Raw genomic sequence first — 114,420 nt, forward strand, 5'->3', positions numbered from 1 at the left:
CCGGCGAGCAGGCCGGCCGCATCGGTGGCGGCGGCGACGAGCTCGGGCCGCTCGAACACCAGGCCGGTCTCCGCCAGCGCGGCGATGGCCAGGCCGTTCCAGGAGGCCACGACCTTGTCGTCGCGCCCCGGGCGCACGCGCCGCTCCCTGGCGGCCAGCAGCCGCTCGCGGACGCCGGCGTAGCGGGCGGGGTCGCCGGGGTCGTCCGGCAGCTGCAGCACGGACGTGCCGTGCTCGAACGTGCCGGTCACGTCGAACAGCCCGGCGGCCCACCGGCCGTCGTCGTCGCCGAGCACGGCGCGCAGCTCCTCGGGCGTCCAGACGTAGAACTTGCCCTCCACGCCCTCGCTGTCGGCGTCGAGCGCCGAGGCGAAACCGCCCTCGGGCGTGCGCATCTCGCGCAGCAGCCAGCCGGCCGTCTCCAGCGCGACCCGCCTGGCCAGCTCGCCGCCGCCCGCCTTCCACCAGTGGGTGTAGACGCGCAGCAGCAGGGCGTTGTCGTAGAGCATCTTCTCGAAGTGCGGCACGACCCACTCCGCGTCCACGCTGTAGCGGGCGAACCCGCCGCCGAGCTGGTCGTACATGCCGCCGCGGGCCATGGCCTCCAGGGTCTGCCCGCTCATCTCGCGCTCCCCCGAGCGCAGCAGGAACTCCAGCACCATGGACGGTGGGAACTTGGGCGCCCCGCCGAACCCGCCGCGCGCGGCGTCGAAGGTCTCGCGCAGGTTGGCGATCGCGCGGTCGAGCGTGTCGGCGTCCGGCAGCGGGCCGCTGGGCAGCGTGGTGTGCGTGTTGAGCGCCTCCACCACCTTCGCGCCCTGCCGCAGCAGGCTCTCCTTGTCGCCCGTCCACACGCGGTGCACCTCGGTGAGCAGGCGCTGGAAGTGCGGGCGCGGGAAATAGGTGCCGCAGTAGAACGGGTGCCCGTCCGGTGTCGCGAACACCGTCATCGGCCAGCCGCCCTGGTGCGTCATGGCCTGCGTGGCGCCCATGTAGACGGCGTCGACGTCGGGCCGCTCCTCGCGGTCGACCTTGATGTTGACGAAGTGCTCGTTCATGAGCCGTGCGGTCTCGGCGTCCTCGAAGCTCTCGTGGGCCATGACGTGACACCAGTGGCACGCCGAATAGCCCACGCTGATGAGCAGCGGCACGTCGCGGCGCCTGGCCTGCGCGAACGCCTCCTCGCCCCACGGGTGCCAGTCGACGGGGTTGTCCGCGTGCTGGAGCAGGTAGGGGCTCGTCGCGTCTTTCAAGCGGTTCATCACGACCTCCAGCTCCCCACCCTAGACGCCGCCATGAACGAAGATCGTGACCAGGCCCCTCGGCCGCCCGGGCTGACTGGTGCGGTGATGACGGCGTAGGTTACGGATGGTGGACATGGACGTGGACATGGATTTCGTCTGCCGGCAGGCGGGCCGCCCGGTGACCGCGCTCACGCGCAGGGACGTGGCACGGGCGCTGCTCGCCGTGCCCTCGGGGGTGGCGCTGGTGGCGCTGCCCGATCTGCGGCGCGCGATGATGTCGGCGGGCAACCCGCTCTCCCGCCCGTTCTGGGAGTCCGCCAAGGCCACGCTCCGGTCGATCGAGTCAGGCGTGGCCACCGTGGGCGACGTCCAGCGCTGGATCGAGTCCACCGGCACCGAGCCGATCCTCATGACGCCCAGCTACTTCGTCTGGCCCGAGGAGAACGAACGCGGGCCCGTCGCGGCCGAGATGTTCGCCCGCCTGGTGGCCTTCCTGGAGGAGCGGGTCGTGTCGGGGGAGATCGATCCCGACGCGCTGGCGGAGGGCGTCCCCGAGGCCCGCAGGGCCTATGAGGAGTTGCAGGAACACTGGCTGAGCACGCCGCTGCCCGACGGCCGGGTGCCCGGCTTCGCGGTCAGCGACGAGCAGGACGAGGAGGTGTTCTCCGCCTGGGACGAGGAGGAGGCCTTCGCGCTGTCCGAGCTGCGGCGCATCATCGCGGGCCTGCCCAGGCAGCCCGACCTGCCCGCCGACGAGCTGGAGCAGGCCGCCGTACGCCTGCGCGCGCTGCTCGCCCTGCCCGGCTACCCCGCCAACGTGTTGCGGGCCTGCGCCGGCTTCGAGGAGCAGCCGATGCCCGACGACGACCAGGACCTGTGGCTGACCGTGGCGGCGGGCGTCGTGGGCCCCGTCTCCGACCTGCTGGAGAACGGCGACCTGCTGGAGGAGTTCGTCGACCTCGACGGGGAGATCGGCATGGAGGACGCGACGCTGGCCCATCTCCACGCCATCCAGTGCGCCGACTGGCTGGCCGGGGTGGCGGCGCTGGCCAGGCTCGGGCCGGGGGTGCTGGCCTCGCCCGAGCGGATCGCCCGGCTCATCGCGGAGTCGGAGGACATCGACGTCGACGAGCAGGACGGCGACGACCTCGGCGCCACCGAGGGGTTGTTCGCGCCGGTGGTGAGCCTGTGGGGCTATCTCGGCATCGTCGACGAGGACGACGTGCTCACCCCGCTGGGCTGGTGGGGGTTGCCCAAGGCGCTCGAACGGGCCTGGTCGCCCGCCGAGTGAGGCTCAGCGGGCGTCGGTGATGTCCTGGAACTCGGGGTGGCGCTCGATGTATTGGGCGACGTAGGGGCAGAGCGGCACGATGCGAAGGCCGGTGTCGGCGCTCATCCGCAGCGCGTGGCCGGTCAGCTTGCCCGCCAGCCCCTGCCCCTGGAACTCCGGCAGCACCTCGGTGTGCGTGAAAACGATCTTTGTGGGCAGCAGGCGGTAGTCGGCGAACCCGGCGACCTTGCCGTCCACGTGGATCTCGAAGCGGCTCTCCGTCGGGTTGTCGACCACGTCCACCGGCATCTACTCGGCCTTCTTCTCGGTCGTGTCGCCTTCGTGCGGCACCTGGATCTTCGTCATCTGCTTGTTCATCGACTTGATCAGAAGATAGAGCGCCAGCCCGATGAGGGCCACCACGGCGAAGCCGAGCACACCCGGACTCACATCACCAGCTGCTAGTAGGGTCACACCTCCAGTCTGCCACCGGCACCCCATGCTCCGGTCAGTGGCAGGCAGGCGAGACGTCGTCGGCGTGGATGCCGGCGAACAGGTCGTCCTCGGGCAGCCCGGTGTCGACCAGCGAGCGCGCCAGGTGGTAGTCCTCGGTCGGCCAGATCTCCTGCTGAAGCTCGCGCGGGCAGACGAACCAGAAGCCGTCGGGGTCGACCTGGGTGGCGTGCGCCAGCAGGGCCTCGTCGCGGATCTGGAAGTAGTCGCCGCACGGCACCCGCGTGGTGACCGGCCACTTGGCGGGGCGGTCCTCCCAGCGGGAGATCCAGTCGGCGTAGGGGGAGCCGAGGCCGCGCTCGGTCATCGCCTCGTGCAGCGCCTCGAAGCGCTCCTTGGTGAACCCCATGTGGTAGTAGAGCTTCAGCGGCTGCCACGGGTCGCCGGCGCCGGGATAGCGGTCGGGATCCCCGGCCGCCTCGAACGCCTCGACGGAGACCTTGTTGGTCATGATGTGGTCGGGGTGGGGGTAGCCGCCGTCGTCGTCGTACGTGATGATCACGTGCGGCCTGAAGTCGCGTACGGCCGCCACCAGGGGGGCGGCGGCGTCCTCCAGCTTCTGCACGCCGAAGCAGCCCTCGGGCAGCTCCTCCTCCTCGTTCTCGGGCAGGCCGGAGTCGACGAAGCCCATGAAACGCTGCTCGACGCCGAGGATCTCGCGCGCCCGCTCCATCTCGGCCCTGCGGACCTCCCCGATGTTGGCAACGATCTCAGGGCGGTCCATCTTGGGGTTGAGCACTGATCCGCGTTCGCCTCCGGTGAGCGTGCACACCAGCACGTCGACACCTTCACGCACATAGCGCGCCATCGTGGCGGCGCCCTTGCTCGACTCGTCGTCAGGGTGGGCGTGGACGGCCATCAACCTCAACGGTGCACTCACGGGCGGGCTCTCCTCAACGGACCGGTCAGTCACCCAGAGACGTTAGTTTCTGCTGGGCGGTCGCGAGGGCACTCCCCCCGCGGGCGACAATTGTCTCGGATAACGCTGAGGGAGTGCAGGGAGATTCCGCCATGGCCACCAGAGATGTCGAGAACGGGCCCGTTCTCGGCACACCCGACGACTTCCCCGATCGTCCGCGGCGAAGGGGGCGGCTCGTCGTGCACCTCGTGATCGGCGTGCTGGTGGCCATCATCGCTGGTGGATGGGGCTACGTGATGTGGTCGATGACGGCGGGCGGCTCGGGCGCGCCGTCGCAGGTCGTGACGTTCAACGTGGACGGCCCGACCCGCGCGGAGATCACCTTTGAGGTGTACAAGCCAGACGATAGAGTGGCTGTCTGCCGCCTACGGGCGCTGGATGTCAATCATGGGGAAGTCGGCAGCAAGGAAGTAAGAATCCCGGCTGGTGAGGGTAGTAAGCAGCTCAAGGAGAGCCTCGACACCAGCGGTCAGGCCACTTCCGTCCACATCCAGTACTGCAATCTCGTATAGTGAGACATTTGGGGAAGCGTTGGAGCGACTGACTTGTTAGCCTTTCGCAATTCAACCGTACGTAACCTCAAGTGACCTCAGGGCCCCCTAGGCAAGCAAGGAGAACCCGTGGCCGACTCTCGCGATGAGAACGTCACATGGCTGACGCAGGAGGCGTACGACCGCCTGAAGGCGGAGTACGAGTATCTCTCGGGCCCCGGGCGCGTCGACATCGCCAAGAAGATCGAGGCCGCCCGGGAAGAGGGTGACCTGCGCGAGAACGGCGGCTACCACGCCGCCAAGGACGAGCAGGGCAAGATGGAGGCCCGCATCTTCCATCTCCGTCAGATCCTCGACAACGCCCAGGTCGGAGAGGCTCCCAAGGCCGAGGGTGTGGTGGGCCCCGGCATGACCGTCACCATCAGGTTCGTCGGTGACGACGACGAGGTGACCTTCCTGCTCGCCTCCCGCGAGGAGAGCGGGGCGCCGATCGACGTCTACTCGCCCAAGTCCCCGCTCGGGGCGGCGATCAACGGCAAGAAGATCGGTGAGAAGGCGACCTACGCCCTGCCCAACGGGCGCCAGAACACCGTCGAGATCCTCGAGGCTGTGCCGTACATCGGCAACTGAATCCCATGGACAACGACCGCCGGGCCCACGTTGGCCCGGCGGACTTTTCGCATTCATCCGGGATTCGGCAGGACCTTAGCTTTCTGGTCAAGTCGCGTAAGCGGCGTGACACGTACAAACTGGTGCCGTTCATCGTGGTGGCGCTGGTCGCGGTGCTGACCGCTGACGTGCTGCTGCTCGCCCAGTTCCAGGAAAGTCCCGCCGTCGTGCGGGCCGAGCCCGAGAAGACGCTCATGGCCCAGCAGCGGCCCCAGCAGCAACCGCAGCAACAACCCCAGCAGCAACCCCAGCAGCAACCACCGTCGGCGAGGACCGTCCAGCCGGTGGCGCCGCTGGACAAGCTGCACAAGCCCAACCTGTTCGTGCTGTCCCGAAAGCCGTTCACGCGGCAGCAGTTAGAGAAGGTGGCGAAGGTGCGCGGCGTGCGGGCGCTCGAGCTGGCCGACGCGGCGTCCGTCACGCTCGACGGCAAGCGGGTGCAGACGCTCGCGGTCGACCCGTCCACGTTCCGGGCCTTCACTCCCAAGGTGACCGCCGCCTCCGACGCGCTGTGGCAGAACGTCGCGGCCGGAGACGTGGCGGTGTCGTTCGTGCTGGGCAACGACGGCGGGCTCTCGCTGCACCGCCAGGTGGCGGGCCCGGCGGGGCCGCTGCGCATCGGCGCCTACGCCACCACCGGTTTCGGCGCGGTCGACGCGGTCGTGTCCAAGGACGTCGGCCGTACGCTGGGGCTGCCGCACGACAACGCGCTCATCGTCAGCGCGCCCAAGACCAACTCCGCCAAGCTGCGTGACCGGATCCTCGCCAAGCTGCCCAAGGGCACGCAGGCGGTCATGGTCAACCCGGTCCTGCCGCCGCCGCAGAAGGTCAAGCAGAACTGGCCGGCCGGCTCGTTCATGACGGGTGAGCAGCTCACGGCGGCGCTGAAGGCGGCCGTGTCCAAGCTCGGCAGGCCCTACGTGTGGGGCGCCGAGGGTCCCGACACCTTCGACTGCTCCGGCCTGGTCCAGTGGGCCTTCGCCCAGGCGGGGGTGCGGATGCCGCGGGTGACCCACCAGCAGTGGGTGACGGGACCGCAGGTGTCGCTGTCGCAGGCGCAGCCCGGTGACCTGCTCTTCTGGCGCAACGACCCGACCAACCCCGCCTACATCTCGCACGTGGCGATCTACTGGGGCGACGGGAAGATGTTGCACGCGCCCCGCACGGGCGACGTGGTCAAGATCGTCCCTGTGAGCCGGCGCAACCTCGCCGGAGTCGTCAGGGTCAGCCCCGCCGCCGCCTCCAGGGTTCGCTAGACCTTCCCCGCGCGCGCACACCTTCGTATCCCCGGATGCGATCTACCGAGCAGCGGTGTAATGATGATTACATGGCTACAGATGACGTGACGGCAGAGATTCACGGCTGGTTCGCCGGGAGGCTCCCCGGCGAGTGGTTCACCGGCGCGCCCGAGATCGTCAGGGACCGCGAGGAGATCGCGGTGCTCGGCCGGCTGCCCGACCCGCCGGGCGACGTTCCCGAGGCCGAGCGGTCCGCCCTGATCGACGGGCTGGCCAGACGCTTCAGGGAGGAGACGCGCGAGCGGCGCATCGAGATCGCCAGGGAGGCCGAGCACAAGTTCCGCCAGAAGGTCTCCTGGGGTGTCGTCTGCGGTGGTCAGACTGTGATGTTCACCACACTCTCCGTGCCCGTGATGACCCGCCTGCGCCAGTCGGAGCGCCGCGTGCTCGACACGCTGGTGGCCGCCGGCGTGGCCAGGAGTCGCAGCGACGCGCTCGCCTGGTGCGTACGCCTGGTCGGCAAGAACGCCGACACGTGGCTGAGCGATCTGCGCGACGCGCTCCAGCACGTCGACCGGGTTCGCTCCGAGGGGCCCGACGTCAATTCCTAGAGCACCCAGCGGAAACGGCCGGCGGAATGGACTAAACCACTTCGAAAATTGGTTTAGACCAGCTGAATTGGACTGGACCACTGCCGGAAATCGCTTCTTTTAAATCCGTTCCCGTTGGGTAGGCTCCCCCAATCGTCAGGGTCGCTGCCTGCGACGACGGCGGTGCCGACAGGTCTATGCCAATTGGCTTTCCGACCGTCTCGTCGTTAATGATGACTGGGCCCTGAGAGAGTGGAGGAGTCACCGCCGTGTCCGTTTCCGTGGAAGCGCCCGCACCGACCAGCAATAGAGAATTGGCCGCGTGGGTAAAGGAGATCGCTGCCCTGACCCAGCCCGACCGCATCGAGTGGTGCGACGGGTCAGAGGAGGAGTGGACGCGTCTCACCAACCTCCTCGTCGAGCAGGGGACGTTCACGCGCCTGGCCGCCAGGCCCAACAGTTTCTACGCCAAGTCCGATCCGAGCGACGTGGCCAGGGTCGAGGACCGCACGTACATCTGCTCGGAGCGCGAGGAGGACGCCGGGCCCACGAACAACTGGATCGCGCCCGGCGAGATGCGCGAGACGTTCGGCGAGCTGTTCAAGGGCTGCATGCGCGGCCGCACGATGTACGTCGTGCCCTTCTGCATGGGCCCGCTGGGCGGGGAGATCTCCCAGCTCGGCGTCGAGATCACCGACTCCCCGTACGTCGCCGTGTCCATGCGCGTCATGACCCGCATGGGCGACAGGTCGCTGCGGCTCATCGAGGAGCGCGGGCAGGGCTCGTTCGTCAAGGCCGTGCACTCCGTGGGCGCGCCGCTGGAGCCCGGCCAGCAGGACGTGCCGTGGCCGTGCAGCTCCACCAAGTACATCAGCCACTTCCCCGAGACCCGCGAGATCTGGTCCTACGGCTCCGGCTACGGTGGCAACGCCCTGCTCGGCAAGAAGTGCTACGCGCTGCGCATCGCCAGCGCCATGGCCCGCGACGAGGGCTGGCTGGCCGAGCACATGCTCATTCTCAAGCTGACGCCGCCGTCGGGCGAGGTCCGCTACATCGCCGCCGCCTTCCCGAGCGCCTGCGGCAAGACCAACCTCGCCATGCTCCAGCCCACGATCCCCGGTTGGAAGGTCGAGACGATCGGCGACGACATCGCCTGGATGCGCTTCGGCGAGGACGGCCGCCTCCACGCGATCAACCCCGAGGCGGGCTTCTTCGGCGTCGCGCCCGGCACCGGTGAGGTGACCAACGCCAACGCGGTCAGGACGCTCTGGGGCAACAGCATCTTCACCAACGTCGCCCTCACCGACGACGGCGACGTGTGGTGGGAGGGCCTGACCGAGGAGCCGCCCGCCCACCTGACCGACTGGAAGGGCCGCTCGTGGACGCCTGACAGCGACGAGCCGGCCGCCCACCCGAACGCCCGCTTCACCACCCCCGCCTCCCAGTGCCCGATCATCGCACCCGAGTGGCAGGACCCCAAGGGCGTGCCCATCTCGGCGATCCTGTTCGGCGGCCGCCGCGCCACCGCCGTTCCTCTGGTGACAGAGTCGCTGAGCTGGGAGCACGGCGTCTTTCTCGGAGCCAACGTCGCCTCCGAGAAGACCGCCGCCGCCGAGGGCAAGGTCGGCGAGCTGCGTCACGACCCGTTCGCGATGTTGCCGTTCTGCGGCTACAACATGGGCGACTACTTCGGCCACTGGCTGGACGTCGGCCGGCGCAAGGGTGCCGTGCTGCCCCGGATCTACTACGTCAACTGGTTCCGCAAGAACGCCGACGGGACGTTCATCTGGCCCGGCTTCGGCGAGAACAGCCGCGTGCTCAAGTGGATCGTCGACCGGCTCAACGGCGAGGCCAAGGCGGTGCCCACCCCCATCGGCCTGCTGCCCGCCGACCTCGACACCGAGGGCCTCGACCTGTCCGAGGAGGACCTCGAGGCGCTGCTGACGGTCGACCGCGAGGTGTGGCGCGAGGAGGCCGCGCTGATCCCGGCCCACTTCGAGAAGTTCGGCGCGCACCTGCCGAAGGAGCTGTGGGAGGAGTACAACGCGCTGCTCGACCGCCTCGGCTGAGCGCTGTCCCCTTGTGCGGTACGGCCGCGCCGTCTACCTTGGCGGCTTGCCGTACCGCACAGGAGGGCCGCAGTGGACTACGCCCTGATCGTCGCCGCGCTCGTCGTGATGGTCCTGGTCACCGCGGCCGAGAATCGTGTCGAACGCGAGCGGAGACGTGTCCAGGGGACGGCGTCCGCCGGGGCGGGCCACCGGCTGGACCCGTACGAGCTGGCCTATCTGTCCGGCGGGCCGCGCCGGACGCTCAACACGGCGCTGGCCGTGCTCGCGTCGGGCGGCGCCGTCCGGGTCTCGCGTGGCTCGCGGGTCACCGCCGTGTACGGCGCGCAGCCCTCGCCGGTGCCGCTTGAGCAGGCGGTGCTCGACGCGCTGGCGGCGCGGCCTGGCGGCTACCAGGCGAGCGAGCTGCGCCGCGAGCTGGAGTCGCATCCCGCGCTCACCGAGCTCGCCGCCGGGCTGGAGCGCCGAGGGCTGATCGTGCGGCAGTCGGCGTTCGACACGGCGCGGCGGCACTGTGGCCTGCTGCGGTTCGCGGTGGGCGGGGCCGCGGGCTACCTGGTGCTGGTGATCGTGCTGGCGGTCGCCGGCGTGGCGGGCAAGGAGACGGTGTACATCGGGGCGGTGTTCTTCAGCCTGTTCGCCGTCGCCTCCGGTCTCATCGGGCTCTACCGGCAGAAGCGCAGGCTGCGCAACGTCGTCACCGGCCAGGGACGCGAGGTGCTGAGGTCGGCCCACGCCCACCATCCGAGGGGCGTACGCGATCCGCGCTCGCTCTCCCTGGCCGTGGGGATCCCGGTCGCGCTGTACGGGCTGAGCGAGTCGGGCGACCAGCTGCTCTGCGACGAGCTGTCCGTCGGAGCACCCGGGGCCGACTGCGCCGGCGCCTGCGGCAGCTTCAGCGGCTCCGACGGCACCACCTTCGGCGGCACGGACTTCGGCGGCGGGTCGTCGGGCTGCGGCGGTGGGTCGTCGAGCTGCGGCGGAGGAGGATCGGGCTGCGGTGGCGGTGGCGGCTCGTGATCGCCGTGACTTAAATGAGCAGAACGAAACCTTGACCTTCGCCCTGGCGTCCTTCTGGTAACAGCCTGTTCCGGCTGTCTGGAGGGAGGCGTCATGGACCTGTTCCTGCTGATCCTCTCGGTGGCTCTGCCCGCCGTCGTCGGTGCCACCGTCTTCTCGATGAAACGCGAGCGTGCCGCCGGCCAGGAGGCCCTGGTGGCCCGTGGTGCTCCCGACCTGGACCACTACGATCTCGCCTATCTGGCGGGCGGGCCCGGCCAGGTGGCAGGCACGGCCATCGCGCTGCTGGCCGGCTCGGGGGACGTGCGCGTGTCACGCGGGGGCCACGTGCACAGCGTGCACGCGCCGTCCGTGTCGCGCGACCCCATCGAGCGGGAGACGCTCGCCCAGGTCGCGACGGTGTCCGGGCTCCAGTCGTCCGCGCTGAAGCGCAGGGTGGGCGGGAGCCTGGCCATGGACGCGCGCCGGCGGAACCTCACAGAGCTGGGGTTGGTCCTGCCCGCCCGCCGGGTCAAGCGGCTGGGCCGGCTGGCGATCCGGCTGCGCGCGGTCTCGGGGCTGGCGTTGACGGCGGCGGTGGCATGCTTCGTATCCACCCCGGCGCTGTTCCCCCTGCTCCTCCTGACGGGCACGGGCATCGGCGCGGCGGTGATGGCCGGTGATCACCGCAGGTCCTGGCGGAGCACGCTCACCGCCGAGGGAGCCGAGCGGCTCGACCAGGCAAGAGCGGGCCACCCCAGGGGCACGGGCGACGGTCCCGTGCACATCGCCCTGTACGGCCCGGCCGAGTCGCCCGACCCGCGCCTGCGGACCGAGCTGGGCGTCATGAGGTCGCCGCGCCGGAACTCGCGGCGGGCGACGTACCGTGGCACGGGAGGCGTCGGCTCCTGCGCCGGCGGCGGTTGCGGCGGAGCCTCGCACGGCGGCTCGAGCTGCGGCGGCAGCGCCGGTTGCGGCAGCGGTTGCGGAGGAGGAAGTTGACATGGCCGAGCTTGGAGTGGGCATCGGCTGGCGGAGCGAGCTCGACCTGACGATCGAGCGGATGGACGGCGTCGACTTCCTCGAAGTGGTCGCCGAGAACGTCAGGCCGGATCGACTGCCCGAGTCGTTACGCGTGCTGCGTGAGCGGGGCCTGCCGGTGATCCCGCACGGGGTGTCGCTCGGGGTCGGTGACGCGGAGCCGCCCTCGCCCGCCAGGCTCGCTCATCTGGCCGCCTGCGCGCAGGCTCTCGGCGCGCCGCTGGTCAGCGAGCACCTGGCATTCGTACGCGGGGGCGGCGTCGAGGCCGGGCACCTGCTGCCCGTGCCGCGCACCCGCGAGTCGCTGCGGGTGGTCACCGAGAACGTGCGGCGGGCCCAGGACGCCCTGCCCGTGCCGCTGGCCCTGGAGAACGTCGCCGCCATCTTCGGCTGGCCCGAGGACGAGCTGACCGAGGCCGAGTTCCTCGCGGAGCTGGTCGCGGCCACCGGCGTCGGGCTGCTGATCGACGTGGCCAACCTCTACACCAACCAGGTCAACCTGGGTCTTCCTGCCGTGGCCGCGCTCGACACGCTCCCGCTGGAGCACCTCGCCTACGTCCACGTGGCCGGCGGGTACGAGCACGGCGGCATCTGGCACGACACCCACACCAAGGTCGCCCCGCAGCCGGTGCTCGACCTGCTGACCGAGCTGTGCGCCCGCGCCACGCCGCCCGGCGTGCTGCTGGAATGGGACGACGACTACCCGAGCGACGCCGTCCTGGCGGCCGAGCTGTCCCGGATCAGGGCGGCCATGTCCCTGGCGGGGGAGCCGCGGTGACCGACGTGCAGGTCCCCGGCGGCGGAGCCGCGGCGACGGACGAGGCGCGGCGGCGGCTGGCGGAGGCGCAGGGGCGGGTGGTGGCGGCCCTGGTCACGGGGGCGGAGCCGCCTGAGGGCTTCGACCGGGAACGGATGCGGGTGCAGGCGGCGAGCCTGCTGGCCAAGCGGCGCGGCATCGTGGCCAGGCTCCGCCCCGACGCGGCCGCCGCCGCGGGCCCCGACCTGGCCGCCGAGTACGCCGCCTACGCGCGTTCCCGCAGCACGCCGCCGCCCGGCTACCGTGCGGACGCCGACGACTTCGCCGCCTGGTTGCGAGCCCGTGGCCGCATGCCCGCGCCGCCCGGGAAGGCCCGCTGGTGGTCTCGTCTCCTGCCCGGGCACGTGGGCCGGTCCCGGCCGGACGGCTGGCCCGGGTAACCGGCGACGTCGCCCGCGTTCATCCGGCTGCTTGAGCGGAAACCGTGGACCAGCAGGCGGGCCGGCGTGGAGCGCCGGCCGTACGGCACCATGCGAGGTGTCCGGAACTCCGTGTTTCACTCCAGAACGAAACACGGTGACACGCCGGACCATTCGTTTGTACGTTCTCCCTCGTCACACCGCTCGAATCCGCATGCCCTCGAGCCTTCCGTTCCGGACGCGGCTCGCCGGGCCCGCTCGCGATGACCCTCGACCGGGCCGGGCGCCCCACCGTGGCCTGGGAGGAACACCTCGATGGCAACGAATGGCGGCCGCGCATCACCACGGTGCGGTGAGCCGGCCGGATGGCGTGCGTCACGGGGGAGCCGAACCACATGATCGAGGACGGGCTGCTGTCACTGGGAGCGCAGCTACGGCGGCCATGGAGGGCTGCGCGGGCGGCGTCGCGGCTCGTGGCTCCGGCGGCGGCGGGATGCGCCCTGTGGTGGGTCCTGGCTCTGGGCACGCTCCCGCTCCTGCGGGACCCCGGCGGCGTGGCGCTCGTCAACGGCGTGCCCGCCGTGGTGGGGCCGCTCCCGGCAACGGTGCTGGCCTGGGCCGCGATGGTGGCCACTGCGGCGACGGCCGGGCTCGGGCTCCTGCTGCCCACCCTGGTGACCATGGCGGCGGGATCGCTCCTGGGGCGCCCCGTACCGTCCCCTGTCGCGTTGCGGGTCGCGCTTCGGCACCGGAGGGCGCTGCTGGTGCTCGCCGCCGGCGGCGCGGCGGTTGTGGCCGGGGTGACGGTCGCCATGACGTTCATGGTGTCCTTCTGGGCGAAGGCGGCGCTGGCGGGGGTGGCGGCGGTCGTGCTGCTGCCGCTGTTGCCCGCCGTACCGGCTGTGGTTCTGGAGGGCCGGACGGCGCGGCAGGCACTGAGCCGCGCGTTCGCCCTGGCGGGCGGGCGCACGGTGGTGATCACGTGCGTGCTGGCGGTTTGCCCGGCGGTGGCGGTGCTCGACTGGTGGCCGCCGGGACGGCTGGCGATGCTGCCCGTGCTCATGGCCTTGATGGCCACGGCGGTGACGCTGGTGTTCCTGCTCGCCCTGACGAACGGCTGGCGCGGTGACGCCCCGATGGCGTTCCGCGCCGTGGTGGACGGGTTGCCGGCCGAGCCGCCTGCCCCGGCCGGGAAGCGTGCCGCGCCGGTGATCGCGCTGGCAGGGCTGGCGCTGCCGGGCCTGCTGCTGATCGGCGTGACCGCGGCCAACCCGATGGACTGGCCCGCCTACCAGCGGGGGGAACGGTCCGGCAGCGGCGAGCTCACGTCCTTCTCTCACTTCTCGGTGTCGGCGGACGGCCGGGCCGTACTGGTCCGCGACGACGCGTTGCTGCTGGAGTGCGCCGACGCTCTGTGCACGGGGCCCGGCAGCTCCGACGTACACGCAGCGGCCCGGCGGGCGACGGCGGTGGCCGGGCGTGCGCTGAAGCTGTGCTGGTATCGCGACAGGGGCTGCGGACCCGGTGACGGGCTGCCCCTTCCGGAGTTCCCGAGCGCGGTCGCGGCGGCGTCCCTGCCGGGGGGGCCTGGCCCGGTGGTCGCCGTCCTCGCAGCCGAGCCTCGGTCCCGCTCGTCCCTGTGGCTGCTGTACTGCGGAGACCCTGACTGCGGCTCCGCCACGCGCAGGCAGATCGCCGAGGTGGAGGAGCCGTTCCGCCCTGCGGACGACCAGCAGCTCGCGGTGGCGGTGACGCGAGATGGACGGCCCGTGGTGGTCCGGCACAACTGGGGCATCGGCGAGGTCGCCGTGTTCAGCTGTGACAGTCCGGAGTGCGGCAGCGTTCGCCGTACGGTGCCGGCCACGTCCGCCCGGCCCGACGATGCGGAGGCGGCCGGCTGGGGGACATCGCGACCGGCCGTCGCGATCGGCCAGGACGGGTATCCGCGGGTGCTCTACCACGACGTGAGCAGCGCCACCCCGGTGTTGCTGGAGTGCGCAGATGCAGCCTGCGCCGCCGCGCGCAGGGTGCCGGTCCCCGCCGCGGCTTCGCGCGGTGTGCGCGGCACACTCGCCGTGGACGGAGCGGGCCGCACCCTCGTGGCAGCCTTCGCCCCCGGCGGCGTGGTGCACCTGGCGACGTGCGCCACCGGCACCTGCGCGGCACGTCCGGTCGGCACGGTGGACGGCACCGCACGTGCCGTCCACCTGGCGATCGACGGTGCGGGCCGCCCTCTGCTGGCCTGGATGTCCGAGCCGGAGGGCGGCGGCTGGCACCAGACGATCATCCGGCCGGTCACCGGCTGAGGCCCCAGCTTCCTCGGCGTGGGCGTGCCCTGGCAGGAGCCGTCCCGCGCGTCCTCTCCGCACGACGATCTCCGCGGGGCCCTGGGCGGCGCCAGCGATCTTCGGCCGGGAAGAAAGCCGAGATCAACTGATCTACAAGCTCTCGCGGGCAGGATCGGCGGCGGAGGAAATCATGTTCTTCAAGATTCTCGGACCGCTGAGTGTCGAACGCGACGGGGACGAAGTGCCGCTCGGGGGCAGCTTCCAACGCGTCGTCATGGCGATGCTGCTGCTCGATGCCAACCGGGTCGTTCCCGTCGACAGATTGATCAACGCTGTCTGGGGCGAGGCCCCGCCGACGACCGCGCGTAACCAGATCCAGATCAAGATCTCCCAGCTGCGTCGTACGCTCGGCGACGTCGCGCAGCCGTACGAGTTCCTCATCACCACACCCCCCGGATACCTGATCAGGGCGGGGCAGGGCCGGCTCGATCTCGCCGACTTCGACGAGCTGACCGGCCGGGCGCAACGAGAGGAGCCCGACCGCGCTGCCAGGAGCCTGCGCGAGGCGCTGGCACTCTGGCGCGGCCCCGCCCTGTCCGACATCAGCAGTGACCTCGTTCAGACGATCGCGCACAGCCTGCAGGAACGCCGGTTGCTCGCCCACGAGCAGTGCATCGAGTTGGAACTGGCGGCGGGCCACCACCAGCGGCTGGTCACCGAACTGCGCGCCCTCGTCCAGGACAATCCCGTGCGGGAGCGGCTGCGCGGCCTTCTCATGCTCGCTCTCTACCGCTCGGGGCGGCAGGCCGAGGCGCTCGACGCCTTTCGCGCCTACCGGGAGATGTTGCTCGACACGCTGGGCCTGGAGCCCGGTGACGAGCTCCGGCGGCTCGAGGTGGCCATTCTCAACCAGGAAGCCGAGCTCGAGAACGCTCCAATGGTGCCGCGGCGGACGCCGATCCCCAGGCAGCTCCCTGCGGTGATCTCCCGCCTGGCGGGGCGCGACCCGGAACTGCGCCGCATCGGCTCGCTCCTGGGCGAGAGAAGCGCGGGCGCCGAGTTGCCCGTCGCCGCCATCGTCGGCCGAGCCGGCGTGGGCAAGACCGAGCTGGCTCTCCAGGCAGCCCATCGGCTGGCGCCGGCATACCCGGACGGTCAGCTCTACGTCGACCTGCAAGGCGGCGAGGTGCAGCCCACCGACGTGCTGAGCCGGTTCCTGCGCGCCTTGGGCGTTTCGGCGGTGCCGCGTCTGGAGGACGAAAGAGCCGCCCTGTTCCGCTCCATCGTCGCCGGCGGCCGGATGCTCCTCCTCGTCGACAATGCGGGCACGTTCGAGCAGATCCGGCCGCTGCTGCCGGGCGGCGCGCCCTGTGCCGTCCTGATCACCAGCCGCCACCGGCCCATCGGACTACCGGAGGATCAGATCATCCGCCTTGACGTCCTGGACCAGGACAGCGCGGTCGAGCTGCTCACCTACGACATCGGCGCACAGCGCGCCGCACTGGAGCCCTCACCGGTTCGGACGCTCGCCGAGCAGTGCGGCGGGTTGCCCCTGGCGCTGCGCATCGCCGGGGCGCGCCTGGCCGTGCGGCCGCTGTGGTCCGTTCAGACACTGGTCGACCTGCTCGGCGACACCCGTAACATGCTCGACGTACTCAGCCATGGCGACCTGGAAGTGCGGGCCGGCCTCGACGTCAGCTACCGCGGGCTGTCACTCCGGGCCCGCTCGCTGTTCCGGCGGCTCGGCCTGCTGGACAGCCCGCAGAGCGCCCCCTGGCTCGGCGCCGCGCTGCTCGGCGACGACGCCGACGGTGCGTTCGACGAGTTGGTCGAGGCGTCGCTGCTGACGCGCAGGGGCCATCGGTATGTCATGCATGACCTGGTACGCGTCTACGCCTGCGAGCAGGCCACAATCGACGAGAGCCCGGAGCAGCGCCAGGCCGCGGTCGATCGCGCCTGCACGGCCTTCCTGTCTCTGGCCGACCTGGCGCACCAGCGCTACTACGGCGGCCATTTCACCCTGCTCAGAGGCAAGGCCGTCGGCGACCACCAGGCCACGGCCCGGGCCGACGAGCTCTTCGGCGATGACCCGCTCAGGTGGCTGGACGACGAGCGGCTGACGCTCCTGGCGACCGTACGGCAGGCCTCCGGACACGGCCTCGACGAGCTCTGCTGGAACATCGCGATGACCGCGATCACTCTCTTCGAGACCCACGGCTACTACGATGAGTGGCGCAGCCTGACCGAGATCGCGCTCAAGGCCTGTCGCCACGCGCACAACAGACGCGGCGAGGCGGCGATGATGTACTCACTGAGCACGCTCGCCAACTTCCAGCAGCGCTACAGCGAGGCGCAGCCCCTGCTGCTGCAGGCCATCGACATCTTCGAGCAGATCGGCGAACCGCACGGCACGGCTCTCGCGCTGCGCAACCTGGCGCTCTCGCAGCGAGTCCGGGGCGATCTCGACGCCGCGCTCGAAAGATACCGTCAGGCACTTCGCCTGCTCGAAGAGGTGGGAGATCGGGCAGCGGAAGGTCATGTCCTGGTGAGCATCGCGGTCATACACCTTGAGGAGGGCCGGCTGGGGGAGGCCGAACCCCTGCTCGACCAGGCGTTGGAGATCTTCAGGGGGGAGGGCGTGCAGCGGGGCGAGGCTCAGGCGCTCAACCGTCACGCTGAGCTCTCCTTGCGGCGCGGCGAGCCGGGAAGGGCGCTGGAGTCGTTCGAAAGGGCTCTCAGCATGGTGCGCGGCATGCGTGACCGGATCGGCGAGGCATACGTCCTGCACGGAATCGGCGCGGCGCAGGCGGCCCTGGGCCGGGCGGCACCCGCCCGGCGGGCCCTGTCACAAGCCCTGGCGCTCGCCCAGGACCTGCGCGAGCGCCATATCGAGGGACGGTCCAGGCTTTCGCTCGGCCTGCTGCTCGAACAGCAGGAGGATCCGGAAGCTGTGACGCATCTGAAGGAGGCACACGCGTTGTTCGCCGCCATGGAGGCGGAACGGTGGCGGGCGAAGGCCGCCACCGCCCTGTCCCGCCATGGGTGAGTCGCTCACCGCCGCGGATCGTCCGTCCAGCTCATGTCACATGTCCAGGGGAAGTTGGGATCGCATGTGCCCGGGGTGTGATGCACGGCGAAGGCCGGCGTACCGGATGCCACCGCGAAGGCGGCGACGAGCCCGAAGGTGACCAGAAGTTTTCGCATGTCTCCCCGTATCTTGATCTCCCGGCTGTCGCGGCCGGACGCGGGACAAACCGTAGACACGGCCGCTTTAGATCGGCTTTCGCGCAGGCACTCACGTCTTGTGCGTTGCCGCCCGGCCCGGCCAGTCCTGAGCCGGTCGCCCGCGTTTAGCCGACTTTCGAGCGGAAACTGTCAGGGGATGGGGGGACTGCGCTGTGTCGATGGTTCTTATCTGAGCGTCACGCCCATCGCGTGCAGGGACAGCGTCGGCAGGCCGTACGAGATCACTCTGGAGTTGCACCGGGACGGCACGCCTTACGGCAGCGTGGGGGAGCGGTGCGGCTGGCTGCTCGCGCGCCTCGCGCGCGGTGTGGACGAGGCCCGCAGGGACGGCGGCGCGGCCGGGCGGTGGGCCGATCCCGACGATCGTTTCCCCGGCGAGGCGTCCGACAGCGAGCTGTTCTCCTTCCGCTACCGCACGCGCTCCGGCGCGGGCGGCGGTGAGCTCCGCTGCCAGCTGCGCACCATCCCGAGGTGGCAGCCCATGACCGGGGAGTGGCGGCTGACCCGGCGGGCCTATGTGGAGGCGTGGTGCGCCACGGGCGTGGGCACGCGGGCGGTGCTGACCTCGGCCGAGCTGTCAGGGTTCGTACGCGGGCTGGTGGAGGAGGCCGAGGGGTGTCTGGAAGGCAGAGACTTGGCCAGAAATCCAGTCCAGGGGGCAGGCACGGGCGAATCACGGTGATAATTGCGTGTTAGGTCACAGCACCGCTGGGAGGCACGTCCGTGGGCCTGCGCAATCTGGTCTACCGGCTCTATGAGCACCGGCTGGAGGCCAAGCTGTCCAAGGACAGCGTCCCCCGGCATGTCGGGGTCATCATCGACGGCAACCGCCGCTGGGCGCGGGCGATGGGCATGCACGACGTGGCCCGCGGTCATCGCAAGGGCGCGGACAAGATCTCGGAGCTGCTCGGCTGGTGCCGCGAGACCGGGGTCGAGGTCGTCACCGTGTGGATGTTGTCCAACGACAACCTCAACCGGCCGCGGGACGAGCTGGAGCCCCTGCTACGCATCATCGAGGACGTGACGCGGGAGCTCGTGGCCGAGGGCTGGCGGATCAGCCCGGTCGGAGCGCTCGACCTGCTGCCGGACCGGACGGCGAATGTCCTCAAAGAGGCAAAAGAAGTCTCCTCGCACCGTCCAGGCCTGATTGTGAACGTTGCAGTTGGGTATGGAGGAAGGCGTGAGATTGCCGATGCGGTGCGCTCACTCCTCCAGGAGCATGCGAGCAAGGGGGCGAGCATCGAGGACCTCGTCGAGGTGCTCGATGTGGAGCACATCGCGGAGCATCTTTACACTCGCGGCCAACCCGACCCGGACCTCCTCATCCGGACCTCGGGCGAGCAGCGCTTGTCGGGCTTCATGCTCTGGCAGAGCGCCCATTCGGAGTTCTACTTCCACGAGGCCTACTGGCCGGACTTCCGCAGGGTCGACTTCCTCCGAGCGCTGCGCGATTACGCTGCGAGACACCGGCGTTACGGTTCCTGACGCGACATCTGGGTATTCAGGACGTAACGTTGGAAATGTCCGGCCACAGGACGGACATTTCGGAGAGGGCCCGCCTTTGCATCGTGAACTGCCGAGGGGGGCCGGACCCCGGCGCCGACGGCACGTAGCGGTCGGGGACGCGGGTCCGGTCCGATTCCCGCCTCGTCTGCAGGGTGCCCGCACCTATGGGCGCCCGGGGGAGAACGTGTGGCAGTGTCCTCGAGCAACCCTACGACCAAGCCGGCCAAGCGCACGTACGTGCTCGACACCTCGGTCCTGCTGGCCGACCCGGCGGCAATGACCCGCTTCGCCGAGCACGACGTCGTCCTTCCCATCGTGGTCATCACGGAGCTGGAAGGAAAGCGGCACCATCCCGAGCTCGGCTATTTCGCGAGGAAGGCCCTGCGCTACCTCGACGAGCTGCGCGTCCAGTACGGCAGGCTCGACGAGCCGATGCCGACGGGGGATGGAACGATCAGGGTTGAGCTCAACCACAGCGATCCGTCCATCCTGCCCGTGGGCTTCCGCCTGGGAGACAACGACACCCGCATCCTGACCGTGGCCCGCTCGCTGGCCGCCGAGGGCTGCGACGTCGTCCTGGTGTCCAAAGACCTGCCGCTGCGGGTCAAGGCCGCCTCGATCGGCCTGTCGGCCGAGGAATACCGCGCGGAGCTGGTGCACGAGTCCGGCTGGACGGGGATGGCCGAGCTCCAGGTGACCGCCGAAGACGTCGAGACGCTCTTCGACCAGGGCACCGCCGACGTCGAGGAGGGCAGGGAGCTGCCCACGCACACCGGCCTGCGGCTGCTGTCGGCCAAGGGCTCGGCGCTCGGCAGGGTGCTGCCGGACAAGTCGGTCAAGCTCGTACGCGGCGACCGCGAGGTGTTCGGCCTGCACGGCCGCTCCGCCGAGCAGCGCATCGCGCTCGAGCTGCTGATGGATCCGGAGATCGGCATCGTCTCGCTCGGCGGCCGGGCCGGCACCGGCAAGTCGGCGCTGGCCCTCTGCGCAGGTCTGGAGGCGGTGCTGGAGCGTCGCCAGCACCGCAAGGTGGTCGTCTTCCGCCCTCTCTACGCCGTGGGCGGCCAGGAGCTCGGCTACCTGCCGGGCACCGAGGGCGAGAAGATGGGCCCGTGGGCGCAGGCGGTCTACGACACGATGGGCGCGATCACCTCGCCCGAGGTGATCGAGGAGGTGCTCGACCGGGGCATGCTGGAGGTGCTCCCGCTGACGCACATCCGCGGCCGCTCGCTGCACGACGCGTTCGTGATCGTGGACGAGGCCCAGTCGCTCGAACGCGGCGTGCTGCTCACGGTGCTGAGCCGGATCGGCGCCAACTCGCGGGTCGTGCTCACCCACGACATCGCCCAGCGCGACAACCTGCGGGTGGGCCGGCACGACGGCGTGGTGGCGGTGGTGGAGAAGCTCAAGGGCCACCCGCTCTTCGCGCACGTCACGCTGACCAGGTCCGAGCGTTCCCCGATCGCCGCCCTGGTGACGGAGATGCTGGAGGACATCACGCTCTGATCACTTGAGCTCGCCGCAGGTGTACCGCCCCTCCGTCTTGGAGGGGCGGTTCTCGTTCTCTCGTACGATCTTGACCAGTTCGAACGCCGCGTCCTGCTGGGCGGTGCAGACGATCTGGGCCTTGCCGAGCTTGGTCAGCGTGCCCTCGCCCCTGATGTAGACGGTCAGCGTCGAGGTGCGCGGGAGCTGCACCTCGTCGCGCTGGATCGGGTTGAGCGAGTCCTTGATCCCGATGTACGTGAAGCCGCGCAGCGCCGTGTCCCGGTTGCCGAGCGGCTTGGTCGACGCGTCGAAGAGCGCCCCGAGCAGGCTGCCGACGGTGTCGTTGTCGACGTCGGCGGGTTCCAGGATGAGCTCGCCGTCCTTGAGCAGGTAGATCGTCTTGGACGGCGGGGGGATCCTGGTGGTCGGGGCGTTGCCGCGGTCCTGGACGTCGGTGGGCGAGATGCCGCAGGCCGCGGCGCCGACGAGCGCGACGATGGTGAGGATGCGTTGGGCTTTCATGCGTGGGGCAACCAGACGGTGAAGAGGGTGCCGGGGTTCTGGGCACGTACGGAGATCGTGCCGCCGTGCAGGTGCACGTTGGCCTTGGCGATGGCGAGGCCGAGACCGCTGCCCTGGCTGCGCGACCGGCCGGCGCCGGCCTTGAAGAAGCGGTCGAAGACGTGCGGCAGCGCCTCGCGGGGGATGCCCTGGCCGTGGTCGCGCACCTTCACTTCCAGGCCGCTCTGCGTGATTCTTGTGCTGACCAGCACCGGTGGCCGGCCGTGCTTGAGCGCGTTGCCGACGAGGTTGGCCACGATCACGTCGAATCTGGCGGGGTCCAGGTTGACGGCCAGTCCCTGGGGGGCCTTCACGGTCACCTGGTCGCTCCAGCCGCGCACGGCCAGGCAGTCGTCGATGGCCTCGGCCACGTTCACCGGCTCGAGGTTGAGCGTGGCCGTGCCCGCGTCGAAGCGGCTGATCTCGATGAGGTGCTCGACCAGCCCGCGCAGGCGCTCGATCTCCCTGAGCACCAGGCGTACGGCCTCGGCCGGCGCCTCGGGCAGCCGGCCGGCCTCCTCGGAGAGCATGTCGGCGACGGCCGTCATCGAGGTCAGCGGCGTGCGCAGCTCGTGGGAGACGTCCGCCACGAACCTGCGCGACATGGCCTCCAGCGAGCGCAGCTCGGCCACGCTCAGCTCCAGCGCCGCGGCGGCGTCGTTGAACCTGCTGGTGAGCTCGGCCAGCTCGTCCTGGCCGTGGACGGGCAGCCGCGTGTCCAGCCGGCCCTGGCCGAGCGCCTGCGCGGCCGCGCTCAGCCGCCGGACCGGCAGCAGCACCTGCCGGGCCGACAGCAGCGCGACGACCAGCGCGATCAGCACGATGACCACGCCGGCCTGGATGAAGGTGATCCTGAGCGTGGCCAGCTGCCGCTCGTCGTCCTTCAGCGGGAAGAAGACGAACGCCCGCAGGTCCGTCGCCTCGACCCTGCTGCCGGCCTCCCGGTAGACCTCGGCGCCGACGATGAGCCAGAGCTCGCCCCGGATGATCTTGCGCTGGGTGACGACGCTCTGCTTGGCGCGGCCGTGGAGCTCGTTGGGGACGTCGCTCATGGACATCGGACCCTCGGAGGCGATCAGGGCGCCGTACTCGATGAGGACGCTGCGGCCCGGCCCGTTGAGCGCGTGGGCGAGGCGGCCGAGCTCCCTCGCCGTGGGGGCGGCCTCGCCCGGCCTGAGCCGCCCGATGGGGAAGGTGATGCTGCCGAGCTCCCTGGTGACCTGGTCGAGCGCCGTGGTCTCGGCCCGGGTGACGAGCGCGGTCTTGGCCAGCTCGAAGCCGATCGTGGCGACCAGCAGCGAGGCGGCCACGGCCACGAGCGTGAACGTGATGACCAGGCGGGCGCGCAGCCCGGTGGGCAGCGGGATCACGGAGGGCTGAACCGGTAGCCGAACCCGCGCACCGTGTGGATGAAGACGGGTTCGCCCGGCCTTGGCTCGATCTTCGCGCGCACCCGCTGCACGCAGGCGTCCACCAGCCGCGAGTCGGCGATGTGCGTGTGGTCCCACACCTCGCGCAGCAGATAGCGACGGTTGAGCACCTGGCCGGGGTGCCGGATGAGCTCCAGGAGCAGCCGCAGCTCGGTCGGCGTCAGGTGGATCTCCTTGCCGGCGAGCGTGACCTTGAGCGCGCCCCGGTCGATCACGAGGTCGCCGAAGGTGATGCGGTCGGAGGCGGCCGACTCGGCCCGGCGCAGGATGGCGCGGATGCGGGCGTCCAGGACTCTGGGCTCGACGGGCTTGATCACGTAGTCGTCGGCGCCCGCCTCCAGCCCGACGACCACGTCCAGGTCGTCGCCGCGGGCGGTGAGGAGGATGACGGGGAGCTGGTCGAGCTTGCGTATGCGGCGGCACACCTCGATGCCGTCGATCCCGGGGAGCATGACGTCGAGGATCGCGATCTCGGGGCGGCGGGCCCTGATGTGGTCGAGCGCCTCCTCGCCCGTCCCGTAGGACGTGACGGAGTGCCCCTGCCGCGTCAGCGCGAGTTCGAGTGCCGTGCGGACGGAGGGGTCGTCTTCTACAAGAAGGATGCCAGCCACGCGCACATTATTGTTCCATGTCCCAAATATCCGAGTTACGTCACCAAATCGTGACAATCCGTAGATGATGTTATGACGTGCCGAGTGTGGAGCCCGTGTTCGCAGCCTGTGGCTGCAAAGGTGTGAGGAATGTCACACTGATCGGGAAACTCCACGCTAACCCGACAGTTAGCCAAACTTACGCCAAGCGATTCCCGCGTTTCGGTTGCGGACCACCCCCCAGGACAGGGCAAGCTCGTGGACCGTGAGCCCCGGTCCGCAGTTGAGCGAGCGCCCTCGCGAGCGCCACCCGAAGGATGCCCCTCCCTCGGCGCGGCGACGTTCGCGTGTCACGCCGAAGCGCGTCATCATCGTCGCCGTCACGCTGGTGATCGTCTTCGGCGGCGGTGGCTTCGTCGCCTACCGCGCCGTCCAGAACGCCAACAGGCCGCAGCAGGCCGCGCTCTCCGTCGACGACTTCGCCAAGCTGGCCGGCGGTGACCTGTCGGCACCCGACCCAGAGACCGACGCGCTGAAGAACGCCGCCGAGCAGGCCTACCGCGCCGACCAGCTGAAGAAGGGCCGCTCGGGCAAGGGCAAGGACAAGGACTTCGACTGGGTCGTCCCCGAGCGGGCCCCCGGCGGTGACGGGTTCCCCGCCGCGAACTTCCCGCCGGGCAGCACCCCCTCGCCGGGCAGCAACAAGGCCACCGCCAAGTCCATGCTCGCCGCCAGCGGCTGGGGCAACGACCAGTGGGGCTGCCTGGAGCGGCTCTGGCAGAAGGAGAGCGGCTGGAACGAGCGGGCGATGAACCGCTACTCCGGCGCGTACGGCATCCCGCAGTCGCTGCCGGGCACCAAGATGGCCAGCGCGGGTGCCGACTGGCAGACCAACGCCGCCACCCAGATCAAGTGGGGCCTCGGCTACATCAAGGGCCGCTACGGCACACCGTGCGGCGCCTGGGCCCATTCACAGTCGGTGGGCTGGTACTAACAGGTCAACTTTCCTCCTCTAATCAGCAAGTCGCCGCGTCCGATCGGGTATATCGGCGCACGCTGGCCGCATGGGTGTGAAGGTCAGTGTGATCGTCGTTGTCTGCAATCCGGGTGACACCGCCGACGCGTGCATCCGCTCCGCGCTGGAGCAGACGATGCCCGCGGACGACTACGAAGTGATCTTCGTCGACGACGGATCGTCCGACGGCATCGGGGAACGGCTGGACACCATCGCCTCGGCCCGCCCCAACGTCCGCGCGCTGCACCTGCCGCACACGGGTACGCCGATGCGCGGCCGAAACGTCGGCCTGGCCGCGGCCACCGGCGACTACGTCTACTTTCTCGACCAGGGCGACCGCCTCGAACGTGACGCGATCGCCCGCATGCACGACCGCGCGATGGAGACCGACGCCGACGTGCTGATCGGCCGGCTGGTCCGCGACTACGGGTCGCCGATGGCCGCGTTCGAGCGCAGCACCGCCCGCGCCGACGTCCTGCGCGACAAGCTGCTCACCCTGCTCCTGCCGCAGCAGCTCTACCGGCGCACCTTTCTGGAGCAGCACGAGCTCGGCTTCCCCGTGCCCGGCGGGCTGATGGGGGAGCAGGCGTTCGTGATGCGGGCGTACCTGCACGCCAAGTCCATCGCCGTGCTGGCCGAGCACGTCTGCTGCCACCTCGGCCGGCGCCCCGTCGCCGAGGACGAGCCGCGGGCGATCGTGAAGGAACTGCACGCGCTGCTCGACGACATCGACACCTACGTCGGCGAGGGCCGCCAGCGCGAGCGCATGTACGCCCACTGGTTCCGCTCCGTCGTCCTGCGCCCGCTGCTGACCAGCAAGTTCGCCGACTCATCCGTCGACCGCGGCATGCACTTCCGGGTGGTCCAGGAGCTGGTGTTCCAGCGCTTCCCCGAGCGGCTCGACACCTACCTGCCCGTTCAGATGCGCGTGGTGGCCGCGTACGTGCGCACGGGACGCCTGGACCAGATCGTGCTCCTGTCCAACTCCACCAGGCGGGCGGGCCTGCGCTCCGACCTGACCGAGGTGCGCTGGGACGCCCAGGTCCTGGTGCTCGGGCTGACCGTGGAGGTGCACGGCGGCGACGGCACACCCGACAGGTACCGTGCCGACGGCGACCGCCTGCACTGGATCCCGCCGCGCTCGATCGACACGAAACGCCTGCCGGAGAGCGTCACCGACGTCACGGACGCGGTCGAGCGGGCGCGCATCGAGGTCTACGTCCGGCACACCGAGACGGGGCTCGTGCACTTCCTGCCGCTGACCCAGCACGTGGAGCGCGTCCAGGACGGCCGCCGCCGCTTCCGCGTGCAGATCAAGGGCGAGGCCAGGCTCGACGTCACCAGCGCCGCGCTCGGCGAGCCGCTCAGGCCAGGGCAGTGGGAGGTGCACGTACGCATGTTCGGCGGCGCCAACCAGGCCAGGAGCCGCGTCAGCCGCGCCAAGGGGCCGCTCAACTGCCTGGGCGTGCTGGCCCAGCGGCCCAGGATGCGGCTGGTGGTGCCGTGCTGGACCGACCAGGGTGAGCTGGGCCTGGTCATCGAGCCGCGTTCGTTCTCGGAGTCGATCGCCCTCGTGTCCCCTGGCGTGTCGGTCAGGCACCTCGACGGCCACCTGTACGTCGTCCTGCCGGTGCCGTACGTGCCGCCCAGCGGAGGGCCGCCGCTGGAGCTGGTGCTGCGCAGCACCGGGCGGCGTGCCCGCGAGGTGTGCGCTCCCGCGCTGGTCGAAGCCGGCGTGCCGGGCAGGTTCGCCGGGCAGCTCGTGGCCAAGCTGCCGGTCAAGCGCATCATGCCGGAAGATGACCACTTCGGCCCCGGCACCTGGTTGTCGTCGCTGCGCTCGTCGGACGGGGAGTTCGGGCTCAGGTTCGCGCTGGAGATGCGCAGGGGCCGGGTCGAGGTGCGCCCGGCCGCCGCGGCCGACCCCGAGCGCCGCTCGCCCATGGGCCGCGACACGCTGCTGCACCGGATCGGCCGGCGGCTGCCCGGCGCGCGCCACATGGTCCGGCTGGCGCGCGCGGGCGGCCACCGGTACCTCAAGGAGTGACCCTGCCCTGCGGCCTGGGCTCGGCCAGGTCGCTGCCCCGGGTCTCGCGCGCGGCGTAGACGGAGACGAGGGTGAGCACCGCCGCCAGGCCGAGGTAGACCGAGATCGGCACGCTGCTCGCGTACTCTCGCAGCAGCGCGACCGCGATGATCGGCGCCAGCGCGCCGGCCACGATCGCCGAGAGCTGCGCCCCGATGGACACGCCGGTGTAGCGCGTCCTCGTGGCGAACAGCTCCGAGAAGAAGGCCGCCTGCGGGCCGTACATCATGCCGTGGAAGAGCAGGCCGACGGTGACGGCGAGGGTGATCGCCAGGAAGTTGCCCGTGTCCACGAGCGGGAAGAACGCGAAGATCCACACCCCGATCCCGGCGGCGCCCGCCAGGTAGGTGGGGCGGCGGCCGACGCGGTCGGACAACGCGCCCCACATCGGGATCGTCACGAAATGGATGGCCGAGGCGATCAGCACCGCGGTCAGCACCGTGGAGTTGTCGATCTGCATCTGCTTGGCGTACGTGATGACGAAGACGGTCAGGAGGTAGAAGGAGATGTTCTCCGCCAGGCGGGCGCCGATCGCGATGATCACGTCCTTCCAGTGGTGGCGGAGCACGCCCACGATCGGCGCCCGTTCCTCCGGCTCGGCCTGCTGGAACACCGGCGACTCGCTGATCGACAGCCGGATCCACAACCCGACCAGCACCAGCGCGCCCGACAGCAGGAACGGCACCCGCCAGCCCCACGACAGGAACGCCTCGTCCGACTGCCAGGCGGCCAGCGCCGCCAGCACGCCGGTGGCCAGCAGGTTGCCGCCGGGGGCGCCGGCCTGCGGCCACGACGCCCAGAAGCCGCGCCGCTTGTTGTCGCCGTGCTCGGAGACGATCAGCACCGCGCCGCCCCACTCACCCCCGAGTGCGAAGCCCTGCACCAGGCGCAGCCCCGTCAGCAGCAGCGCCGCGGCCGGGCCGAGGGTCTCGTACGTCGGCAGGCAGCCGATCAGGAACGTCGCCGTGCCCATCATCAGCAGGCTGACGACCAGCAGCGTCTTGCGGCCCAGCCGGTCGCCGTAATGGCCGAAGACCAGGCCGCCGAGCGGGCGGGCGACGAACCCGACGGCGTAGGTGAGGAACGCCAGCAGGGTGCCGGTCAGTGGATCGGAGCCGGGGAAGAAGAGCTGATTGAACACGAGGGCGGCTGCCGAGCCGTAGAGGAAGAAGTCGTACCACTCGATGGTGGTGCCGACCAGGCTCGCGGCGACGACCTTCTTGATGGAAGTGGCCATGCCGGTCACGGTAGGGAGTGACCGGCGTCACTCATATGGCGTCGGAACCTACAGTCTACGTGGTCGATGTGTGGCCGAGCCGGTGCAAGCGGAGCGCGAGCTGGATCTCGAGCGCGCGTCCCGGCTCCATCCAGCCCTCGCCGAGCAGCTTGCCGACCCGGTCGAGCCGCTGCGTGACGGTGTTGACGTGGATGTGCATGGCCTCGGCCGTACGCGATGGTGACCCGCCCGAGCCGAAGTAGGAGGACAACGTGTCGACGAGCGCGGTGCCCCTGCGAGTGTCGTACTCGATCACCGCGCCGAGCGTCGAGTCCACGAAACCGCGCACGTCACGGCCGTCGCCGACGAGCAGGCCGACGAAGCCCAGCTCGGCCGCGCTCGCGCCGTCGCCCGCACGGCCGAGCGCGATGAGCGCCTCCGCGCACCGCCGCGCCTCCTGGTAGGCCCTGGCGACGTGTTGAGCCCCGGGCGGCTCCCTGCCCTCACCCGGCATGGCGGACGCGCCCGCCGTGGCCGGGCTCTGCAGGGACGCGCTCAGCTCGGCGGCCACCCGCTGCGCGGCGCCGCCCGCGTCGGCGCCCGGCAGCAGCAGCACGACCTCGTCGCCGCGCCCGGCGGCCAGCCCGTGCCGCATCGTGGCCTGCGACGACGCCCAGAAAGCGGCCCGTTCGCGCTGCCCCGCATGCTTGGCCACCACGACGACGTGCGGCGCGCCGAGATCGACGCCGAGCCGGTGCGCCCGGTCGGCCAGCCCGGGGGAGCCGGGCCGCGCGATCAGGTCGTCGAGCAGCTCGCCCCTGACCCGCCCCTCGGCCTCCGCCACGCTCCGGCGGAACAGCAGCAGCAGCGCGCACACGAGGGCCGCCCGCTCCAGGATTCGCTCGTCGGCGTCGTCGCTGCGCAGGACCAGCGTGCACAGCGGCTCGCCGCCGACGTCCACCGACGCGATCAGCAGGTCGCCCCTGCGCACGGTACGGCCCAGCGCCCTCGACGCCTGCGCGGCCTCGAACACCTCCTGGTCGAGCTCCCCGACGTCTCCGGTGAGCGCCCGGCCCAGGTCGTCCAGCACCGCCAGCGAGCCGCCGAGCACGTCGGTCACCACCGCCGCGACGTCCTCGATCCCGCCGCCGCGCAGCACCAGCGAGGTCATCCTGTCGTGCGCCAGCGCGGCCCGCTCCACGGCCTCACCGTGCGCCCTCGCCGTCCGGTGGGCCTGGGAGAGCTCCTCCAGCGCGTTCCTCGTCTCCTGCAGCAGCCTGGCGTTGTCGATCGCCACCGCGGCGTGCGCCGCCAGGCTGGCCAGCAGCGACACCTCCTCCTGGTGGAACGGCCGCGCGCTGCGGTTGGCCGCCATCAGCACGCCGATCACCCGCTGCCCCAGCCGCAGCGGCACGCCCAGGATCGCGACCAGGCCCTCCTCCGTGACGGCCTCGTCGATGTCGTCCTTGTGCCGGAACCTCGCGTCGGCGAAATAGTCGGCCGTCGAGTACGGGACCGCCGTCTGCGCCACCAGGCCGCCCAGACCCGACCCCATGGCCAGCCGCAGCGCACGGAACTTCGCCGAGATCGACCCGTCGGTGACCCGCATGTACGTGTCGCCCCGGTCTGGGTCGTGCAGCGTCATGTACGCGATGTCGGTGGCCAGCAACTGCCTCGCCCGGTGCACGATGGCCTCGAGCACGGCGTCGAGGTCGCGCAGCGCGGCCAGGTCGCCGGCCGTGTCGTACAGCGCCGACAGCTCAGCCTCCCGCCTGGCGCGCCTCTTGAGCAGGTCGCGCACCTTCAGCGCCTCGACCTTGGCCTGTTCGAGCTCCACGATCGTGGCCGGGTCCGCGCCCGCGGCCCTCGCCGCGATGATCGGACCCTCGAACTCGACCGCCGACGCCTCCCTGGCCAGCAGTTCGAGGAAGGTGGCGCCGGTCACCTGGCCGTCCAGCCGCCGTCCACGGGGAGCGACACGCCGGTGATGAACGCCCCGCCGGGCCCGCACAGGTAGGCGACCAGCTCGGCCACCTCCTCCGGCTCGATCAGCCGCTTGATCGCGGCCGGCTGGAGCATGATGTCCGTCACCACCTCGTCGGGCGCGATGCCGTGCACCCTGGCCTGGTCGGCGATCTGCGCCTCGACCAGCCCGGTGCGGACGTAGGCGGGGCAGACGCACGTCGAGGTCACCCCATGGGCCGCCCCTTCGAGCGCGACCACCTTGGAGAAGCCCTCCAGCCCGTGCTTGGCCACGGTGTAGGCCGATTTGTACGGGGAGGCCCGCAACCCGTGGACCGACGAGATGTTCACGAACCGGCCCCAGCCCTTGGCGTACATGCCGGGCAGCACCTCGCGCGCGATCAGGAACGGCGCCTCGACCATGACCCTGAGCATCGCCGAGAACACCTCCGGCGGGAACTCCTCGACCGGCGCGACGTGCTGGAACCCCGCGTTGTTGACCACGATGTCGACGGGCTCGTCTGGCAGCGCGGCCACGAAGCCGGGCTCGCTCAGATCGGCCACGACGGCCACGCCGCCGATCTCGTCGGCGACCTCCTTGGCGGGCTCGGCCCGCAGATCGACGACCAGCACCCTGGCTCCCGCCGCGGCCAGCCGCCGGGCGCAGGCCGCCCCGATGCCGCCGCCCGCACCCGTGACCAGCGCGGTCCGCCCCGTCAGCTCCTTCGCCATATCCCTTTACCTTAGGCGCTCGCCGCGCCCAGACGCATGGGTGCATGAGACATAGAACAGTGTCGTCTTATGTGGCCGGCGAGGTCTGCTATGTTGGATCGCATGATCGCGTATTCGTTCCTGTGGTGGCCCGCCTCCTAGGCGGACCTTCCAGCGCATACGCACACGGCCGCCTCGACGAGGTGGCCGCACTCATGTCGTACGCGCCCCCGTCGAGCACTGACGAAAAGGGACGCTCACCATGACCGGCACCACCACGCCCGGCACCGCGACCGCGCAGACAACCGGGCAGACGACCGGGCAGACGACCGGGCAGACGACTGGGACCACCACCTGGCCGCAGCTGCTCACCCTGCTGCTCGACGGCGTGTCACTCACCTCGCGCCAGGCCGCCTGGGCCATGGACCAGATCATGTCGGGCGCGGCCACGGACGCGCAGATCGCCGCGCTCGCCGTGGCGCTGCGGGCCAAGGGCGAGAGCGTGGCGGAGGTGTCAGGGCTGGCCGACGGCATGCTGTCGCGATCGGCCGCCATCAGGGTGTCCGGCGACCCGGTCGACCTCGTCGGCACCGGCGGCGACCGCGCCAACACCGTCAACATCTCCACCATGGCCGCCGTCGTGGCCGCCGCCGCGGGCGCGAAGGTGGTCAAGCACGGAGGTCGGGCCGCCTCCTCCATGGCCGGCGCCGCGGACGTCCTGGAAGAGCTCGGCGTGGTCGTCGACATGCCGCCCGGCGCCGTGGTCGCGATCGCGGAGGAGGTGGGCATCACGTTCTGTTTCGCGCCGGCGTTCAACCCGGCGCTGAAACGCACCTCCGGACCGCGCCGCGAGCTGGGCGTGCCGACGGTCTTCAACTTCCTGGCCCCGCTCACCAACCCCGCACTGCCCGCCGCGCAGGCGGTCGGCGTCTTCCACCCGGCGATGGCGCCGGTCATCGCGGGCGTCCTGGCCGAACGCGGCGGCTCGTCCCTCGTCTTCCGCGGCGACGACGGGCTCGACGAGCTCACCACGTGCGGCTCTTCGACGATCTGGGTCGTACGGCGCGGCACGGTGACGCGGACCGCCTTCGACCCCGCCGACCTGTCGATCCCGCGGGCTCGCCCTGACGACCTGCGCGGCGGCGACGCCCGGCACAACGCGGCGGTGGCCCGCGCCGTCCTCGCGGGAGAGCCGGGCCCCGTACGAGACGTCGTGCTGCTCAACGCGGCCGCCGCCGTGGTCGCCGCCGGCGGGGTGCCGCCGGCCGCCGAGCTCACCGCCGCCCTCGCCGCCGCCCGCAAGCGGGCCGCCGACGCCGTCGACTCCGGCGCCGCCGCGGCCCTGCTCACCCGCTGGGCGCAGGCCACGCAGCGGGCGCGGCCGTCCTAGGGACGGGTCATCGACAGAACGTCGAGCGCGGCGTCCAACTGCTCCTCCGTCAGGGTGCCGTCGGCCACGTGGCCGCGCTCCATGACGACCTCGCGGATCGTCTTCCGCTCCGCCAGCGCCTGCTTGGCGATCTTGGCCGCCTCCTCGTAACCGACGTACCGGTTCAGAGGGGTGACGATCGACGGGGACGACTCGGCGTACTCGCGCAGGCGCTCCACGTTCGCCGTGATGCCGGACACGCAGCGGTCGGCGAGCAGCCGCGAGACGTTGCCCAGCAACCTGACCGACTCCAGCACGTTGCGGGCGATGACCGGCAGCTGCACGTTCAGCTCGAAGTTCCCCGACGCGCCGGCGAACGTGATCGCCGCGTCGTTGCCGATGACCTGCGCCGCGACCATGCCCGCGGCCTCGGGGATGACCGGGTTGACCTTGCCCGGCATGATGGACGAGCCGGGCTGCAGGTCGGGCAGGTTGATCTCGCCGAGCCCGGCGCGCGGGCCGGAGCCCATCCAGCGGAGATCGTTCGCGATCTTGTTCAGCGAGACGGCGACCACCTTGAGCTGCCCCGACAGCTCGACAATCGAGTCCTGCGCGCTCTGGGCCTCGAAATGGTCCCTGGCCTCCAGGAACGGGATGCCGGTCGCCTCGCGCAACTTCTCGATCGCCACCTGGGCGAACCCGGCGGGGGTGTTGATGCCCGTGCCCACGGCGGTGCCGCCCAGAGGCAGCTCCAGCACGTGCTCCAGCGCCGCGGTGACGCGTACGACACCGTGCTCGATCTGCGTGGCGTACCCCCCGAACTCCTGGCCCAGCGTCACCGGGGTCGCGTCCATCAGATGGGTGCGCCCCGACTTCACCACGCCCTCGAACTCGATCGCCTTCGCCCGCAGCGCCTCCGCCAGATGCCGCAGCGAGGGCAGCAGGTGGTAGGTCACCTCGGTCGCCGCCGCCACGTGGATCGACGTGGGGAAGACGTCGTTGGACGACTGGGAGGCGTTCACGTGGTCGTTGGGGTGCACGGGCCGGCCCAGCCGCTCCTCGGCGAGCGTCGCGATCACCTCGTTGGCGTTCATGTTGGACGAGGTGCCCGAGCCGGTCTGGAAGACGTCGATCGGGAAGTGGGCGTCGTGCTCGTTCTCGGCCACGTCGGCGGCGGCCTGCGCGATCGCCTCGGCCATGTCCTTCTCGATCACGCCGAGCTCGCCGTTGACCTCCGCCGCCACGGCCTTGATCAGGGCCAGCGCGGCGATGTGGGACGGCTCGATCGGCCGCCCGGAAACCGGGAAATTCTCCACCGCCCGCTGGGTCTGCGCGCGCCACCGTGCTCCCGCGGGCACGCGAACCTCACCCATCGAGTCATGTTCGATCCTGAACTCGCTCATGACTTCAGTCTGGCTCACGGATCCGGGGCCGCCGGGAAGCGCCCCGCGTTCAGCTCGAGATGAGGGCCACGATCAGGATGGCGATCACCACGGCCGCGGCGGCGGCGACCGCCATGAGCACCAGCATGCCGTTGCGGTTGCCCTCGGATCGCTGCTCCGGCTGGCCGGCGATGGCGAACAGGTCGGTGCCCAGCCCGCCCTGCCCCCCTGCGGACCCCCTGCCCTGCGGCACCGGCGGCTGCTGCCGCGAGCCGGGCTCCTGGTCGGTCGGCGGGTAGACCTGCTGGCCCGGCGACCCGCCCTTCGGGATGCGCGTGGTCATGAACGCGCCCTCGTCACCCTGCCCCGGTGGCGGCGTGCCCTGCTCGGGACCCGAGGGGAAGGGGCCCTTGGGCCGCGAGATGCTGACCGTGCGCTCCGGATCGAACCCCGCCTCGGGGGACGCGGTCCCGGGCGCACCGCCCTGCGGCCCGGCGCCGCCCGCGGTGTTCCCCTGCGCACCCAGGCGCTGCTCACCCTGCGGGCGCCCGATGCTCTGCGGAACGGTGGGCGCGTTGGAACTCCGCACCGGCGCTCCGGCCCCGTACGGCCCGGCCCCCTGCCCGCCAGGCCCTTGGTTCCCGGGCCCCTGCCCGCCAGGCCCGTTCCCCTGCCCTCCGGGACCCTGGTTCCCGGGCCCGTGACCGCCGGGTCCTTGCCCGCCGGGTCCTTGCCCGCCGGGTCCTTGCCCACCGGGTCCTTGCCCACCGGGTCCCTGTGCTCCGGGGCCCTGCGCTCGGGGTCCCTGCCCGCCGGGTCCTTGTCCGCCGGGGCCGTTTCCTGGGCCGCCGGGTCCCTGGCCACCGGGTCCGCCAGCGCCCTGCCTTCCTCCGGGACCGCCGGGACCGACACCCGCGCCCGGTGCCGGGCCGGGCCTGCCGCCCATCGGATTTGTGGCACCGGGGCCCTGCCCAGGTGCTCCGGACCCGCCCGGTCCTTGCCCGGAGCGGCCCTGCTCGTGTCCTGGGCCGCCGAAGGCGCCCTGCGGACCCGGCGCGCCTTGCCCCGGACCGGGTGTGGTGAAGGCGTTCGGACCTGGCGTGGACGGGCCGGAGTGGCCCTGCCCCGGTCCGCCGGTCCCACTCGGCCCGCTGAACGCCCCCCGCGGCGCCGGACCGCCCGGCCCGTACGCGGGGCCTCCGGGACCCTGCCCGGATCCCCCAGGTCCCTGCCCGACCCCTCCAGGAGCTTGCCCGGGCCCTCCGGGACGCTGCCCGTGACCCCCCGGACCCTGGCCGGGGCCGCCCTGGCCCTGGGGCGCTCCCGGTCCGCCAGGCGCGTGTCCTGGCCCGCGCCCGCCCGGGCCGGCACCCTGGCCACCAGGGCCGGGCGCCTGGTCGGCGGGGGTCTTCTGGGCAGTGAACGGATCGGGCAAAGCGGCCTCCTGCGCCTTAAGAGCCTCGGCCGTGAGCACCGGCATCTCGCTCGTGGGGGTGTCGGCGACCATGCGCAGCAGGGTCTCCGCCTTGGCAGCGCCGAGACGCTGCCGATAGTCCTTGTTCAGCAGCCCGTTCAGCACGGGACGGAGCCGCCCCGCCTGCGTGGGCGGGTCGGCGCTCTCGGTGAGCAGTGCCGCCAGCGTCTCAGCGACCGTGGACCGTTCGTACGCCGGCCGCCCCTCGACCGCGAAGTAGAGCGTGGCCCCGAGCGCCCAGATGTCGGACTCGGGCCCGGTGTAGTCGCCCCTGGCACGTTCCGGGGCGGTGTAACCGGGGGAGCCGATCACCATGCCCGTCTTCGTGAGCCGGGAGTCGCCCTCGGCCTTGGCGATGCCGAAGTCGGTCAGCACCACGCGCCCGCTCTCGGTGATGAGCACGTTGGCGGGCTTGACGTCGCGGTGGGTGATGCCCTGGGCGTGCGCGGCGCGCAGCGCGCCGAGCAGGTCGACGCCGATCTCGGCCACGAGCCGGGGCGGCAGCGGACCCTCCTCGTCGATCACCTGCTCCAGCGAGCGGGCCTCGATGAGCTCCATGATGATCCACGGGCTGTCGTCGTGGATGATCACGTCGTGGATGGAGGCCACGGACGGGTGGTTGATCCGGGAGGCGATGCGGCCCTCGCGGACCATGCGTTCGCGCAGCTCCGTCCGTTGTTCCTCGGTGAGCACCGGGTCCTGGCGGATCTCCTTGACCGCCACCTCGCGCCCGAGCGCGCGGTCGCGTGCGCGCCACACGGTGCCCATGGTGCCCCGGCCGAGCGGGGTGATGAGCTCGTAGCGCTCCGCGAGCAGGCGTGTCTGCTGTTCCGGCATGAGAAGAAGATATCGATTCTCGCTTGGGAAGTGCTTTACCCTCGCTTGCGAAGTTCTCTTGGCCAGAACCGCCGAGGAAGGCACAACTTTATCACCGTCGCTTTCAAACGGGCATAAGCCGACGGCGACGGCCGCGCTTCAACGCGCTTCCTGTGCACACCCTCGCCGGGTTTGCGTTCCTGCCTCGGCGCGGGCACGGTGACGGTCTGGGTCTCGGCGCGGTGCAGCCCGCGATGCGCGGGCCTGCGTGTGAAAGACGGCGGCGTGAGGGCCGGCACCGGGCGTGCGGATCTGGGCTTGCGCGGGGTCAGCGGCTCCTCCGCCGAGCGTCCCGCGGCCACCCTGGCCAGCATCAGCGAGGCGCGTACGGAGTCGAGCCTGGTCTGCGGGTCGATCCGCAGGAGCGCGTCGAGCACGGGGGCCAGCGGGCCGGCCTTGCTCATCGGGATCGGCTCGCCGCTGGTCAGCGCCGCGAGCGCGGCGGCGGCCGTACGGCGGCCGTGCAGGCCCCTGCCCTCGACGGCGGTGTAGAGGGTCGCCCCGAGCGACCACAGATCGCCCGCGGGGCTGGCCTTGGAGCCGAGCACCCGCTCCGGCGCGATGTAACCGGCGGACCCCAACACGATGCCCGCCTGCGTAATGGAAACGTCACCTTCGAGTGCGGCCAGGCCGAAGTCGGTGAGCACCGCGCGGTCCTCGGTTACGAGCACGTTGCTCGGCTTGACGTCGCGGTGGAGGATGCCTTTCGCGTGCACCGCGCGCAGCGCGCCGAGGATCTGCCGGCCGATCTCGGCGGCCCTGCGCGGGGGGAGCGGCCCGCGCTCCTGGATGAGCTGCTCCAGAGACCTGGCACGGAGCAGCTCCATCACGATCCATGGCCGGTCGTCCTCGGTGACCACGTCGAACACGGTGATGACCGAGGGGTGGGTGACCATGGCGGTCGCCCTGCCCTCGCGCTCCGTGCGGGCGCACAACTCAGCGCGCAACTCCTCGTCGAGCACGGTGGGCAGGCGTACTTCCTTGACCGCCACGTCGCGGTCGAGCAGCTCGTCATGCGCCCGCCAAACGGTGCCCATGCCGCCACGACCAACCGGCTCCATGAGCCGGTAGCGCGCGGCGAGTAGGTAACCGGAGGGCGCACGCATGCCTGGCAGCTTACCTATTTGTGTAAACCGACCAGTAGAGGCGTGGCCGATAAAATGTTGCGAAGTTAAGTCAAGTGGCCTGACTCGTCACGTCGGCAAACCTCGTGGTCCACGTCATCCCTGTTGATGAGGCCCCACAGTTTCTCGACATGCACGTTCCGATAGTCGGCTTCTCCGCCGTGAACGGCCGAGCTCGCAGTTCCTCGCCCTCGCCCTCGTCTCGCCGGCGTCGACGGTCCGGTCCGCGTCGGGCGGCGTGACTCTCTGCCCAGCCCGCCTCCTCACTCTCGAAGGGCCGGCGAGCGGCGCCCACCGACGAGATCATCCGCTGCCGGAAGCGTGTTCGCGCAGCTCGCCGGGGTAAGTGTGCCCATCGGCACACTCTTGTCGCCGATATCGGCGGATGATGCCTGGGAGGGAATGTCAGCCGGTCAACTCGCTCGCTTACGGGCGTCTAGGGGGCGCCGTCAGCGGGTTGTAAGGGTCCCGAAAGCGGGCGGGGGCATGGTAAAGCCATGAGGGAGGGCCAAGTCCTGGGCCACCGGAAATGTCGGAGCCGAGCGTCAGACTGGAGGCACAGGCCGAAGTCCTCCCACCGATGCCAGATCGTTGAAGGACGTGATGGAGATGCGCCAGACCCAGGTTCGCCGCCGGCCGAAGAAGCCGGCCGGAACCGGCCTGGACCTTCGCACGCCGTCCGGGCGCCTGCTGCCCTATTGAGACCACGACCAGGAGCGCTATCTGAGAGGTGCGCGATGTGCAGTCACCACCCCGTTTGCCCCAGTGCCGACTCGCCCGACCGTGAGGCGTCGCACGTGATCGCTTCCCACCCTGACCAGGGGTGGAGCCTGCTCTGCAACGGCGTCGTGCTGTTCGACGACACCGGCCTGCTGCTGCCCGACGGCTCCGTCGTGGCACCGCACCGGGCACCGGTGGCCGCGTGACCGCCCACCTCCGGCCGGAGCCGCCGCGCCAGGCACCCGCCGGCGCCTGACCGCGGCTCCTCAACCCCCCGGGCCGCCGGCGCCCCGCGGTCGCCGGCATCCGCCCGCCGGCGACCCCCCGCGCGGAACCCCTCGCCGCCGTCAGCGGCGGCCGATGGACAGGACCGGGCCCGTCCTGTCGGTGAAGAAGTCGTCGCCCTTGTCGTCCACGACGATGAACGCGGGGAAGTCGACCACCTCGATCTTCCACACGGCCTCCATCCCGAGCTCGGGATATTCGAGCAGCTCGACCTTCTTGATGCAGTCCTGCGCCAGCCTGGCCGCGGGGCCGCCGATGGAGCCGAGATAGAAGCCGCCGTGCTGCTCGCACGCCTCGGTGACCTGCTTGGACCGGTTGCCCTTGGCCAGCATCACCATCGACCCGCCGGCCGCCTGGAAACGCCCGACGTACGAGTCCATGCGCCCGGCCGTCGTCGGCCCGAACGAGCCGGAGGCGTAACCGTCGGGGGTCTTGGCCGGCCCGGCGTAGTAGACGGCGTGGTTCTTGAGGTATTCCGGCATCTCGCCGCCGTTGTCGAGCAGTTCGGCGATCTTGGCGTGGGCGATGTCGCGGGCGACCACGAGCGGTCCGGTGAGGGAAAGCCGCGTCTTGACCGGAAATTTCGTCAGCTGGGCGAGGATCTCGGGCATGGGCCGGTTGAGGTCGACCTGGACCACGTCGTCCGAGAGGTGCTCGTCGGTGGTCTCCGGCAGGAACCGCGCCGGGTCGGTCTCCAGCTGCTCCAGGAACACGCCCTCCGGCGTGATCTTGGCCAGCGCCTGCCGGTCGGCGGAGCAGGACACGGCGATGGCCACGGGGCAGGAGGCGCCGTGCCTGGGCAGGCGGATGACGCGCACGTCGTGGCAGAAGTACTTGCCGCCGAACTGCGCCCCGATGCCCAGCTTCTGGGTCAGCTCGAAGACCTTGGCCTCCATCTCGAGGTCCCGGAAACCGTGCCCGGACGGCGAACCCTCGGTGGGGATCGAGTCGAGGTAGCGGGCGCTGGCGTATTTGGCGGTCTTGAGCGCGTATTCGGCGGACGTGCCGCCGACGACGATCGCCAGATGGTAGGGAGGGCAGGCGGCCGTGCCCAGCGAGCGGATCTTCTCCTCCAGGAAGGCCAGCATGCGCTTCTCGTTGAGCACGGCCTTGGTCTCCTGGTACAGGAACGACTTGTTGGCCGAGCCGCCGCCCTTGGCCATGAACAGCAGTTTGTACTCGTCGGGGTGGCCGTGGGGGTCCTCGGCGTACAGCTCGATCTGGGCGGGCAGGTTGTCGCCGGTGTTCTTCTCCTCCCACATGCTCAGCGGAGCCATCTGGGAGTAACGCAGGTTGAGCCGGGTGTAGGCGTCGTAGACGCCCCGCGAGACGTGCTCGGCGTCGCGCCCGTCGGTCAGCACGTGGCGCCCGCGCTTGCCCATGACGATCGCGGTGCCGGTGTCCTGGCACATGGGGAGCACGCCGCCGGCCGAGATGGAGGCGTTCTTCAGCAGGTCGAGCGCGACGAAGCGGTCGTTGCCGCTGGACTCGGGGTCATCGACGATCTTGCGCAGCTGGGCGAGGTGGGAGGTTCGCAGGAAATGGGAGATGTCGTGGATCGCCGTCTCGGTCAGCAGCCGCAGCGCCTCCGGATCGACCTCGAGGAACGTACGCCCGGCCGCCTCGACCTTCCGCACCCCCTCCGTGGTGATCAGCCGATATTCGGTCTCGTCGGCTCCCAGCGGCAGCAGGTCGGTGTAGTCGAACTCGCCCATGTCCATCCTTTCGGTCACCCAAGAGGTTAACGGGTGACCCGGGCTTCACGCCTCGGAGACGGCCGCCTGCGCTCGCGCCCGCGACCGGCCCGCGGTGAGGCCGAGCGTGATGCCGGCGATCACCAGCCCGGCTCCGAGCAGGTCGTACGCCGTCGGCATGGCGATCCCGAGCACCGCCCCCGTGACGATCGCGCCGACCGGGATGAGACCGGCGAACAGCCCGGCCAGCCCGGGGCCCAGCCGGGGCAGCGCGGAATACCAAAGGAAGAAGGCTCCGACGGTCACCACGATCGCCAGGTAGGCCAGCCCCAGCCCTTCGGCCACGGTCGGCGTACGCACCATGTCGGGCCCTTCGTAGGCCAGCCCGACCAGGGCCAGCATGGGCACCGCGAGCGCCGTCGAGTACGCCGCCACCCTGATCGCGCCCAGCTTCGGCAGCAGGGGGATGGCCAGCAGGGAGAAGCTCAGCTCGCCCACGAGCGCGCCGAGGGCCCAGAGCAGGCCGGGCAGGTTGCCGCTGCCGAGGCCGGTGGCCAGGGTCGCCCCTGCCACCACCACGCACGCTCCGACGAGCACCCGTGGCGCGGGCCGCCCGCCGGCCAGCGCGAGCCAGAGCGGCACGGTGCCCAGGATGGTGCCGACCAGCGCGGGCCCGGAATCGTTGGTGGACTCGATCACGCAGACGTTGAAGACCACCAGACCGAGCAGGGTGAGCCCGGCGAGGCACAGGCCCTCCCGCAGCGTCAGCCGGAGGAGGCGCAGGCCGAGTATTCGCGTGATGACGAGCAGGATGACGGCGGCCACGAGGTAGCGCACCGCCTGCCCGCCGTAGATGGGGTAGTCGCCGATGAGGCCGGAGACGCCCGCCAGCGTCCCGACCAGGAACATGGCGGAGGCCGCGCCCACGATGCCGTGTCTCATGTGCGGGATGCTAGGAGAACGATGGTTCGGGAAAACAGTCCAATAGCGCGCTGGGGCAGAGGACCAATATGGCAGATCTCCACATCCAGATAGATCGAGACCATGGAGGGATCGCTGGTCAGATCGCCTCCGAACTGCGCGATGCCATCAGGGGCAGCCGGCTCGCCCCCGGCACCCGCCTGCCCGCGACCCGAGAGCTCGCCACCGACCTCCAGGTCTCCAGGGGCGTGGTGGTGGAGGCGTACGAGCAGCTCGTCGCCGAAGGGTTCCTGGTCTCCCACGTGGGCGTCGGCACCCAGGTCACCCCGGCGCCGGCCGCCGGAGCAGCACCCTGGCAGCGTGCGGCGACGCCGGCCCGGCCCGCCTCGGACACCCCCGCGCCGTACTACGGTCATCGTCCCACCTCTCCTGACCTGGGCCACTTCCCCCGTGAACGCTGGCTCGCGGCGGTCAGGCACGTCCTGGCCACCGTACCCTCGGACGCCCTCGACTACGGGGACCCTGGCGGCGTGCCTGAGCTGCGGGAAGAGCTGGCCGGCTACCTCAGGAGGGTCAGGGCGGCCGACGCGCGCCCGGAGAACCTCATCATCGTCGGCGGCGTGGCGCAGGGGCTGAGTCTCGTGCTCCACGTGCTGTCCCGGCGGCGCGCGCTCCGGCTCGCCGTGGAGGACCCGACGAGCCACCGCCAGGCGCCCCTGCTCAGGAGAGCGGGCGCGCACCTCGTCCCGGTGCCCGTGGACGAGGAGGGCCTCGACGTGCGCAGCTTGAGCGGTGACGCGGTGCTGGTGACGCCGGCCCACCAGTTCCCGACCGGTGTGGTGCTCTCCCCGTCCCGCAGGGCCGCGCTGATGGAGTGGGTCCACGTGGGCGACCGGGTGATCCTGGAGGACGACTACGACGCCGAGTTCCGCTTCGACCGCGACCCCGTCGGCTGCCTGCAGGGCCTGGCGCCCGACCGCGTGATCCTGTCGGGCAGCGTCAGCAAGGCGCTCGCGCCCGGCCTGCGCCTGGGCTGGGTGGCCGCACCGCCCGACCTGGCCGAGGACGTGCGCCGGGCCAGGGGCGAGCTCGACCTGGGCTCGCCGGTCATCGAGCAGTACGCGCTGGCGCACTTCCTGCGCACCGGCGGCTACGACAAGCACCTGCGCCGCATGCGCAGGGAATACCGCCGCCGCAGGGACGCCCTGGTCAGGGCGCTGGCCCGCGAGCTTCCCGAGATCAGCGTCAAGGGCATCGACGCGGGCCTGCACGTCTACCTGGAGCTGCCGGACGGCTGGGACGAGCCGCGGACGGCGCGGGTGGCGCGGGAGCTGGGGTTGTCCGCCGAGCCTGTGGGCCCCATGCGCCGGTCGCCAGGGAAGCCGGCGGTGGTGGTGGGGTTCGCGCGGCTGCCCGGTCACAAGGCCGCCGAGGCCGTCCGAGGCTTAAAAGTAAGTATGTCAGGACATGCTATGGATTAAAGGTTTCATATCCGCCTGGGCGGAGGCTCCGGCGGGGACGGGAGACGTTCATGCGTGTGGGACTGTTCGGGCTGGGCCGGATCGGGGCCTTCCACGCCGCGACCATGGCCGCCCATCCGCTGGTGGACGAGCTGATCGTGGCCGATCCCGTGCGGACGTCCCCGTACGGCAGGCCGGGAGACCCCTTCGAGTCGGACGCCGTGGTCATCGCCACCCCGACCAGCACCCACGCCGAGCTGATCGTCCGAGCCTGCGCACTCGGCATCCCGGTGTTCTGCGAGAAACCGGTCGCGGGCACGGTGGCCGAGACCGTCAAAGTGCTGGAGGCGCGCGCGGGCACCCGGGTGCACGTCGGGTTCCAGCGCCGGTTCGACCCCGGGTACGCGGCCGCCGCGCGGGCCGTGCGCGACGGCGAGCTGGGGGAGCTGCACCGGGTCCACCTGGTCACGGCCGACCCCGCGCCGCCGCCCGCCGCGTACATCCCGCTGTCCGGGGGCATCTTCCGCGACTGCCACGTCCACGACTTCGACGCCCTGCGCTGGGTGACCGGCCGCGAGGTGGTGTCCGTCTACGCGCGGGGCGCCAACCGCGGCGCCGCGTTCTTCGCCGAGGCGGGCGACGTGGACACCAGCGCCGCGCTGCTCACGCTGGACGACGGCACGCTGGCCACCCTGCAGGGCTCGCGCTACAACGGCGGCGGGTACGACGTGCGCATGGAACTCGCGGGCACCCGCCGCACCCAGGCGGTGGGGCTCGGCCCGCGCGCCCCGCTCCACACGACCGAGGGCAAGCGGGAACCGGACGATCCCTGGCCCGACTTCGTGACCCGCTTCGCGACCGCGTACCGCGACGAGATCGACTGCTTCCTCCGCGGCGGCCAGGGCCTCTGCTCGATCGAGGACGCCCTGGAGGCCCTGTACATCGCCGAGGCCGCCGACCTGTCGTTGCGCGAAGGCCGTCCCGTCGACGTGGCGGAGGTGCGGTGATGAAGCTCGCGGGAGCGCCCATCTCGTGGGGCGTGTGCGAGGTCCCCGGCTGGGGCCACCAACTTCCGCCCGACCGGGTGTTGTCCGAGATGTGCGAGCTCGGCCTCACCGCGACCGAGCTGGGCCCTCAGGGTTTCCTGACGCCCGGTCTCATCGAGCGGTACGGCCTGCGCCTGGCCGGCGCCTTCGTGCCCGTCGTGCTCCACGACCCGGGCCACGACCCGCTGCCGGGCCTGCCGGAAGACGGGCTGCTCGTGCTGGCCGCCGCCACGGGCGACGACGGCTACGACACGCGCCCCGAGCTCGACGCCGCCGGCTGGGCCACGCTGCTGGGCAACCTCGACCGGATCGCCGCCGCGCTCGGCCCCCGAGCGGTCCTGCACCCGCACGTGGGCACCATGGTCGAGAGCCGGGCCGAGGTCGAGCGGGTGCTGGAGGGCAGCTCGGTGCCGCTCTGCCTGGACACCGGCCACCTGCTGGTCGGCGGCACCGACCCGGCCGCCCTGGTCGAGGCGGCGGCGTCGCGGATAGCGCACGTGCATCTCAAGGACGTCGACGCCCGCCTCGCCGCCCGGGTCGCCGCCGGGACGCTGCCCTACACGCAGGCGGTGCGCGAGGGCGTCTACCGCCCGCTCGGCCAGGGCGACGTGGACATCGAGGCCATCATCACCGGCCTGACCAGGAGCGGCTACGACGGCTGGTACGTCATGGAGCAGGACGTCATCCTGTCCGGCCCTGACGACCGGCCGGTCGAGGACGTGCGGCGGAGCCTCGCCTACCTCGACGGGGTGGTGGGCGCGGGCTGACCGGTGCGGCTCCTGGGTTCGAAGCCGGGCGCGAGCACGATGATCGCGGCCGCCAGCACCAGCGGCGCGGCGAACGCCGCCCGCATGTCCGCGGCGTCCGCGATGCCGCCCACCAGGGCCGCGCCCACGATGAAGCCGACGTAGTTGAAGAGGTTCACCCTGGCGATGGCGACCCCGGTGCCCGACGGGTCGAGCCGGCCGGCCGCCGAGAACGACTGCGGCGCCACCACCGACAGCCCGACCCCGGTCAGCCCGAACGCCGCGATGCCGAGCGGCTGGCTCGGGGCCAGGACGACGCCGAGGAAACCGGCGGTGGCGATCACGCCGCCGATCCTGACGATGGCGGCGGGGCCGTACCTGCGGACGGCGAGGTCGCCGCCGAGCCTGACGGTCAGCGTGGTCGCCTGGTAGGCCACGTAGGCCAGCGGGATCACGCGCGGGCCCGCCGCCAGCACGTCCTTCATGAACACGGTGTTGAAGTTGGACACGGCGGCGTCGCCGACGTACAGGAAGCCCATGGCCAGGCAGAGGGGCACGATCGGCCGCCAGGGGAAACGGCCCGGGGTGGTCCCTGGGGCGGCCGCGGCCTTCTCCTCGTCCGGCGCGCACAGGCCGGGGCCCGCGTAGAGAGAGCCGGCCAGCGCGAACACCATCGGGATCGCCATGATGAGCGGCAGCGGGAGATCGGCGGCCACCGACGCCCATAACGCTCCGGCCATGCCGAACGCGCTCCACACGCAGTGGAAGCCGTTGAGCACCTGGACGCCGTACCTGCGCTCGACCGCCACGCCCTGCATGTTGATGCCCGCGTCGACCGCGCCCACGGCCAGGCCGAACACCAGCAGCACCGGCACCAGCAGCGGCACGCTCGGCGCGACCCCGGCCAGCACCACGGCGGCGGCCACCACCGGCTGGGCGACCCGCAGCAGGACCCTGCTGCCGTGGCGGGCGGCGAACGCCCCCGCCGCCACGCTGCCGACCCCCGCGAAGACGGGAACGATCAGCAGGAGGAGCGTCAGCGTGCCCTCGTCGAGCTCGTGCTTGTCCTGCAGGGCGGCGACCTGGATGAGGAGCGAGGCGAACGACAGGCCCTGCACGGCGTAGACGACGTACGTGGCGAGCCGGGCCTGGCGATCACGCGAGGACGGCACGGCGGCCTCCTGATCGGGGGGTGGATCAAACGTGAGGCGGAGTCAGGTTAGCCGCAGAACCAGCCGTTCCGCCAGCACGCAGACCGGGTTTCAGCGACCGGTTCCCCGGAGTGGCCGCCCACACGCCGAGCGCCAGCAGCGCCGCCACCTCCGTGACGGCCAGGCCGCGCTCCACCAGCCCGAGAGGCATGACCCGATACCACGGCAGGCCGTTGCGCGTGCCGACGAACACCACCGTGCCGATGCCCACCACCCACAACACCGAGCAGACCCCGAGCCCGAACGCCACCAGCGTGGCCCGCGACCGCTCGCGGCGCCGCCACGGCCCGGTGATGAGCACGACCGCGAGCGGCAGGCACAGGAAGGCCAAGAAACTGCCCACCCGGTGGATGCTCCCGCTCACGCTCGGCCCCACCGACCAGTCGTGCTTCTCGAACCAGGCCGTCATGAGCAGGCCGACGCTCCACCCCATGAGCGCCACGGTGCCGAGAAGACCGGCCAGCTTCCTGCGCGCCAGGGACACCCCGATGCCCACGGACCCCGCCGCCAGCAGACCCACGGCGAACCCGAAGATCCAGCCGTCGGGGCCCAGGCCGTGCTCGCTGATGGTCCGCCTGATCGGGTTCATCTCGTCGAGGCTGGACACCTCCAGGCCGAGGATGACCGCAATGCCCGCGCCTGCCGCGCCGAGACCCCACCGCGCCGGTTGATGCACGCGCACACACCTCCTACGCCTGATCAACGGCCGGGGGCGCGCACGGATTCCGCGCGGGGCGAACTTCTCGAGGCTTGCCCCCCAGGGCGCCGCCTTCCGCCACGCCGAGACGAACGAGGACCTGGCCGGGGAGATCGTCGCCTCCCCGGCGCGAATCGGCTGAGGCGGACCGGTTCGGGACGAGCGCATCCAGCGAGCGCCAGATATCGTCAGAAGTGTGAACGAACGCGCTGGATCGTGGTTGCCCAAGCTGCAGGAAGTGGGAGAGCGGCTGGCCGAGGAGTGGGTGTCGGCCCGCCGCCCGCCGGCGTCCGGCGACGCACCGCAGCCGCACGAGCTACGCGCGTCCGACGCCGACCGGGAGCGCATCGCCCAGGTCCTCCAGGACGCCCACGCCGACGGCCGGCTCTCCCTGGAGGAGCTGGAGGAACGGCTCGGCGTGCTCTACTCCTCGCGCACGCTCGGCGAGCTGGCCTCGCTCACCGCCGACCTGCTGCCCGCCGAGGACCAGCCGCTCAACCTCGACGACCGTCCGGTGTCGGCCATCTTCAAGAAGGAGCAGCGCGGCGGGCGCTGGGTCGTGCCCGCCGAGCTCGCCGTGACGGCCATGTTCGGCACGACCAAACTCGACTTCCGTGACGCGATCCTGCAGAACCGGCGGATCATCATCAACGCCACCCTCGTCTTCGGCGGGCTGGAGATCCACGTGCCCGAAGGGCTCGAGGTGATCAGGGTCGCCAGGGACAAGACCGTCCGGCTGACCAAGCAGCCGACGGAGCCGGGCGGGCCCGTCGTCGAGGTGCGCACGACCAACTTCGCCGGCGAGGTCAAGGTCAAGGAGCCACCCCGCCGCAAGCGCCGCCGCTGACCGCGCCCCATCGGCGCCGGGCCCGCCGCCTCAGCCCGCGGTGTCGAAGTTGATCGCGCTGTACGCGCGCAGCTTCCAGAGCTGGTGCTCGCTCTCGATCTTGCGGATCGTCCCCGACCGGCCTCGCATGACCAGCGATTCCGTCACCGCCGAGCCGGCCCTGAACCGCACGCCCTGCATGAGCTCGCCGTGCGTGATGCCGGTCGCCGCGAAGAACACGTCGTCCGACCTGACCAGGTCGCTGGTGGTGAGCACCTGGCCGAGATCGTGCCCGGCGTCGACCGCCCTGCTCCGCTCGGCGTCGTCGCGGGGCCAGAGCCGGCCCTGGATCACGCCGCCCAGGCACTTGAGCGCGCACGCCGCCACGATGCCCTCGGGCGTGCCCCCGATGCCCAGCATCAGGTCGATGTTCGTACCGGAACGGGCCGCCATGATCGCGCCGGCCACGTCACCGTCGGTGATGAACTTGATCCGCGCGCCCGTCTCCCTGATCTCCTTGACCAGCCGCTCATGCCTGGGCCGGTCGAGCACCACCACGGTCACGTCGGACGGCGAGCAGTGCTTGGCCTTGGCCACCGCGTTGATGTTCGCGGACACGGGGGCCTCGATGTCGACCACGCCGGCCGCCTCGGGGCCGGTGACCAGCTTCTCCATGTAGAACACCGCGGACGGGTCGTACATCGAGCCGCGCTCGCTCACGGCGATCACCGACACCGCGTCGGGCATGCCCAGCGCCGTCAGCCTGGTGCCGTCGATGGGGTCGACGGCCACGTCGCAGGCCGGGCCGCTGCCGGCGCCGACCTGCTCGCCGTTGAACAACATCGGGGCGTGGTCCTTCTCGCCCTCGCCGATGACCACCACGCCGTTCATCGACACCGTGTTGATCAGCTGGCGCATGGCGTTCACCGCCGCGCCGTCGGCGCCGTTCTTGTCTCCCCGGCCGACCCAGCGGGCCGCCGCCATCGCGGCGGCCTCCGTGACCCGGACGAGCTCCATCGCCAGGTTGCGATCGGGGGCGTGCTCGCCCGTGGCGAGCTGGGCCGGTACGGACGTCTCGTCGGACATGATGCGTGGCCTCCTCGTGGAACCTCTACGTCGATCGTAGTTGCCGCCATATTTCCGCTCCGGGCGGGATAATCTGCCCTGTCGACATTGCTCCTCTGCCCAGAAGCGGGGAGAAGGCGGCCTCGGTAAGCTTCGACTGGTCGTTCTGCCTGCCGGAGAACGGGTCCCGCGCCGGAGGTCCCGCCTCCGCCGTGGGCAGGATGGCGCCTCGCCGTGGAGGAGATCCGAATGAGCGATGTGGAAAACGTGGTGGCCCAGTCGCGCACGTCCGAGCGGGGCGCGGCCACACGCAGCTCGCTGCTGGCCGCAGCCAGGGAGGTCTTCGTCTCCAAGGGCTTCGCGGAGGCGGGCGTGACCGACGTGGTGGCCAGGGCGGAGGCCAGCGTGGGCAGCCTCTACCACCACTTCTCCGGCAAGGCCGACCTCTACCTCACGTTGTGGGAGGAGTTCCAGGCCGGGCTGTCGCAGCGCACCAAGCTGGCCGCCCGCGCGGCCCGCGCGGGCGGCGAGACCGACCCGATGCGCGTGTTCGTGAGTGCCGCCCGCGCCTATCTGGAGGGCTGCCTGGAGGAGCGCGAGCTGGCCGCGCTCTTCCTGCGCGGCGACGGCCCGCCCGGCTTCGACGTCATCATGCGCGACCGGCTCCGCAAGTGGGCGCAGCTCAACGCCACCCTGTTCGAGGACGAAGGCGCGCTGGTCGTGGTGATCACGGGGGCGCTGGCCGCGGCCGTGTCCGAGGTCGTACGGTCAGGCGACCGGGGCCTGGCCGAGGACGCCCTCGCCATCATCGGCCAGATCCGCCCGGCCACTTCGGCGACCGCCTCGTCCAGCGGGTAACCTCGCCAGGTGTGCGACGGTTCACCGAAGGTTTCTACGGCTACGCGGTAGCCCTGCTGGTCTGCCTGGTGGGAGCCGGGGTGTTCCTGCTGGTCACCCCGCAGAGCCGCGATGAGCACATCCCCCGGCTCGACTACTCCATCACCGTCGCCAACTTCGGCCACGAGGTGCCCTATGGCGTGTGGGCGCCGCGGAACGACCCGGCCGGATGGGTGCCCAACAGCAACCGGATCGCCGCCGGCACGGGCGGCGCCAAGGTCCTCTACCTCGGTTACGCCACCGCCGAGCGGGAGCACGCGATGTTCGCGCAGAGCGACGAGAAGCCGCCCGCCGGGTTCGCGAGCCGCATGGCCAACAGCGACAAGGCCGTGGGCACGCAGCAGATCGGCGGGGTCACGTGGGAGCAGCGCTTCCGCGAGGACAAGAACCAGCGCACCCTGGTGCGGATGCTGCCCGACGTGACCCTGGTGATCACCGGCACCGCCGGCTGGCCCGAGCTGGCCGAGCTGGCCGCCCTCCTCCAGCAACGCCCTCAGGGTTGACTCGCGCCCGCCAGGGCATGCTTTGCCGCTCGCGTGCGGGTACGCGCCTGCGCCCGGGCACGCGCCGTCGCGTCTAGGGTGGGTGCCGTGGCAGACGAGAAGGCACCCTCATATGAGCAGGCCCGCGAGGAGCTGACCGAGGTGGTGCGCCGCCTGGAGACCGGCGGGCTCACGCTGGAGCAGTCGATCGAGCTCTGGGAGCGGGGCGAGAAGCTGGCCGCCGTCTGCGAGGAGTGGCTGCAGGGGGCCCGGGTCAAGCTCGCCGCGGCCATGGCCCGCCGCTCCGATCCGACGTCGGACGACGCGGGCGACGCCCCGTTCTGACCCGCCCACGTCGGGCGACGCCACGTTCCGACCCGCCGGCACGCCTGGTGGCTGGGCGGTGCGGCGCGATCGCCGCACCGCCGTCCTGGCTGCGGGCCCGCCGCGCCCCCCTTGTGCCCGACCGCCGCAAGGCTGCTGCGGCCGGGCCGGCGCCTTCCGCCTGCGGCGGGACCCGCTGCCGTTCCTGCCGCGGCCGGTCCGGGGCCTGGTGGCCGGTCGCGGTTCAGGAGCGTCAGGAGCCGGCCGGCACGAGGACGACCACCGGGATGCGGCGGGTGGTCTTGGCCTCGTACTCGGCGAACTGGGGTGCCTGCGCCACCATCCGCGCGTAGAGCCGGTCGCGTTCCTCGCCCTCCACGGCGACGGCACTGGCCTCGAACGTGTCCGCGCCGACCTCGATGGTGGCCTTGGGGGTGGCGCGCAGGTTGTGGTACCACGCCGGGTGCTTGTCGGCGCCGCCGGCGGACGCGATGACGACGTGGCGGTCGCCGTCCGGCAGGTACATCAACGGGGTGGTGCTCTGCTTGCCGCTCTTGGCTCCCGTGGTGGTGAGCAGCAGCAGCGGCGCCCCCTCGAACATGCCCCCGACCCGCCCCTCGTTGGCGCGGAACTCGGTTATGACCTGCTGGTTGAAATCCGTCATCACGGCTCCTCAGGGAATCGGAGAGATCTCCGGTTCGAAGATTAATCGGAGAGTTCTCCGTTTACAAGCTGTATGCTCCCCCCGTGTGCGGACGCCGAATCCTGCCCGTGATCGGGCAGCCCCAGCCGGAACGGGCCGACGCCGCCCGTAACCGACGGAAGATCATCGAGGTGGCCGCCCGGATGATCGCCGAACACGGCGCGGACGACATCTCGCTCGACGAGGTGGCCCGCGTCGCCGGCGTCGGCGTCGGCACCGTCTACCGGCGCTTCGGCGACCGCACCGGGCTCGTCCTGGCCCTGATCGACGACCAGGAGCGGCAGTTCCAGGAATCCTTCCTCGCCGGGCCGCCGCCGCTCGGGCCCGGCGCCCCCGCCGCCGAACGGATCACCGCGTTCCTGGACGCTCTGGTCGACCGGGTCGTGGCCCAGCACGGGCTGTTCGTGCAGCTGGAGAAGTGCGGCAAGACCATCCGGTACGGCGGGCCGTACCGGGTGCACCACGTCCACCTGGCCACGCTGCTCGCCCAGGCCTGCCCTGCGGCTGACCCGGCGTTCCTGGCCGACGCGCTCCTCGCGCCCGCCAACGCCCGCCTGATCGCCTTCCAGCAGGAAGAGCGCGGCATGACGATCGAGGAGATCAAGGCCGGCCTGGGCCGGCTGGCCACGGTGGTCAGGCGCGGCTACAGCGTTCCGCCCGGAGGCAGCCAGCGGTAGCCGGGGCCGGTCTCCTGGGCCAGCCACCCGTTCACGCTCGCCAGCCCTCTCTCGTTGACCTGGGCGTCATGGATCCCGTACGCCCGCCGCGCCCGCACCGCGCGTACGAAGTCGATCACCTCGGCCGTCTTCAGCCACGACGCCTGCAACGGCACCAGCAGCGTCTCCACCGGCTCCTGCGGCACGTGCAGCGAGTCTCCGGGATGGTAGAGGGCGTGCTCGACGAGGTAGCCGATGTTGGCACAGTCGGGCAGACCGTCATAGACCGGCGCGTGCCGCCCACCGCAGGCCCGCACGTGGAAGCCCGCCACCGAGAGCTCCTCACCGGCGCTCACCGGTGTGTACGGCAGCCGCCCCAGCTCGGCCCCGCCCGGCGCGTACACCCGCACACCCGCCCCCAGCAGCCGCAGCACGTCAGCGTGGTCGCCGTGCTCGTGCGTGACCAGCACCGCGTCCGCGCCGTCCAGAGCGGAGGGCTCGGTCCACGTCCCCGGGTCGATGACCAGCCTGCGCCCCTCATGCTCCACGCGTACGCAGGCGTGCGTGAACTTCGTGACCTTCATTCGCCGGACCTCAGGTCAGGTCTCATCGGGCTCCTCCGTGCGCACGGTCAGGCGGTCGTCCGTGAGGCGGATCGTCAGCACGGTGCCGGGGGAGACGTCCTTCGCCCGGCGCACCACGTCACCGGACGGGTGCTGCACGATGGCGTAGCCGCGCTCCAAGGTGGCGGCCGGCGACAGCGCGACCAGCCGGGCACGCAGGTGGGTGAGGTCGTCGGACGCCCGGTCGAGCGAACCGGTCAACGACCGCCTGGCGCGCTCGCGCAGCGCGTCCACCTGCTCGGCCCTCCGTTCGAGCTCGCGTACGGGATCGGCCAGTGACGGCCGGGACCGTACCGACGTCAGCCATGACATCTCGCGGTCGAGCCAGCCGCTCAGCACCCGCCGGCCCCGGTCGCGCAGCTGGCGCACCAGCGTGAGCTGCTCGCCGACGTCGGGCACGACCTTCTTGGCCGCGTCGGTGGGCGTGGAGGCGCGTACGTCGGCCACCAGGTCGAGCAGCGGGCTGTCCTGCTCGTGGCCGATCGCGCTCACCACCGGGGTGCGGCAGGAGGCCACGGAGCGCACCAGCGTCTCGTCGGAGAACGGCAGCAGATCCTCCAGCGAGCCGCCGCCCCGGGCGATGACGATCACGTCGACGGAGGAGTCGGCGTCGAGCCTGCCCAGTGCCTCGGTCACCTCGCCCACCGCGTACGGTCCCTGGACGGCCACCTCCTCGACCTTGAACCGCACGGCGGGCCAGCGCCTGCGGGAGTTCTCCAGCACGTCGCGCTCGGCCGCCGAGTCGCGGCCGCAGATGAGCCCGATCGTGCCGGGCAGGAAGGGCAGCCGCCGCTTCCTGTCGGCGTTGAACAGCCCCTCGGCGGCCAGCAGCTGCCTGAGGCGTTCGAGCCTGGCCAGCAGCTCGCCCACGCCGACCGGGCGGATCTCCATCGCGGTGAAGGCGAACGATCCTCTGTTGACCCAGAAGTCGGGCTTGACGTGCACGACCACCCTGGCGCCGTCGGCCGGTCTCGGCATGGCCGCCTCATAGACCCCGCGAGGGGCAGTGACCCTGGCCGACACGTTGGCGACCGGGTCACGCAGGGTCATGAACACCGTGCCGCCGCGGGCGCTCAGGTCGGTGATCTGGCCCTCGACCCAGACGGTGCCGAGCCTGCCGATCCAGCCGCCCACCATCTGCAGGACAGTGCGGATCGGCAAGGGTGACTCGGGCGAGGTCTTCGAGGTCATGGCGGAAGACTACGCGGCGGGGAGGCTCGCTTCCCGCGGCCGGACGTTTCTTCCCCGCTAGTCGCCGGCCTGCAGCTTGGCGAGGCGGTTCTCGAACATGCGGATGACCTCGGCCCTGGCCGTCGTCGCCCGCTCGTAGGCCAGGAAGGCGCTGATCTGCTCGGCGGTCTTTCCGCGCATCCTCGCGCGGAGGGAGGCGACGGTCAGCTCCGCGTAGCCGGGCAGCGGCTCGGCCAGGTCGGTCACCGGGGCCGTCACGGGCTCGGGCGCCGCGGCGGGCTCCTTGGCGGCGGACTTCCTGGCGGCGGGCTTCCTCGCGGCCTTGGGCTTGGCCTGCGTCGCCTTCGGCTTCGCGGCAGGCTTCGCGGCGGCGGCCCTCTCCGCGACGGCGGGCTCCTCCGTGACCGCCGGCTTGTCCTCGACGGCGGGCTCCGCGGCCTCGGGCGTGGCGGGTGCCGCCGCTGCCTGCGCGGTCCTGGCTTCGGCGGGCTTGACCTCCGGAGCCTTCGCCTCCGCGGGCTTGGCTTCGGCGAGCTTCGCCTCCGCGGGCTTGGCTTCGGCGAGCTTCGCCTCCGCAGCCTTCGCCTCCGCGGGCTTGGTCTCCGCGGCCTTGCCCGTGGGCTCGGCGGGCTCGGCGGGCTCAGCGGTGGCGGGCTCCGTCTTGCCGGCCGGGGCGAAGATGACCGGGTCGGGCCTGCTCTTGCCGGTGCCGTTCGGCTCGGCGGCCCCCGGGCGAGGGGCGAAGATGACCGGCTCCTTGCGGGCGGGCTTCTCCTCGTCCTCCGCGGCGGGCGCGGCGAGCTGGTCGACGGCGGGGCGGGAGTCCTGCTCCTCCTTCTCGCCCGAGCCCCTGACGGAGTTCTTCACCCGGTCGACGAGCAGCATCGCCTGCCCGGCGGCGCTGAGCGCGGTCTGGGCGACGAGAAGCGGCAGGTCCTTGGCCTTCTCCTTGAGCTCGTCCTTGTTGGTAACGGTTTTGGCGATGTTGCGTATCACGTCGCTGAGGGACATGTACGTCTCCCTGGGAGGTCAGTATTGGACGGCCAGTGTGGCAAACCGCGGGCGGCCACGCACGCGCGGGCCTACTGGCCGCTCCACGTAGCATAAGAAGTATGGAGCCCCAGACCCCCACTTCCCGCCGAGTCCTCGTAGCCAAACCACGTGGCTACTGCGCCGGAGTCGATCGAGCCGTGGTAGCGGTCGAGAAGGCTTTGGAGCAGTACGGCGCGCCGATCTACGTGCGCAAGCAGATCGTCCACAACACCCACGTCGTCAAGACGCTCGAGGCCAGGGGTGCCATCTTCGTCGAGGAGACCGAGGAGGTGCCGGAGGGCGAGATCGTCGTGTTCTCCGCCCACGGCGTCGCGCCCGTCGTGCACGAGGAGGCCAGAGCCCGCCGGCTGCGCACCATCGACGCCACCTGCCCGCTGGTCACCAAGGTGCACAACGAGGCGAAGCGGTTCGCGGGCCAGGACTACGACATCCTGCTGATCGGGCACGAGGGCCACGAGGAGGTCGAGGGCACCTCCGGCGAGGCGCCCGACCACATCCAGCTGGTCGACGGGCTCGACGCGGTCGACAAGGTGCAGGTGAAAGACCCGAGCAAGCTCGTGTGGCTGTCGCAGACCACGCTGTCGGTCGACGAGACCACCGAGACGGTCGCCCGGCTCAAGGAGCGTTTCCCCACGCTGATCGACCCGCCGAGCGACGACATCTGCTACGCCACCCAGAACCGGCAGGTCGCGGTCAAGGAGATCGCCGCCGACTCGCAGCTGGTCATCGTGGTCGGCTCGGAGAACTCCTCCAACTCCAAGCGGCTGGTCGAGGTGGCGAAAGACTACGGCGCCGAGGCCGCCTACCTCGTCGACGACGCCACGTTCATCCGTGACGAGTGGCTCGACGGCGTCACCACGGTCGGTGTGACCAGCGGCGCGTCCGTTCCCGAAGAGCTCGTGGACGGGGTGCTGGCACGGCTGGCCGAGCACGGGTTCGGCGACGTGACGGAGGTGCAGCCGGTCGACGAGCGCATGCGCTTCGCCCTGCCCCACGAGCTGCGCAAGGACCTGCGGGTCTCATGACGCGGGGCGATCGGAACCTGTCTCAGTCGTCGCCGCGCGGCGTGCCGTACACCTTCGGCTCGAAGTAGCCCTCCGGCTCGGGCACGAACGGCTGGCGCGGGCGCGGCACCTCCGCGCCCGCCTTCAGCTCCTCACGCAGGTCGCGTACGTTGTCCCGCAGCCCGCGCCGCCACGCGACGCCCAGCACGGCGGCCGAGCCGGCGAACAACCACGGCCCCCCCTGCGTCAGCGACGTGTAGAGCCCGAGCGCCAGCGACTGCACGATCGACACCGAGCCGAACGCCCGGCCGAGCTCGACGAAGAGCGTGGCGCAGAAGAACACCAGCGGCGGCGTCACCACCAGTGACAGCAGCTCGCGCCGGTTGACGAGCAGCACGCCCAGCAGGCTGGCCACGACGAACGCACCGCCCACCAGGTGGGGGACGTCGAGCAGGGCGGTCAGCACGTAGCCCGCGAGGGTGGCGACCAGGGAGAGCGCGATGGCGCCGCGCGCGGTCAGCTTGACCGCCGAACGCCTGCCTTTCCCGGCCACTGGCCCACCCCCGTCTACTGCGACCCGTTGGCCAACTTACCGTTCGGGTGCGAAATCAGTGACGAGGTTGGCTGAGAAGCGGTTTCGAGCAGTTCGGGTGAGGCGAGGGGCCTGGGCAGCCCTTCGAGCATCTCGGGGGAGTCGAGGTCGCCGTCGACGACGCCCAGATCGTGCAGCTTGCGCGCGGTGACCAGCACGCGGCTTTCGAGCGATCCGACCGACTTGTTGTACGCCTCCACGGCCCGCGTCAGCGCCCTGCCGAGCGAGTCGACGTTCCTGCCCAGGGTCGAGAGCCGTTCGTACAGCTCCTTGCCCAGCTCGAACACCGCCCGCGCGTTCTCGCTGAGCGCCGCCTGCTGCCAGGCGTAGTGCGCGGTGCGCAGCATCGTGATCAGCGTCGTCGGCGTGGCGATGTGCACCCGCCGCGTCATGGCGTATTCCAGCAGCCCGGGGTCGCGTTCGAGGGCGGGCGCCAGGAACGCCTCGCCGGGGATGAACAGCACGACGAACTCCGGCGACGGGTTGAACCCCTGCCAGTAGGACTTGGCGGCCAGCCGGTCGATGTGCTCGCGCACGTGCCTGGCGTGCGCGTCGAGCCTGACCGTGGCGAGCGACTCGTCGGATGCCTCCGCGGCCTCCAGGTAGGCCGCCAGCGACACCTTGGAGTCGACCACGATGTTCTTGCCGCCGGCCAGCCTGACGACCATGTCGGGCCGCATGGAGCCCTCGGCGACCTGTTCGTCGAAGTCGCAGTAGCGCTGCATCCCGGCGATCTCGGCGACCCTGCGCAGCTGGAGCTCACCCCACCGGCCGCGCGCCTCGGGCCGCTGCAGGGCCCTGACCAGGGCGGTGGTCTGGGAACGCAGCTGCTCGTGGCTCTGGCGTACGAACTCCATCTGCTTGGCCAGCTCCGCACGCGCGGCGCGCTGGCCCGACTCGGTGTCGCGCAGCTGCGACTCGACCCGGGACAGCGCGTCCTTCAGCGGCTCGACCAGGTGCTCGACGGCCTGCCTGCGCTGCTCCAGGTCGCCGGTGGCCTCGGCGCGGCTGGCGGCGAGCCTGGTCTCGGCCAGCTCCAGGAAGCGCACGTTGTTGACGTCGAGCGCGCGCGTGGACAGGGCCTGGAAGCGTTCGGCGAGCTGCTCCTCGACGTAGACCAGCTTCTCCGCGGCCGACCTCGCCCGGGCGTCGGCCTCGGCCACCCGCACCGCCGCGCGTGTCCTGGCGACGAGGAAACCGATGAGCAGCCCGACGGCGAGACCTGTGAGAAGCGAGATGACATCCACTTCATCGATGATTGCAGGACTCCCGGGCGCGGATCTCCCCGACACGCTTGGGCGTTCCGCTTGTGCGCGGAGACTCTCGTCGCCGAGAGTAGTGGGATGGACACGCTCGCGAAGCAGGTGGTGGTGGGCGTCTCGGTGGCGGTGGCGCTGGTCGCGCTGGCCGGGGCCGTCATCGCCGGCGCGGCGAGGAGCTCGCGGCCCGAGCGGACGCCGGGGCCTGCCGCGCTGCGCTGGTCGCCGGGCGCGTGCGTCACCGGCGACTTCGCGCTGACCCCGTGCAACGGCGGCGTCTCCGAGGTGGTGGCCATCGCTCCCGACCCGCCGGGTCCGGGCGACTGCCCCGAGGACACCGACGACGTCCTGCGCGTCGGGCCGGGCCGTACGGCGTGCGTACGCAACTTCCTCGACCCGCACCCCGGCGCCCCCGGCGGTGGCGGCGGCCTGCTCAGGGCGGGCGACTGCGTGGCGCACGACGGCCGCGAGCGGCCGTGCGCCCGGTCCGGCTGGTACGGCAGAGCCGTCGCGATCACGCCGGACGCCGCAGCCTGCCCCGAGGACACCCTGGACACCCTCGGCAGCGGCATCAGGACGGTCTGCCTGGGCCCTGGCGGACAGGTGCTCGACCGGGGCGCGTGCGTGGCGCGGCCGCCGGGCCGGGTGGCCGACCGCTCGGACGTCACCCGGGTGACCTGCGGCTCGGCCCGGGCGTGGGCCAGGGTGCTGTCGTTCGAGTCGGCCGCGAAGGACTGCCCGGCGCGCTCCGAGCGTTACCTGCGCTCGGCCTCCGCCCCGCGCCCGGTGACCTGTCTGGACGTGCTGAGCAAGTAAACTCGACGTCCGTGAGTCTCTCCATCGGCATCGTCGGCCTGCCCAACGTCGGCAAGTCCACGCTCTTCAACGCGCTGACCAAGTCCGGCAACGCGCTCGCGGCGAACTACCCGTTCGCCACGATCGAGCCCAACGTGGGCATCGTGGGCGTGCCCGACGACCGCCTGCCCAAGCTGGCCGAGATCTTCGGCTCGGCCCGCATCCTGCCCGCCAAGGTCGAGTTCGTCGACATCGCCGGGCTGGTCAAGGGGGCTTCCGAGGGGCAGGGAAGGGGCAACCAGTTCCTCGCCAACATCCGCGACACCGACGCGATCTGCCAGGTCATCCGGGTCTTCAACGACCCCGACGTCACCCATGTCGACGGCGAGATCTCCCCCAAGCGCGACATCGAGACCATCAACACCGAGTTGATCATGGCCGACCTGCAGACGGTCGAGAAGGCCGTCCCGCGCCTGCAGAAGGAGGCGCGCAACAACAAGGACAAGAAGGTCGCGCTCGAGGCCGCGGAGGGCGCCCTGAGGGTGCTGGAGACCGGCAAGACCATCTTCGAGAGCGGTCTCGACCGCGACGAGCTGCGCGAGCTGCACCTGCTGACGGCCAAGCCCTTCCTGTACGTGTTCAACCTCGACTCCGACGAGCTGGCCGACGCGGCGCTCAGGGAGCAGCTGTCCACGCTGGTCGCGCCGGCCGAGGCCGTCTTCCTCGACGCCAAGATCGAGTCCGAGCTGGTCGAGCTCGACGAGGAGGAGGCTCTTGAGCTGCTGCAGTCGGTCGGCCAGGAGGAGTCGGGCCTGCGCCAGCTGGCCAGGGTCGGCTTCGAGACGCTCGGCCTGCAGACCTACCTGACGGCAGGCCCGAAGGAGACCAGGGCCTGGACGATCAGCAAGGGCGCCACGGCGCCGGAGGCGGCCGGCGTGATCCACACCGACTTCCAGCGCGGCTTCATCAAGGCCGAGATCGTCTCCTTCGACGAGCTGGTCGAGGCGGGCTCCATCGCCAACGCCAGGTCCGCGGGCAAGGCCCGCATCGAGGGCAAGGACTACGTCATGCGCGACGGTGACGTGGTGGAGTTCCGCTTCAACGTCTGACCGGACGGTCCCGGGAAAGGATCGGACGTCTGATCCCGGGACGACTGATGCGTCAACCTCTGCGGGCGTCCGCGCGTCGAATCGTCACGGCGTTCACGCTGACTCGGGAGACCCTCATGATCCGTCGCATCATCCGGAAACGACGCCCCGCACCCACGCTCACGGGCATCAGCCTCGAGGAGGAGCTGGCCCTGATCAGGGTCGAGCTCATGTACGGCCTGCGTGTCAACCGCGAGGCGTACCTCCGCAGAAAGGTCGACGAGCGCAACGAGATGGTGACCCGCATGCGCGAGCAGGGCCCCGCGGGCATGCTGGCCGATCTCCGCGGCTCCCTGGAGCGGGCGGTGCAGCCGACGGTCGTCGACCTGGACAGCAGGCGCCGGTCGCACTCGTCTCAGGATCCTGAGCCCGCCTGACGCTCCGCCTCCGTTCGTGACCTATGCCGAATCCGCAGGTCGCGAGAGTCCATGCGCGATTTGGACAGGAATCCGTGGCCGCCGCGCTATGCGTTTTTAGGCGTTTGGCCTGGTCAAAAGCCGTTTACGCCGGGAACTCACTGGAATCGGGTCTGGGGCCTGTCATGCGGGCCCGGTTTGCCGTGAGGACGGTCATGCCGCAGCATGGGCGTGGCTTTCCTGGAACAATGGCGGAGACCGGATAGGGTGACTACTTCACCGCGGATGATGGGGATCGGCAACGGACGACACCGCGCCAGCCGGGGGGATCGGCGCGAGCGGAGGCGTGATGGCTCGTAGGTCTACCGTCCAGCACGATCCTCGGATCGCTGGCGAGCCCGAGCTTTCCGCGCGCCTCGACACGGACGACTTCGACGCGCCGCCGCCTCGCCGGCCCCGGCGCGGCGGCTGGTCGGGCGGCGGCGGGCGGTGGCTGGTATGGACCGGCCGCATCATTCTCTGGGCACTTATTGTGGTTGTCGTGGTGAATGGGATTCGTGCCCCATTTGAGAGGTTTACCCAGCAGGAGGTTGCCGCGCCCAATGGTGCGGTGCAGGAGCACCATGGATTCCCCGCCGAGCGAGGCATGGCATTCGCCGCCCAGTTCGCGGGCGTCTACCTGAATTTCAACCCCGACGACGCGGCGAGCAGATCCAGCAAACTCGCCGCGTTCCTGGCCCAGGGCATGGACCCGCAAATGGGCTGGGACGGCTTCGGCAAGCTGGCGGCCGTCGCCATCCAGGCCTACGACATCGAGGCGGCCGACGCCCACAACGCGGTGGTGAGCGTGGCCTTCCAGACCGGCCCGCGCAGGATGATGGTGTCGGTCCCGATCTACTTCTCCGGCGACGACGCCGGAGAGAGGTTCGTCGTCTCAGGGCGTCCGGCGATCCTGCCCGCCCCGGCCCCGGCCGACCTCCCCCAGGTGGCCAAGCCCGAAACCGACGACGCGGCCGCGGCAGAGCTCAAGCCGCAGCTGGAGGGCTTCTTCAAGGACTACGCCGACGGTGACGCCGCCGGGCTGCAGCGCTACGTCGCCGCAGGCAAGAGCCTGCCGAGCTTCGGCGGCGCCTTCACCTTCGCGGAGCTCAAGGAAGTCGTGGTGCCTGTGGGGGGTGCCACCAGAGAGATCCAGGCGGTGGTGGTGTGGACGGTGCCGAACGGCGACGCCCCGCCCACTCCCGACTCCACCGACCCGGCGGCGGCCGGCGGGCGTCTGGAGCAGGCCTATCGCCTGACCGTCGAGAAGCAGGGCGACAAGTGGTTCGTCGCCGATATCCGCGGCGCCGGCCGGGTCGCTGATTAGGGCATGGCCACGCTGCTGATCGGTACCCCCCGGGAGGACAAGAAGTGACCTATAAGACCGTACTGCTCACCTTGATCGAGATGACGCCGACACCGGTGTCGACCGGCATCGACACCGGAGGGCTCGCCGACTTCCTGCGCGCGTTCTTCGCGCCGCTGTTCCTGGTCGTCGTCTCCGTGGTCGCGCTGTTCTTCCTCTTCACCCGCGAGATCACGCGGTTCGTGCAGTTCCTCATCCTGGCCGTGGCCATCGGAGTGATCTTCTACGTTCCCAACATCATCGAGGTGACGGCGAAGGCGATCGCGGGCGCGCTGGGCATCACGTAAGGGTTGAGACCGCTCCCCGGCGGTCATGAACGAGCGGGCGAGAGGAGGGCCGTGTGGACCTGCCCACGTACACGAACATCTGGCGGATAGAGAAGCGGCTGTACAAGCTTTACGACCTTCGCCTGCCGATGCCGCTGCCGATCGTCTGGATCGGCGTCTTCGTCGGGGTGTTCGTTCCGTGGTCGCTCCTGCTGGTCCTGGTGGGCGTGCCGGTGGAGATGCCGTGGCACGTGCTGTTCCTCGTCCCGCCCGGGATCGTCACGTGGTTGTCCACCCGTCCCGTCATCGAGGGCAAGCGGCTCACCGAACTGCTCGAGTCCCAGCTCCGCTACCTCGGCCAGCCCAGAGCCTGGTACCGCCTCGCACCGGGCGCCGAGCCCGAGACCGTCACGTTCTCCGCTCGCGTCTGGCGCGCCACCCCCGCCAGGGTCAAGGCGAAGAAGCCGCGCAAGGCCCGCCAGACGCAGCGCAGGCGCGAGGGCCAGCGGACCACCGGGCCTCGCCAGGTGCGGCCCGTCGTGGCCGCCGCCGCTGCCGCTGCCGCGCAGGCCCCGGTGGGCGAGCAGCCGGGCGCGCGTCCCGGCTGGGGCACGCGCCGCGGCACAGCGCCGGCGCTCAAGGCCCAGGCACACCAGGCGCCCCCCTCGCCGGCACGCGGCACCGCGGGAGGCGCGATCCGGCGCGAGAAGGGGCTCTCAGACGGCGCTGAACGCCGTCACGACCGCTCGCCCGTGCCGTCACCGGGCTCCGGCGCGCCCGAGCCCGGTGACAGGCGTACATCGTTCGGCGAGACGGACGCCGAGGCGCGGGCCGCGCGGGACGCGGTCGTCCCGATCAAGACGGCGGAGAGCCGCAAGCCCGTCGCCGGCAAGCCGATCGACACCGAGGCGCTGCGGAGGTTGAGAAGGCTCGCGGCGAGCGCCGACGCGCCTGCCGGGACGCCGGAGCCCGCACCGGCCGAGCACGTCCGCGACGATGCGCGCCCCGACGCCGGTGACGATGCGCGCGACGGCGCGCGCCACGACGGGGGACAGCGGCGGGACGGCGGGCGGCACGAGGACGAGGTCGCACGCGATCAGCACAGGAAGGGGCAGCCGCCCCGGCTGGGGCCGGCCCTGGTGCTGAAGGGCACGCAACGGATCTGGCCGCCGCTCAACCCCGACGTCAAGCCCCTGCCCCGCCCCGCAACGCCCACGGACGACCGTGCGGCAGGCACCTCCACGGGAGCCGCTCCCGCAGGAGACGACCGCACAAGAGCCACTCCCACGGCAGCTCACGCAGGAGATGACCGCGTGGGAGCCTCCGCCACAGAGGACGACCGCACAGAAACCGTCCCTACGGCGCCCGACACGGCGAAGGCCGTCGACGTTCCCCCGGCCGCTGCAGGTGACGCGCCTGGGGCCGCTGACGTTCCGCCGGTTGCCGCTGGTGACCCTGTCTCCGAAGAGGCGGACAGCCCTTCGGAGTGTGCCGTCGCGAGGGGATCAGGAGACGGCACACCGGCCGCCGTCCCGCCGCGAGCGGGTGACGCCGCGCATGACGTGCCTGACGCCGTCGGTGTCGGGTCCAGGAGCGCGAAGGACGAAGAGGCGGGGAACACCTCCGGCCAGGTCGCGGACGTACGGGAAGCGCCAGGCACCCCGCAGCCCTCGACGCGGGGCCAGGCGGCGGGCCGTCGGGTGAGGCCGACGCTGGTCCCCGTCGACGGGCCCGGACCGGGCAGGACGACCGGCGAGGGCCGCGACGCGCCCGGATCCGACGTGGCAGGGGAGCGCGACGCGCCGGCGCCCGCCACGGCCGGCGGCCGCGACGCGCCCGCACCTGGCGCGGCCGGTGACCGCGACGCGCCGGCGCCCGGTACGGCAGCCGACCGTGACGCCCCTGCGGCGCGTGCCCGTGACGCCCGGGTGGCTGGTGGGCGCGGCGGTCAGGGGGCCGCGGGGCGGGAGGCGCCGCCGTTGCGGAGCGAACCCGGACGGGGCGGCGAGCTGGTGCCACCGGTGCCCGGGCCGCGTCCGGGTGAGGGCCGGGTGCGCCGGGTCGAGTCGGTGGTCGGGCGCGACTCCGGCGGGTGGCGGCGGATCGCCCAGGTGGTCGTCGGCGGAGGTGGCGTGCGCACCGACGGCTCCGAGATCGACGAGGCCAGGGCGAGGGCCGTGTTCAGCGGCAGCCGCAGGGTCGTCGTGCTGGGCTGCACCGGCGGCGCCGGGCAGAGCACGACCGCGCTCATGCTCGGCCACACGTTCGCCCGCTACCGCGACGACAGGGTGGTGGCCGTCGACGCCAACACCGGCGGCAGCACCCTGACCAGCAAGATCGAGCTGGAGACCCCCGAGACGCTCACCTCGTTGTTGTCCGGTCTCGACCGGGTCAGCGGCTACCTCGCCATGCGCGGATACACCACCAGGACGGCCTCCGGGCTCGAGGTGATCAGCGCGGACACCGACGCCGGCGCCGAGCAACGCCTGGCGGACCGGTCCCTCTTCTCCGACCACCGGCTGGGCGAGTCGATGCGCCTGCTGGACCGCCACTACAAGCTGGCCGTCATCGACCCGGCGGCGGCGCTGGCGGCACGGGTGCTGCCGTACGCCGACCAGCTGGTGCTCGTGGTGCCGGCGAGCGAGGAGGCGTCCGAGGCGGTGGCGATGACGTACGAGTGGCTCGACGGGCACGGCTGCGCGGAGCTGCGCAGGCGTGCGGTGATGGTCGTGAACGGCGTGAGCAGGCGTTCGATGGCCGACGTCGAGCAGGCGGAGGCGGTGGCCAGAGGCAGGTGCCGGGCCATCGTCAGGGTCCCCTGGGAGGACGATCTGGCGCCCGGCGGTGCGGAGGTCGTCGACCCGGGGCAGTTGCGCGCGGCCGGGCGGCGAGCCTACCTCGCCCTCGCGGGCGTGGTGATAGCGGGCTTCGCGGCACAGGCACAGACCGTCCGACCCAGCGAGGAGGAGTTGGCGAGTGACCCCCCGGGCACGAGAATCGGTGAGCGATAAGTGAACAAGCGAGCAGGCCTGGCCCGTTCATGCGCTGAGGGGGCGGCATGAGCAGGGCATCACGAGCGCACCAGCGCCTCGCGGTCCGCTATTTCGACGACCGCATCCTGCTCACGGACACCTGCGCATGGGCGTACTTCAGACTCCCGACGGTCAGCTACGAGTTCGTCACGCCTGAGGAGCGCGAGGCGCTGGCCACCAACATCACGATCGCGCTGGCCGCGATCAGGATGCCCGACGCCGAGGTCCACCTGAGGGTCGCGCACCGCACCTACCCCGCGGCGGAGTGGGCCATGGCGCTCAACGCCACGTCCGACGAGGGGCCGGGCTGGCGCGACTACCTGGAGGAGATGTACCGGCACGTCTGGGCGAAGGACTTCTGGTCGAAGGAGGTCTATCTCGGCGTGCGGCTCGGGCCGCGCGGCAAGCAGCTCGGCAGCGGCGTGCTCAGCCAGCTCCTCGGCTTCTACCAGAAGACCGAGAAGTCTCTCGGCATGGAGGACGACCATGTGCCCGACAGCGAGATCGGGCGGTGGACGGAACAGGCGGAGCGGCTGGGCAGGGCGCTCGCGTCGAGCGCCCTCTACGCCAGGCACGCCACCTCCGTGGAGGTGGCGTGGTTGTTCCAGCACGCGGCCGCGGGCGCCCTTGGCGACCCGCCGCCGTCGGCGAGCCCGAAGCGGCGCTGGGGCAGGGGCGAGATCGAGGCGCTGGTGGAGGGCGAGATCCACAACGGCAGGTCGTTGTTGCGGATCGTGCAGCCGCAGGGCGACTCGTACGTGGCTCATCTGTCGTTCGCGCGTTTCCCCGATCTCATGCCGTTCCCCGACGGCGAGCCGTGGATGCACTTCGCCGACCAGCTCGCGTTCCCCGTGGAGATCTCGTCGCGGATGCGGCTGATCCCGCCTGTCAAGGCGTCCAAGGACGTCGCGCGCAAGCTGGCGCACGCCCGTGACATGGACCACCACATTCGAGAGGCGGGCGCGGAGGCGCCGCTGGCGCTGGCGGAGCAGATCGACGCGGCCAGGATGCTGGAGCACGGCATCACGAAGGAGCGGCTGCCGTTCGTGTACGGCTGGCACCGCCTGATCGTGTCGGCCCCGACCGAGGACATCTGCGTGCAGCGGGTGGAGGCGGTCGTCGAGCACTACCGCGACATGGGCATCGACGTGGTCAACTCGACCGGCGACCAGTTCTCGTTGTTCCGTGAGGCGTTGCCGGGGGAGAAGGTGCAGGTCAACGCCTATGCCCAGCGGCAGCCGCTGCGGACGATCTCGGGCGGCATGGCCACGGCGACCGTCGACCTGGGCGACCGGCTGGACGACGGCAGCGAGGGCTGGCTGGGCCCGTACATCGGCGAGACGGTGGGCAGGGCGCGCAGCATCGTGCACTTCGACCCGCTGCTGGCGGCCAGCCGCAACCGCCCGACCGCCATCGCGATCACCGGCGAGCCGGGCGGCGGCAAGACGACGCTCGCGCTGCTGATGATCTATCAGATGGCGTTGCGCGGGGTGACGGTCGCGGTGATCGACCCGAAGGGCGACGCCGAGTCGCTCGTACGGCTGCTCGACAAGCGGGGGCGTAAGGCGCGCATCATCCCGCTCGGGTCGGCGGCGCCCGGGCTGCTCGACCCGTTCTCGTTCGGCGACGACATCGCGGCGAAGAAGACGATGGCCACCGAGACGCTGCGCCTGCTGCTGCCCCGCATGTCGGAGGAGCGCGAGTCGGCGATGATCCAGGCGGTGGCCGCGGTGTCGAACGCGCCCGACCCTTCGCTGGGCAAGGTCGTCGACTTCCTGGAGCAGGCCGGCGACGCAGCGTCGAAGAACCTCGGCGCGGTGCTGCGCTCCATGTCGGAGATGCACCTGGCCAGGCTCTGTTTCGACCCCTCCGGCGGCGACCAGATCGACACGGAGGGGTGGACGACCGTGTTCACGCTGGGCGGGCTGACGCTGCCCGACGTGGCCACGACCAGGGACGACTACTCCTACGAGCAGCGGCTGTCGGTGGCCCTGCTCTACCTGGTGTCCCAGTTCGCGCGCAGGCTGATGAACGGCCTCGACCGGCGCGCCCCCAAGGCGATCTTCCTGGACGAGGCGTGGGCGATCACCTCCACGCCGGAGGGCGCCAAGCTGGTGCCCGAGGTCAGCCGGATGGGCCGCTCCCGCAACACCGCTCTGGTGCTGGTCTCGCAGAACGCGGGAGACCTGCTGAACGAGCAGGTGACCAACTGCCTGTCGTCCGTCTTCGCGTTCAGGTCCACCGAACGGGTGGAGGTGGACCACGTCATGTCCCTGCTCGGGGTGGAGCAGTCGGAAGAGCACAAGGCCGTGCTGCGCTCGCTGGGAAACGGTGAATGCGTGTTCCGTGATCTGGATGGCAGGGCGGGCCGTATCGGAGTAGACCTGATCTCCGAGGAACTTCTCCGTTGGCTCGACACGAACCCCACACACGACAAACCCGTCGCCGACGGGCATGATGATCTTCAGGGGGGCGTGGGCAGAGCGCAGGAGGTACGGTCATGAAGGTCCGGCTATCCCGACGACTCGCGCTGGCGTTCGCGCTCGTCACCGCCGTGCTCGTGGTGCCCGTCGTGGTGGGCGGTGTGTCCGCCCCGGCGGCCGCGGCGCCCTGCGACCTGTCGGGCGCGCTCGCACCCGAGGTGATCGGCGGCGGCACCGACGGCATGATCCAGCCGCCGCCCCCCGAGGGCGGGGCGCAGGCTCCGACCACCAACTACGGCCAGTTCGGGATGAGCGGCCAGTTCTGGCACACCCACGAGCTGGGCTGTTCCGACTACGTCGCCGTGCTCGGCAACATGTGGGCCAACGGCATCTTCACCGCGGCGAAGGCCGTCGACCGGCTGACGATCACCACGTACCAGGCGGCGGCGACGGAAGGGCCGCTGCAGTCGATCAAGGACGTGGTCGACGACATCGTCACGAGCCTGGCCAACGCGATGTACTGGCCGCTCCTCCGCCCGATCGTGATCATCGGCGCGATCTGGCTGGCCTGGTACGGCCTGATCCGCAAGCGGGCCACCACGACCGCCGAAGGCGTGATCTGGATGGTCCTGGCGGTCACCGTCGCGGTCTGGTTCTTCAGCCGGCCCGGCGACTTCACCGGGCTCGGCAAGGTGGTCACCGACAAGACCGGCGAGGTCGTCAACTCGGCGTTCTCCGGCCTGCCCGGCGCGGGCGGCGCGTCCTGCCTGCCGCCTCCGGGCGACGCCGATCCCGAGCTCAAGCCGGGCGGCTTCGGTCAGGGCGGCACGCCGGGCGTCGAGCAGAACGCCGACGCGCTGTGGTCCACGCTGGTCTGCAAGCCGTGGCTGGTGGGCCAGTTCGGCACCGCCGACCCGCAGCAGCCCATCGTGCGCGACTTCGGCCGCAAGATGCTGGAGATCCAGTCGATCCCGCCCGCCGTCGCCGGCCAGCCCGCCCCCGACGTGGGGGCCCGCCAGTCGGAGTACGCGGAGCTGGCCTCCCAGCTGAGGAACGACCCCCGCTACACCGTCTTCTCCGGCAGGGACTGGTCCAACCGGCTAGGCGTGGCCGTCGGCGCGTTCATCGCCGCGCTGGTGGCCGGCACGCTCATCTTCCTGGTGGCGGTCTCGCTGCTGGTGTTGAAGGTGGGCTTCCTGCTGCTGCTCATCCTCGGGCCGATCTTCCTGCTCATCGGGGTGCATCCGGGCAGCGGGCGGATCATCGCCATGCGCTGGGTGGAGATGCTCGTCGGCACGCTGCTGAGACAGGCCGTGCTGACGATCGTGCTCAGCGTGCTCGTGTACGGCTACGCGCTGATCATCTCCACGGCCATGCCGTGGGGGCTGCAGGTGCTGTTCATGGCCCTGCTGACGATCGCGGTGTTCTTCTACCGCCGCCCGTTCCAGCACCTGTTCGCCTCGCTGAACGGCCACACGGTCACCACCCGCATGCTCGGCGAGGCGGCCAGCTCGTCCGTGCTCGAACGGTCCGCGGGCGCGCTGCCGCCGGTCGCGTCGGCCAGGATCGGACGCTGGGGGCTGCGCAAGGCCGAGCCGGTCATCAGGGCGGCGGCCGCGGCCAACCCGGCGGGTGCGGCGGCCACGGCGGCGACCGGGCAGGCGAGGGTACGCGCCGAGGAAGGCGAGGGCACTCCTTCCGGCACTCGCGTGCCCGCCACGGCGGCGCCCCTCGACACCGACCAGCAGGGCGGCAAGGCGGCGACCAGGGCGCCGCTCGAACCACGCAGGGGCACGGCGCCGCCGCTCAATCTGGGCACGCCCACCCGCACGCGCGGCGGGGCGGGTGGCGCCAGGCCCGGCGGCGGTCCTGGAGGCTCCGGTGGCGCGGCCGGCGCGGGCGCGGGCTCCGGCGGGTCCGCGGGCTCCGGCGGCGGCTGGTTCGGCGGCGGGTCCGGTGGCGGCTGGGCGCGGCGCGGCGGCTCGTCGGGCGGCTCGCGTAACGGCTCGTCCGGCGGCTCGCGCGGGTCCCGGTTCGGCGGGTCGGGCGGCACACGTTCCCGCGGTTCCGGCGGCGGGCTGTTCGGCGGATCGAACGGTTCCGGCGGCTCCGGCAGGACGCGGTCCGGCGGCGGAGGAGGCCAGGCCAGGCCGCGCGGCGGCCAGGCGGGCTCCCGGATCTTCAGCTCCGGCGAGTCGTCGTCCCGCTCCTCGGAGGCGCCACCGCTCTGGCTGCGCAGCGGCAGCGACGGTGGCGGCTCCGGGGGTGACAGCCCCTCGGTGCCGTTCTGGCTCAAGCCGAACTCCCCGGACAAGGACTGAATGTGACTGCTCCGCGCCCCGAAGGGAGCGGCTTCTCGCCCCGCTTGCGCGGGAGACGACGGCCAAGCCCTGACCGATGCCTGAAAGCACGAAGCCGATCCCATCCGGAGGTGGCGACAATGGCTGAGGTTCTGGCGACGGTCCCCTCGGGAGGATCTGATGGCACAGCCAGGTGACCGGCGCGGGCTGGCCTTCGCCGTCATCGTCGTGGTCGTCGCCGCGGTCGGCGTCTACCTGACGATCGGTCCGCCCTCGGAGGAGCAGGCGGAGCCCGCGCCTGAGGCGACCCCCGCGGCCGTCACGCCGGTGGCTTCGAGCACGCCGCTGGCGACCGCGAGCGCCGAGCCGTTCGACGTCTACTCCTACCTGCCCATGCAGAAGGAGCAGCTCGCCGCGGCAGCGGACCTGGCCGAGCGGTTCACCGCCGAGTACGGCACGTTCCGTTACGACGAGGATCCGGCGGCCTACGCGACGCGGCTGAAGGCGTACACGACGGCCGAGTTCGGCAACGAGCTGACCAGAACGCTCTCCTCGGCGGGCACCATCGAGCAGAACCGCAACGACGAGATCGTCTCCACGGCCACGGCCAGGCTGAAGGAGATCAGGCAGGTCGAGAAGACCTCCATCGTCTTCGTGATCAGCGCCAGCCGGCAGGTCGCCGCGAAGAGCGGCGGCAAGCAGCACAACGAGGAGTACGCGGTCACGGTGAGCCAGGAGGGAGCCGACTGGCGGGTCTTCGACCTCCGTCCGTCGACGGAGGGCCAGGAGGGGGACATTCTGGAGTGAAAGGTACGCGTCTCGCCCTGGTGATCGGTCTCGCCGGGGCGTTGATCCTGGTGGCGGTCATCGTCTCGCCGATGTTGCTGATCTCGTTGCCGTCCTTCATCTCCGGCGGCGGCTCCGTCGACTGCGAGGACGACACGCAGGTGGAGGAGGTGTCCGACTCGGGCTCCTCCGACATTCCCGGCAGATACCTGGAGCTGTACAAGAAGCACGGCAAGAAGATCGGCGTGCAGTGGAACATCCTGGCCGCCGTGGGCAAGCGCGAGACCGACCACGGCCGCTCCGACCTGCCCGGCGTCAAGAACGGCACCAACCACGCGGGCGCGGCGGGGCCGATGCAGTTCCTGATCTCCACGTGGGGCGGCAAGGCCAGGATCCCGATGTCGTCCGACTTCAACGGCTACGCCTCCGACGGCGACGGCGACGGCGTGGGCGACGTCTACAACCCGGCCGACGCCATCCTGGGCGCCGCGAAGATGCTCAAGCGCAACGGCGCGCCGGAGAACGTGCGGCAGGCGCTGTTCGTCTACAACCGGGCCTGGTGGTACGTCGACCAGGTGGTCGAGATCGCCAGGAAATACGCCAGGTCCGGCGAGGTGAAGGTGCCGCCGCAGGCCTCGGAGGAGTGCGACGACCCGCTGATCGAGGCCGCGCCGAGCGACGTCGTGGCCAAGATCCTCGAGTACGCGCTCGACCAGCGCGGCAAGCCGTACCTGTGGGGCGGCACGGGGCCCGACGCGTTCGACTGCTCGGGCGTCATCTACGCGGCCTACCGGGCGGCGGGGTTAGTGATCCCGCGTACGACGTTCGTGCAGTGGCCGTTCGGGGTGAAGATCCAGGAAGGGGACGAGCAGCCGGGTGACCTGGTGTTCTTCAACTCCGGTCCCGGCACGTCCGCGAACAACCCTGGCCACGTCGGCCTGGTCGTGTCCAAGGGCAAGATGCTGGAGGCGCGCTGCCGGCTGTGCGGGCCGATCAAGGTCACCAGCTACCAGGCCCGTACCAACCGGGTGGGCTTCACCCGCCCTCTCCAGAACCCCGACGTGCTCGAACAGCTCAAGAAGCTGCAGAATCCATCCCTGTGAGGAATGTGACGTGATGAGCACGGTCGTGGTCGTGGCCGCGGTGATCGTCGCCCCTGGCGGCCGGGTGCTCGCGGCCCAGCGCGCCGAGCCGGCGGCGCTGGCCGGCGGGTGGGAGTTCCCCGGCGGGAAGGTGGATCCGGGGGAGGACGAGCGGGCGGCGCTCGTGCGGGAGTGCCGCGAGGAACTCGGCGTCGAGATCGCGGTGGGCGAACGCGTGGGCGGTGACTGGCCGCTCTCGGCGGGGTATGTCATGCGCGTGTGGCTGTGCTCCCTGATCTCGGGTGTGCCCGAAGCCAAGGAGCACCTGGCGCTGCGGTGGCTCGGTCCAGGCGACTATTACGACGTCGACTGGCTGGGCGCTGACCTGCCCATCATGAAGACCGTGGAGAACCTGCTGCCCCGGTGATGGACTCCTCACCCTGTGTGTCATGATGGTGACTCAGTGTGATTTGTCGCAACGGGGGAGTGGGAATGATGCGGCGTGGCTGGATCATTGCCGGAGCCCTCCTTCTGACGGCGGTGCCCTGTGTGCCCGTGGGGGCCACGGGGGTGTCGCTGGTGCTCGAGCGGATCAAGGGGTCTGACGGCGCGGGCAAGCGGGTCAGGACGGGGGACGTCCAGCGGTTCAATGTACGGCTGAACGGGATGGGCAGGGGTGCGAGGGTCGCGGTGGCGGCCAGCCCGGCGGAAGCGCTGGCGGAGGTCGTCTGCGCCCCGTCGCCCGATCGTCCCGCCTGGAGTTTCGGGCCGGGGGCTGTCATGCCGGAGCATGCCGGCATTCCCGGGGCGAGCCGGGAGGAGCCTGCGGGAGGCTCCCGGGCGGAGGTGGTGACGGCGGGCGAGGTGGCCTCCGAGGAGCTTGCCGTACGCGCGTTGTCGGTCCCTTCCGGCTCCACCCGCGCCAGCGCCACCCTTCCGGGAACGCGGGTGTGCAGGCTGGGCGAGGTCGCCGGGGAACGATCCGTTGAGGTGACGCTCACCGCGCCGGCCGGGGCCAGGGCCGTGGCGCTGGCGGCGGCCGCCTGGATGCGCACCGGCACCGGTGACGGGCTGACGACCACGGCCGACACCGTCTCCACGCGGGTCACGAGCACCGTACCGGCGCCGCCGGGTTCGTCGGGACCGGACGAGTCCGGCGGCGGGGCACGGGTGCCCTACGGTGTGCGCGACCGGTCGCAGGACGCCGGCCATCCCGCTGTCGCCGAGGGGCCGGCCGGCCCTGGGGCGGGGGAACGGCCTGGCGCGGAGTTCTGGCCGCCGTCCGGTGCCGTGGCAGGGGGTTGGTGGCCTCCCGGTCCCGGTGTGGACGGCCCGCGGCCCGTCGGTCCCGGGGCGGAGGATGGACCGCCTCCAGGTTCCGGCGTGGACGGCCGACGGCCCGTCGGGCCGGAGACGGGAGACGGGCCGCCTCCCGGTTCTGGCGAGGCACGCTCACCCGCGGGTGTCGCTGTGGAAGGACGCCGACCGGCCGGCGCCGAGCGGCATTCCCCGGTGCGGCGCGGTGTGGGCGACCCCGGGGTGCGGGAGCGTGGCGTGGAAGCGTGGGAGCCTGCGGAGGCCGGCGCGCGGGAGCACGGTCAGGCGATCCGCGAGTTGGAGGGTACGCGGCGCGAGGCGCAGGGACCACCGGCCATGCGGGGCCAGGTTGAGGAGCAGGTGCCGCCCGCCGTCTCCCCGCAGCGGGCGCCGGGAACGTCAGCGCAGGAGCAGGGAGCGGATCCCGAGCCCGCGCAACAACCGCCTATCGGGACCCAGGCTCAGGGCTTCCCATCCAACGGCTCTCGGTCTCATGGGGGAGCGCAGTCGCGGGGGTCCGCCCAGCCCCAAGGCGCGGTGCCTCAGGCTGTCGCACCTCAGGGCGCCGGGCAGCCTCAGGGCGCCGCGCAGCCTGGCGCAGCGCAGGCTCAGAAGACGGCGCAGCCTCAGAAGACCGCGCAGGCTCAGAAGACGGCGCAGGCTCAGGGCCGGCAGTCCATGCCCGCGCAGAACCGGGGGGCAGCACAGGCTCAGGGCTCGACCCGGTCCCACGGGTCCACGCAGTCGTTGCCCTACGGGAACGCGCAGGAGATGCCTGACGGGTTCGCGCACGCGTTCCCCGATGGGGCGCCGCAGGTGGCGGCGACCGCGGGAACCGTTCCGTCCCCGGAGATGTCGTTCCCGCCGGCCGCAAGTCCAGGGTCGGCCCCGTTGCCGTTCGAAATGGTGTCGTCGGCCAAACGTGTGCGCCCGGAAGAGGGGGTCAGCATCGTGGACGGCGCGACGGGTTTCTGGCTGGCCGCCGCAGCCGTCGGACTGCTGCTGGGGGCGTTGAGACTCATTGTCACGGTACAACAGGGCCGAAACCGTAAATTGGAGTTGTAAATCAGTCTTTACTGTTACTTTGACCCGGCTAGTATTCCTTTGACCATGGTTTCGGGACTGGCGGAGGGCAACGGTGGAGCGCAGGCGAGCGACAGCCGTGTCCGCGATCGTCCTGGCGCTGGGCCTCGCCGGTGCGGGCGCGGCCCCGTTCATCGTGCAGAGCGCCAGCGCCTCCACGGCGGCGTACGACCCGGTGGAGGGGTGCAATCCCGGCGATGTGTGCGATGCGTGGCCGGAGAATCCCGAGACCACGGTGACGGTCACGGCGACGGCGGGCGAGCCCCCTCCTGACGAGCCGGAGGAGGAGCAGGATCCGCAGACGACGATCACCCAGACCGTCACCGCGACTCCTACGAAGACCACCAAGAGCCCCACGCCGAAGAAGACCACCAAGAGCCCGACCCCGAGCACCGCGCCGTCCACCCCGCAGCAGCAGCCGCAGCCGCTTCCCACGCAGAGCGTCGAGGTGCCGCCCAGCACCTCCGCCCCCGCCACTCCTGAGGAGAGCGTGGAGATGCCGACCGTCGCGCCGACCGAGACGCCCCCCAGCGCGCCGTTGAGCGAGACGCCGCCTGCCTCCTCCGAGGAGGTGCCGCTGGAGTTGCGGAACGCGGCGCCCGAGTTCGACCAGCGCACGCTGACGCAGAAGCTCAGCATCCCGGCGCTGGTGCTGGTGCTCCTCGCGCTCTTCGCCGTCCTCATCTTCGAGGGGCGGCTGCGCCGGATGGCCCACGCGGCGGCGGTACGCAAGGCGGGGCCGATGGCCCCGCCGGAGATCCCTCCTGGCGGCGGCTACCCGGCGGGCCCGGGCTACGCCACGGCCGGCTTCCCCGCCCCCGGCTATCCGGGCGGCACGGCGTACGCGCCGATCATCAGCTTCGTCCCCGTGCAGACCTATCCGGGCGGCCAGGTGCAGTACGGCGCCGTCTACCAGGACCCGCAGCCGGCTCCGCCGCAGGACTACCCGCACGAGGAGCCGCCCCCGGCGGAGGAGCCGGTGGTGCTGCACCCGGACGAGTTCGGCTCCTACAGCCACGAGCCGCCCAAGCAGAGCGAATACCGTGACCCGTTCGAGCCGGTGATCCCGCCTGCGGACATTCCGCCGGGGGGTGCGAGCCCGTACGACGAGGAGAGTGAGCGTCCGAGCGCGCCGGCCTCGGCCGCGGAGCCGGGTGACGCGGAGCCCTGGCAGGGCCCGTCGGCTTCGCTGTTCGAGCCGCCCGTCCGCGGCGGTAACTACGACCCGCCGCCCTACCTGCCCGCCGACGGCGACGTGACCGCGATCCAGCCGCTGCCGGACCAGGAGCCGGAGCCCGAGCAGCAGGCAGGCACGCAGGAGGGCCAGGAGCCCCCGCAGGAGGCGCCGGGCGACGCCAAGCGCAAGCGCCGCTGGGGCCGCAAGAAGTAGGGCGCGCAAGGCAGGCGCACGCCGCGAAGGACGTGGACGCACGAAGGCGGGGGCCGGATCATCCGGCCCCCGCCTTCCGTGTCAGCGCCCTACGAGGTGCGCTTGAAGATCTTGTTGCCCAGCCACACCAGCGGGTCGTACTTCCGGTCGACCACGCGCTCCTTCATGGGGATCAGCGCGTTGTCGGTGATCTTGATGTGTTCGGGGCAGACCTCGGTGCAGCACTTGGTGATGTTGCAGTAGCCGAGCCCGTGCTCCTCCTGGGCCGTCTCCTGCCGGTCCGCCACGTCGTACGGGTGCATGTCCAGCTCGGCGATCCGCATGAGGAAGCGCGGGCCGGAGAAGGCCGGCTTGTTCTCCTCGTGGTCGCGGATCACGTGGCAGATGTTGTTGCACATGAAGCACTCGATGCACTTGCGGAACTCCTGGGACCGCTCGACATCGACCTGCTTCATCCGGAACTCGCCTGGCCGGACGTCGGCCGGCGGGGTGAAGGACGGGACCTCCCGGGCCTTCTGGTAGTTGTAGGACACGTCGGTGACGAGGTCCTTGATGACGGGGAACGTGCGCATGGGCGTGACCGTGATGGTCTCGTCCTCCTCGAAGGTGGACATCCGGGTCATGCAGCCCAGCCGCGGCTTACCGTTGATCTCCATGCTGCACGAGCCGCACTTGCCCGCCTTGCAGTTCCAGCGCACGGCCAGGTCGGGCGCCTGCGTGGCCTGGAGCCGGTGGATGATGTCGAGGACGACCTCGCCCTCGTTGACCTCCACGGTGAAGTCCTCGAGCCTGCCCTCGCCGCCCTCACCGCGCCAGACCTTGAACTTTGCCTTGTAGCTCATGACTTCGCTATCCCGTCGAACTCGGTCATCTCTTCGTCGGTGAGGTATTTGCTCAGCTCGTCGCGTTCGAAGAGGCTGATCAGATCGTCGCGCATGCGCGGCTGGATCCTCTCCTCGACGCGGACGGCCGAGCCGCCCTCGGTGGAGCAGACGAGCAGCTTGCGGCGCCACTCCGGGTTCATCCCGGGGAAGTCGTCGCGGGTGTGCCCGCCGCGGCTCTCCTCGCGCAGCAGCGCGGCGCGCGCCACGCACTCCGACACCAGCACCATGTTGCGCAGGTCGATCGCGAGGTGCCAGCCGGGGTTGTAGACGCGCGAGCCGGCCGCGCCGACCAGCGCCACGCGCTCCTTCAGCTTCTCCACGACCTGGAGAGCCTCGGCGACCTCGTCGGGCTTGCGGATGATGCCGACGAGTTCGTTCATGGTGCGCTGGAGCTCGTGGTGCACCTCGTAGGGGTTCTCGCCGCTGCGTCCGAGCGGCGCGATCGCCTCCTCGCGGGCCGCTTCGACCGCGTCGTCGGCCACCTTGGGCCGGGCCGCGAGCCCGTCCACGTACGCCGCCGCGCCCGCGCCCGCCCGGCGACCGAACACCAGCAGGTCGGACAGCGAGTTGCCGCCCAGCCGGTTGGAGCCGTGCATGCCGCCGGAGACCTCGCCGGCCGCGAACAGGCCGGGCACGGCCGCCGCGCCGGTGTCGGCGTCGACCTCGACGCCGCCCATGATGTAGTGGCAGGTCGGGCCCACCTGCATGGGCTCGGCGGTGATGTCGACGTCGGCCAGCTCCTTGAACTGGTGGTGCATCGACGGCAGCCGCTTCTTGATCTCCTCGGCGGGCAGCCGGGTGGAGACGTCGAGGAAGACACCGCCCTGGGGCGAGCCGCGACCGGCTTTGACCTCGGCGTTGATCGCGCGGGCCACCTCGTCACGCGGCAGCAGCTCCGGCGGGCGCCGGTTGTTGGCCTGGTCGGTGTACCAGCGGTCGCCCTCTTCCTCGCTGGTGGCGTACTTGTCCTTGAACACGTCGGGGACGTAGTCGAACATGAAGCGCTTGCCCTCGGAGTTGCGCAGCACGCCGCCGTCACCGCGGACGGACTCGGTGACGAGGATGCCGCGCACGGACGGCGGCCAGACCATCCCCGTGGGGTGGAACTGGATGAACTCCATGTTGATCAGGTTGGCGCCGGCGAGCAGGGCCAGGGCGTGGCCGTCGCCGGTGTACTCCCAGGAGTTGGAGGTGACGACGTAGGACTTGCCGATCCCGCCGGTGGCCAGGACGATGGCCGGCGCGTCGAAGAGGATGAAACTTCCCGACTCGCGCCAGTAGCCGAACGCGCCGGAGATCGCGTCGCCGTCCTTGAGCAGCCGGGTGACCGTGCACTCGGCGAAGACCTTGATGTAGGCCTCGTAGTCGCCGTGGGTCTCGTAGTCCTCCTGCTGGAGGGCGACGACGCGCTGCTGCAGGGTGCGGATCATCTCCAGCCCTGTGCGGTCACCCACGTGGGCGAGCCGTGGATACTCGTGCCCGCCGAAGTTCCGCTGGCTGATCTTGCCGTCCTTGGTGCGGTCGAAGAGCGCGCCCCAGGCCTCGAGCTCCCAGACGCGGTCGGGCGCCTCCTTGGCGTGCAGCTCGGCCATCCGCCAGTTGTTGAGGAACTTGCCGCCCCGCATGGTGTCACGGAAGTGCACCATCCAGTTGTCGTCGGGGTTGACGTTGCCCATCGCTGCGGCGGCGCCGCCCTCGGCCATGACGGTGTGCGCCTTGCCGAACAGCGACTTGCAGACGATCGCCGTGCGCTTGCCCTGCTGGCGCGCCTCGATCGCGGCCCGCAGGCCGGCGCCGCCCGCGCCGATGACGACGACGTCGTACTCGTGGCGCTCTGTGTTCATCGGGTTTTCCACTGAAGCTGGTCCTTACGCGAACGGGAAGGCGATGATGCCCTTGGCGACCAGGCGTACATAGAGGTCGGCGCCCATGACGGAGAACATCGAGGCCCACGCGAGCTGCTGGTGCTTGGCGTTGAGCTTGGAGACGAACGTCCAGGCCCGATAGCGCAGCGGGTGACGGGAGAAGTGGTTGAGCCGGCCCGCGGTGATGTGGCGGCACGAGTGGCAGCCGAAGGTGTAGCCGAGGATGAGCACGGCGTTGAGGAGCAGGATCCACGAGCCGAGGCCCAGCGGCTTGTGCACCAGCGCCAGGACGGCGTCGTAGGTGAGGATGGCGCCGATCACCACCGCGAAGTAGAAGAAGTAGCGGTGGATGTTCTGGATGATCAGCGGGAACCGGGTCTCACCGGTGTACTTCCCATGGGGCTCCTGCACGGCGCACGCCGCCGGCGACAGCCAGAACGAGCGGTAGTAGGACTTGCGGTAGTAGTAGCACGTCAGCCGGAACCCGCCGGGCAGGCCGAGGATCAGCAGCCCCGGCGGGAGCGCGTACCAGCCGCCGACGGGCGCCCATCCGAACAGCCGCGCGCCGTCGCAGACCTCCTGAGTCGTCAGGCAGGGCGAGGCGAACGGGGCGATGTAGGGATCGACGAAGTTGCTCGTGTCGATGATCGCCCACACGCCGTAGACAAGGAATGAGCTGAGCCCGAGGAACGTCACTAGCGGTACGAGCCACCATCGGTCGGTGCGCAGCGTGCGCACCTTGACCTGGGCACGCTGCCTTCTCGCTGGTGCGTCGGGCGTCGTTTGGGTCATCGCGGACCTCTCCACCTCCCGCGGACCCATCGCGCAGGGGGTCCGTGGTTTTCGTATTCGCTGGGCGCGCGGATGGCGATCTCCGCTCAGGCGCGCGTTGGTGGGGGATACGTTACGACGACAGGATCGAGTTTAGTGAGCGGGGTCACTCACAATTTCGATGACCCGCTGTGATTCCTGTCACGTAGGTGCGTCACATGGGCTGCCCCGAGGTAGGAAGTTTAACCACCGTTACGAAAAAATTATCTATCTGTCGGACAACGCGGATAAATTGCTCAAAGTCCACCGGCTTGGACACGTACGCGTTGGCGTGCAGCCGGTAGCTGCGCAGAATGTCCTCCTCCGCCTCCGACGTCGTCAGGATCACCACCGGGATCGTGCGCAGCAGCGGGTCGTCCTTGACCTCCCGCAACACCTCGCTGCCGCTCATCCTCGGCAGATTGAGGTCGAGCAGGATGAGGTCGGGGCGGGTCGCGTCGCGGTAGTCGCCCTCCCCGCGCAGGTAGGCCAGCGCCTGCTCGCCGTCGTTGACCACGTTGAGGCGGTTGCGGACCTTGTTGAGGTCGAACGCCTCCTTCGTCAGCAGGATGTCCGCCTGGTCATCCTCGACGAGAAGCACATCGATCGGTCGTACGTCCATCGTGATCAGCCTCCAGCCACAGGTAGTGTCCAGCGGAACGTCGTGCCCCTGCCCTCGGTGTCACCGTCCAGCCACAACCGGCCACCGTGGTACTCGACGATCTTGCGGCACAGGGCGAGCCCGATTCCGGTGCCGGGATAGACGTCGCGGGGGTGGAGACGCTGAAAAATCAGGAAGATGCGGTCGGCGTACTTCGGCTCGATCCCGATGCCGTTGTCGGAGCAGCTGAACTCCCACATGTCGCCGGACCTCTCCGCACCGATGTGGATGCGCGGAGGCTCCTCGGCGCGGAACTTCACGGCGTTCTCGACCAGGTTCTGGAAGAGCCGGGTGAGCTGCATCCGGTTGCCGGTGACCCGGGGCAGCTCGTCGCGGGTCACCGTGGCGCCGGTGTCCTCGATCACGGCCGAGAGGTTCTCCAGCGCCGCGTCCAGCGCCACGCCCGACTCGATCGCGGTCTTGCCGCTGGTGACCCGGCCGACCCTGGAGAAGTCGAGCAGGTCGTTGATGAGCAGTTGCATGCGCTTGGCGCCGTCGACCGCGTAGTGGATGTACTGCTTGGCCCGGTCGTCGAGCTGCGTGCCGTACCGCTGCTCCAGCATCTGGGTGAAGCTGGCGACCTTGCGCAGCGGCTCCTGGAGGTCGTGGCTGGCGACGTAGGCGAACTGCTCCAGCTCGCCGTTGGACCTGCGCAGCTCCTCGCTCTGGTCGGCGGCGACCCGCCAGGCCGCGACGATGCGGTCGCGCATGGAGTCGACGTGGCCGGCCAGCTCGGCCAGCTCCGCCGGCCGGTCGACGTGCAGGACGTGGTCGAAGTCGCCGCCGGCGACCGTACGCACCTGTGTGGTGAGCCGGTCGATGGGGTTGAGCACGGCGTGGCGCACGATGAACGCCAGTCCGACGCCGCAGGCCAGCAGCACCGCGAACACCACGATCAGCGCGACGTTCAGCCGGGTGAGCTGCGTGGCGACCTCGGGGCGCGGGGACAGCTCCATGGTGCGGGCGCTCATCACCAGGATGACCGTGACCCCGGCCACGAAGGCGATGCCGGCGATCGCCCCGACGAACAGGAACCAGCGGGCGACCGGCTCATCAGCCGGCCCAGCCCTGTGGGCTCCGGGGCGGGCGGCAGCGGGTGGATGCTCATGCTTTCCTCCTGCGCAGCAGGATCACGGCGAGGTCGTCGCTCAGCGTGCCGACGTGGGTGATGAGCCGGTCGAGGTCGATGTCTCCGTGGGCGCGTACGAGCTCGATCAGGCCGTCCACCCCGATCTCCCCGTCGGGCTCGCCCACGGCCGCCTCGATCAGGCCGTCGGTGTAGAGCATCATCGTCCACTCCTCGCCCAGCGGGACGTCGATCACGCGCCACTCAACGTCGGGGAAGATGCCGAGCGGTGGGCCGGAGGGCGTGTCGCACACCGCCTCGGCGCCTCCGTCGCGCACCAGCACGGGAGGCGGGTGGCCGATCACGTGCATCTTCGCGTGCAGCAGGTCGGGGGAGATGGTGGCCGTGCAGAGCGTGGTGAAGATCTCGGGGGCCTGGCGCTCGGCCCGCAGCAGCGCGTCGAGCGTGCGCAGCATCGTCTCGTCCGTCTGCCCGGCCAGCACCAGCGTGCGCCAGGCGATGCGCAGCGCCACTCCGAGCGCCGCCTCGTCGGGTCCGTGCCCGCACACGTCGCCGATCACGACGTGCAGGGAGCCGTCCGGCGTCTGCACGGTGTCGAAGAAGTCGCCGGCCAGCGTGCCGCCGCTGCCCGGCAGGTAGCGGGTGACGTGCTCGATCGCGTCGGTACGCAGCAGCGCGTCGGGCAGCAGCGCGCCCTCCAGCCTGGCGTTCTCCTTTGCCGACAGCTCCGCCTGCAGCAGCGCCAGGTGGGCCAGGTCGGCCCGCTTGCGCTCCATCGCGTATCGGATGGCTCTGGCCAGCAGCCGCGCGTCGATGTCCTGTTTGACCAGGTAGTCCTGGGCGCCGGCCTGGACGGCGCCGACGCCGACGTGGACGTCCCGCAGGCCGGTGAGCACGAGCACGGCGGCGTGCGGGGCCAGCTCCAGGACCTCCTCCAGGGCCTCCAGGCGGTTGGCGTCGGGCAAGGTCAGGTCGACCAGCACGCACTGGATGTGCTCGGTCAGCTTCTCCTTCGCCTCGCGCAGACTTCGCGCCCGGAAGATCCTGGGTGGGGCTTCCGCCTCCTTGAGCAGCTCTTCGACGAGGAAGGCGTCGCCGTCGTCATCCTCGATGAGGAGCAGCGTCAGCGTTATTGAGAGATTTGCCGTCAAGACGCCTCTTCGGGGGGTCGGAGTAGTGGTGCTCATTTTGCGATGAGCTCCACGCCTTGCGGAAGCGTGCCTTCGTGCTCAGATTCCACCACGAAAGCTAGCAGGATCTCGCGAAACGCCTGTGCCGCTCTGGCCGGCTCGACGTCCTTGCGGTGGGCCAGGGCGATCGTGCGGCTGAGCCCCGGCGGCGCGAGAGGCGTGCCCGACAGGCCGGGCCGCCCGTCGAGCACCATCGACGGCACCACGGCCACGCCCAGGCCCGCCTCCACGAACCGCAGCACCGCGTCCATCTCGCCGCCCTGCACCGCGAACCTCGGCTCGAACCCCGCCTGACGGCACGCCGCCAGCGTGGCATCGCGCAGGTCGTAGCCGCGCCGGAACATCACCATCTGCCGGCCGCGCAGCTCCTCGATGTGCAGGTATCGTCCGCGTGCCGCCTCGTGGGAGGGTGCGGCGACCACGAGGTTCTCCCTGAGGATCTCCTCCGTCACCAGGGCCGGGTCGTCGCTGTGCAGCGGCATGATGATCAGCGACAGGTCGAGCTGGCCGCGGGCCAGCGCCCTGACCAGGTCACGCGAGCCGCCCTCCTCCACCAGCAGCTCGATCCCCGGGTACGCGCGGTGGAAGCGGGCCAGCGCGTCGGCCAGCAGCCCCGCGCACAACGACGGCGTGGCGCCGAGCCGCACCCGGCCACGCCGGAGCCCCGCGAGCTCGGCCACCTCCTGCCGGGCGGTGTCGGCGTCGGCGAGGATCCGGCGCGCCAGCGGCAGCAGCGCCTCGCCCGCCGCGGTCAGCGTGACGTTGCCCCGGGCCCGGGAGAACAGCCGGGTGCCCAGATCGCTCTCCAGGGTCTTGATCTGCTTGCTGAGGGACGGCTGCGCGACCCGCATGCGCTCGGCCGCCTGCGTGAAGTGCCTGGTCTCCGCGACCGCGACGAAGTAGGCCAGTTGTTGCAGCTGCATGTGACATTCCTCGCATCGGCCGACCGTCCCCGGAGTGGGGCGACCGTACAGACCCGCATCATAGCCGGTGGCTATCGAAACGAGACCTACGATGACTTGGACGGATCGTCGCTGCGTACATAGCGTCTGGAGACGTGACAGCCACGATAGAGCGCGGCGCCGCCACAGCGCCCGTCACCCCTCCCAGCACCAGGAAGCGCCGCAGAGCGCGCGGCTTCATGGGTTCCTCGAACGGCAAGAAAGCCGTCATGGCCGTCACGGGCGCCGTGATGGTGCTCTTCCTCGTCCTCCACATGCTCGGCAACCTCAAGATCTTCTTCGGCCGCGACTCGTTCAACGAGTACGCGCACGCGCTGCGCACGTTGCTCGAGCCGATAGTCCCCTACCGCACGGTGCTGACGGTCGTGGAGGTCGTGCTCGCCGTGTCCGTCGTCCTGCACATGTGGGCCGCGATCTCGCTGGCCCGGCGGGCGGGCAAGGCCAGGCCGGTGAAGTACGTCGCCAAGAAGTCGCAGGCGGGCGGCTACGCCACCCACATCATGCGGTTCGGCGGCCTGACGATCGCGCTGTACCTGGTCTGGCACCTGCTCGACCTGACCTTCGGCGTCGTCAACCCCAAGGGCTTCGACTCCGCCCCCGCCGACCGGATGGTCGCGGGCTTCGACGCCTCCCGGTGGTGGGTGACGCTCATCTACGTCGTCGCCGTCGTCATGGTCGGCCTGCACCTGCGGCACGGCGTCTGGAGCGCGTTCCAGACCCTCGGCTGGGCCAACCGGGCCCGCAACAGGACGCTGCGCCTCGGGGCAGGGTTGCTGGCCGCCGTGCTGGTCATCGGTTTCCTCGCCCCGCCCCTCGCGATCACGTTCGGAGTTGTGCAGTGAAGTACACGGAGGGCTCGGAGATCCGGGACGCGAAGGCGCCTTCCGGACCCATCGAGGAGCGGTGGGAGAAGCGGAAGTTCAGCGCCAAGCTGGTCAACCCGGCCAACAAGCGCAAACTCCACGTGATCGTGGTGGGCACCGGCCTGGCGGGCGGCTCGGCCGCCGCGACGCTGGGCGAGCTGGGCTACAACGTCACCTCGTTCTGCTACCAGGACTCACCCCGACGCGCCCACTCCATCGCCGCGCAGGGCGGGATCAACGCCGCGAAGAACTACCGCGGCGACGGCGACAGCATCTACCGGCTCTTCTACGACACCGTGAAGGGTGGCGACTTCCGCGCACGCGAGTCGAACGTCTACCGCCTCGCCCAGGTCTCGGTGAACATCATCGACCAGGCCGTCGCGCAGGGCGTGCCGTTCGCCCGCGAGTACGGAGGCCTGCTCGACACCCGCTCGTTCGGCGGCGCCCAGGTCTCCCGTACGTTCTACGCCCGCGGCCAGACGGGCCAGCAGCTGCTGCTGGGCGCGTACCAGGCGCTGGAGCGGCAGGTCGCGGCCGGGACCGTCACCATGCACACCCGGCACGAGATGCTCGACCTGATCGTCTCCGAGGGGCGGGCCCGCGGCGTCATCGTGCGCGACATGGTGACCGGCGAGATCGAGCGCCACGTGGCCGACGCCGTGGTGCTGGCCACCGGCGGCTACGGCAACGTGTTCTTCCTGTCCACCAACGCCAAGGGCTGCAACACCACGGCGATCTGGCGGGCGCACGAGCGGGGCGCGTACTTCGCCAACCCCTGCTACACGCAGATCCACCCCACCTGCATCCCGGTCTCCGGCGAGTACCAGTCGAAGCTGACCCTGATGTCGGAGTCGCTGCGCAACGACGGCCGCGTCTGGGTGCCGCTGCGCAAGAACGACACGCGCGCCCCCGGTGACATCCCGGAGCAGGAGCGCGACTACTACCTGGAGCGGATCTACCCCGCGTTCGGGAACCTCGTGCCCCGCGACATCGCCTCCAGGGCCGCCAAGAACGTCTGCGACGAGGGCCGCGGCGTCGGGCCCGGCGGGCTCGGCGTCTACCTGGACTTCCGCGACGCGATCGGCCGGCTCGGGCGCGACGCCGTGGAGAAGAAGTACGGCAACCTGTTCGAGATGTACGAGCGCATCACGGGTGAGAACCCGTACGACGTGCCGATGCGCATCTACCCCGCCGTGCACTACACGATGGGCGGGTTGTGGGTGGACTACGACCTGCAGTCCACGATCCCCGGCCTGTTCGTCATCGGGGAGGCCAACTTCTCCGACCACGGCGCCAACCGGCTCGGCGCGTCGGCGCTGATGCAGGGGCTCGCCGACGGATATTTCGTGCTTCCCACCACCCTCGGTGACTATCTCGCGGACGGCCCGTACAACGACGTCGACGAGGAGGCCGTGGCCGCGGCCGAGATCAGGGTCCGCGACAAGATCGATCGGCTGCTGTCGGTGAACGGCACCCGCACCCCCGACTCCTTCCACCGCGAGCTGGGCAAGCTCATGTGGGACTACTGCGGCATGGAGCGCACGGAGGAGTCGCTGCGCAAGGCGCTGGAGCGCATCCCGGAGCTGCGCGCGGAGTTCTGGCAGAACGTCAAGGTGACCGGCACCGCCGAGGAGCTGAACCAGGTCCTGGAGAAGGCCGGCCGCGTCGCCGACTTCTTCGACCTCGCCGAGCTCATGTGCCTGGACGCCCTGGTCCGCACGGAGTCGTGCGGCGGCCACTTCCGCGCCGAGTCACAGGACTCCGACGGCGAGGCGCTGCGCGACGACGACCGCTTCGCGCACGTGGCGGCCTGGGAGCGCACCCCTGACGGGCCGGTGCTGCACAAGGAACCGCTCGAGTACGAGTACGTCAAGATGACCCAGCGGAGCTACAAGTGAGCGAGCGAACCATCAGACGCAGCAACCTGTTCATGCCCGGGAATGGGCGACTGAGCGAAGCGAAGGAGCCCCGGGCGTGAACCTGACCTTGAAGGTCTGGCGGCAGAGCGGCCCCTCTGCCGACGGGCGGATGGTGACGTACCGGGTGGAGGACGTCTCCCCGGACATGTCCTTCCTGGAGATGCTGGACGTCCTGAACGAGCGCCTCATCCTGGAGGGCGACGACCCGATCGCCTTCGACCACGACTGCCGCGAGGGCATCTGCGGCATGTGCGGCATGGTGATCAACGGCGTGGCGCACGGCGAGCAGCGCGCCACGACGACGTGCCAGCTGCACATGCGCCACTTCGAGGACGGCGCCACGATCACCATCGAACCGTGGCGGGCGGCGCCGTTCCCGGTGGTGAAGGACCTGGTGGTGGACCGCAGCGCGTTCGACCGGATCATCCAGGCGGGCGGCTTCGTCTCCGTTCCCGCCGGTTCGGCGCCCGACGCCCACAGCGTCCCCGTACGCAAGGAGGACGCGGACGACGCGTTCGACGCGGCGACGTGCATCGGCTGCGGGGCCTGTGTGGCCGCCTGCCCGAACGGCTCGGCCTCGCTGTTCACCGCCGCCAAGATCACTCACCTGAGCCTGCTTCCCCAGGGCCAGCCGGAACGTGTGTCCCGCGCCAAGGCCATGGTGGACCAGATGGACGCGGAGGGGTTCGGCGGCTGCACGAACACGGGGGAGTGCACGGCGGTCTGCCCCAAGGGCATCCCGCTGGACACGATCGCCCAGATGAACAGCGACTATCTCAAGGCCAACGCCAAGTAGCCCGCCGACCTCACCTCGGGGCGGCGAGGAAGTCCGTGATCAGGGCGGCGACCGCCTGCGGCTGCTCGGCGAGCAGGTCGTGGCCGGAGTCCAGCTCCCTGACCCGGATGTGGGGCGGCAGGGAGGCGAGGTCGCGGCGCACTCCTCTCCTGAACGCCGCCATCAGCTCGCCGCCCGGCATGGCCTGCGGGTCGCGGGTCGGGATCACGACCAGGGCGTCGCAGGTGACCTCGTGCAGCAGGGGGATCGTGTCGCGGAACTCCGGGGTGTGGCGCACCGCTTCGAGGAGTTCCGCGCCGGGCCGGGCGTGGACCTGCCCGTCCCTTTCGGCGAGAGCCCTGGCGGGGAACATGGGCCGGAGCTCTGCGGGCAGCGGCCGGCCCATGCTCGCGGACTGCTCGTCGAACACGGCCTTGAGGCTCGCCAGCTCCCGGTCCCTCGTCACGGGGTCCATCCCGGGGTAGTTGTCCGGGGAACTCTCGGCGGAGCGCAGCCCGTCGAGGTTGACGATCGCCGGGCATTCGGGATGTCGCCTGGCCCACAACACGGCGAGCATGCCGCCCAGCGAGTGACCGGCGACGGCCGGGTTGCCGAGGTCCAGGTGTGCCACCACCGCCTCGAGGTCGTCCAGCGCCCTCTCCCACTCCCACGGGCCGTCGCCGGACAGGCCGTGGCCCCGCAGGTCAGGCGCCACGGGTCGGTGGCCGGCGAGTTCGATCCGGTCCCACGCCTCCAGCGTGCCGCCCAGGCCGTGGAGGAGGAGGACGGGCTCGCCGGGCCCGCCGTGGTCGCGTACGGCGAGGGGGATGTCGTGGTCAGTGATGGTGACGTCGTGCGGCATGACGCTCCTGAGGTTGGTTCAGCCGTTCGCGGATCGAGTGGGTGCTCACCCCGCCGTCGGGATGCCGGTCGAGCTTCGCGCGCTTGACCAGGTCGTGAACTCCCTGCCGGGTGATGCCGAGCATCGCGCCCGCCGTGGCGAACGGCACCGCCTCCTTGCCCGGATGGCCGGCGCGCCTGGCCACGGCCCTGCCGAAGGCGGTGCTCCACCACTCGTCGGGGGGATCGAACGGGCCGTCGCCGGGGAAGGCGGCCGCGATCAACCTCGCCGCCGTACGGACCGCGAGGCTCTCGTCGGGGCCCAGCAACTGGGCGGCCCACACCTCGGCCTCGATCCGCAGGCGGGCCCTGACCGGGTCCACCTGCTCGCCGGAGCCGAAGAGGATCTCCAGCGGATCGACGATCCGCCGCTCGACCAGCTCGACCAGCTCGCCTGCCAACGCCACGTGCTCGCGCGTACTCACTTGACGCACAATAGCAAGTACTTGCTCCTTCGCGTCAAGTACTACGAAGGCGTCACCATCGGTCTCGGCCACGCCGGCTGTGTGGACGTGCCGTGCCCGGCCGATGGCCGGGTGGAAGTGGCGCGCTGGTGCTCGGGCGTGGAGCCCGTCGACCCGGACCGTCCGTCTGTCGGAGGCTGGCGCGTCGGACCAGGCGGGAAGCTCCGTCAGGCGGTCTGGCGGGACTCGTCGTTGGCGTTGGCGCGGATCTGCTGGATGCGCTGCTTGGTCAGGCCGAGCAGCTCTCCGATGTCGCCGTCGGACAGGCCCAGCTCGTGCATGTGCTTGACGCGTTTCTTCAGCGTGCGCGTGTAGTCTTCGGCGATCGCGGCGGCCTGGCGCTGGAGCGCGGCGAAGTCGTCGAGGTCCTGCTCGGACAGGCCGGGCAGCGCGTAGTGGAAGACGGGCGCGGGCGGCCGGTCGCGGTCGGCGAACAGGAACGGCAGCCCTTCGGTGACGTCGGCGTGCAGCTCCTTCAGCGTGCGCGCGGACATGCCGCCGGCCACGCCGTCCACCTGGGCCAGCCACAGGCTGCCCGCCAGAGTGATGTGAACGTCAACGCGGTCCGCCGTCATGAATCCTCCAGCCAGTGGTCGCCGAACAGGTGAGCGAGCCCCTGCTCGAGGGAGTCGACCAGATGGGGCGTCTCCCCGGGGTAGAGCGGGACGATCGCGCGGGCCGCGACGCGGCCCTCGGCGTCCCACAGCAGGAGGAAGCGCTGCCGCCTGGTCGTCTCCGCCCAGTCGCAGCGCAAGCCATGGGTGTGGGAGAGCCCGATGATCCGATCGCGGATGGCCGCGTAGTCGTCTCGTTCCACCACACGCGGCAGACTATATCTCTTGCCTACCACCGACAAGAGGCCTTGTCGCCGACATTGGCTATGGCGCGTTCCGGCCCCAGGCGCGCACGAAGGTGCGCACGGTGGCGCGGGCCAGGTCACGGAGCTCGGCGTCGCTGATCTGGCGGGTGCCCAGGCGGGAGCGGGCCTCCAGCGGGCCGAGGAGCAGGGCGAGGAACTGCTCGGCCGCGAGGTCGGGATCGGCGGCGCGCAGGCGGCCGGAGAGTGCGAGCCGGGCCAGGCGGTCGGCCAGCGCCTGGGTGAGATGGTGGGGGCCGCTGCCGGTCACGACGTCGAGGATGTCAGGAAATCTCGTGATCTCGGAGTAGAGCAGCCGTTTCAACGCGCACGAACGTTCGTCGGTGTGCAGGCGGAGCAGCGCGTGCGCGACGCCCTCCAGCGCGCCGGCCAGATCGTCGCCCGGATCGGCCAGCGGCGCGAGCGCGCCGATCCGGGCATCGAGCGCGGCCTGCGAGGCGGCCTCCACGGCGTGCCGGAACAGCGTGGCCTTGTCGGTCATGTGGTTGTAGACCGTCGGTTTGGCCACGCCGGCCTCGTCCGCGATGTCCTGCACGCAGGCCTGCGCGTATCCCAGGCGGGCGAACACGGCGAACGCGCCGCCGAGGATCGCCTGGCGTTTGTCGATGCGCCCGCGTGTGCTGGTGGCCATGCCGGTGATTGTACGCGCTGGTTCACTCCGTGGACGTACGGGTTGCATGCGAACGTATGGGATAACTACGTTGAACCCATGAGTTCAATTCCATCGGATGACCGGATGGATTCCCGGCTCCTCGGCATGATCGGCGTGATCCTGCTCGGTGGGCTGCTGGGCATCCTCAACAGCACGATGGCCGCCGTCGCCATCGACACCCTGGCCGTCGCCTTCGCCACCTCGCTCAGCACGGTCGGCTGGACGTCCACCGGCTTCCTGCTCGCGGTCACCGCCACCATCCCGTTCACCACCTGGGCCGTCGACCGGTTCGGCGGCAGGCGGCTCTGGCTGGCCGGGTTGTCGCTCTTCCTGGCCGGATCGTTGCTGGCCGGACTGGCCTGGAACGTCGGCAGCCTGATCGCCTTCCGGGTGCTCCAGGGGTTCGGGGCGGGACTGCTCGACCCGCTCGTGCTGATCCTGCTGGCCAGGGCCGCCGGGCCGCGCCGGGCCGGACGGGTGATGGGACTGATGGGCGTGGTGCTCTCGCTCGGGCCCGTGCTCGGGCCGATCGCGGGCGGCGCGGTGCTCGCCGGACTGTCGTGGCGGTGGATGTTCCTGCTCAGCGTGCCCGTCGGACTGGTCGCCCTGCTGCTGGCCGTACGGGTGGTCCCCGCCGACGAGCCGTCCCATGGGACGTCCGGCGTGTCGCCCGCCCGGCTGGACGTCGTGGGACTGGCGCTGCTCGGGCCCGGATTCGCGGCCGTCGTCCTGGCGCTGTCGCAGACGGCCGAGCAGGGGTCGTTCGCCGCCTGGCAGGCGCTGCTGCCGCTGGCCACGGGCGTGCTGCTGCTGGCCGGCTATGCGGTGCACGCGCTGCGGGCGCGCCCGGCGGGTTCACCCGCCGGTTCGCTCATCGGGCGGAGGAAACCGCCGCTGATCGACCTGCGCCTGTTCGCCAACCGCGGGTTCACGGCCAGCGTCACGATCATGGGGCTCGGCGGGTTGTCCCTCTTCGGGGCGCTGTTCGCGCTGCCGCTGTACTACCAGCAGGCCCACGGGCACGGCGTGCTCGCCGCCGGGCTGCTGATGGCGCCGCTCGGGCTCGGCGGCTCCATCGCGATGCCGCTGGCCGGGTGGCTGTCGGACCGGATCGGCGCGCGCGGACTGGCCATCGCGGGCGCCGTCGTCGCCCTGCTCAGCGCGCTCTCCTTCACCCGGATGGGAGCCCACACGCCCGAGATCCGGCCGGCGCTGGCGGCGCTCACGCTCGGCCTGGGCAGCGGATGTTTCAGCGCGCCCACCATGGGCTCGCTCTATCGCACGCTGCCCGAGCCCATGGTGGCGCAGGGCAGCTCGGTGCTCTACATGCTCAACCAGCTCGGCGCCGCGCTCGGCGTGGCGGTCGTCACGCTCGTCCTGCAGACCGCCGGGGACGTGATCGCCGGTTTCCACGGCATCTTCTGGCTCGTCGTGACCGTGCTGGTTATCGTGCTGGCGGTCATCCCGCTCCTGCCCGGCAGGCCGCCTGCGCAGGTCGTACAGAAGGAGGCGGTGAGAACCTGATGACGGAACACCCCGCGCCACGGCACCGGCAGGTTCTTGATGCGGACCACTTGTGTGGAATTGGCGTTCGTGGTGCCCCTGGCGTGGAACGCCGCACCCGGTGGACGGGTCACCAGCGCTCCACGAGGTGCTCGCGGCCGGCCGGCGGATCGTAGGGCTCCGGCCAGTAATCGGTGACGCGGCTGATCAGCCCATGGGGCGAGACGTCGAACCAGACGCACGCGTCCAGCGGCTCATCGCCCACGCGAGCGTCGATCCACGCCGCCGCATGGAGACCGTCGGCGACGACGCGCCGCACCCGTAGGTGCCAGTCACCGGGATAATCCCTGTTGAACTGGAGAAAGGCCGGCTTCCCGCGGATGCGCTCGCGGGTCTGCGGCATCTCGTACACCACGTCCTCATCGAGCAGGTCGCCGAGCGCCTGCCAATCCCGCCGCTCGGTGTTGTCGACGTAGGCCTGCACGGCACGCCGGGTTCTGGAGGTCTCGTCCACCCGCCGAACCCTACGTTCTGGCACCGACAGAAAGACGGCTCCCCGCCTGTCGCGCAGGCGGGGAGCCGGAGTCCGGTCAGCCCTTGTAGTTGAAGATCTGGCGCAACGTGTGCCGTACCTCCACCAGATCGGTCTGGTCCGCCATCACCTGGTCGATGGGCTTGTACGCCTCAGGGTGCTCGTCCACCAGTGCGGCGGCCCGGTCGGCGTTCCAGGTGCGGCCGCTCATGGCCGCGGTGAGCGAGCTCGCCGACAGCTCGCGCTTGGCCTTCGTGCGCGACATGCGGCGGCCCGCCCCGTGGGAGCACGAGGTGTACGACTCGGGGTTTCCGCGCCCGCGCACGATGTACGAGCGCGTGCCCATCGAGCCCGGGATCACGCCCTCGTCACCCCTGTCGGCCTTGATGGCGCCCTTGCGAGTGATCCACATCGACTTGCCGAAGTGGGTCTCCTGCTGGGTGAAGTTGTGGTGGCAGTTGATCGTGCGGACACGGCGGCCTTGGCCGACGACCCGGAACAGGGCATTGATCAGGACCCTGTCCATCCGGGCACGCGAGGCCATCGCGTAGCGCTGGGCCCACAACATGTCCTCGATGTACGCGGTGAACTCCGGCGTGCTCTGGACGAAGTACGCCAGGTCCGGATCCTCCAGGCCGACCTCCTGCTTCCTCATCAGCTTCTTGGCGCCCGTGATGTGCAGCTGGGCGAGCTGGTTGCCGATGCCGCGCGAACCCGAGTGCAGCACCGTCCAGACGTGGTCGCGCTCGTCGAGGCAGACCTCGACGAAGTGGTTGCCGGAGCCGAGGGTGCCGAACTGGTCGGCCACCTTCTTCGTCTGCTTCGGGTTGAGATCGGTGTGGGGGAGCCCGAGGTCGTTGAGGGCGCGGTCGGTCGACGGGTCGTCGTGGCCCTTGCCGACGCCGGCGGGGATGCGGTGCTCCACCATGGGCATCAGGGCCGCGAGCGTGTCGGGCAGGTCCGCGGCCGTGAGCGTCGTCTCGGTGGCCACCATGCCGCAACCGATGTCGACGCCGACGGCGGCGGGAATGATCGCGTTCTCTGTGGGGATCACCGAGCCGACCGTCGCACCGATGCCGACGTGCGCGTCGGGCATGAGAGCGACGTGGCCGGAGACGAACGGCAGGCGGGCGGTGCGTGCGGCCTGCATGATCGCGCCTTCGTCGATCTCGCTGGCCCACGACAGCAGGTTCGGTGCGGGCTGGTTCGGCATGAAAGTTGCTCCTTACTGGTTCGTTGATCAGTTTGGCGGGGCCAGTAAGGATTTCCCACCCATTTTACCGGCTGCGGGTCACGCCGACCGTTCCAGGTTCACGTGGGCTGACATTCATGGCGGTTGTCTCCCTTTGTGGGAGAGCGCTCCCTTGTCGGGTTCGGCGCGGGGTTCCGGGCGGTCATGGCCGGGTTACTGTTTCCTGTTCGGTGCGGCGCGGGAGAAGGGTCGCGGTCGGTGGGAGATGAGTCGTTCTCACTGGTGGAAGCCGCGTATGGGGGTGTAAGGAGCGGTCTCGTGCGTGTCAGGTGGGTTTTCATCTGGTAACGAGCATCTTGACAGCAGCAGGAGAGGCGAGCACTCTCCCAATCAGGGAGCGCTCCCCGAACACCCCCCGCTTCGCACCCTGACGGAGACGTCGTGAGTCCACACCCCGACCCGTGGTCTACGACCCGCCATCCCCCGCCCTCGCGACCGGCGGCGACCGGCCGGGAGCGCCCGACACGGCCACGCCGTTCCCCGTCACGGATGCTCACCGACATCGTGCGCGTCCACCCATGACGCCCAAGGGAGCCGCCATGCTCGCCTCACGACTCTCAGCGCTGCTGACCCTGCTGATCGGCCTGGTCGCCGTCGTGCCCCGCCCGGCGGTGGCCGAGCCCGTACGGGTGGCGGAGTTCCTCGCCGACTGCCCGTTCAGCCACCGGCTGCCCGACGACCCGATCGTCTTCCCCGGCCTGCCGGGCGCCTCGCACATGCACAGCTTCTTCGGCAGCCGCGTCACCAACGCCCACACCCAGCTCAACGACCTGCTCAACGGCGCCACGAACTGCAACCCGGCCGTGGACAAGTCGTCGTACTGGGTGCCGACCCTCTACAGGGACGGCGCACCCGTGGAGCCGGCCATCGTCACGTTCTACTACCTCGGCGAGGGCGTGCGCGACGACATCGTCGCCAGGACCCAGCCGCTGCCCCTCGGGTTGCGGATCGTCGCGGGCAACGCCATGGCGACCGGGCCCGACCACACGACGATCTCCCGGTGGTCCTGCCTGCACGCCGGGCACGTCGGCGCGTCGAAGGACTTCGTCACCTGCCCGCCGGGGACGATGCTGGAGTCGTACCTGGACTTCCCGCAGTGCTGGAACGGGCGCGACCTCGACTCCGCCGACCACAAGAGCCACATGGCCTATCCGGTGGGCGGCGCCTGCCCGAGCACGCACCCCGTGCCGGTGCCCAAGCTGCGGCAGGTGATCCGTTACCCGGTGAGCGGCGACCCCTCGCACTTCCGGCTGGCGTCGGGTGGCGGTTTCACGATGCACGGTGACTTCTTCAACGCGTGGCCGGCGGCGGAGATGGAGCGCCGGGTGCGCGACTGCATCCGGCCGGTCATCAAGTGCGGGGCCGACGGGCGGCCGTCGTAACGTCTGCTTCTCGCCCGGGCGGGCCGTCACCGCCCGGGCCCTCCGGAGGTCGTACGCGTGTCACGGGTGCTCGGATTCCTGCTGCCGGCCGTCCTGCTGCTCGGCTGCTCGGCCGCTCCTGACCCCGTTCCTGTTCCTGCTCCTGTTCAGGCGCCCGCCTCCAGCGGCGCCTTCACCACCACGGACGTGGCCTGGCTGCAACTGGCCGAGGCCCTGCACACGCGGGCGCTGCCCCTCCTGGAGCTCGCGCGGGACCGCGCGGCCGACCGGCCGCTCGCCGGCCTGGCAGCCCGGCTCGGCGCGGAGCACGAGAGCGGGCGCGGCCGGCTGCGCGCCCTGCTCGCCCAGGCCCGGGTCGCCGGCGAGAACCCGCACGCCAGGCATGACATGCCCGGCATGCCCACCGCCGCCGACCTGACGGCGCTGTCCGGGCTGCGGGACGACGCGTTCGACCGGCGGTTCGTCACGTTGCTGCGGGCGTACCTGAAGCAGCTCGCGCTGGTGGCGAAGGGCGAGCAGAGCGCGGGCGGCGCGCGACAGGCCCGCGAGCTCGCCTCCGCCATGCGGCGCGACCACACCGCCCACCTGGCCGAGCTGGACAGGATCGCCGGACGCACGTGAGGCGCGGCTCGGTAGGTTGACCGGATGGAGCCAGGCGAACTGCTGGGGCAGGGCCGCAGCGCCGACGTGTACGCGATCGACGAGGTGCGGGTGCTGCGCCGCTACCGTTCGGGCATCGACGCGCGCCGGGAGGCCGCGGTCATGGACTACGTGGCGGGGCACGGTTATCCCGTCCCCCGCGTCCATCCGGGAGAAGGGCCGCCCGGCGACCTGGTGATGGAGCGGCTGGCCGGGCCGACGATGTTACGGGCGATGCTCGACGGCGACCTGGGACTCGAGGCGGCGGGCGACGCTATCGCGCGGCTGCTCCTGCGCCTGCACCGGATCCCGGCCCGGCACTCGGCCGACCCCGATGCCCGGGTGCTCCACCTGGACCTGCACCCGGACAACGTCATGCTCACGGCCCGCGGACCGATCGTGATCGACTGGTCCAACACCGAGGAGGGCAGTCCGGAGGAGGACTGCGCCATGTCAGCGATGATCCTCGCGCAGGTCGCGGCCGACGCACGGGACGAGAGCGCGCCGGCGGCGCGGGTGGTGCTCGGCGCGCTGCTGGCCGGACTCGGCCCCGCGATGGGCTACGGCGACGCCCTCGACCGCGCCAAGGCCCGCCGGGGCGCGAACCCCACGATGACCACCAGGGAGCTGGAACTGCTCGACGCGGCGGCTGCCCTGGTGCGCGAGCTGGGCCTCACGGCCGCCAGGCGCCCCGCGCCGCCGTCTCGGTGACGTAGCTCTCGAACGGCTTCGGCGGCCGGTCGGTCACCTGGCTCACGACCTCGGTGACCGGCTGGTCGCCGAGGGCACGCAGGGCGGTGAACGCCTTGGCCGCACGGATGGCGTCGCCGGAGAAGCCCTGCGCCGCGATGTACTCCTCCTCGCCGCCCAGATAGATGATCTCGCGGCCGACCGCCCAGCCGATGATCTGCGCGGCCTCCCCGAACGACAGGGCGCGCGGCCCCGTGATCTCGTAGGAGTGCCCCGCGTGGCCGTCCCGCGTGAGGGCCGCGGCGGCGACGGCCGCGATGTCGCCGGCGTCGACGAACGCCTGGCGCACGGCGCCCAGCGGCACCATCAGCTCGCCCGCCATGACCGCGGGCCGCAGGAAACCCTCGTCGAAGTTCTGGTCGAACCAGCTCGGCCGCAGGATCGTCCACCCGGCGCCGCTGTCGCGGACCGTGCGCTCCGCGGCCATCAGCCGCTCATCGCCCATGACCTCGATGCCGCCGCTGGACAGCAGCACGATCTGCTCGACCCCCTGATCCACTGCCAGCGACACGAACGCGGGGTCGATCGGGACGCCGTCGGGGGCCATGAGAAACACCCTGGACACCCCTCTCACCGCGGGCTCCCACGTGCCGGGCCGCGCCCAGTCGAACGTGGTCTCACCGCCTCTGGAGGCTGCACGCACGGCGTGGCCGGCCGCGCGCAGCCGCTCCGCCACGCGCCGCCCGATGGTGCCTGTCGCTCCGAGGACGAGGATCACGAGCCGAGTCATGCCCCGAGTCAAGCAAAGGACACCGACAGAACCTGTCAAAGACGTCCGGCGGCCCGCTCGGTCCAGGCGGCCGTGGTGTCGATGCGCTCGCGCCACATCTTCTCGCCGCCGCCGGGCTCCCAGCGGACGCAGAAGTCGAGCAGGTCACGGCAGCGGGCCAGCATCGCCGCGTGGCGCTCCGCCCAGCCGGGCACGGGCTCGCCGTAGGCGGAGAAGAACCACGGCAGCAGCGGCACGTGCTCGGGGTGGTGCATCCGGACGATCCACTCGCACCAGGCGAGGTCCTCGACCGGCCGACCCGGATGGGCCCACTCCCAGTCGAGGATCGCGGTCGTCTCGAACGTGGCCGGGTGGAACAGCATGTTCTGCGGCCCGTAGTCGCCGTGGACGATGCCGAGCCTGTGGATGCGGGCCAGCATGCGGCCGCACTCGGCGAGCACCTCCGCGGCGCGGCCGTCGTCCAGGAGGTCCTGGCCGTGGGAGCCCTCGACCCAGCGGGTGGTCAGGCTCGTCGAGGTGACCTGGTGGACGCGGGGGACGGGAATGCGGCCGCGCAGGCGGCGCAGATATCTGCTCTCCGTGCTGAGCCTGAACGCCGCCTCGGGCCCCTGGTAGCACTTCACGACCAGGGCGCCGTCGCCGACCGTGCTGTTGGTGTACCCGTGCTTCACAAGGGTCGATTCTGGCGCACCGGGACCCGTGCCGGGTGCACCCGCGCACTATCGCCCGCGCTCGCGATACACGATGTAAGGACGGGGCAGACCGCCCAGCGGGGTGGAAGAAGCGCGCTCCGGGCGGCTGACCGGGAAAGGCGCGGACAGCACCATCCCGGCCACGGTGGGCACCATGTAAAGAGTGTCCGCCCGGGTCGTCGCCGCACGCCCTCACGCCGTCACAGGAAAGCGAGAATCTGTTACACAGAGTGCATGTCCGAACTTCGTGCAGGCCAGGTGCGGAACCTGGTGCTGGCCACGGTGGCCTTCGCGGTGACGTTCTGGGCGTGGAACCTCATCGGTCCGCTGTCCGGAAGCTACAGCAGGCAGCTGCGGTTGTCGCAGACGCAGCTCTCGCTGCTGGTGGCGATCCCCGTGGTGGTCGGCTCGCTGGGGCGGATCCCGGTGGGGATGCTGGCCGACCGGTTCGGAGGCCGGCGCATGTTCGCGGTCGTCTGCTTCGTCTCGATCGTGCCCGTCCTGTTCACCGGCTGGTCCACGTCGTACGGCTGGCTGCTGTTCTGGGGATTCCTGCTGGGCGTCCCCGGCACGTCGTTCGCGATCGGCATCCCCTTCGTCAACGCATGGTACGAACCCGCCCGCCGGGGTTTCGCCACCGGCGTGTTCGGGGCCGGCATGGGCGGCACGGCGCTGTCGGCGTTCTGCACGCCGGTCCTGGTGGAGACGTTCGGGCGGCCTTTCACGCACGTGCTGATGGCGGCGGCGCTCGCGGTGACGGGTCTCGTCATGCTGGGCGCGAGCCGCGACTCGCCGCGCTGGTCGCCCGCGACCGCCCCCGCGTGGCCCCGGATCAGGAAGGCCATGGCGCTCAAGGCGACCTGGCAGTCGGCCTTCCTGTACGCGGTGGCCTTCGGCGGGTTCGTGGCCTTCTCGACGTACCTGCCGACCCTGCTGCAGAACGTGTACCGCTTCGCCCAGACCGGCGCGGGGCTGCGCACGGCCGGGTTCTCGATCGCGGCGGTGCTGGCCCGGCCGCTCGGCGGCACGCTCTCCGACCGGATCGGCCCGGTCAAGGTCCTGCTCATCGCTTTCGGCGGCACCACGGTCATGGCGCTCGTACTGGCGCTGGAGCCGCCGGCCGAGCTGCCCGCGGGGGCGAGCTTCGTGCTCATGGCGCTCTTCCTCGGACTCGGGACGGGCGGCGTGTTCGCGCTCGTCGCGAAGCTGGTCGAGGCGTCCAGGGTGGGGACGGTGACCGGGCTCGTCGGCGCGGCAGGAGGGCTCGGCGGCTATTTCCCGCCGCTCGTCATGGGGGCGGTCTACGCCGCCACCGGGGCGTACACGGTCGGCTTCGCGTTGCTCGCGCTCACGGCGCTGGTGACGCTGGCGTACACGATGCGGGCCTTCAAGGGCCTCCAGGGGCGCTAGCGCAACCGCCGCACCGGCCCCGTCACTCGTCGACCGCGACCACGGACCCGAACCGGGACATGTCCGGTGATCAGATGGTGCCGGCCACCCTGCGCACCGGCCGCCACACCCGCGCTGGAGGCTCGACGCCATCCTCAGGGCGGCGGCGGACCTGCGCATCGCCCACGGGGTGAAGGCTGAGGTGACGCCGGAGCTTCTACCGGTTTCGTCGGGTTTGTCCGGCGCCGCCGTCGGGAACCGGCCGTCCAGGGGAACGTTCCAGCAGGTCGAAAACCGTTTGCCGGGCCGCCTCGCGCCTTGTCAAGGTTGTCAGGCTATGCGCTCCCTTCCTGAGGCCGATCCTGGCGTGCCCGACATCCGCAGCCCGCTGCGTTATTTGTGGTGGACTGCGCGCAGGCAGTGGCCGTCTCTCCTGCCGGGCATCGGCTTCGCGACCCTGTGGTGGCTGGTGCAGGCCCTGATGCCGGCCGTGCTCGGCAGGGGCATCGACGCCGTCACCGCCAAGGACACCCGGGCGCTGCTGCTCTGGGCGGGTGTCCTGCTGGCGCTCGGGCTGCTGCAGGCCTACACCGGGCTGATGCGCCACCGGATGGCCGTGCACACCTGGCTGTCGGCCGCCTACCGCACCGTGCAGGTGACCGCCAGGCAGGCCGCCAGGCTCGGCGCGACGCTGCCCAAGCGGCTGTCCACCGGCGAGGTCGTCAGCGTCGGCAACTCCGACATCGCCCACATCGGCAACTCCATGGACATCCTGCTGCGCGGCACCGGCTCCATCGTGGCGATCGTCACCGTCACCGTGATCCTCATCTCGACCTCGCTGCCGCTCGGCCTGCTCGTGCTGTTCGGCGTGCCGATCATGGCCCTCGCCGTCTCGCCGCTGCTGCGCCCCCTGCACCGGCGGCAGCTCAGGCACCGCGAGCTGGTCGGCGACCTGTCCACCAGGGCGAGCGACATCGTGGCCGGGCTGCGGGTGCTGCGCGGCATCGGCGGCGAGCACGTGTTCGCCGGCCGTTACCGCGAGGAGTCGCAGCTCGTCCGCCAGGCGGGCGTCGGCGTGGCCAGGGTCGAGTCGGTGCTCGAAGGCGCCCAGATCGTGCTGCCCGGCCTGCTCATCGCCATCGTGACCGGCGTCGGCGCCTCGTTCGCCGTCGCCGGTGAGATCCCCACCGGCCAGCTCGTTTCCTTCTATCTCTACGCGGTCTTCCTCATCGGCCCCCTGCGCACCCTCACCGAGGCCGCCGACAAGCTCACCAAGGGCCACGTCGCCGCCGGTCGCGTGATCCGCATCCTGTCGATCGAGCCCGAGGTCGCCGGCGGCGCCGGGAGCAGCCCCGGTGGCGTGCTGCGCGACTCCTACAGCGGCGTCACCCTCCAGCCCTGCTCGCTGACCGCCATCGCCGCGAGCTCGCCCGACGACGCCGCCGCCATCGCCGACCGGCTCGGCCGCTACGCCGACGGCGACGTCACCTTCGGCGCGGCAGACCTGGCCGACCTGCCCATCGCCGAGGTCCGCGAGCGCATCCTCGTCGCCGACAACAGCGCCCGCCTGTTCACCGGGCGCCTGCGCGACGAGCTCGACGTGCGCGGCGGCGCCACCGACGCGCAGCTGCGCGAGGCACTCCACGCGGCCTGCGCCGACGACATCGTCGAGGCTCTGCCTGACGGGCTCGACACGGTCGTGGCCGAGGCCGGTCGTGAGTTCTCCGGCGGGCAGCAGCAGCGGCTGCGCCTGGTCAGGGCGCTGCTGGCCGACCCCGAGGTGCTCATCCTGGTCGAGCCCACCAGCGCCGTCGACGCCCACAGCGAGGCCCGTATCGCCGGCCGGCTGGCCAAGGCCCGCGCCGGCCGCACCACGCTGATCTGCACGACCAGCCCGCTGGTGCTCGACCGCACCGACCACGTCATCTACGTCGAGGACGGCAGGGTGCTGGCCGAGGGCGCACACCGCCAGCTGCTCGACAGCACGCCCGCCTACGCCGCGACCGTGACCCGCGGGGAGGACTGACCCATGGCCCGCGAGATCCTTCCGGTCGCCGACGCCAAACAGGTGCGCGCCTACGCCAGGCGGCTGACCCTGCGCTATCCGCGCGAGCTCACGCTCGCCCTCCTCCTGCACGGTCTGGCCGCCGTGGCCGGGCTGGCCGTGCCGTGGCAGCTCGGCAGGCTGGTGCAGGACGTGCAGTATGGAGCCGAGGTCGACGTCGTCGTCGTGGCCGCCGCCATCGGGGGGTTCCTGCTGCTGCAGGGTGTCCTCGTGCGCTATGCCGTGCTGGCCTCCGCCAGGCTCGGCGAGAAGGTGCTGGCCGAGCTGCGCGAGGAGTTCGTCGACCGGGTGCTCGGGCTGCCGCTGTCCACGGTCGAGCGGGCCGGCGCCGGCGACCTGATCACCAGGACCTCCCGTGACGTCGACGCCCTGTCGCGCACCGTGCGGCACGCCGTGCCCGAGACGCTCATCGCGTCCGTCACCTTCGTGATCACCGTGGGCGCCCTGCTCCTGGTCAGCCCGCTGCTCATGCTGCCCATGCTGATCGCCGGCCCGGTGTTGTGGATCTCCACCCGGTGGTATCTGAAGCGGGCGCGCGACGGCTATCTCCGTGAGAACGCCGCCTACGCCGACCTCACCGAAGGGCTGGCCGAGACCGTCGAAGGCGCCAGGGCGGTGGAGGCGCTCGGGCTGCAGGAGCGGCGCCGGGCCCGCACCGACGACGACATCGCGCGATCGTACGCCGCCGAACGCTACACGCTGCACCTGCGCACCGTGTGGTTCCCTGCCGTCGAGCTGGGCTATGTGCTGCCGGTCGTGGCCACACTGCTGGTCGGCGGCCTCTTCTACACCAACGGCTGGGTGGCGCTCGCCCAGGTGACGACCGCGACGCTCTATGCCCAGCAGCTCATCGACCCGCTCGACAGGTTTCTCATGTGGATCGACGAGCTGCAGGTGGGCGGAGCTTCCATGGCGCGTCTGCTCGGCGTGGCCAACGTGCCCGACGACCGGGTGGCCTCCGCGTCGTCGTCGCCCTCCGGCGAGCTGCTGGAGGCGTCGGACGTGCGTTATGCCTACCGTGAGGGCCGCGACGTGCTGCACGGCGTGTCGCTGACCGTCCAGCCGGGGGAGCGGCTGGCCATGGTCGGGCCGTCGGGCGCCGGGAAGTCCACGCTCGGGCGGTTGCTGGCCGGCATCCACGGACCGCGCGCCGGCGCGGTGGCCGTGGGCGGGGTGCCGCTGGTCGAGCTGCCGCTCGACGACCTGCGCGGCCACGTCGCGCTCGTCACCCAGGAACATCACGTGTTCAAGGGCACGGTGCGCGACAACCTGGTGATCGCCCGCTCCGACGCCGACGACCAGGCCGTGAGGAAGGCGCTCGAAGCGGTGGACGCGCTCGAGTGGGTGCTGGAGCTGCCCGCCGGCCTGGAGACGCACGTGGGATCCGGCGGGCTGGCCGTCTCGCCCGCGCAGGCGCAGCAGCTCGCCCTGGCCCGGCTCGTGCTCGCCGACCCGCACACCCTGGTGCTGGACGAGGCCACCTCCCTCATCGACCCACGCGCCGCCAGGCACCTGGAACGCTCGCTGGCCGCCGTGCTCGACGGGCGGACGGTCATCGCGATCGCCCACCGGCTCTACACGGCGCACGACGCGGACCGGGTGGCCGTCGTGGAGGACGGGCGGATCAGCGAGCTGGGCTCCCACGACGAGCTGGTGGCGGCGGGCGGCTCCTACGCGGCCCTCTGGACCAGCTGGCACGGCACCTCCTCCGCTCGCCAATGACACCGCTTGCCCACGGGGGCGGGACGGCATCTCCGGAGGGATCCCGTCAGCATCGTGCGGACTTGGCGGGGACGGTGCGGTCGGTGAAGTAGCGGTTGATGTGGTCGCGGGCGCACTCGTTGAAGCCATAGAGCGTGTGGCCGGGCCCGTCGTGATGGATGACGGCGCTGCCCGAGACCGGGGACAGTGCCCGCGCCACCGCGTCGGACTCGCCCCACGCTCCTGCCCCGAGCAGGGGCGGCAGGCCCTTGGGGAGAGGGGCGGGCTTGTTGGTCACGGGGACCGGCCAGCCGATGCAGCCCAGCATCGCCGTGGACAGGGTGTTGGCGGTGCCCGCGTTGGGGGCGATCTTGCGCAGGCGGGCTTGGGTGGCGGCCATCTCCTCACGGTCGGCGAAGCGGGGCCAGTCGGTGCACTCCGTGACGCCCGTGGCCTGGTCGGGGTAGCGGGCGCCGCGAGCGGGCACGAAGCCGGACGCGTCGCCCCTGGCGGCCTTGCGGATCGTCTGGGCCAGGTCAGGCCAGGCCGGCTTGCCCTGCCGGGCCCTGCTGATGGCGAAGGACTGCAGGTCACGGCCGTTGTAGGCGACATTGGCCGTCGTGGTGGGAACGGGGGTGCGCTCGGCTCTGGCGATCAGCGCCCGCCAGCGGCCGGGGACGTCGGAGCAGCCGTTGGCCTTGCACCAGGTGAAGAAGCGCTGCAGGAAGCGCTCGTTGGTCTTGGCCGACTCCTCCAGCTCGCGTTTCCAGCTCGCGGTGCTGTGGTTGATCGTGCCGTCGAGGACCATCGTGCGGATGCGGCCGGGGAAGAGGCGGGCATATGCCTGGCCGTAGATGCCCGCGTAGGAGGCGCCGTAGAAGTTGAGCCGGGCGTCGCCGAGGGACTTCCTGATGGCCTCCATGTCTGCGGCGTGGTCGGCGGAGCTCATGTGGGCGAACAGCTCGGGGTCCTTGAGCCGGCAGGCCTCGGCGTAGCCGCGGTTGGTGTCGGACAGCCGGCCGAAGGCGGCGTCGTCTTCCGGGTCGTCGGGGAGGGGGACGCGGGTCCAGGCGCACTGCAGGCCGGTGCTGAGGCCTTGGAACTGCTCGCCGTAGCCCCGGGTGTCCCACGTGACGATGTCCATACGCTCGCGGAGCTTGGCCCACCAGCCGGGATTGGCCTGGGTCAGGGCGATGCCGGGGCCGCCAGGGCCGCCGTAGGCCACCAGCACCGAGCCCTCCGAGGCGCCGGTGGCCTTGAGCCGCCCCAGCTTCAGGGTGATCGTGCGGCCGTCGGGTTTGCTCCAGTCGGCCGGGACCCGAAGGTCCGCGCAGACCATGCCGATCTTGTCTTGGGGGCACGAGCGCCACTCCTGGGCGGTGGCCGCCGCCGCTGGGGCGGACAGGCCCGCGCCCAGCAGCGCCAGGGTCAGGGCGAGGGGTTTCAGCATGGCGTTCACGATCCCGCAGAGGGCGGCGGGATCGCGTCGGACCAGGGTTTGATCTTCGTGGCGTGGGTGTCGGACCTGGGTTTGTCAGACCGTCAGCCCTGCGCCCGCTTTGAGGAGTTCTGTCGGTGCGGCGGGTCGGGCCCGCCCAAGGATCCTGTGCGCGGCGGCCGTCAGGCGAGTGCCTGCTTGAGGAAGTCCAGCTGCAGCAGCAGCAGGTTCTCCGCCACCACCTCCTGAGGCGTCATGTGCGTCACGCCGGACAGCGGGAGCACGCTGTGCCGGCGCCCCGCCGCGAGCAGCGCCGAGGACAGGCGCAGCGTGTGCGCGGCCACCACGTTGTCGTCGGCCAGGCCGTGGACCAGCAGCAGCGGGCGTTCGAGTTTGCTCGCGTCGGCGAACAACGACGACTTCTCGTACACCTCGGGCTGCTCGTCGGGGTGGCCCAGGTAGCGCTCGGTGTAGCACGTGTCGTACAGCCGCCAGTCGGTCACCGGCGCTCCGGCGACCGCCGCGTGGAACACGTCGGGACGGCGCAGCACCGCGAGCGCGGCCAGGTATCCGCCGAACGACCAGCCGCGGATGGCCACCTTCGTCAGGTCGAGGTCGTCGGGGTACTGCTCGGCCACCCCCTGCAGGGCGTCGACCTGGTCCTCCAGCGCCGGGGTCGCCAGGTCGTTGAGCACGGCCCGCTCGAAGGCCGTGCCGCGGCCGGGGGTGCCGCGCCCGTCGGCCACGACCACGGCGAAGCCCTGCTCGGCGAACCACTGGCTCTCCAGGAAGATGCTCCGCTGGTTGAGCACCCGCTGGGCGTGCGGGCCGCCGTACGGATTCATCAGGACCGGCAGCCGGCCCGAGCCCTGCTCGTGCCACGACGGCAGCACCACGGCGGTGGCCAGGTCGCGGCGGCCGGAACGGCCGAGCGAGACCCGCATGTCGAGGCCGGGGCGCTCGGCGAACGACGGGATCGGCACGGCCGTGCCGTCGCGCTTCACGACCGTGGCCGACACGCCCTCGGTGTCGAGGCTCTGCTCGGTGAGCACGCCGACCCCGCCCGACATGCGCCCGGAGAACACCCCGGAACGGGTCGAGACGGGCAGCAGCGAGTGGCCGTCCCACGTCCACAGCTGGATCTCTGTCGGGTCGCCGCTCGCGCTGAACAGCACGCTGTCGTGGTCGACGCCGAGCACGGCCCGCACCTGCAACGTCGGCGGGGTGACCGGGTGGTCGCCGACGTACAGGCGGTGGCCGCCGTCGGCGGAGGCCACCCAGACCAGCGACCCGTCGTCGAGGTGGGCGGGCACTCCCGTCACGATGTCGACCCAGGCGGGATCGGTGTCCTCGCGGACGAGCGTGGTCGCGCCGGTCGCCGGATCGACCGAGAGCAGCCGCATCGTCTTCTGGTCGCGGGTCATCGTCACGATCGACAGCGCGTGGGAGTCCCAGGAGGCCGTGGTGAGGTATTCCTCGCTGTACGGCACCGCGACCCGCGACCCGTCGAGCCCCAGCACGAACAGCTCGGTGACCGCGTTGGGCGTGCCGGCCGCCGGATAGCGCTGGACCGTGGCAGGACGGTCGGGGTTGGCCGGGTCGGCGATGTGCCAGACGTTGACCGGAGCCTCGTCGGCCCGCTCGACCAGCAGCGCGTCACTCGACGGCGCCCACCAGTAGCCGCGCATGCGGTCCATCTCCTCCGCGGCGATGAACTCGGCCAGCCCGTACGTCACCGTCTGCGACTCCGGCGTGGCCAGCGCGCGGTCGGCGCCGGAGAGCACGTCCTGGACGCGCAGGGCGCCGCCGGTGACATAGGCGACGTGCCGCCCGTCGGGGGAGAGCCGGGGGTCGATGACCGCGCCAGGCGTGTCGAGCCGGTACGCCTGTCCGCCGGCCAGGTCGGCCACGTACAGGCCGCCGGACAGGGCGAAGCATGCCCTGGTCACCGTGGCGTCGGTGGCGTAGGCGACGACGCCGCCCGCGGACTCCCTGCTGCGCTCGCGCCTGGCCCGCTCTTCCCGCGGCAGGTCCTCCTCGTCGGCGTCGAGCGCGCGCGGGTCGACGACCAGGCGCTCGACGTGCGTCTCGGTGTCGAGCTCCCACAGGCAGGTCACCGGGTCGTCGCCCGACTTCGACCGCAGGAAGACCACCCGGCCGCCGTCAGGGGAGATCGTGAAACCCCTGGGCACTCCGAGGGTGAACCGGCGGGTCCTGGCCGACAGTCGCGGGAAGCTCTCACTCATGGGGCCAATCCTGCCAGGAACGCACCATTGTTACGCTCGGGGCTATGACTGATCGACGGCTCCTGCTCGTGCACGCCCATCCGGACGACGAGTCGATCGGCACCGGGGCGACCATGGCGCGATACGTCGCCGAGGGCGCCCACGTCACGCTGGTGACCTGCACGCTCGGCGAGGAAGGGGAGATCATCCCCGCCGACCTCGCTCACCTGGCCGCCGACAGGGATGACGCGCTGGGGCCGTACCGGATCGGCGAGCTCGCCGCCGCCTGCAAGGCGCTGGGCGTCGAGGATCACCGTTTTCTCGGCGGACCCGGGCGCTGGCGCGACTCGGGGATGATGGGCGTGGCCTCCAACGACCACCCGAAGGCGTTCTGGCAGGCGGACCTCGACGAGGCGGCGGGCGAGCTGGTCAAGGTCATCCGCGAGGTGCGTCCCCAGGTGCTCGTCACGTACGACGAGAACGGCTTCTACGGCCATCCCGACCACATCCAGGCGCACCGTGTCTCGCGCAGGGCGTTCGAGCTGGCCGCGGATCCCGGCTTCGGCTCGGGCGAGCCGTGGTGGATCGCGAAGCTCTACCACACCGCCGTCGCCAGGTCCGCGCTGCGCCGAACCTCGGAGGCGCTGCGGGAGGCCGCGGTCGGGTTCCTCGTCGAGGACGTCGAGGACATGGCCTACGGCTGCGCGGACCAGGACATCACCACCGAGATCGACGCGCGCCCCTGGATCGGCAACAAGATCGAGGCCATGCGGGCTCACGGCACGCAGATCACCGTGGCGCAGCCGTGGTTCGCGCTGTCCAACAACATCGGCCAGGAGATCGCGGGGGTCGAGCACTACACGTTGGCGATCGGGTCGCCGGGCCTGCCGGTGCCGGGGCCGCCCGTGGAGGCCGGAGGGCTCGGCGAGCCGTACAACCGCGAGAACGATCTGTTCGCCGGTATCCACTAATCTCGATCGCTATGGAACATGACAGCCAGGTCGAGTCGGCGCTGGGCGGGGCGGCGTACGGCATGCTGTTCGTGCTCGGGATCGTGATGGCGGTCGTCGGCGGCTTCACCCACCCGGTGTGGCAGATGGACGGGGTCCCGGTGGCCGCGGTGGTCTGGGTGCTGGCGTTGTTCGGGGTGGGCCTGGGGGCGGGCCGGCTGATGCGCGCCCGGCTGGGCGCGGTCGCGACGGCGATCGGGTGGCTGCTGGTGACGATGCCGTTCACGCTGGAGCTGGGGGCGGGTGACCTGGTGATCGCGCAGGGGGCTCCCGGCTACATCTACCTCTACGGAGGTTTGCTGGCCCTTGTCGGGGCCTATCTGCTTTCGCCCTCGTCAAGTCGGGGTTCGTGGCTGTTGAGAGGGTATTCTCCGACTAATCCGATGTAGGGGCATAAAGTAATCTTTGTGCATTTCACTGAGCGGCACGTGGACCCCGCAACGCATCGCAAGGTCGTCGGCCGCTTCGCCACCGGAGTCGCGATCGTCACGACGTGGCGCGACGGCGTCGATCTGGCGATGACGATCAACTCCTTCACCTCCGTCTCCCTCGAACCCCTGCTCGTGCTCTTCTGCGCCGAGAAGGTGGCCAGGTTCCATGACGCAGTGCTGGAGACCGGGACGTGGGGGGTGTCGGTGTTGCCGGCCTCGATGGAGGACGTCTCACGCTTCTTCGCCCATCGCGGGCGGCCGCTGAACGGGCAACTCGCGCGGTGGGCGCATCACCGGGGTGAGACGGGTGCGGCGCTGTTCGACGGGGCGATCGCCACCGTGGAGTGCGTCACCACGGCGGTGCACGACGCCGGCGACCACTCGATCGTGGTGGGTGAGGTGCGGGCGCTCAGCACGCCCTCGGAGGAGGCGCCGCTGCTCTACCACGAGGGCCGCTACAGGAAGCTCTGACCTGCCGTATGCGCGCGGGCGCGCGCACGTCATGGAGCAGGGTCGCATGAGTCGGGCCAGGCACGAGGCCTGGCCCGATCACGGGTCGCGTTCCCGCGTTACTGGGCGGGGACGCTTTCCGACGGCGACGGAGCGCCCGTGTCCGTGGGGACGCCGGTGTCCGTCGGTGTCACGGTCTGTGTCGGAGGCGCCCCAGTGGGCGGCGCAGTGGGCGGCGCAGTGGGCTGCGCAGTGGGCGGCGCAGTGGGCGGCGCAGTGGGCGGCGCGTCCGACGGGGCCTCGGTGGGAGGCCCTGTGGGAGGCCCTGTGGGAGGTACGTCGGTCGGCGGCAGCGAGACGGGCGGGCAGGTGGGGATCTCCTCCGTGGGGCTCGCCGAAGGCGACACGCCGTCCGTCGGCGGCGCGGCGTCGGCCGGCGGCTCGGTGCTCGGAGGCGGCGCGGTGTCCGTCGGCGGCTCGGTGCTCGGAGGGGTGTCGGTGGCGGTTTCCGTGGGCGTCGGGGGCGGCGGGGTCTCGGTCGGCGCCTCAGTGGGCGGCGGCGTGTCCGTGGGGGCGTCGGTCGGTGGCGGTGTGTCGGTCGGCGTGTCGGTCGGTGGGGGCGTCTCCGTCGGGGGGTCGCCGGGCCGGCACGTGAACGTGACCGTAGGGCCGGGCTCGGTGATGGTCACCGTGACCCTCTCCGTCACGGTCGGCAGGGGGATGGGCGTCACTTCGACGCGCGCCTTGCCACGCTTCTTGTACGTGCCCCGGCCCAGCCTCTTCGTGGACTCGGCCGCCCCGTCGATGACGGGGATGTCGGCGGTCGCGGTCTTGCACGACCTCCTCTTGCACACCCTCTGCTTGACGGTGAGGAGCGCGGGCCCTTCGTGGGTGAGGGAGACGTCCAGATAGGAGACGCCTCTCTTCTTGACCACCTTGGTCTTGGCGGTGTACTCCCCGGTCGTGGGACTTTCCGATGGAACTGGAGTCTCGGTCGGGCCGTCGGTTAACGCGACCCTCGCGGCTAGTGGGCTGCCAGAGGATAGGGGTTCGGTCGCTGACGTCTGGGAAATCGCGGCTCCGCCGGCTCCTGCCAGTGCGACGGTGCCGAGCAGCGCGCCCAGGATGGAGAGTTTCATAATCCTGCTCTTGTGGGAGATTTCAGGACCCTGGCCATTATTCCGAGTTGTCAAGATCGGTCAAGACTGAGACGCATGGACAAGCGCTTCCGGTTCCGGCGTGTGGCGAACTCTTTGAACCTCGCCACCCCGCTCGGCCTGCTCATCGCCCGCATCGGCGGCGCCACCCGGCAACCCGGCCCCAACGGGCTGATCCTGGCCTTCGGCTACCGCTACCGTTTCCCTGCCGCGAGCGCGTTCACCATCGGAAACGTGGTCCTGACCAGGAGCAACTCGCTGAACCACCGGCTCGTCCTGCACGAGGACCGGCACGCAACCCAGTGGGCGTGGTGCGCAGGGCTGCCCATGCTGCCGCTCTATCTGGTCGCCATGCTCGTCTCGGCGATCGTCTGCGGGGACCGCGCGTCCTACAACGTCTTCGAGCGCCTCGCCGATCTGGAGGACGGCGGCTACCCGCGCGCTCCCCTCCGGTGGCGAACGCGCAGGAGCGGCGATTGACAGCCGCTGTAAAACAACGCCCTCAGGGGTTGAGCCTGAGCGTGTGCACGGCCGCCTTCCTGACCGACTCCGGCGTGGACAACATCGGCAGCAGCTCTCCTCGCGCCCAGACCTCCGCCTGGTCCCCGTAGTTGTCGTGGAAGGCGTGCCCGGAGGCGCCCGTCAGGTTGATCCACCGGGATCTGTCCAGGTCGGACAGATCGACGATCATGCGCATCGACGGGACGGCGGTGATCTCGTACCCTCTCTGCACGTTCCACCCCGTGGCGTTGACCGCGTCCTTGCCGCCGGCCACGGACAGCGGGCCGCGGTTGAACAGCGCCTCGACCGGCGCGATGCCCGAGGTCCCCAGCGAGCCGTTGACCAGCTCCAGCCGGTGCAGGTCGCCCCAGCGCCATGACGTGACGTCGTCGCCGAGCCGGTCGGCCAGCTCCTGGTGAGCCGAGGCCATCGCCTGGCGCAGGATGTCGTCGCGGGTCTCCTTGCGGTTCTTCGTGGTGACGTCGTCCCAGAAGGGGTCGCCGGGGGCGGCGAGCAGCAGCCTGACGACCTCGTACCATCGGTCGCCGCCGGCCGGCCTGGCCTGCTCGGGCAGGTCGTCGTTGAAGGTCAGCACGAGCACCTGGCGCCACACGGCGTTGAAGTACGCGGCCGCCGCGGAGTCGAGGTCCTCCCGCCTGTCCCACGTCTTCAGCAGCTGCCTGGCCTGGCCGCCGGGCCCCGCCAGGTCGACCCGCATCAGCGCCGGGATCAGCGTCTCCGCGAAGCCGTTGTAGGTGTCCTGCTGGATGCGCGCCATGGCCGCCGCGTCGATCGGGCCCTTTTCGAGCGCCTCCTCGATGAGGTCGCGAATGCGTTCGGAGCGGTAGCCGTACGACCAGTCCTTGGTCAGCAGGGGGCGGTAGCGCGCGGGGTCGATGACGGCGTTGTTCGCCGTGACGATGAACCCGTCGGCCGGGTCCTCCACGGACGGCAGCCGGTCGAACGGGATCGGCTCCGGCTTCCAGTCGTACTCGCCCGTCCATCCGGGGACCGGCCAGGTGCCGTCGCCGTTCTCGCGTACGGGGATGCGTCCGGGGGCCTGGTAGCCGATCTTGCCTGATGTGTCGGCATAAATCAGGTTCTGGGCGGGCACGTCGAACAGCGCTGCCGCCGCCTTGAACTGCTCCCAGTCGCTCGCCCTGTTGAGCTCGAAAATGGCGTCGACCGTCCGCCCCGGCGTCAGCGCCGTCCACTGCAGGGCCACCGCGTTGGCCTCGCCGCTGGGCCGGGCGGTGTCGATCACCTCGTTGATCAGCGGCCCGTGCCGGGTGCTTCTCACCGTGATCGTGACCGGGTCGCCGCCGGCCACCTTGATCTGCTCCTTCCTGGTCGCCAGCTTCAGCCGCTCGCCCTGGTAGAGGTACGTGTCGCCCTCCACCTGCTCGAGGAAGAGGTCGGCCACGTCGGGCCCGAGGTTGGTGAAGCCCCACGAGATCTTGTCGGTGTGCCCGATGATCACTCCGGGCACGCCGGAGAAGGTGAACCCGGTCACGTCGTACGGGCACTCCTCCGTGAGCTTCCTGCAGTGCAGCCCCGCCTGGTACCAGACGGAGGGCATCTGCGGGGCCAGGTGCGGGTCGTTGGCCAGCAGCGGCTTGCCGGTGGCCGTGTTCGCGCCGGAGACCACCCACGAGTTCGACCCGATGCCCTCGCGATCCTCGGTGCTCATGGTGTCCGGCACGGCGTCAAGGGCCGCGGCCGCCTGGGTGAGCAGCCGGCCGGCCCGCCGCCGTGGCTCCGCCTCCTGGTCGAAGTGGCCCCGGGCGAGCGTGCCCTGGGTGACGATCGGGGAGTGGCGGTCGTACGGATAGCCGGGGTAGAGCTGGTCGACCCGCTCCTTGGGCAGCTTGGTGAGCGCGAGCGCGCGGTCGATCTCGCTCTCCACGTTGGAGCGCAGGTCCCACGCCATGGCCTTGAGCCAGGCCACGGAGTCGGCCGCGGTCCACTTCTCCGGCTGGTAGGCGCCGTTCTGGAGCTTCAGCACGGAGTATTCGAGGCTGCGGTCGGAGGCGTTGGGGTTGGCGGCGAGCCAGGTGTTGACGCCCTTGGCGTACGCGTTGAGGTTGTCGCGCGTCTCCGGGGCCAGCCCGCCGAGCTCCTGTTCGGCGACCCGGCGCCAGCCCATGGTCCTGAGCGCCTTGTCGGTCTTGAGCGTTGAGGCTCCGAAGAGCTCCGAGAGGCGGCCGGCGGTCATGTGGCGCCGGAAGTCCATCTCGAAGAAGCGGTCCTGGGCGTGGACGAACCCCTGGGCCATGAACAGGTCCGCGGCAGTGCCAGCGTAGATGTGCGGAATCCCTGATTTATCGCGATAAATCTCCACTTTTCCGGATAAACCCGGCAACCGTAGCGATCCATCCACCTGAGGGAACGACGTCCGCACCGTGACGACAAGCACTCCCGCAAGCACCAGCGCCAGCGCGAGCAGAACGGTCAACACCCGAGCGAACCACCGCAACGGCCACGGCATCCACGCATAGGGCCTCACCGACTACCTCCATCATGCCGAAACTGGCATCAAGTCTGACAGCCGAAGATCACTCCTTGGAACGTCGCAACGGGCGCGCGGAGCGCCGGCCACAGGATCAGGACCCGAAGATCAGGCCCAGGTCTGCCCCTCCGGGGTGTCGGCCACGCGGACCCCCATCTCGGCGAGTTCGTCCCTGAGCCGGTCGGACGCCCCCCAGTCTCTCGTCTCGCGGGCCCGGGCGCGGGCCTCCAGCAACTCCCCGGCCCCTGGCGGCAGCACCCGCGTCTTGCCGATCTCGCTCGGCAGGTCCAGCGCCAGCACCTGGTCCAGGTGCAGGAACGCCTCGAGCTTCGCCCCAGGCGCCACCGACTCGTCCCGCTCCAGCTCCCGCAGGGCGCGCAGCGCCGACGGCGTGTCGAGGTCGTCCTCGATGGCCGCCTCCACCCGCGCCACGTGGTCGCGGGGCATGGGCGCGCTGACCGACTCCGACCACTCGGCCACCCGCGAGCGCCACCTGCGCAGCGTGCGGTCGGCGGCCCGCAACGTCTCCCAGGTCAGGTTGAGCTGCTGGCGGTAGCGGTGCTCCATGAAGGCCAGGCGCAGCGCCAGCGGGTCGAGGCCGGCGTCGGCCACGTCGGAGAGCAGCACCACGTTGCCGGTGGACTTGGCCATCTTGCGCCCGTCGAACAGCAGGTGCTCACCGTGCACCCAGTGGCGCACGACCTCGTGCCCGGCGGCCGCGTCGGACTGTGCCCGCTCGTCCTCGTGGTGCGGGAACCTCAGGTCGATGCCGCCGGTGTGGATCTCGAAGCGCGACCCGAGATAGCGCAGCGACATGGCCGAGCACTCCACGTGCCAGCCGGGGAAACCGCGCCCCCACGGCGCGTCCCAGCTCAGCTCGCCTGTGGCGGGTTTCCACAGGGCCCAGTCGGCGTGGAAACGTTTGCGGGGGTCGACGGCGTCGATGCGGTGGGCGGGCTTGAGCGCGTCCAGCCGGTTACCGGAAATTTCGCCGTACGAGGGAAAGGTTTGTACGTCGAAGAAGACCGACCCGTCCGGCACCGCGTACGCGTGCCCCTTCTCGATCAGCTTGGCGATCAGCTCGATCATCAGGTCGATGTGCTCGCTCGCGCGCGGCATGTGCTCGGGAGGCCGCAGGCCGAGCGCGCTGGTGTCACGTCTGAAGGCGTCCTCGTAGAAGCGGGCGAGCTCGCTCACCGGGCGGCCCTCGGCCCGCGCCTGCGCGAGGACCTTGTCCTCGCCCTCGTCGGCGTCGTCGGCGAGGTGGCCGACGTCGGTGATGTTCTGGCAGGCCAGCACGCGCACCCGCCGCAGCTCCAGAACCCGTCTGAGCAGGTCGGACAGCAGGTAGGTGCGCAGGTTGCCCACATGCGCGTGGCGGTAGACCGTCGGCCCGCACGTGTACATCCGCACCGCCCGCCCGGCGGCGATCTCCTCGACCTGCCGGGTGCGCGTGTCGTAGATCCGCACCATCTGCCGAGCTTAGCCCGAGGTCATCCGCCCAGGAAACCGAGGATGTCCCTGTCGCCGCGCTCGCGCAGCCTGTCCAGGATCTCGTCGCGCGTGGCGAGGTCGGACGCCCCGATCCTGGCCCCGATCAGCCGCAGCCCCTCGATCTCCGAGTTGACCGGTGCGGTGATCCCGATGAGGTAGAGGGCCCGGTTGAGCGGCGGCATGCCGGGCGGCGCGGCGGGCATGTGGCGCGTCAGCAACTCGCCGCCGTCCGACACGGTCAGGAACACGTGGTCGCCGTCGCTCGCCTTGAAGTCGGCCAGCACGTTGCGGATCGACCCCATGGTGGGCTGGTTGTGCCAGCTGATCACCACGTCACCTGACGGCGTGGAGGCGGTCAGCGACCCGCCTGGCGCCATCCCCAGGTACGCCGCGAACCCGGTCGGCAGCGGCGAGCCGGAGCCGCGCAGGTGCTCGGCGTTGATGTCCACCCGGTGCCACCAGCGCCCGTCGCGTGAGCGGAAGCTGCGCCGCGTCTCCGCCACGCCCTTGCGCGGATGGTACGGCTCCGCCTCCCCGCTCGGCGAGGTGCCCGCCACCCGGATCCAGCCCCGCTGCGTCCGCTCGAACCCGGGGCCGCCGGAGTAGGCCCGCACCGAGCTCTCGCTCACGTCGTAGCGGGAGGTCAGGTTGGTCACGATCGTGCTCACCGACGCCTCGCCGCCGGCCCGCTCGATCTCCCGGGCGATCATCTCCCTGATCCCCAGGTATTCGTCGCCGCCCCAGCGGGTCAGGCCGTACTTGTTGCGGTCGATCCGGCGGAAGCGGTCGTCGGCGGTGAGCTGGTTGCGGATTCCGACCAGGCTGTAGTCCTCGCCGATGCGCTCCTGGATCTCCTCGGGCGACAGCGGCGTGCCGGCCACCGCCAGCACCGCCTCCGCCTTCTCGTTGACGCTGCGCGGCCACGGCACCACGTGCGTGCCCAGCACGCGCAGGTGCGGCACGCTCAGGATCCACCGCTCCGCGACGTCCTCCCGCACGCCGAGCTGGGCGACCATGGTCACGGCCTCGGCGAGGGGGTGGGGCCCGTCGGCGAACAGCTGGCGGGTCTTCTCCCTCAGGTCGTCCGCCCCGCCCGCCACGAGCCAGCCGTCGGACTGCTCGTAGCCGGTCAGCAGCGTGCGTACGAACCGCCACGCCGGGATGCCCAGGCTGCGCAGCTCGGCGGCGTGCCACGGGACCGCGGCCTGCAGGTCGTCGGCGGGCACGGCCGAGCCCAGCCGGCCGCGCAGCCACGACACGTGCGCGGCCACCGCGGCGGCCTCCGGCTTGGCCAGCCAGGCCTCCACGTGCTCGCGCAGGTCGCGCTCGATCTGCCTGATCCGCTCGCGCGTCACGGAGAACCGCTGCGCCAGCTCGTCGAGCGTGGCCCGCTGCGTAGCGTACAGCCGGTCGCGGGCGATGGCCCGCTGCCGGTCGTCCAGCGCTCCGAACAGGTCGTCGATCAGCTCGGGCAGCGGTTTGTCCGCCCTGGACGGCGCGGGCACGGCCTCGGGGAGGGGTTCGAGCAGCCGCTCGAACACGCCGGTGAACAGTTTCTGCACCACGTCCTTGCCCAGCGTCTCCGGCGTCCGCTCGGCCTCGGCGGGGTCGGAGAAGCGCAGCAGCGGCAGGATGTCGCCGAGCATCAGATGACCCCAGCAGGCCATGGCCAGGCCGGCCAGGTGGCCCGCCACGGTCTGCGTGCCGGCGATGGCGCAGGCACGGTCGAGAGGAATCGCCTGCCACCAGGCCTCGGGCAGCTGCGGCTCCTCCACGATCGGCGCAATCTGACCAGGGGAGGTCCAGCGCAGTGGTGGCGCGAGGTCGCTCAGGCTGAGGTTCATTGAGGTCCAACCGGCAATGGGACGTTATATCCGCAGTTCAGACTATGTGATCAGAGGGACAAAAAGGGGCTCCCTCGTCCGGAATGGGAGATATAGAGCATCGAGCGGGCACGGGTGCAGGCGACGAACAGTATGCTCCGTTCGCGCTGCAGCGCACGAGCCCTGGAGTGCGGATCCTCCGGCGGTTCCTCCGGCGGCGGCTCGGGCACCACGCCCTCCGCCACTCCGACCAGCGCCACCCGCTCGAACTCGAGCCCCTTCAGGTGAGGGAAGGCCCACGCGCGCACGTCCAGGCCCGACAGCGCCCGCCGTGCGGCACGCACATGCCGGACGTCACGGGCGCCGACCGCGATCTCCTCGGCGGGCACGCCGTCCGCCAGCCACGACTCGACCACGGTCCGCAGCCCCTCCAGCTCCTCCTCCTGGGTGGCGTACGCCCTGACCACCGGCCGGGCGCCGTCGCGAGCCGAGCGCAGGCCGTACATGTCGGTGGCGCCCTTGACCAGGCCGGGCGCGAGGCCGCCGCCGCGCAGCCTGACCACGAACGACAGCAGCTCCTGCGGCAGGCGGCAGGAGAGCTTGAGCGTGTGCTGGACGGCGGGAATGCCGACCGCGCCCAGCGCCACCCGCGCGTCGGTGACCCGCTGGTGCGGATCGCCGACCACGAACAGGTCGTCGCGCGCGTGCGGCGCCGCCGCCCGCAGCAGCCGCCACTGGGCCGGGCTGACGTCCTGCGCCTCGTCCACCACGATGTGACGGTACGGCTTGTGCCCCGGATCGACGTCGTCGAGCAGGTCGCCCGTCGCGCGCGACAGCAGCCTGAGCGCCTCGTCGGTCAGCTCGGCCAGCGAGCGCGCCCCCTGCCCGACCAGCGCCGGTCGCCGGCCCTCCGCGTCGGTCACGATCCGCATGGCCAGGCGATCGGCGTTGTCCACCTCGACCCGCTTACGCACCACCTCATCATCGATCAGAAGGTCGAGTTTCGCAGACAGTTCTTCGGCAAGCCCTTGGGAAAACGTCACGAGCAACACCGGTCCCGCGCCGTGCGCGGCCAGATGAGCGGCCCTGTGCAGGGCGACGACGGTCTTGCCCGTGCCCGCTCCGCCCACCACCAGCACCGGGTGCTCGTAGCGCGCGGCCCTGGCCAGCCGGTGCTGCGGCGGATGCAGGAACGTGCACCAGTCAGGCGCGCGCAACACCCGGTCGAGCTCCACCTTGCCGGCCACGAACACCGCCCGGTCCGGGCTGCGCAGCAGCGCCGCGTACAGATCGTCGGGGTCGACCGGCCCCGGCTCCTCGGACGAGGCACGCCAGGCGTCCAGCTCCCGCCACGCCTGCGCCAGCGTGCCGCCACGGGCGAGCACCGCGAGCGGGGCGTGCTGGGTGGGCGGCAGCAGGGGTTCCAGCGCCGCCACGTCGGCCTCGGTCGTGACCAG

General features: G+C 71.0%; 102 protein-coding genes (2 of these 102 only partly in view). 55 read left to right on the forward strand and 47 right to left on the reverse strand.

What is annotated here, in order from left to right; translation table 11 throughout:
- Positions 1-1,262: the 5' portion of a thioredoxin domain-containing protein gene (locus ABGB14_RS25130; RefSeq protein ID WP_347646274.1), read on the reverse strand. Its footprint begins 727 nt before the window's first position; the window shows 1,262 of its 1,989 coding nt (coding positions 1-1,262); the start codon lies at positions 1,260-1,262; its stop codon lies off the left edge, out of view.
- 115 nt (positions 1,263-1,377) lie between these two features.
- On the opposite strand from ABGB14_RS25130, the gene ABGB14_RS25135 reads away from it, so the two are divergent.
- Positions 1,378-2,535: a hypothetical protein gene (locus ABGB14_RS25135; protein WP_347646460.1), complete on the forward strand. Its 1,158-nt coding sequence runs from the start codon at positions 1,378-1,380 to the stop codon at positions 2,533-2,535.
- A 3-nt stretch (positions 2,536-2,538) separates the two neighbouring features.
- Here the strand turns inward: ABGB14_RS25135 and ABGB14_RS25140 are convergent, their stop codons facing one another.
- Genes ABGB14_RS25140 through mca form a run of 3 tightly spaced genes read right to left on the reverse strand, consistent with a single transcriptional unit; the run spans position 2,539 to position 3,907 of the window.
- Entirely contained in the window at positions 2,539-2,823 is a 285-nt protein-coding gene (locus ABGB14_RS25140) for a GNAT family N-acetyltransferase (RefSeq protein ID WP_347646275.1), read from the reverse strand.
- The gene (locus ABGB14_RS25145) at positions 2,824-2,988 is read right to left on the reverse strand and encodes a hypothetical protein (RefSeq protein WP_347646276.1); all 165 of its coding nucleotides are present in this window, start codon (positions 2,986-2,988) and stop codon (positions 2,824-2,826) included. It lies immediately after the preceding gene.
- 34 nt (positions 2,989-3,022) lie between these two features.
- The gene (gene mca / locus ABGB14_RS25150) at positions 3,023-3,907 is read right to left on the reverse strand and encodes a mycothiol conjugate amidase Mca (protein WP_347646277.1); all 885 of its coding nucleotides are present in this window, start codon (positions 3,905-3,907) and stop codon (positions 3,023-3,025) included.
- 131 nt (positions 3,908-4,038) lie between these two features.
- On the opposite strand from mca, the gene ABGB14_RS25155 reads away from it, so the two are divergent.
- From ABGB14_RS25155 to ABGB14_RS25220, 14 genes are all read left to right on the forward strand, one after another.
- Complete coding sequence (locus tag ABGB14_RS25155; protein WP_347623315.1) at positions 4,039-4,458, forward strand: DUF4307 domain-containing protein; 420 nt, start codon at positions 4,039-4,041, stop codon at positions 4,456-4,458.
- Between the two features lie 108 nt (positions 4,459-4,566).
- A complete protein-coding gene (gene greA / locus ABGB14_RS25160; RefSeq protein WP_132328896.1) occupies positions 4,567-5,067 on the forward strand; it encodes a transcription elongation factor GreA in 501 nt (166 codons plus the stop codon).
- Positions 5,068-5,189: 122 nt separating this feature from the next.
- Positions 5,190-6,362 (forward strand): C40 family peptidase, encoded by a 1,173-nt coding sequence (locus tag ABGB14_RS25165; protein WP_347646278.1) that lies wholly within the window; start codon positions 5,190-5,192, stop codon positions 6,360-6,362.
- Between the two features lie 71 nt (positions 6,363-6,433).
- Positions 6,434-6,955, forward strand: coding sequence for a hypothetical protein (locus ABGB14_RS25170; protein WP_347646279.1), 522 nt, complete (start codon positions 6,434-6,436; stop codon positions 6,953-6,955).
- A gap of 248 nt (positions 6,956-7,203) precedes the next feature.
- Positions 7,204-9,003 carry a phosphoenolpyruvate carboxykinase (GTP) gene (locus ABGB14_RS25175; protein ID WP_347646280.1) on the forward strand — a complete coding sequence of 600 codons (1,800 nt, stop codon included), beginning with the start codon at positions 7,204-7,206 and terminating at the stop codon, positions 9,001-9,003.
- A gap of 72 nt (positions 9,004-9,075) precedes the next feature.
- Positions 9,076-10,023: a TIGR04222 domain-containing membrane protein gene (locus ABGB14_RS25180; protein ID WP_347646281.1), complete on the forward strand. Its 948-nt coding sequence runs from the start codon at positions 9,076-9,078 to the stop codon at positions 10,021-10,023.
- Between the two features lie 93 nt (positions 10,024-10,116).
- Positions 10,117-11,004, forward strand: a complete 888-nt coding sequence (locus tag ABGB14_RS25185; RefSeq protein ID WP_347646282.1) for a TIGR04222 domain-containing membrane protein — start codon at positions 10,117-10,119, stop codon at positions 11,002-11,004.
- 1 nt (position 11,005) lies between these two features.
- Positions 11,006-11,821 carry a DUF692 domain-containing protein gene (locus ABGB14_RS25190; protein ID WP_347646283.1) on the forward strand — a complete coding sequence of 272 codons (816 nt, stop codon included), beginning with the start codon at positions 11,006-11,008 and terminating at the stop codon, positions 11,819-11,821.
- On the forward strand, positions 11,818-12,240 hold the full coding sequence (locus tag ABGB14_RS25195) for a hypothetical protein (RefSeq protein ID WP_347646284.1): 423 nt from the start codon (positions 11,818-11,820) through the stop codon (positions 12,238-12,240). Before ABGB14_RS25190 ends, ABGB14_RS25195 begins: the two co-directional genes overlap by 4 nt.
- Positions 12,241-12,614: 374 nt before the next feature.
- Positions 12,615-14,525 (forward strand): hypothetical protein, encoded by a 1,911-nt coding sequence (locus tag ABGB14_RS25200; RefSeq protein WP_347646285.1) that lies wholly within the window; start codon positions 12,615-12,617, stop codon positions 14,523-14,525.
- A 172-nt stretch (positions 14,526-14,697) separates the two neighbouring features.
- Positions 14,698-17,553, forward strand: coding sequence for a BTAD domain-containing putative transcriptional regulator (locus ABGB14_RS25205; protein ID WP_347646286.1), 2,856 nt, complete (start codon positions 14,698-14,700; stop codon positions 17,551-17,553).
- Positions 17,554-17,889: 336 nt separating this feature from the next.
- Positions 17,890-18,435: a hypothetical protein gene (locus tag ABGB14_RS25210; RefSeq protein ID WP_347646287.1), complete on the forward strand. Its 546-nt coding sequence runs from the start codon at positions 17,890-17,892 to the stop codon at positions 18,433-18,435.
- A 41-nt stretch (positions 18,436-18,476) separates the two neighbouring features.
- Positions 18,477-19,238, forward strand: coding sequence for an isoprenyl transferase (locus tag ABGB14_RS25215; protein WP_347646288.1), 762 nt, complete (start codon positions 18,477-18,479; stop codon positions 19,236-19,238).
- A gap of 207 nt (positions 19,239-19,445) precedes the next feature.
- Entirely contained in the window at positions 19,446-20,765 is a 1,320-nt protein-coding gene (locus ABGB14_RS25220) for a PhoH family protein (protein ID WP_347646289.1), read from the forward strand.
- Here the strand turns inward: ABGB14_RS25220 and ABGB14_RS25225 are convergent, their stop codons facing one another.
- From ABGB14_RS25225 to ABGB14_RS25235, 3 genes are read right to left on the reverse strand one after another with little or no spacing between them, the layout of a single operon-like run.
- The gene (locus ABGB14_RS25225) at positions 20,766-21,269 is read right to left on the reverse strand and encodes a hypothetical protein (RefSeq protein ID WP_347646290.1); all 504 of its coding nucleotides are present in this window, start codon (positions 21,267-21,269) and stop codon (positions 20,766-20,768) included. It abuts the gene before it with no gap.
- Positions 21,266-22,678 (reverse strand): HAMP domain-containing sensor histidine kinase, encoded by a 1,413-nt coding sequence (locus ABGB14_RS25230; RefSeq protein ID WP_347646291.1) that lies wholly within the window; start codon positions 22,676-22,678, stop codon positions 21,266-21,268. Before ABGB14_RS25230 ends, ABGB14_RS25225 begins: the two co-directional genes overlap by 4 nt.
- Positions 22,675-23,349, reverse strand: coding sequence for a response regulator transcription factor (locus ABGB14_RS25235; RefSeq protein ID WP_347646292.1), 675 nt, complete (start codon positions 23,347-23,349; stop codon positions 22,675-22,677). The genes ABGB14_RS25230 and ABGB14_RS25235 overlap by 4 nt, the downstream gene beginning before the upstream one ends.
- 244 nt (positions 23,350-23,593) lie before the next feature.
- Here ABGB14_RS25235 and ABGB14_RS25240 point away from each other — a divergent pair, with 244 nt between their 5' ends.
- Together ABGB14_RS25240 and ABGB14_RS25245 are read left to right on the forward strand one after the other, a co-directional pair.
- The gene (locus tag ABGB14_RS25240) at positions 23,594-24,322 is read left to right on the forward strand and encodes a lytic transglycosylase domain-containing protein (protein WP_347646293.1); all 729 of its coding nucleotides are present in this window, start codon (positions 23,594-23,596) and stop codon (positions 24,320-24,322) included.
- Positions 24,323-24,410: 88 nt separating this feature from the next.
- Entirely contained in the window at positions 24,411-26,390 is a 1,980-nt protein-coding gene (locus ABGB14_RS25245) for a glycosyltransferase family A protein (protein WP_347646294.1), read from the forward strand.
- Here ABGB14_RS25245 and ABGB14_RS25250 read toward each other — a convergent pair.
- The 3 genes from ABGB14_RS25250 to ABGB14_RS25260 are packed head-to-tail and all read right to left on the reverse strand — an operon-like array spanning position 26,380 to position 30,339.
- Entirely contained in the window at positions 26,380-27,666 is a 1,287-nt protein-coding gene (locus ABGB14_RS25250; RefSeq protein WP_347646295.1) for an MFS transporter, read from the reverse strand. The genes ABGB14_RS25245 and ABGB14_RS25250 overlap by 11 nt on opposite strands.
- A gap of 55 nt (positions 27,667-27,721) precedes the next feature.
- Positions 27,722-29,590: a GAF domain-containing protein gene (locus ABGB14_RS25255; RefSeq protein ID WP_347646296.1), complete on the reverse strand. Its 1,869-nt coding sequence runs from the start codon at positions 29,588-29,590 to the stop codon at positions 27,722-27,724.
- Entirely contained in the window at positions 29,587-30,339 is a 753-nt protein-coding gene (locus ABGB14_RS25260; protein ID WP_347646297.1) for a 3-hydroxybutyrate dehydrogenase, read from the reverse strand. Before ABGB14_RS25260 ends, ABGB14_RS25255 begins: the two co-directional genes overlap by 4 nt.
- Positions 30,340-30,580: 241 nt before the next feature.
- Between ABGB14_RS25260 and trpD the strand changes: the two genes are divergently transcribed.
- Entirely contained in the window at positions 30,581-31,708 is a 1,128-nt protein-coding gene (gene trpD / locus ABGB14_RS25265; protein WP_347646298.1) for an anthranilate phosphoribosyltransferase, read from the forward strand.
- Here trpD and ABGB14_RS25270 read toward each other — a convergent pair.
- From ABGB14_RS25270 to ABGB14_RS25280, 3 genes are read right to left on the reverse strand one after another with little or no spacing between them, the layout of a single operon-like run.
- Positions 31,705-33,090, reverse strand: coding sequence for a class II fumarate hydratase (locus ABGB14_RS25270; protein WP_347646299.1), 1,386 nt, complete (start codon positions 33,088-33,090; stop codon positions 31,705-31,707). The two genes, trpD and ABGB14_RS25270, sit on opposite strands and share 4 nt — an antisense overlap.
- Before the next feature lie 49 nt (positions 33,091-33,139).
- Positions 33,140-35,380 carry a serine/threonine-protein kinase gene (locus ABGB14_RS25275; RefSeq protein ID WP_347646300.1) on the reverse strand — a complete coding sequence of 747 codons (2,241 nt, stop codon included), beginning with the start codon at positions 35,378-35,380 and terminating at the stop codon, positions 33,140-33,142.
- 35 nt (positions 35,381-35,415) lie between these two features.
- Positions 35,416-36,525, reverse strand: a complete 1,110-nt coding sequence (locus ABGB14_RS25280; protein ID WP_347646301.1) for a serine/threonine-protein kinase — start codon at positions 36,523-36,525, stop codon at positions 35,416-35,418.
- Positions 36,526-37,280: 755 nt separating this feature from the next.
- Here ABGB14_RS25280 and ABGB14_RS25285 point away from each other — a divergent pair.
- Positions 37,281-37,469, forward strand: a complete 189-nt coding sequence (locus tag ABGB14_RS25285; protein ID WP_347623292.1) for a DUF5999 family protein — start codon at positions 37,281-37,283, stop codon at positions 37,467-37,469.
- A 141-nt stretch (positions 37,470-37,610) separates the two neighbouring features.
- Here ABGB14_RS25285 and ABGB14_RS25290 read toward each other — a convergent pair whose 3' ends face one another.
- Positions 37,611-39,263: a fumarate hydratase gene (locus ABGB14_RS25290; RefSeq protein WP_347646461.1), complete on the reverse strand. Its 1,653-nt coding sequence runs from the start codon at positions 39,261-39,263 to the stop codon at positions 37,611-37,613.
- Between the two features lie 45 nt (positions 39,264-39,308).
- Positions 39,309-40,184 (reverse strand): DMT family transporter, encoded by an 876-nt coding sequence (locus ABGB14_RS25295; protein WP_347646302.1) that lies wholly within the window; start codon positions 40,182-40,184, stop codon positions 39,309-39,311.
- A 68-nt stretch (positions 40,185-40,252) separates the two neighbouring features.
- Here ABGB14_RS25295 and ABGB14_RS25300 point away from each other — a divergent pair, with 68 nt between their 5' ends.
- Genes ABGB14_RS25300 through ABGB14_RS25310 form a run of 3 tightly spaced genes read left to right on the forward strand, consistent with a single transcriptional unit; the run spans position 40,253 to position 43,436 of the window.
- Entirely contained in the window at positions 40,253-41,644 is a 1,392-nt protein-coding gene (locus ABGB14_RS25300) for a PLP-dependent aminotransferase family protein (protein WP_347646303.1), read from the forward strand.
- Between the two features lie 50 nt (positions 41,645-41,694).
- A complete protein-coding gene (locus ABGB14_RS25305; RefSeq protein WP_347646304.1) occupies positions 41,695-42,630 on the forward strand; it encodes a Gfo/Idh/MocA family oxidoreductase in 936 nt (311 codons plus the stop codon).
- Positions 42,630-43,436: a TIM barrel protein gene (locus tag ABGB14_RS25310; protein WP_347646305.1), complete on the forward strand. Its 807-nt coding sequence runs from the start codon at positions 42,630-42,632 to the stop codon at positions 43,434-43,436. The genes ABGB14_RS25305 and ABGB14_RS25310 overlap by 1 nt, the downstream gene beginning before the upstream one ends.
- Here ABGB14_RS25310 and ABGB14_RS25315 read toward each other — a convergent pair.
- Both ABGB14_RS25315 and ABGB14_RS25320 read right to left on the reverse strand, forming a co-directional pair.
- Positions 43,406-44,587 (reverse strand): MFS transporter, encoded by a 1,182-nt coding sequence (locus ABGB14_RS25315; RefSeq protein WP_347646306.1) that lies wholly within the window; start codon positions 44,585-44,587, stop codon positions 43,406-43,408. The two genes, ABGB14_RS25310 and ABGB14_RS25315, sit on opposite strands and share 31 nt — an antisense overlap.
- A gap of 25 nt (positions 44,588-44,612) precedes the next feature.
- Positions 44,613-45,302, reverse strand: coding sequence for a DUF998 domain-containing protein (locus ABGB14_RS25320; protein WP_347646307.1), 690 nt, complete (start codon positions 45,300-45,302; stop codon positions 44,613-44,615).
- A gap of 217 nt (positions 45,303-45,519) precedes the next feature.
- Between ABGB14_RS25320 and ABGB14_RS25325 the strand changes: the two genes are divergently transcribed.
- The gene (locus ABGB14_RS25325) at positions 45,520-46,170 is read left to right on the forward strand and encodes a DUF1707 domain-containing protein (protein WP_347646308.1); all 651 of its coding nucleotides are present in this window, start codon (positions 45,520-45,522) and stop codon (positions 46,168-46,170) included.
- A gap of 30 nt (positions 46,171-46,200) precedes the next feature.
- Here ABGB14_RS25325 and glpX read toward each other — a convergent pair whose 3' ends face one another.
- Positions 46,201-47,235, reverse strand: a complete 1,035-nt coding sequence (gene glpX / locus ABGB14_RS25330; RefSeq protein WP_347646309.1) for a class II fructose-bisphosphatase — start codon at positions 47,233-47,235, stop codon at positions 46,201-46,203.
- 228 nt (positions 47,236-47,463) lie between these two features.
- Between glpX and ABGB14_RS25335 the strand changes: the two genes are divergently transcribed.
- The 3 genes from ABGB14_RS25335 (at position 47,464) to ABGB14_RS25345 (ending at position 48,938) form a co-directional block, all read left to right on the forward strand.
- Positions 47,464-48,072 (forward strand): TetR/AcrR family transcriptional regulator, encoded by a 609-nt coding sequence (locus ABGB14_RS25335; RefSeq protein WP_347646310.1) that lies wholly within the window; start codon positions 47,464-47,466, stop codon positions 48,070-48,072.
- Positions 48,073-48,083: 11 nt separating this feature from the next.
- The gene (locus tag ABGB14_RS25340; RefSeq protein ID WP_347646311.1) at positions 48,084-48,614 is read left to right on the forward strand and encodes a DUF4245 domain-containing protein; all 531 of its coding nucleotides are present in this window, start codon (positions 48,084-48,086) and stop codon (positions 48,612-48,614) included.
- 87 nt (positions 48,615-48,701) lie between these two features.
- The gene (locus ABGB14_RS25345; protein WP_132512172.1) at positions 48,702-48,938 is read left to right on the forward strand and encodes an exodeoxyribonuclease VII small subunit; all 237 of its coding nucleotides are present in this window, start codon (positions 48,702-48,704) and stop codon (positions 48,936-48,938) included.
- 232 nt (positions 48,939-49,170) lie between these two features.
- Here the strand turns inward: ABGB14_RS25345 and ABGB14_RS25350 are convergent, their stop codons facing one another.
- Positions 49,171-49,581: a nitroreductase family deazaflavin-dependent oxidoreductase gene (locus tag ABGB14_RS25350; protein WP_347646312.1), complete on the reverse strand. Its 411-nt coding sequence runs from the start codon at positions 49,579-49,581 to the stop codon at positions 49,171-49,173.
- A gap of 83 nt (positions 49,582-49,664) precedes the next feature.
- Between ABGB14_RS25350 and ABGB14_RS25355 the strand changes: the two genes are divergently transcribed.
- On the forward strand, positions 49,665-50,297 hold the full coding sequence (locus tag ABGB14_RS25355) for a TetR/AcrR family transcriptional regulator (protein ID WP_347646313.1): 633 nt from the start codon (positions 49,665-49,667) through the stop codon (positions 50,295-50,297).
- Here ABGB14_RS25355 and ABGB14_RS25360 read toward each other — a convergent pair.
- From ABGB14_RS25360 to ABGB14_RS25370, 3 genes are read right to left on the reverse strand one after another with little or no spacing between them, the layout of a single operon-like run.
- Entirely contained in the window at positions 50,264-50,860 is a 597-nt protein-coding gene (locus ABGB14_RS25360) for an MBL fold metallo-hydrolase (protein ID WP_347646314.1), read from the reverse strand. The genes ABGB14_RS25355 and ABGB14_RS25360 overlap by 34 nt on opposite strands.
- Before the next feature lie 15 nt (positions 50,861-50,875).
- Positions 50,876-52,090 (reverse strand): exodeoxyribonuclease VII large subunit, encoded by a 1,215-nt coding sequence (gene xseA / locus ABGB14_RS25365; RefSeq protein WP_347646315.1) that lies wholly within the window; start codon positions 52,088-52,090, stop codon positions 50,876-50,878.
- Between the two features lie 57 nt (positions 52,091-52,147).
- Positions 52,148-53,101, reverse strand: a complete 954-nt coding sequence (locus ABGB14_RS25370) for a hypothetical protein (RefSeq protein WP_347646316.1) — start codon at positions 53,099-53,101, stop codon at positions 52,148-52,150.
- A 101-nt stretch (positions 53,102-53,202) separates the two neighbouring features.
- Between ABGB14_RS25370 and ABGB14_RS25375 the strand changes: the two genes are divergently transcribed.
- Positions 53,203-54,168, forward strand: coding sequence for a 4-hydroxy-3-methylbut-2-enyl diphosphate reductase (locus ABGB14_RS25375; protein ID WP_347646317.1), 966 nt, complete (start codon positions 53,203-53,205; stop codon positions 54,166-54,168).
- A gap of 22 nt (positions 54,169-54,190) precedes the next feature.
- Here the strand turns inward: ABGB14_RS25375 and ABGB14_RS25380 are convergent, their stop codons facing one another.
- Together ABGB14_RS25380 and rmuC are read right to left on the reverse strand one after the other, a co-directional pair.
- Positions 54,191-54,700 (reverse strand): DUF6542 domain-containing protein, encoded by a 510-nt coding sequence (locus ABGB14_RS25380; protein WP_347646318.1) that lies wholly within the window; start codon positions 54,698-54,700, stop codon positions 54,191-54,193.
- Between the two features lie 14 nt (positions 54,701-54,714).
- Positions 54,715-55,995: a DNA recombination protein RmuC gene (rmuC, locus tag ABGB14_RS25385; protein WP_347646462.1), complete on the reverse strand. Its 1,281-nt coding sequence runs from the start codon at positions 55,993-55,995 to the stop codon at positions 54,715-54,717.
- An 87-nt stretch (positions 55,996-56,082) separates the two neighbouring features.
- Between rmuC and ABGB14_RS25390 the strand changes: the two genes are divergently transcribed.
- The 13 genes from ABGB14_RS25390 to ABGB14_RS25450 all read left to right on the forward strand — a co-directional run bounded on the left by ABGB14_RS25390 (position 56,083) and on the right by ABGB14_RS25450 (position 73,381).
- Entirely contained in the window at positions 56,083-56,814 is a 732-nt protein-coding gene (locus ABGB14_RS25390; protein WP_347646319.1) for a hypothetical protein, read from the forward strand.
- An 11-nt stretch (positions 56,815-56,825) separates the two neighbouring features.
- Positions 56,826-57,902, forward strand: a complete 1,077-nt coding sequence (ychF, locus tag ABGB14_RS25395; protein WP_347646320.1) for a redox-regulated ATPase YchF — start codon at positions 56,826-56,828, stop codon at positions 57,900-57,902.
- 116 nt (positions 57,903-58,018) lie between these two features.
- A complete protein-coding gene (locus ABGB14_RS25400; RefSeq protein WP_347646321.1) occupies positions 58,019-58,318 on the forward strand; it encodes a hypothetical protein in 300 nt (99 codons plus the stop codon).
- 328 nt (positions 58,319-58,646) lie between these two features.
- Positions 58,647-59,663 (forward strand): conjugal transfer protein, encoded by a 1,017-nt coding sequence (locus tag ABGB14_RS25405; protein ID WP_347646463.1) that lies wholly within the window; start codon positions 58,647-58,649, stop codon positions 59,661-59,663.
- An 80-nt stretch (positions 59,664-59,743) separates the two neighbouring features.
- On the forward strand, positions 59,744-59,989 hold the full coding sequence (locus ABGB14_RS25410) for a hypothetical protein (protein WP_246091063.1): 246 nt from the start codon (positions 59,744-59,746) through the stop codon (positions 59,987-59,989).
- Between the two features lie 53 nt (positions 59,990-60,042).
- Positions 60,043-62,979 (forward strand): TcpE family conjugal transfer membrane protein, encoded by a 2,937-nt coding sequence (locus ABGB14_RS25415; protein WP_347646322.1) that lies wholly within the window; start codon positions 60,043-60,045, stop codon positions 62,977-62,979.
- Positions 62,980-63,026: 47 nt separating this feature from the next.
- Entirely contained in the window at positions 63,027-65,504 is a 2,478-nt protein-coding gene (locus ABGB14_RS25420) for an ATP-binding protein (protein ID WP_347646323.1), read from the forward strand.
- Entirely contained in the window at positions 65,501-67,744 is a 2,244-nt protein-coding gene (locus tag ABGB14_RS25425) for a type IV secretion system protein (RefSeq protein WP_347646324.1), read from the forward strand. The genes ABGB14_RS25420 and ABGB14_RS25425 overlap by 4 nt, the downstream gene beginning before the upstream one ends.
- Before the next feature lie 159 nt (positions 67,745-67,903).
- Complete coding sequence (locus ABGB14_RS25430; RefSeq protein WP_347646325.1) at positions 67,904-68,530, forward strand: hypothetical protein; 627 nt, start codon at positions 67,904-67,906, stop codon at positions 68,528-68,530.
- Complete coding sequence (locus tag ABGB14_RS25435) at positions 68,527-69,612, forward strand: NlpC/P60 family protein (RefSeq protein ID WP_347646326.1); 1,086 nt, start codon at positions 68,527-68,529, stop codon at positions 69,610-69,612. Before ABGB14_RS25430 ends, ABGB14_RS25435 begins: the two co-directional genes overlap by 4 nt.
- Before the next feature lie 13 nt (positions 69,613-69,625).
- Entirely contained in the window at positions 69,626-70,018 is a 393-nt protein-coding gene (locus ABGB14_RS25440) for a (deoxy)nucleoside triphosphate pyrophosphohydrolase (protein ID WP_347646327.1), read from the forward strand.
- A 122-nt stretch (positions 70,019-70,140) separates the two neighbouring features.
- Positions 70,141-71,973 carry a hypothetical protein gene (locus ABGB14_RS25445; RefSeq protein WP_347646328.1) on the forward strand — a complete coding sequence of 611 codons (1,833 nt, stop codon included), beginning with the start codon at positions 70,141-70,143 and terminating at the stop codon, positions 71,971-71,973.
- A 97-nt stretch (positions 71,974-72,070) separates the two neighbouring features.
- Entirely contained in the window at positions 72,071-73,381 is a 1,311-nt protein-coding gene (locus ABGB14_RS25450) for a hypothetical protein (RefSeq protein WP_347646329.1), read from the forward strand.
- Positions 73,382-73,470: 89 nt separating this feature from the next.
- Here ABGB14_RS25450 and ABGB14_RS25455 read toward each other — a convergent pair whose 3' ends face one another.
- From ABGB14_RS25455 to ABGB14_RS25485, 7 genes are all read right to left on the reverse strand, one after another.
- Entirely contained in the window at positions 73,471-74,223 is a 753-nt protein-coding gene (locus ABGB14_RS25455) for a succinate dehydrogenase/fumarate reductase iron-sulfur subunit (protein ID WP_132600105.1), read from the reverse strand.
- Positions 74,220-76,109, reverse strand: a complete 1,890-nt coding sequence (locus ABGB14_RS25460) for a fumarate reductase/succinate dehydrogenase flavoprotein subunit (protein WP_347646330.1) — start codon at positions 76,107-76,109, stop codon at positions 74,220-74,222. Before ABGB14_RS25460 ends, ABGB14_RS25455 begins: the two co-directional genes overlap by 4 nt.
- A 24-nt stretch (positions 76,110-76,133) precedes the next feature.
- A complete protein-coding gene (locus ABGB14_RS25465; RefSeq protein ID WP_347646331.1) occupies positions 76,134-76,922 on the reverse strand; it encodes a hypothetical protein in 789 nt (262 codons plus the stop codon).
- Positions 76,923-77,115: 193 nt separating this feature from the next.
- Positions 77,116-77,562 carry a response regulator gene (locus ABGB14_RS25470; RefSeq protein ID WP_347646332.1) on the reverse strand — a complete coding sequence of 149 codons (447 nt, stop codon included), beginning with the start codon at positions 77,560-77,562 and terminating at the stop codon, positions 77,116-77,118.
- A gap of 5 nt (positions 77,563-77,567) precedes the next feature.
- On the reverse strand, positions 77,568-78,599 hold the full coding sequence (locus ABGB14_RS25475) for an ATP-binding protein (RefSeq protein ID WP_347646333.1): 1,032 nt from the start codon (positions 78,597-78,599) through the stop codon (positions 77,568-77,570).
- A 106-nt stretch (positions 78,600-78,705) separates the two neighbouring features.
- Positions 78,706-79,839, reverse strand: a complete 1,134-nt coding sequence (locus tag ABGB14_RS25480; RefSeq protein WP_347646334.1) for a SpoIIE family protein phosphatase — start codon at positions 79,837-79,839, stop codon at positions 78,706-78,708.
- Positions 79,840-79,871: 32 nt separating this feature from the next.
- Positions 79,872-80,801, reverse strand: a complete 930-nt coding sequence (locus ABGB14_RS25485; protein WP_347646335.1) for a LysR substrate-binding domain-containing protein — start codon at positions 80,799-80,801, stop codon at positions 79,872-79,874.
- A gap of 134 nt (positions 80,802-80,935) precedes the next feature.
- Between ABGB14_RS25485 and ABGB14_RS25490 the strand changes: the two genes are divergently transcribed.
- The 3 genes from ABGB14_RS25490 (at position 80,936) to ABGB14_RS25500 (ending at position 84,418) form a co-directional block, all read left to right on the forward strand.
- A complete protein-coding gene (locus ABGB14_RS25490; protein WP_347646336.1) occupies positions 80,936-81,682 on the forward strand; it encodes a succinate dehydrogenase cytochrome b subunit in 747 nt (248 codons plus the stop codon).
- Positions 81,679-83,601, forward strand: a complete 1,923-nt coding sequence (locus ABGB14_RS25495; protein ID WP_347646337.1) for a fumarate reductase/succinate dehydrogenase flavoprotein subunit — start codon at positions 81,679-81,681, stop codon at positions 83,599-83,601. Before ABGB14_RS25490 ends, ABGB14_RS25495 begins: the two co-directional genes overlap by 4 nt.
- 76 nt (positions 83,602-83,677) lie before the next feature.
- Positions 83,678-84,418: a succinate dehydrogenase/fumarate reductase iron-sulfur subunit gene (locus ABGB14_RS25500; protein WP_347646338.1), complete on the forward strand. Its 741-nt coding sequence runs from the start codon at positions 83,678-83,680 to the stop codon at positions 84,416-84,418.
- Positions 84,419-84,428: 10 nt separating this feature from the next.
- On the opposite strand, the gene ABGB14_RS25505 is transcribed toward ABGB14_RS25500, so the two are convergent.
- The 5 genes from ABGB14_RS25505 to ABGB14_RS25525 form a co-directional block, all read right to left on the reverse strand.
- Complete coding sequence (locus tag ABGB14_RS25505) at positions 84,429-85,259, reverse strand: alpha/beta hydrolase (protein WP_347646339.1); 831 nt, start codon at positions 85,257-85,259, stop codon at positions 84,429-84,431.
- Entirely contained in the window at positions 85,234-85,722 is a 489-nt protein-coding gene (locus ABGB14_RS25510; protein WP_347646340.1) for a hypothetical protein, read from the reverse strand. The genes ABGB14_RS25505 and ABGB14_RS25510 overlap by 26 nt, the downstream gene beginning before the upstream one ends.
- A gap of 206 nt (positions 85,723-85,928) precedes the next feature.
- On the reverse strand, positions 85,929-86,336 hold the full coding sequence (locus ABGB14_RS25515; RefSeq protein ID WP_347646341.1) for a hypothetical protein: 408 nt from the start codon (positions 86,334-86,336) through the stop codon (positions 85,929-85,931).
- Positions 86,333-86,581, reverse strand: a complete 249-nt coding sequence (locus tag ABGB14_RS25520; RefSeq protein ID WP_347623248.1) for a hypothetical protein — start codon at positions 86,579-86,581, stop codon at positions 86,333-86,335. The genes ABGB14_RS25515 and ABGB14_RS25520 overlap by 4 nt, the downstream gene beginning before the upstream one ends.
- 58 nt (positions 86,582-86,639) lie before the next feature.
- Entirely contained in the window at positions 86,640-87,269 is a 630-nt protein-coding gene (locus ABGB14_RS25525) for a TetR/AcrR family transcriptional regulator (protein WP_347646342.1), read from the reverse strand.
- A gap of 105 nt (positions 87,270-87,374) precedes the next feature.
- Between ABGB14_RS25525 and ABGB14_RS25530 the strand changes: the two genes are divergently transcribed.
- Complete coding sequence (locus ABGB14_RS25530) at positions 87,375-88,814, forward strand: DHA2 family efflux MFS transporter permease subunit (RefSeq protein ID WP_347646343.1); 1,440 nt, start codon at positions 87,375-87,377, stop codon at positions 88,812-88,814.
- A gap of 109 nt (positions 88,815-88,923) precedes the next feature.
- Here the strand turns inward: ABGB14_RS25530 and ABGB14_RS25535 are convergent, their stop codons facing one another.
- A complete protein-coding gene (locus tag ABGB14_RS25535) occupies positions 88,924-89,307 on the reverse strand; it encodes a nuclear transport factor 2 family protein (RefSeq protein WP_347646344.1) in 384 nt (127 codons plus the stop codon).
- A gap of 76 nt (positions 89,308-89,383) precedes the next feature.
- The gene (locus ABGB14_RS25540) at positions 89,384-90,538 is read right to left on the reverse strand and encodes an RtcB family protein (RefSeq protein WP_347646345.1); all 1,155 of its coding nucleotides are present in this window, start codon (positions 90,536-90,538) and stop codon (positions 89,384-89,386) included.
- Between the two features lie 578 nt (positions 90,539-91,116).
- Between ABGB14_RS25540 and ABGB14_RS25545 the strand changes: the two genes are divergently transcribed.
- Genes ABGB14_RS25545 through ABGB14_RS25555 form a run of 3 tightly spaced genes read left to right on the forward strand, consistent with a single transcriptional unit; the run spans position 91,117 to position 93,309 of the window.
- Positions 91,117-91,959 (forward strand): DUF1996 domain-containing protein, encoded by an 843-nt coding sequence (locus ABGB14_RS25545; RefSeq protein ID WP_347646346.1) that lies wholly within the window; start codon positions 91,117-91,119, stop codon positions 91,957-91,959.
- A gap of 57 nt (positions 91,960-92,016) precedes the next feature.
- Positions 92,017-92,580, forward strand: a complete 564-nt coding sequence (locus tag ABGB14_RS25550; RefSeq protein ID WP_347646347.1) for a DUF305 domain-containing protein — start codon at positions 92,017-92,019, stop codon at positions 92,578-92,580.
- A 24-nt stretch (positions 92,581-92,604) separates the two neighbouring features.
- Positions 92,605-93,309 (forward strand): phosphotransferase, encoded by a 705-nt coding sequence (locus ABGB14_RS25555; protein ID WP_347646348.1) that lies wholly within the window; start codon positions 92,605-92,607, stop codon positions 93,307-93,309.
- On the opposite strand, the gene ABGB14_RS25560 is transcribed toward ABGB14_RS25555, so the two are convergent.
- Together ABGB14_RS25560 and ABGB14_RS25565 are read right to left on the reverse strand one after the other, a co-directional pair.
- Complete coding sequence (locus ABGB14_RS25560) at positions 93,272-94,078, reverse strand: NAD(P)H-binding protein (RefSeq protein ID WP_347646349.1); 807 nt, start codon at positions 94,076-94,078, stop codon at positions 93,272-93,274. The two genes, ABGB14_RS25555 and ABGB14_RS25560, sit on opposite strands and share 38 nt — an antisense overlap.
- Before the next feature lie 35 nt (positions 94,079-94,113).
- Positions 94,114-94,749 carry a phosphotransferase gene (locus ABGB14_RS25565; protein WP_347646350.1) on the reverse strand — a complete coding sequence of 212 codons (636 nt, stop codon included), beginning with the start codon at positions 94,747-94,749 and terminating at the stop codon, positions 94,114-94,116.
- 255 nt (positions 94,750-95,004) lie between these two features.
- Between ABGB14_RS25565 and ABGB14_RS25570 the strand changes: the two genes are divergently transcribed.
- From ABGB14_RS25570 to ABGB14_RS25580, 3 genes are all read left to right on the forward strand, one after another.
- The gene (locus ABGB14_RS25570) at positions 95,005-96,180 is read left to right on the forward strand and encodes an MFS transporter (protein WP_347646351.1); all 1,176 of its coding nucleotides are present in this window, start codon (positions 95,005-95,007) and stop codon (positions 96,178-96,180) included.
- A gap of 316 nt (positions 96,181-96,496) precedes the next feature.
- Positions 96,497-98,185, forward strand: coding sequence for an ABC transporter ATP-binding protein (locus ABGB14_RS25575; protein ID WP_347646352.1), 1,689 nt, complete (start codon positions 96,497-96,499; stop codon positions 98,183-98,185).
- A gap of 3 nt (positions 98,186-98,188) precedes the next feature.
- On the forward strand, positions 98,189-99,946 hold the full coding sequence (locus ABGB14_RS25580) for an ABC transporter ATP-binding protein (RefSeq protein ID WP_347646353.1): 1,758 nt from the start codon (positions 98,189-98,191) through the stop codon (positions 99,944-99,946).
- Between the two features lie 46 nt (positions 99,947-99,992).
- Here the strand turns inward: ABGB14_RS25580 and ABGB14_RS25585 are convergent, their stop codons facing one another.
- Both ABGB14_RS25585 and ABGB14_RS25590 read right to left on the reverse strand, forming a co-directional pair.
- Positions 99,993-101,375, reverse strand: a complete 1,383-nt coding sequence (locus ABGB14_RS25585; protein WP_347646354.1) for an alpha/beta fold hydrolase — start codon at positions 101,373-101,375, stop codon at positions 99,993-99,995.
- Positions 101,376-101,545: 170 nt separating this feature from the next.
- The gene (locus tag ABGB14_RS25590; RefSeq protein WP_347646355.1) at positions 101,546-103,609 is read right to left on the reverse strand and encodes a prolyl oligopeptidase family serine peptidase; all 2,064 of its coding nucleotides are present in this window, start codon (positions 103,607-103,609) and stop codon (positions 101,546-101,548) included.
- Positions 103,610-103,653: 44 nt separating this feature from the next.
- On the opposite strand from ABGB14_RS25590, the gene mshB reads away from it, so the two are divergent.
- The 3 genes from mshB to ABGB14_RS25605 are packed head-to-tail and all read left to right on the forward strand — an operon-like array spanning position 103,654 to position 105,500.
- Positions 103,654-104,559 (forward strand): N-acetyl-1-D-myo-inositol-2-amino-2-deoxy-alpha-D-glucopyranoside deacetylase, encoded by a 906-nt coding sequence (mshB, locus tag ABGB14_RS25595; protein WP_347646356.1) that lies wholly within the window; start codon positions 103,654-103,656, stop codon positions 104,557-104,559.
- A gap of 11 nt (positions 104,560-104,570) precedes the next feature.
- Positions 104,571-104,987 (forward strand): DUF6113 family protein, encoded by a 417-nt coding sequence (locus ABGB14_RS25600; RefSeq protein WP_347646357.1) that lies wholly within the window; start codon positions 104,571-104,573, stop codon positions 104,985-104,987.
- 18 nt (positions 104,988-105,005) lie between these two features.
- Positions 105,006-105,500: a flavin reductase family protein gene (locus tag ABGB14_RS25605; RefSeq protein ID WP_347646358.1), complete on the forward strand. Its 495-nt coding sequence runs from the start codon at positions 105,006-105,008 to the stop codon at positions 105,498-105,500.
- Between the two features lie 98 nt (positions 105,501-105,598).
- Here the strand turns inward: ABGB14_RS25605 and ABGB14_RS25610 are convergent, their stop codons facing one another.
- The gene (locus ABGB14_RS25610; protein WP_347646359.1) at positions 105,599-106,618 is read right to left on the reverse strand and encodes a hypothetical protein; all 1,020 of its coding nucleotides are present in this window, start codon (positions 106,616-106,618) and stop codon (positions 105,599-105,601) included.
- Between the two features lie 75 nt (positions 106,619-106,693).
- Between ABGB14_RS25610 and ABGB14_RS25615 the strand changes: the two genes are divergently transcribed.
- Positions 106,694-107,116: a hypothetical protein gene (locus ABGB14_RS25615; RefSeq protein WP_347646360.1), complete on the forward strand. Its 423-nt coding sequence runs from the start codon at positions 106,694-106,696 to the stop codon at positions 107,114-107,116.
- Positions 107,117-107,138: 22 nt separating this feature from the next.
- Here ABGB14_RS25615 and ABGB14_RS25620 read toward each other — a convergent pair whose 3' ends face one another.
- The 4 genes from ABGB14_RS25620 to ABGB14_RS25635 all read right to left on the reverse strand — a co-directional run.
- Complete coding sequence (locus ABGB14_RS25620) at positions 107,139-109,625, reverse strand: penicillin acylase family protein (RefSeq protein WP_347646465.1); 2,487 nt, start codon at positions 109,623-109,625, stop codon at positions 107,139-107,141.
- Positions 109,626-109,754: 129 nt separating this feature from the next.
- Positions 109,755-111,119 carry a cysteine--tRNA ligase gene (gene cysS, locus ABGB14_RS25625; RefSeq protein ID WP_347646361.1) on the reverse strand — a complete coding sequence of 455 codons (1,365 nt, stop codon included), beginning with the start codon at positions 111,117-111,119 and terminating at the stop codon, positions 109,755-109,757.
- Positions 111,120-111,139: 20 nt separating this feature from the next.
- Positions 111,140-112,984, reverse strand: a complete 1,845-nt coding sequence (locus ABGB14_RS25630; protein WP_347646362.1) for a sigma factor-like helix-turn-helix DNA-binding protein — start codon at positions 112,982-112,984, stop codon at positions 111,140-111,142.
- Positions 112,985-113,034: 50 nt separating this feature from the next.
- Positions 113,035-114,420 carry the 3' portion of a UvrD-helicase domain-containing protein gene (locus tag ABGB14_RS25635; RefSeq protein WP_347646363.1) on the reverse strand. Its footprint extends 447 nt past the window's final position, so 1,386 of the gene's 1,833 nt are visible here — the last part of the coding sequence; its start codon lies off the right edge, out of view — the gene reads right to left on this strand; the stop codon is at positions 113,035-113,037.

The organism is Nonomuraea sp. B10E15, from assembly GCF_039871615.1.
Lineage (GTDB): Bacteria > Actinomycetota > Actinomycetes > Streptosporangiales > Streptosporangiaceae > Nonomuraea.

Coding starts and splice junctions, on each gene's coding strand:
- ABGB14_RS25190 (WP_347646283.1), top strand. CDS start 11,006: ATGGCCGAGCTTGGAGTGGGCATCGGCTGGCGGAGCGAGCTCGACCTG.
- ABGB14_RS25410 (WP_246091063.1), top strand. CDS start 59,744: ATGACGCCGACACCGGTGTCGACCGGCATCGACACCGGAGGGCTCGCC.
- ABGB14_RS25390 (WP_347646319.1), top strand. CDS start 56,083: ATGGACACGCTCGCGAAGCAGGTGGTGGTGGGCGTCTCGGTGGCGGTG.
- ABGB14_RS25250 (WP_347646295.1), bottom strand. CDS start 27,666: ATGGCCACTTCCATCAAGAAGGTCGTCGCCGCGAGCCTGGTCGGCACC.
- ABGB14_RS25210 (WP_347646287.1), top strand. CDS start 17,890: ATGGGGGGACTGCGCTGTGTCGATGGTTCTTATCTGAGCGTCACGCCC.
- ABGB14_RS25615 (WP_347646360.1), top strand. CDS start 106,694: ATGGACAAGCGCTTCCGGTTCCGGCGTGTGGCGAACTCTTTGAACCTC.
- ABGB14_RS25280 (WP_347646301.1), bottom strand. CDS start 36,525: ATGCGTGCGCCCTCCGGTTACCTACTCGCCGCGCGCTACCGGCTCATG.
- ABGB14_RS25575 (WP_347646352.1), top strand. CDS start 96,497: ATGCGCTCCCTTCCTGAGGCCGATCCTGGCGTGCCCGACATCCGCAGC.
- ABGB14_RS25465 (WP_347646331.1), bottom strand. CDS start 76,922: ATGACCCAAACGACGCCCGACGCACCAGCGAGAAGGCAGCGTGCCCAG.
- ABGB14_RS25170 (WP_347646279.1), top strand. CDS start 6,434: ATGGCTACAGATGACGTGACGGCAGAGATTCACGGCTGGTTCGCCGGG.
- ABGB14_RS25540 (WP_347646345.1), bottom strand. CDS start 90,538: ATGCCGAACCAGCCCGCACCGAACCTGCTGTCGTGGGCCAGCGAGATC.
- ABGB14_RS25600 (WP_347646357.1), top strand. CDS start 104,571: ATGGAACATGACAGCCAGGTCGAGTCGGCGCTGGGCGGGGCGGCGTAC.
- ABGB14_RS25205 (WP_347646286.1), top strand. CDS start 14,698: ATGTTCTTCAAGATTCTCGGACCGCTGAGTGTCGAACGCGACGGGGAC.
- ABGB14_RS25530 (WP_347646343.1), top strand. CDS start 87,375: ATGGATTCCCGGCTCCTCGGCATGATCGGCGTGATCCTGCTCGGTGGG.
- ABGB14_RS25405 (WP_347646463.1), top strand. CDS start 58,647: ATGGCTCGTAGGTCTACCGTCCAGCACGATCCTCGGATCGCTGGCGAG.
- ABGB14_RS25300 (WP_347646303.1), top strand. CDS start 40,253: ATGGCAGATCTCCACATCCAGATAGATCGAGACCATGGAGGGATCGCT.
- ABGB14_RS25485 (WP_347646335.1), bottom strand. CDS start 80,801: ATGCAGCTGCAACAACTGGCCTACTTCGTCGCGGTCGCGGAGACCAGG.
- ABGB14_RS25455 (WP_132600105.1), bottom strand. CDS start 74,223: ATGAGCTACAAGGCAAAGTTCAAGGTCTGGCGCGGTGAGGGCGGCGAG.
- ABGB14_RS25610 (WP_347646359.1), bottom strand. CDS start 106,618: ATGAAACTCTCCATCCTGGGCGCGCTGCTCGGCACCGTCGCACTGGCA.
- ABGB14_RS25185 (WP_347646282.1), top strand. CDS start 10,117: ATGGACCTGTTCCTGCTGATCCTCTCGGTGGCTCTGCCCGCCGTCGTC.
- ABGB14_RS25370 (WP_347646316.1), bottom strand. CDS start 53,101: ATGTCCCTCAGCGACGTGATACGCAACATCGCCAAAACCGTTACCAAC.
- ABGB14_RS25260 (WP_347646297.1), bottom strand. CDS start 30,339: ATGGCGAAGGAGCTGACGGGGCGGACCGCGCTGGTCACGGGTGCGGGC.
- glpX (WP_347646309.1), bottom strand. CDS start 47,235: ATGTCCGACGAGACGTCCGTACCGGCCCAGCTCGCCACGGGCGAGCAC.
- ABGB14_RS25400 (WP_347646321.1), top strand. CDS start 58,019: ATGATCCGTCGCATCATCCGGAAACGACGCCCCGCACCCACGCTCACG.
- xseA (WP_347646315.1), bottom strand. CDS start 52,090: ATGACCTCGAAGACCTCGCCCGAGTCACCCTTGCCGATCCGCACTGTC.
- ABGB14_RS25140 (WP_347646275.1), bottom strand. CDS start 2,823: ATGCCGGTGGACGTGGTCGACAACCCGACGGAGAGCCGCTTCGAGATC.
- ABGB14_RS25555 (WP_347646348.1), top strand. CDS start 92,605: ATGGAGCCAGGCGAACTGCTGGGGCAGGGCCGCAGCGCCGACGTGTAC.
- ABGB14_RS25560 (WP_347646349.1), bottom strand. CDS start 94,078: ATGACTCGGCTCGTGATCCTCGTCCTCGGAGCGACAGGCACCATCGGG.
- ABGB14_RS25590 (WP_347646355.1), bottom strand. CDS start 103,609: ATGAGTGAGAGCTTCCCGCGACTGTCGGCCAGGACCCGCCGGTTCACC.
- ABGB14_RS25425 (WP_347646324.1), top strand. CDS start 65,501: ATGAAGGTCCGGCTATCCCGACGACTCGCGCTGGCGTTCGCGCTCGTC.
- ABGB14_RS25470 (WP_347646332.1), bottom strand. CDS start 77,562: ATGGACGTACGACCGATCGATGTGCTTCTCGTCGAGGATGACCAGGCG.
- ABGB14_RS25200 (WP_347646285.1), top strand. CDS start 12,615: ATGATCGAGGACGGGCTGCTGTCACTGGGAGCGCAGCTACGGCGGCCA.
- trpD (WP_347646298.1), top strand. CDS start 30,581: ATGACCGGCACCACCACGCCCGGCACCGCGACCGCGCAGACAACCGGG.
- ABGB14_RS25570 (WP_347646351.1), top strand. CDS start 95,005: ATGTCCGAACTTCGTGCAGGCCAGGTGCGGAACCTGGTGCTGGCCACG.
- ABGB14_RS25285 (WP_347623292.1), top strand. CDS start 37,281: ATGTGCAGTCACCACCCCGTTTGCCCCAGTGCCGACTCGCCCGACCGT.
- ABGB14_RS25620 (WP_347646465.1), bottom strand. CDS start 109,625: ATGCCGTGGCCGTTGCGGTGGTTCGCTCGGGTGTTGACCGTTCTGCTC.
- ABGB14_RS25460 (WP_347646330.1), bottom strand. CDS start 76,109: ATGAACACAGAGCGCCACGAGTACGACGTCGTCGTCATCGGCGCGGGC.
- ABGB14_RS25290 (WP_347646461.1), bottom strand. CDS start 39,263: ATGGGCGAGTTCGACTACACCGACCTGCTGCCGCTGGGAGCCGACGAG.
- ABGB14_RS25295 (WP_347646302.1), bottom strand. CDS start 40,184: ATGAGACACGGCATCGTGGGCGCGGCCTCCGCCATGTTCCTGGTCGGG.
- ABGB14_RS25350 (WP_347646312.1), bottom strand. CDS start 49,581: ATGACGGATTTCAACCAGCAGGTCATAACCGAGTTCCGCGCCAACGAG.
- ABGB14_RS25630 (WP_347646362.1), bottom strand. CDS start 112,984: ATGAACCTCAGCCTGAGCGACCTCGCGCCACCACTGCGCTGGACCTCC.
- mshB (WP_347646356.1), top strand. CDS start 103,654: ATGACTGATCGACGGCTCCTGCTCGTGCACGCCCATCCGGACGACGAG.
- ABGB14_RS25420 (WP_347646323.1), top strand. CDS start 63,027: ATGAGCAGGGCATCACGAGCGCACCAGCGCCTCGCGGTCCGCTATTTC.
- ABGB14_RS25275 (WP_347646300.1), bottom strand. CDS start 35,380: ATGCCGGAACAGCAGACACGCCTGCTCGCGGAGCGCTACGAGCTCATC.
- ABGB14_RS25440 (WP_347646327.1), top strand. CDS start 69,626: ATGAGCACGGTCGTGGTCGTGGCCGCGGTGATCGTCGCCCCTGGCGGC.
- cysS (WP_347646361.1), bottom strand. CDS start 111,119: ATGGTGCGGATCTACGACACGCGCACCCGGCAGGTCGAGGAGATCGCC.
- ABGB14_RS25375 (WP_347646317.1), top strand. CDS start 53,203: ATGGAGCCCCAGACCCCCACTTCCCGCCGAGTCCTCGTAGCCAAACCA.
- ABGB14_RS25585 (WP_347646354.1), bottom strand. CDS start 101,375: ATGCTGAAACCCCTCGCCCTGACCCTGGCGCTGCTGGGCGCGGGCCTG.
- ABGB14_RS25310 (WP_347646305.1), top strand. CDS start 42,630: ATGAAGCTCGCGGGAGCGCCCATCTCGTGGGGCGTGTGCGAGGTCCCC.
- ABGB14_RS25580 (WP_347646353.1), top strand. CDS start 98,189: ATGGCCCGCGAGATCCTTCCGGTCGCCGACGCCAAACAGGTGCGCGCC.
- ABGB14_RS25225 (WP_347646290.1), bottom strand. CDS start 21,269: ATGAAAGCCCAACGCATCCTCACCATCGTCGCGCTCGTCGGCGCCGCG.
- ABGB14_RS25305 (WP_347646304.1), top strand. CDS start 41,695: ATGCGTGTGGGACTGTTCGGGCTGGGCCGGATCGGGGCCTTCCACGCC.
- ABGB14_RS25135 (WP_347646460.1), top strand. CDS start 1,378: ATGGACGTGGACATGGATTTCGTCTGCCGGCAGGCGGGCCGCCCGGTG.
- ABGB14_RS25505 (WP_347646339.1), bottom strand. CDS start 85,259: ATGCCGCACGACGTCACCATCACTGACCACGACATCCCCCTCGCCGTA.
- ABGB14_RS25515 (WP_347646341.1), bottom strand. CDS start 86,336: ATGACGGCGGACCGCGTTGACGTTCACATCACTCTGGCGGGCAGCCTG.
- ABGB14_RS25335 (WP_347646310.1), top strand. CDS start 47,464: ATGAGCGATGTGGAAAACGTGGTGGCCCAGTCGCGCACGTCCGAGCGG.
- ABGB14_RS25155 (WP_347623315.1), top strand. CDS start 4,039: ATGGCCACCAGAGATGTCGAGAACGGGCCCGTTCTCGGCACACCCGAC.
- ABGB14_RS25525 (WP_347646342.1), bottom strand. CDS start 87,269: ATGGCCACCAGCACACGCGGGCGCATCGACAAACGCCAGGCGATCCTC.
- ABGB14_RS25545 (WP_347646346.1), top strand. CDS start 91,117: ATGCTCGCCTCACGACTCTCAGCGCTGCTGACCCTGCTGATCGGCCTG.
- ABGB14_RS25430 (WP_347646325.1), top strand. CDS start 67,904: ATGGCACAGCCAGGTGACCGGCGCGGGCTGGCCTTCGCCGTCATCGTC.
- ABGB14_RS25270 (WP_347646299.1), bottom strand. CDS start 33,090: ATGAGCGAGTTCAGGATCGAACATGACTCGATGGGTGAGGTTCGCGTG.
- ABGB14_RS25360 (WP_347646314.1), bottom strand. CDS start 50,860: ATGAAGGTCACGAAGTTCACGCACGCCTGCGTACGCGTGGAGCATGAG.